We start from the raw sequence: 115085 nt of genomic DNA, 5'->3' as shown, positions 1-115085 counted from the left end.
GTTCCTGGAAACGCTGCGCGGCGTGACCGACGAAGTCTTCTTCACCCCCGGCGTGAACCGCGGCCAGGTGTATTCGCTGTTCACACCCAACGTGAGATACATCGAAATCACCGAAGACGGCTATGTGGGCGAAGTGCTGATTCCATCGCGCTTCGAAGCCAATGAGCAAGGCCTGGCCCAGGTGCGCTCCAACGTGGCCAAGTCGGGCCAGATCGGCTCGCTGGTCAGCAACGATCTCAAATCGGCCATGGTGCGCGCCGATCTGCTGGAAGTGGATCCCAAGACGGGCGAGAAGCTGGACTACCACAAGGTGGCCCAGCGCCTGGAAGAGATTCGCCAGAAGTTCGAGAAGCAGAACGTCGAAATCCACATCATCGGTTTTTCCAAGGTTCTGGGCGATGTGATGGACGGTCTGATGACGGTGATGACTTTCTTTGCCATCGCCTTCGTGATCACCGCCATCTTGCTGCGCCTGTATACCCGCTCCACCAACCTCACCGTAGTGGGCCTGCTGGTGGCCTTGCTGCCCGTGATCTGGCTGCTGGGCCTGCTGCCCCTGGCGGGCTACGGCATCGACCCCATGTCCATCCTGGTGCCGTTTCTGATCTTCTCCATTGGCGTCTCGCACGCGGTGCAGATGACAGGCGCCTGGAAGCATGACATTCGTGCCGGCCTGAGCGCCAAGCTGGCGGCTGAGAACGCCATTCGCAAGCTGGCCATTCCCGGCACGCTGGCCCTGCTGACCAATGCCCTGGGCTTTATGGTCATCATGCTGATCGACATTCCCATCGTGCACGAGCTGGGCCTGACCGCCTGCCTGGGCGTGCTGCTGATGATCATCACCAACAAGGTGTTTCTGCCTGCCGTGCTGGCCAATATCCGTCTGGAAAAAAGCGCCATGGCAGCCCCCAGCTCGGATGCCAACGGCCGCAACAGCCGCTGGTGGGCACTGTCCGCTCTGGCCGAGCCACGCCCGGCCCTGATCACGCTGGCGATCTCCATGGCGTTCCTCGCCGTGGGCACCTATATCTCCCGCGATCTGCGCACCGGCGATGTGGGCACGGGCGCACCCGAGCTGCGTGCCGATTCGCGCTACAACCTCGACAACCAGAACATCATCGGCAATTACTCCATAGGCATGGACGTGCTGTCAGTGTTTGTGGAGACCTCCAATCTGGACGAGGCCTGCCTGAACTGGGAGGTGATGAATGCCGTGGAACGCTTTGAAGCGCGCATGAGCCGTGTCGATGGCGTGCAGTCGGTGTCCACCGCTTCCGGTCTGGCCAAGATCGCCGCCTCCGGCAACAACGAAGGCAACCCCCGCTGGGCAGCACTTCAACGTACGGAAGCCGCACTGCGCTCGGGTACCAAGGCCTTGTCGCCCGATCTGGGCCTGAACACGGAAGGCTGCAAGGTCATCAATCTGCAGGTCTTCCTCAAGGACCACGAAGGCTCCACGCTGACCCATGTGGTCAACGAAGCTCGCAACTTCATCGCCGCCGACAAGACGCCTAACGTGAAGTTCCAGCTGGCCGGCGGCAATGCCGGTGTGGCCTTTGCCACCAATGAAGCGGTGGAACACGCCGAAGTGCAGATGCTGGGCTCCATCTTCGGTGCCATCACCTTGCTGTGCTGGCTCACCTTCCGCAGCTGGCGCGCCGTGCTGTGCATCGTCGTACCCCTGGCCCTGGTTTCCATTCTGTGCAACGCACTGATGGCTTTGCTGGGCATTGGCCTGAAGGTGCCTACCCTGCCCGTGGTGGCACTGGGCGTGGGCGTGGGCGTGGACTACGGCATTTACCTGTTCGAGAGCATGCAGCATGCCTTGCGCGAGCGCGACATCACGCTGCGCGAAGCCTTCTATGAAGCCATGCGCCAGCGCGGTAATGCCGCCATCTTCACGGCGCTGACCATGTCCATTGGTGTGGGTACCTGGGCATTCTCTTCGCTCAAGTTCCAGGCGGATATGGGTATCTTGCTGGCCTTCATGTTCCTGGTGAACATGCTGGGTGCCATCTTCCTATTGCCTGCCATGGCCTGCTGGCTCAATGTGCAAACCGCTGAAGCCAAGGCCCGCGCGGCCAAGCTGCGCAAGCAGCCCAAGCCCGCAAGCAACGCCAACGCCGTGCACGGCGGCGGCCGCGCCCTGCAGCCCGAACCTCAATCCTCCGTCAACCCCAAACTGTGAAGCCGACAATGATGCACAACGCCCCCAGCACGCTGGAGCAACTGCTTGTGGAGCATGCTCTGGCCCAGGTGCTGACCCGCTACGCCACCGCTTGCGATACACGCGACTGGGCGCTGCTGGACCAGGTGTTCACAGCGGACTGCACCACGGTCTATGGCGGCAGCTATATCTGCCAGGGCATTGACAAAGTCCGGTACATGATCAGCTCCCACCTGGACGGCTGCGGTCCCACCCAGCATCTGCAGGGCAATCTGCAAGTCGATGCCCGCAACCCCCAGGCCGTGCGCAGCAAGATCCAGGTGCGTGCAGCGCACAAGGGTCTGCATGAACGTTCCGGCACCCGCTACGACGCCATCGGCTTTTACGAAGACGAATGGCTGCTGCAGCCCCAAGGCTGGCGCATTCACAAGCGCAGCATGAGCCTGCTGCTGGAGATCGGAGACCGCAGCGTGCTCCAGCCGGCCGCCAAGCCCTGATCGGAGCCGCATGAAAAAGCCACACAGTGCAAGCTGTGTGGCTTTTTTCTTGGCCGCGCCACTGCCTGTCAGCTCGTCATTTCCGTTAGCTCTTGCTGGCCGGCAGCTGCGATGCGTTTAGCGCTGAGACGCTTCCCCATCACCGAGCAGTCACGCTCCCATATCAATAGCGTAAAGCGCTCATTTTCATATACGCTTCAGCTCGTTTTTGACATAAAAAAGCCAGCGCTAAGGCTGGCTTGATGAAATAGGCAACGGCGCATGCGCCGCTGTTGCGTCAGTCAGGAAGCGAAGCGCGCCTTGAGAAACTGCAGCAGCTGCTTTTGCGCCAGGCTTCTGGCCGTTTCATCCCGGCCGCTGATATAGCCCACTTTCACGCAATCGCCCAAAGCCTTGCTGCTTTGCATGCGGATCTGGTAGCGCGTCTGTCGGTCGGCCTTGGCATCGGCGGGAATCAAGGCCTGGCCTTTGAGCGTGGGCATATCCTTGTCATCGAACTCTATGGTGCAGCCTGCCAGATAGGGTCTGTCGGCCACTTCACGCGGACGGCTGCTTTCCCAATCGTGACCGGCCTTGGCATAAATCACCGTGCTTACGGGCGAGCCCGCCTTGCGCAAGCTGGCCTCCTGTGCGGCGCAGGCTACCAGATCATTCGATGCATCTTCACCCGCGCGAAAGCTCACCAGCGGCGCGCCCGTGGTCTTGCGGGTTGGCAGCTCGGCATAGCAAGGGCCGTAAAAATCCACATGCAGATTGAAGGGCGCCACATTGGGGGCGAGCTTGCTGCGAATGCGTTCATCCATGCTCATGCGCGCCGCAATGCCGCCCTTGGAAAAACCCAGAACGCCAATCCGCTTGCCGTCGATGGCGGGATGCTGGTTCAAGGCCTTGAGAGCCGAGTAGGCATCGGCTACCGCATCGAACTCGGAGGCCCCCATGAGCTTGAGCGAGTACGGCATCTCCTCGCTGATGCCTCTCGGTTTGAAATAGTCGATGACCAGGGCAGCGATCCCGTTCTTGACAAGGGCTTCTGCCGTCTCGTACTCCCGCCCCGGTATGGCGCCGGCACTGCCAGGCAAAATAATCATGGCCGGGACCTGCCGCTTTTCATCAGCCTGCGCCGGCAGGAACAGCTTGCCCATGCCCGTGATGGATTCGGCCTTGGCCGGCTGCGCCATCAGCACATCCAGGTCATAAGGGCTGCTGGACTTGAAGCGTATCTCGCCCTGGGTATCGCTGTACAACACCGTGGGCGGCATCATGGGAGCCACTTTGGGCAGAGGCGGCAACGCATTGAACATGGATTGGGCCTGCCCGCCAACACCCCATACACACAGCATGCCCACACAGGCGTGCCGTACCATTTTTCCAAGCAGGATTTGCATATCGCGACTCCCTAGCAAAGCACAGACACAAAGGCCCGGTAAAACCGGGCCTTGCTCTCTATCAGACCCGCAGGATCAGAACGAGTACTTCATGGTCATGGACAGCTGATCGCGGTCCGCCAACGTGCGAGCACGCAGAGGATCGGTCGAAGGATTGCCCAGGTAGTTGATGTAGGCGACGTTGATGGAGAAATTGCTCTTGCGAACAAAAGTCGCACCAATGCTCAGGCGGCTGTCGCTTTGACCACCACCGAAGGTGCCGACCAGGGAACGGCCGCGCAGCTGCGACTGGTAGCTGATGGGCACGGTCATATCCCAGCCCTCGAAGATGCCGGGGTAGCCCAGAGTCAAGGTGGTTGCCGCAACCAGCGAGTTACGGGTCTTGAAGGCCAGGTTGTCGACGCTGCCCTGCTCCACGCTCAACACGCGAGAGCCGGAAATTTCCGCAGCCAGCGACATGTCATCGGCAAATGCCGTACGGCCGATGTTGTAGATACCACCCATATTGCCCTGCACCACGTTGCCGCGCACAGCCGTGGAGGCCGCGCCCACCAACACTGCAGCGCCCTTGCGATAGCTGGCTTCACCAAAAGCAGAGAACTTGCCGAAGGTGGTGCTGACCGTGGTGCCCAGCATCTTGATGTCGTCGAAGTAGCGCACCTGATAGGTGCCATTGCCATTCACGACGATGTTGGGCGAACGATCGTTGTAGTCCAGGTAATACACGCCGACTTCGGTTTCGCTGGTTACGCGATAGCGGCTACCAATGCCCCACTGTCCGGTGCTGCTGGGGCGAATATCGCTGCCGCGATTCAGAAAGCAAGCCGCACCCGCGCGGAATCCGCAATTGGCGCCTGGGCCCAGCAGATTGCTGGTGCTGGTGTACATGCCCACGGCAGGCAACAGTGTTTCGTGGAAGCCGAATTGATAGTGGGCCAGCAAGGACAGATTGGGCGTCAACTCCAGCGACGCGGAAATCTGATCTTCAGGCAGCAGGATTTCCTTCACCTCGGCACCTGGCGATGCTGCTTTGGCACCGTCGCTGGGGCCTTGGGCCGAAGCGATATTGGCGAAGAACATGGACTCGCCCCAGTTCACCACCTGCTTGCCCAGGCGCACCGTGGCACGGCTCTCACCCATGTTGAAGCTGGTATAGGCATAGGTATCCAGCAGACGGGAATAACCACCGCCGTAGCGCTTGGCTGCCGGGGTGAAGCGGTCGTACTGGCCGCCGGTGCTGATCGTGGGACCGGGGTTGTCGTTGCGACCGTGATAGACGTCGTCGTAGAAGGTGCTGGCATTGAGAACAAAGCCGCTATCGCCCTTGGACAACTTGCTTTCAAACACCGCACCCAGACGGTTGGCAGTCAGCGAACCTTTGTCGAAGTTCTTGTTGCCGTCGGTGTTCAGCACGGCAGAAGGCCTTTCCAGACGCACGCCAACCCCGTAACTGGTATTCAAACGCCAGTCGAACTTCAGGCCATCGCCGAGTTCAATGGTTTCCCCGGCCTGAACAGCCGTCATGCCCAGTGTCAGCAGTGCCGCCAGGGCAACGGGCTTGAGTTTTTTCATGTTGTTTTTCATGGTGAGTCGCTCTTTGATAAAACTTAGGTGCCTGCGTTGCGTGCGGCTTCAGGCGTGAACATATTGGGCGTCAGGTCACCCTTGTTCAGAATCGGGCCCAGTGGTCGCTCCTGGAACAGGTTGTAGGCCATGTAGGAACCGGAATTCAGGTCGTAATAGAACGAAGTGCCGGCATGCCAGGCCTTGATATCGAAGGAGTAGTAGGTGTTGATGAGGGCGTGCTGCCACAGCTGGCCACGGGCGTCATAAATGTCGGAAGCGACGGCCTGACCGGTGTCCTCATCCACAAACAGCACACGCTTGCCATAGAGGTGGCGATAGCCGTCCTTGAGCGTGCCTTCCACCGCCCAGACGCGGCGCAGCTCATAGCGCATGAAGTCGGGATTGGCGTGGTTCTGCTTGAGCAGATCGGCGTACTTCACCGTGGCCTGATGGATCTTGTAGGCATTTGCGGGGATGTACATCTCCTTCTTGCCAATCAGCTTCCAGTTGTAGCGCTCGGGCGATCCGTTGAACAAACGGTCGGAGTCAATGGTCAGCTTGCCGCCGGTGCCCGTCATGGGCTGGTCGAAGCCGTACTCAGGCACCTGGCGCACACGACGGGTACCTGGGTCATAGCTCCAGGCTAGGCGCTTGTCCTTGCCGAAATTGGTGGGCTCCACCGAATTGGTCACACCGCCTTTTTCGCGCTCTGGCAACATGCCCTTGGTCATGGAGTAAGCCATGGGGCCTTCAACCGGCTTGCCCAGGTTGTCTGGCCGGTTGACCATATCCAGATTCCAGTTCTCCATCCGGCCGTAAGTGACGGAGCCATCGGACAGCACGCGGCCCATGTCACGAATGATTTTTTCGTTGTAGGCGCGCGTGGGCAGCAGGTTGTTCCAGATAACTTCTATGCCGCTTTTGGGGATGGGGAAGTTGATGGCACCCAGATGGCCTTTGACTCCCAGGCCGTTGTCGGTCACTTCGGACTCCACGGCATTTTTCTTGACCACCGCGCACACCTCATCGGTGTAGCGGAAGTCGCGGTGCCCCTTGTACACCGGCAACTGCATGGTCTTGGGGTACTTCTGGAACATGGCCTTCTGGCCAGGGCTGAGCTTGTCGCCGTACTTCTCCACGTTTTCGGCGGTGATCACATACAGCGGCTTTTCATCGGCATAGATGTCCACCGGATGCTTGCCGCTGGATTGCGCATGGGCCACACCGGCCGGTGCGCCTGCCCACTTGCCCGTAAATTCAGGAATCGTGCCCTCTTTGTTGGCGGCCTTGACGGCGCCCACACAGGTCAAATCCTTGCCCAGTTGCTCCGCTTCGCTGGCCGGCACTTTCGCCAATGCCGAACCAGCCAGGATCAAGCCCACGGTCAGAGCCAGCGGAGTCTTGGTCATTACACTCATCATCTATGTCTCCTAGGTTATAGGTCTTGTTCTTTGGTGGTGATAAAACTCTTCTAGCCGGAACCATCCAAAAACAAGGTCTGCGCCACTCTCGGCAGTCGCATACTCGCCGTTACAGACTTTTTTCCCATCGTCTGTTGAGACTACTGACAGACCCTGTCAAAACAAGCCCCAATCCACTCCATAGGCAAGCGGCCGCAAGCCCGGTATCGACGCGGTGCGGCCCAGGGTAAACAGGGAGATTCGGAATGAAAAAAGGGCGATGCATCACTGCATCGCCCTTGGCATTCATTGGCGCGTTTCTAGGCGGGAACCAGCAGGTGTGCGCACTCCTTGCGGATCGCCGCCTTCAACATCTTTCCTGCAGGATTGCGCGGCAGCGGATCGCTGCGCACCACGATCTTGCTGGGCACCTTGTAGCCCGCCAGACGCTGCGCCACAAACGCCCGCAAAGTCTCTTCCGTCAGCTGCGCCTGGGGCTTTGAGACCACGACGGCCACCACTTGTTCTCCCGTCACCTCGTGCGGCATGGAAAACACGGCAACCTCCTCCAGAAGCTCATGCTGCAGCAGGCAGGCCTCCACCTCGGCGGCGGCAATTTTTTCTCCGCTGCGGTTGATCACGTCCTTGATGCGGTCCACGATGGTCAGAAAGCCGTCGGCATCCACCACTCCAATATCCCCGGTACGGAACCAGCCCTCATGCATGGCCTTGGCGGTCACCTCCTGCTCGCCCCAATAACCTTGCATGAGGGTCACGCCCTTGAGCCAGATCTCGCCCGCCTCACCTACCGGCAGCGCGGAACCATCCAGATCAGCAATACGCACCTCGATGATGGGCGACAGCATGCCTGCCGCTCGTGGATGGGCTTCGAACATGCGACCGGAGCTGCCGGCACATACACCGTTGGACTCGGTCAGGCCAAAGCCAATGCCCGACATGCGGCCGCTGAACTTGCCCAGCACCTCATCGATCAGACGTGGATGCAGGGAGCCACCGCCAAAACCTACGCCTGACAGATTGCCGGAGTTCTCGGCATCGGCAAAGCCGGGCAGGCTGATGAGCTGCTGCACCATGCTGGGTGCGCCATTGAACTGGGTGACTTTTTCCTTGCGGATCACGTCCATGGCCAGCAGCGGATCCCAGCGGTACATGAAGATCAGGCGGCGGCCGTGGCGCAAAGACGCCAGCATTTGCGCATGCAGACCGCTCACATGGAACAGCGGAACGGCAGACAGCGTGGTCGGCTGCAAACGCTTGGCCATGATGGTGGCAATGGCCTCAGGCGAAGTCATGGCGGCCACTGCACCGATAAAGTCGATATTGAAGATGGACTGACACACGGCGCGATGTGTGGACTCCACCCCCTTGGCACGGCTGGTAGCCCCCGAGGTGAACAGAATCAGAGCCGTGTCGTCCTGGTTCAGCGTTGGTGCATCAAAGCCATCATGGCCAGGGGCCAGCAGCGCATTCCAGTCCAGGCCTGCCACCACCTCATCTACCACCAGCACCTTGACGGCGCTGCCCTTCAAGCTCTCGCGCACGCGCTCAAAACGATCCGCGTCGCAGATCAGCCAGGACGGTGTGGTGTCCTCGATATTGGACATCAGCTCGCTGGTCAGGCCGAAGCTGTTCAGCGGTACGGGCACGGCGCCCAGCAAGGCCACGGCAGCAAAGGCAATCGGCCACTCCGGACGGTTGCGCATGGCAATCGCCACGCGTTCGCCCGCTTTCAGGCCTTGCTGCTTTTGCAAGCGGCTGGCCAGGGCATCCACCGCGGCAAAGAAACGGTCAAAGCTCCAGCGCTCTTCGCCATACACCATGAATTCGGCAGCACCATGGGCACGACCGGCATTGATGAGTTCGGGCAGATAGGTGAAGGCATTGCGATAGGCTCCGATCAGGCGCCCGTCCGGCAAGGCCGTAGTCTGCACTTCAAAGGGAGCACCAGCCGAGGTCAGCTGGGCGCGCACGGCCTTGAGCTTGTCTTCTATGGACTCGCCGGCAATAGTCTGCTGCGTCATATCAAAATCCTTTCAGCTGGGCAAAGCGGTTGCGATGAAAGCCTGCATCACCAAAAGTGTGCTGCAGCACACGCGCACGCTTGAAGAACAGACCCAGCTCGAGCTCATCCGTCACGCCAATGCCGCCGTGCATCTGCACGGCCTCGTTGCACAGTTTCTCGCACAGATCCGAAGCCTTGGCCTTGGCCAGGCTGGCGTGCAAGGCAATCTCGGCTTCCTTGCCCGCATCAATCGCTTCAAGCGCCGCAAGCACGCAGCTTTCCAGCAGCTCCAGCTCGACATAAAGCCGTGCTGCGCGGTGCTGCAGCGCCTGAAAGGAGCCGATGACCACATCAAACTGCACACGCTCCTTGAGGTAGGCCATCGTGCGCTCGAACACCTCGCGCAACAAGCCCAGGGCCTCCGCAGCCAGGCAGGCGCGAGCGCGGTCAAGCGCCGCATCCAGGGCCTGTGCGGCAGGTGTGGCCACCAGTGCCATGTCGGCCGTCAACGCCACCTGAGCGAACACCACCTTGGCGCTGTTGCGGCTATCTATCATGGCTTGAGCTTGCACCGTCACGCCGGCCGCATCTGCAGGCACCAGCCACAGACCCGGGGCTCCGGTTTCGGAAGCCGCAGCCACGATGAATGCGTCGGCTCCCACCCCGTCCAGCACAAAATACTTCTCGCCGCACAGCTCCCAGCCGGTGCTGGTCTGGCGGGCCTGGGTGCTCATGCCTGCCAGGTGCTTGCCGGATTTTTCGTCCAGGGCCAGAGCTATCCTGGCATCACCCTGGGCCAGCAAAGGTAGCCACTGCGCCTGCTGAGCCTTGGAGCCGGCACGAATCAGCAGCTCCGGGGCCACGATTGCCTGGCTCAGCAAAGGCTGGGCAGACAGATTGCGACCTATGGCTTCGAACACGCCGCCCATTCCCAGATAGCCTGCGGCCAGTCCGTCGTGCTCTTCGGGCAGCACCGCAATCGGCCAGCCCATTTCCACCATCTGCTGCCAGACGGCGGGATCAAAACCCAGAGGGGCCTTGTCGTCACGCAGCTTGCGCTGCTGAGCTACGCCGGTCTGATCGGCCAGAAAAGCCACCGCGCTGTCTTTGAGCAACTCCTGCTCCTGCGACAAAAGCATGGTCATGTGGTTGTCTCCATTTCTTGTAATCGATGCGTACGCTTGAAGGCTGATGCTCAGCCCGGAAGCTCCAGCACACGCTTGGCAATGATGTTCAGCTGCACCTCGGAGCTGCCACCGGCAATGGTGTAGCTTTTGGAACGCAGCCAGGCACGGCAAACATCCAGCTCCTCGGCAGAGAAGTCCTCGCCTTCCCAGCCCAGGCCGCGCAGGCCAAGGGCTTGCTCCAGCAACTCGTATTTGACGACTTCCTGCTCGGTCTGCACCAGTTTCATGATGCTGGACGGGCCGGAAACATCTTTGCGGGCCAGCGCTTTTTCCGTCACGCGACGGTGCGTCAGCGCAAAAGCCTGGGCTTCCATGAGCACGGCGGCCAGCTTGTCGCGCAGCACGGGCTCGTTGATCCTGCCCTGCTCATCGACCATATAAGGCAACGCGGTCTTGAGCACATCGTGCGAGGGCGCACCGCCTTCGGTGAACTTGGACATGGCGGCACGCTCGTGCTGCAGCAGCTTCTTGCCCAGCGTCCAGCCTTCGCCTTCCTTGCCCACCAGCTGGCGAACCGGTACGCGCACATCGTCGAAGAACACCTGGCAAAAACTGGACTTGCCGCTGATCAGCTCGATGGGCTTGACGGTCACGCCGGGGCTCTTCATGTCGATCAACAAAAAGCTGATGCCCTCCTGCTTTTTGACATGGCTGTCGGTGCGCACCAGGGCATACATCCAGTCGCCCTTGTCGCCGTCAGAAGTCCAGATCTTGCCGCCGTTGACGATATAGGCCTCGCCCTGCTCGTCCGATACGCGGCGCGCCGAAGTCTTGAGGCTGGCCAGGTCCGATCCCGCATTGGGCTCGGAGAAGCCCTGGCACCAACGCTGCTGGCCACGCATCATGGGCAGCAGGTGCTCGAGCTTTTGCTCGTGCGTGCCGACTTCCACCAGCACCGGACCCAGCATCCACACGCCCAGGTTGTACTGGGGCTGGCGGCAGCCGCGCTTGGCCATTTCCACTTCCAGAATGCGCGCTTCCTTGGGCGACAGACCGCCGCCGCCGTATTCCTTGGGCCACGAAGGCGCAAACCAGCCGCGATCGCGCATGCGCTCGAACCAGAGCTTCTGGTCCTCGCTGATGAATTGCAGCTGGGAGCTGCCCCACACCATTTCTTCCGCAACAATGGGGCGGCGCATGCTGGCCGGGCAGTTCTCGTCAAGCCACTGGCCGACTTCCTGTTTGAATGTGTCTAGTTCAACCATGACAACTCCTTATCAACCGGCCACCGAGAAATAATCGGGCTGGCCAGCCGCTCGTTCACGGCGCAGACCAACTGCATGCCGCAGAAAATTCAAATGCGCCAGCGTCTCGCCCAGGGCCATCAGCTGGTCCATGGCGCTGCGCAGACGAGGAAACAACACGGCCATCAGCTCAATCGCCGTTGCCTTGCCATGTTCGTGCAAATGCGAGCGCAGCAGCTCGAACTGCATTTCATGGTGCTCCAGCACCTGATCCACGCGCTCATGTACGCCGTAGTACACCCCTTGGTGCGAAGGCAGCACCAGAGCGGCGTTGTCCAGAGTGCGCAGGCGGTGCATGGACTCTATCCAATGCTTGAGCGGGTCGCCCTCGGGCTCGATGGGCGACACCATCACATTGGAAGTGATCCGCGGCAGCAGCTGATCACCGGCAATCAGTATCTTGTCCTGCTCGCTGTACAGGCAGGCATGTTCCGGCGAATGCCCCTCACCCAGCACCACCATCCAATCGCGCTCGCCTATGCGCAGCACTTCGCCGGGGCGTATGCGCTGGTAAGACACCGGCGGCTGGGGCATGAAGGGATCCTTGCGCATGGCGGCGAACATGCGCTCAATCTGCTCGTCATTCAGGCCGGCCCGGCGGTAAAAGTCCATATGAGAGACGGGCAGCGGGTCTGGCGGCGGTGCCATCAGCGAGCGCAGCATCATGTACTCGCCATAGGTCATCAGCAGCGGCACATCAAAGCGCTGCTGCAACCAGGCGGCACTGCCCGCGTGGTCGTAGTGGCAATGGGTGCAGATCAGCCGGGTCATGGGCTGGCCCGCAAGCACCGTGCCAAAGATGTGCTCCCACAGCTCATGCGTCTTGGGAATGCCCAGGCCCGTATCCACCACGGCCCAGCCTTCGCCATCGCGCAGCAGATAGACATTGATGTGATCCAGCGTCATGGGCATGGGCATGCGAAACCACAGCAGGCCCGGTGCTACTTCCACATAGCTGCCATCGGGCTTGGGGGGCTCGAATGCATAGCGCAGCTCGGTCGCGGGCTTGGCCCGTGCGCGCACAGCGGCGGCTGCGTTATCCACGCAAAGCTCCTTGCACGGCTTCCGGCGTCAGCGGCAAATAGGTTTTGAGTCTGTCGTCGCGTACGAACAGCGGGTCCTTGATCTGCTGGAGGTCAAAGCCCTGTTTTTGCAGGTCCACCTTGCGCAGCTTGTAATTACCCGTCATGTCCGGTGTGTCCATGAGGCGCAAAAACAATGGCGCAGCATAGCGCGGCAGGCGGCTGGTAGCCACTTCCCAGAAAGCGGCGGGGTCAAAGCCTGCCTCGCCATTGAACACCAGGGCAGCCATGCCGGCACGGCCTTCGTGGCCTGGCACTTGCACGCCATAGACGGTGATGGCATCCAGGCCGGTGAAATCGCCCAGCGCATCGCCTACTTCCATGGTGGAGACGTTCTCGCTCTTCCAGCGGAAGGTGTCGCCGATACGATCCACAAACCAACAATAACCTTCCTCGTCGCAACGCAGCAGATCGCCCGAAGTCCACCAGACATCGCCCGGCTCGAACACATTGCGGATCAGTTTCTTTTCGGAGGCTTCCGCGCTGGTATAGCCCTCAAAGCGGCCAGCCACCACGCCGGGGTGCTGAATGACCATGCCTATGGCTTCGCCGGGCTCGTTCACGCCGGCCAGTTGCAGATAACCGTTTTCGTCACGGATGTACTCACCCTTGTCCTGGTCGTAACGCACCAGGCGCAGATTGGTTTTCTCCCAGAACGGCACACGACCACAAGAGCCCACGCGATTGTCCAGATTGACGGTATTGGTGTTGGATTCTGTACCACCCCAGCTCTCAAAAATGCGGAACTGGTCACCAAATCGGCCCATCCACTGCGCCCAGATCTCGGGCGTCAGGCCCGTGCCCGACATTTTGCGCAACGTGTGCTGCTTGTCGTCGGCCTGGGCCGGAGCGCTGAGCAAGAAGCGGCAGATCTCGCCCACGTACTGGCAGGAGGTGATGCCGTAACGGCGCACATCGTTCCAGAACTCGCTGCGACTGAACTTGCGGCGCACCACCACGCTGGCACCGGCACTCATGGCCGTGGAGGTGGCCGACATCGAGGCCGCACCGTGATAGAGCGGCAAAAAAACGTAGAAACAATCTTCGGGCGAAATCTCCCACAGCAGCTGCATGGAGTCACCTGCCATCAGCCAGCGGGCGTGGCTGATGACGGCGGCCTTGGGCAGACCGGTGGTGCCCGAGGTGAAGATGTACTGCGCCGTGTCACCGGCTTGCAGACCGGCGCGCCATTGGGCAGGCACTTCGCTGCCGTCCTGTCCGCTGCTCAAGGCTTGCAGATCGGCACCAAACTGTGTCAGCACCTCCGGTGGGGCCGGACGGTCGGCATCGGGCCAGTGCAAATAGGTCAGAGCGGTGTTCAGGCCCTCGGTCTCGGCAAACCGCGCCGCACATTCCTCACCCACGATGACATAGGCGGCCTGGGTCACTTCCAGCGCATGCAGCAGGGGCTTGCCCGTCACATGGGTGTTGATGAAAGCCGCCACGGCCCCCAGCTTGGCCAGACCGAACCAGGCAAAGAAAAAGGCCGAGCGATTTTCGATGGACATCGCCACCACGTCGCCCATCTTCACGCCCTGCTCGCGCAAAGCGCGCGCCACCTGGTTGGCCCGCTGGTTGAATTGCGCGTAGGTATAACGCACATCGCCTTCCATCAGAAAGGTGCGCTCGCCGAAGTCACGGGCGCACTCCTGCAGACGGTCTGCCGTGGTGTAGGGCGTTGCCGCCATGTACTTGCTGGCAATGGGTGCGCGGCGATCCAGCTTTTGCTGGGTCAGCTCGCGCGAGATGGCTGTCGAAGCGCTCATCACTTGTCTCCTGCTGGTCCTTGTTATCGTTGTTGTCGTCTGTGCGCTCAGCGCTGCGGACGTGGCATGCCCAAGCCAAACTGAGCAATCAGCTCACGCTGAATCTCGTTGGTGCCGCCGCCAAAGGTGTTGATGGGCGCAGCGCGCAGCTCGTACTCCAGCTCGCCCATCAGATAGGCAGCGGCCGAGCCGCCACGCACCAGAGAGCTGCTGCCCACGATCTCCATCAGACGGTGCAGGATTTCCACCACGCCCTCGGAGCCATAGACCTTGGTGGTGGAGGCCAGGCCCACTTCCATGGCATTGGCTTCCAGATCGGCAGCGATGCGGAAGTTCATCAGCCGCATGGCTTCCATGCGGACATAGCACTCGGCCAGAGAGCGGCGCACCCAGGGCAGATCCACGGCGCGGCGGCCGTTTTCGTCCTTGGCCTTGGCCCACTGCAGCACCTTGGTGAAAGGCGCAAACACCTTGTCGGACCAGGCACCCAGACCCAGGCGCTCATGGTTGAGCTGGGCCGTGATCAACTTCCAGCCGCCGTGCAGATTGCCGATCAGGCGGCTGGCCGGCACATGCACATTGTCGAAATAGGTGGCCGCCGTGTAGTTGCCCACGGTTTCGATCAGCGTATGCGAGAAGCCTTCGGCCTTGGTATCGACCACCATGATGGAGATGCCTTTGTGGCGTGCCAGCTCCTGGCTGGTACGCGCGCCCAGCCACACATAGTCGGCAGACTCGATGCCCGAAGTCCACAGCTTTTGCCCGTTGACCACAAAGTGGCCGCTCTGCAGATCGCCCTGCAGCTGGGCCTGGGTCTTGAGCATGGCCAGGTCGGAACCGGCACCGGGCTCGGAATAGCCGATGGCGAAAATGATGTCGCCGCTGGCCATGCCGGGCAGGAATTCCTGCTTTTGCTCCTCCGTGCCATGCTCCATCAGCGCGGGGCCGACGGTGCTGATGGTCACGAAAGGCAATGGCGCGCCGGCGATGTTGGCTTCTTCAAAGAAGATCAGCTGCTCGGTGGCCGACAGGCCCTGGCCGCCGTATTCCTTGGGCCAGCCAATGGCCAGCCAGCCGTCGCGGCCCATCTTGCGGATCAGGTCACGGTACTCGTCGCCGCCCTCGGCACCGCGCATGCGGGCCTTGAGCTCGGGAGTCATCAAGGCCTGAAAGTAGTCACGGCACTTGAGACGCAGCGCGTGCTGCTCGGGGGTCAAGTCAATCAACATGGATCACTCCCCTTTCATCAGGCTTCATCGCCCAGAATCAGGCCGCTGGTGGGCACGCCGGTACCGGCCGTCACCACCATGTTGTGCACGTCCTTGACCTGGTTGACCGAGCTGCCGCGAATCTGACGCACGGCTTCGGCAATGCCGTTCATGCCGTGGATATAGGCTTCACCCAGCTGGCCGCCATGGGTGTTGATGGGCAGGGAACCGCCGCGTGCATGCTCGCCCGCACGGATGAAGTCCTTGGCCTCGCCGCGCTTGACGAAACCGAACTCCTCCAGCTGAGGCAGCACAAAAGGCGAGAAGTGGTCGTAGAGCACGGCGCTTTGCACGTCCTTGGGCGTCAGACGGCTTTGCTCCCACAGTTGCTTGGCTACATGGCCCATTTCGGGCAATCCGGTGATGTCTTCGCGGAAGAACGAGGTCATCGATTGCTGGCCTGCCGAGATACCCTGGGCTGCGGCCTTGATGAACACCGGCTTGGCCTTGAGATCGCGGGCACGCTCGCTGGAGGTGATGACCATGGCCACCGCGCCGTCGGACTCCTGGCAGCAGTCCAGCAGGTGCAGGGGCTCGCAGATCCAGCGGCTGGCCTGGTGCTCTTCCAGCGTGATGGGCTTTCCATAGAAAAACGCGGCGGGGTTGGTGGCGGCGAAGTCGCGCACGGCCACCGCCACGCGGCCGAAGTCTTCGCTGGTCGCGCCAAAAGTGTGCATGTAGCGGCGGGCAAACATGCCCACCCACGATGCAGGCGTGTGAAAGCCATGGGGCATGTACCAGCCATAGTTCACGTTATCGAAGAACGGTGCGCTACCGAAACCGTAGCTACCGGTACCAAAGCGGTACCAGCTGCGCTCGTTCATGGCGCGATACACCACCACGGTCTTGGCCACGCCGGTAGCCACGGCCATGGCCGCATGCAGCACGGGGCCGCAGGCAGCGCCGCCGCCGTGGGGCACTTGCGAGAAAAAGTTCACGTTGCGCGCGCCCAGCAGGCGGGCAATTTCGTACTCGGGCACCTTGTCCACGGAATACGACGAGAAGCCGTCGACCTCCTTGGGATCGATGCCGGCGTCGGCCAGGGCGGCCAGGGTGGCTTCCATGGCCAGGCGCAGCTCGGTACGACCGGAGTTCTTGGAAAATTCTGTTGCACCCAGACCCGCAATCGCGGCACGTCCGGAAATGTTCATATCAGTCACAGGCTTGTCTCCGAATCGTTTTATGGCAGGGCGATCTGAACGGTGCCGCTGACGTGGGCACCCATGGAGTTGCTGCCCTTGAGCGTGACCAAAACGCTGCGCGTTGCATCGTTCTTTTCGGTCACCGAGCCGGTGAACTTCATGCTGTCGCCGGGATAGTTGGGCGCGCCCAGGCGGATCTTCAGATCCATCAGACGTGCCTTGGGTCCGGCCCAGCCTTCCACAAAGGCCTGCACCAGGCCGTTGGTGGTCAGGATGTTCATGAAGACATGAGGCGAGCCCAGTTCACGCGCGGCATCACGGTCGTGGTGACCGGGAAAATAATCACGCGTGGAAATCGCACCACCGGCGATCAAGGGCACGGTGATGGGAACGGTCATGGGTTGAAGTTCGTCGCCGGTCTTGACCGATTCGAAGCTGGGTTGTTGGTTTTCCATGATCTTTGATCCTTTTAGCGGTCTTCGGGAAGGTCGTACTTCCAGCCCAGGTTGTCGTTGTCCGCCAGCCATTGGCCCAGCGCTTCGAGGTGATGTTCGGCACTGCCCAGCTCCACCGCCAGGGCACGGCCCCAGAACATGAAGCGGTGCATGGGGTAGGTCACGTCCACGCCCATGCCGCCGTGCACGTGCTGTGCCACGCGGCTGACCTTCAGGCCCAGCTCGTTCGATTGCGCACGCACGCAGTGCGCCTGCGGCGCACAAGGCAAGCTCTGGTCCAGGCGCCACACCAGCTGGTACAGCGCCGTGCGCTGGGCCTGGGCCAGGATGTAGCCATCGGCCATCTGGCCTTGCACCAGCTGGAACGTGCCTATGGGACGGCCAAACTGCTGGCGCTCCGTCACGTATTCCACGGTGCGGCGCAGCTGCTCCTGAGTAGCGCCCTGCTGCAGGCTGGCCAGGCTGGCAATCGCCCTCTCGCTGACCCATTCCAGCGCATTGCCGCTCAGCACCGCCAGCACCGGAGTGCTGGCAAAGTGCAGGTCGGCCACGGCGCAGTAGTCCTCGCGCATGCCCGGTATGCGCTCGACACCGGCGGCTTTCAGACTGACCAGCACCAGCTGGTTGCGTCCGTCCTCGCCGCCTGCGGCCACCAGGGCCACGTCGGCTTGTGCGCCCAGGGCCACGGCATGCAGGCTGCCGTTGAGCTTGTGGCCCTTGAGCATCAAGGGCGCGCCACGGCTGGCCACCACGCTCTCCAGCGAGACGGCAATCAGGCCGCCGTCCATGGCCGCCTGCACCACGCCATCCACACCCTCAGCATGAGCGGCAAACTGGGCCATCGCTGCCACCGCCACCTGCTGCTGCCACAGCGGCACCTGGGCCAGGGCCTTGCCCTGCTGCTCCAGCACCGCCAGCAATTCGGTCATGCCCAGGCCCAGGCCGCCGGCAGACTCTGGCACCACGATGCTGTGCAAGCCCGCTGCCACGCATTGCTGCCACAGCTGCTGCATGAAAGGCTGGCCCGAAGTGTCGTGCTCGCGCAGTTTTTCGTCCGTGCAAAAGTCGGCAAACAGGCTTTGGGCCATGTCGGCGAATGCACGCTGATCTTCACTGAGGCTAAAGTCCATGAGTGGGCTCCTTTGCGCTCAGGCCACCAGGCGGAACTGGGGCAGAGTCAGATCACCGTCAAAGGTGTTGAACTCGACCTGTACCTTCTGGCCAATCTGCACATCGCCGGGCTTGACGCCGACCAGCTGCGCAATCAGGCGCGTACCCTCTTCCAGCTCAATCAGTCCAATGGGATTGGGATGATCGAAGGGAGGCACTTCGGGGTAGTGCATGACCACAAAGGAATAGATCGTGCCCTTGCCGCTGGCCTCGACCGCATCCCAGTCGAAGGAATGGCATTGGGGGCAGACGGGGCCTGGAGGGTGGTGCAGATCGCCACAGCTCTTGCAGCGCTGAATCATCAGCTTGCCCTGCTTGGCGCCTTCCCAGAAGAAGCGGTTGTCATCGCTCAGGCCCGGTGCGGGGCGCTTGGCTTTGGGTGCCGGCGCTTGCTCGACAGCCGGTGCAGCCGCATGTACGTTTGCGGGGCGGAACTTGAAGACGCGGAACAGCAGTTGGCCCACCTTCTCATCGTCGCCTTTTTTGGCGGCTAGAGAGACGTAGTCCATGATCAGCGTCACGAAATAGCCCGTGCCCAGTGCCGTGGTCTTTTCTTCGCTGATGCTTTCCAGGCGCGTGGTGTAGCAAAGGTCTTCACCTTCGACCACATCGCGGACAAACGTGAGTTCGGAGTTCACGGCCACGGTGGAGGAAAAGCCCTTGGCCTCCAGCAGCTTGAGCACCTCATAGGGGTTCTCGGTGGTGGAGCCCGGTGGATAGTTGTTCTGCACCGGACCTTCCATGCACCAGACCTGGAGCATGGCCGGAGGAGCGATGACCTTGCCTTCGGCATTGGTCTTCATGCTCACGCCCATCAGCTCGCACCACTGGCGAATCATGGGGCTGTTGACCCGGTCCCAAGCGTGAACACGCCCGTACTGCTTGCCCACAAATGCGCGGACTTCTGTCATCCAGTCTTGATCGGTCAAGATTGTCTCCTTTGAAATTTAGTGGGTTTTGGTGTTGGACTCGGCATTGGCTGCGCCCATGAAGGCAGGACGCTCGCCGCCGCCGTGCAGCAGCAAATTCGTGCCGCTCATATAGGCTGCGCGCGGCGATGCCACATACAGGCAGGCCTGAGCGATGTCTTCGGGTTCGGCCAGGCGGCCGGCGGGAATGGTTTGCGCCACTTTGGCAATCCCGTCGTCATCGCCAAAGTGCAGATGCGACTGCTCGGTGCGCACCAGGCCCGGGCTCACGGCCACCACGCGCACCTTGGGTGCCCATTCCACGGCCAGGGAGCTCACCAGGCTGAGCACCGCCGCCTTGGCCGCGCCGTAGGCGGCCGTACCCGGCGAGGGGCGCAGCGCGCTGATGCTGCCTATGCAGACGATGACGCCGCCGCTCTCTTGCTGCTGCATCACGGCATTGGCCGCCTGCGAGGCATGCAGGGTGGAGAAAAGATTCAGGCGCAGCACGCCTTCGTGAAAGCGCGGCGAGACGGTGGCGGCATCCACGGCGGGCGCACCGCCTGCGTTGTTGATCAGCACATCGAGGCGACCGTGGCGTTCATGCACCTGGGTCACCAGCTCCTTGACGGCCTGGGCTTCACGCACATCGCAGGCGATGAACTCGGCCGAGCGGCCTTCGCAGCTCGGCAGGTCTTCGGGTTGCTGGCGGCCGCAGACGACTACCGTGGCGCCGGCCTTGAGGAAGGCCTGGGCAATGCCCTTGCCTATGCCCTTGGTCCCCCCGGTTACCAGCACCACGCGAGATTGAAATTCGTTATTCGTGTCCATGGCTGACAATTTAGGTTTCAGCCTCTGCAGCAGATACGTCCAAAAGGACGATGTTTGGCGACCTCGGGAAAACGACGATGCATACCAGTCAACGTCTAGAGGTAAGCCTTATGTCAATCTCGAACACTGGCCCGGCCGTCCAGGAGCTGGAAGTGCAGCGCCTGGAAGCGGGTGTGGTGGTGCTGCGCCTGAACCGCCCCCAGGCCACCAATGCGCTCAGTCTTTCGCTGCAGGCGGCGCTGTCGCAAGCGTTTCAACAGCTGGGCACGGACGCCAGCGTGCGCTGCATCGTGCTCACCGGCGGCGACAAGGTTTTTGCAGCGGGCGGCGATATCAAAAGCATGGATGACTGCGGCCCCATAGAGATCATGAAGCGCCATACCGAGCGCGTCTGGGCACCGATAGAGAATTGTCCCAAGCCCATCATTGCCGCTGTCTGCGGCTATGCGTTCGGCGGCGGAGCGGAGCTGGCCATGCACTGCGACATCATCATTGCCGGCAAGGGCGCCAGCTTTGCCCAGCCTGAAATCCGCATCGGCATCATGCCGGGCATAGGCGGCACCCAGCGCCTCGTGCGGGCCGTCGGCAAGTTCCAGGCCATGCGCATCCTGCTGACCGGCAAACCGGTTAGCGCAGACGAGGCTTATGCGATGGGTCTGGTCAGCCTAGTCTGTGAGGACGATCAGGTGCAAAGCGAGGCCCTCAAAATGGCCCAGCTGATTGCCGCCATGCCGCCGCTGGCCGTGGAGCAGATCAAGGAAGTGGTGATTGCAGGCATGGATGCCTCGCTGGACACCGCCCTCATGCTGGAGCGCAAGGCCAACCAGCTGCTGTTTGCCACCCAGGATCAGAAGGAAGGCATGAACGCCTTTATCGAAAAGCGCAAACCGGTGTTCGAGGGACGCTGAGATCGCTCTCAAATATGCATCTGCTTGCGCCGATTCAGAAAGCGCTTTGAAGCCATTCAATCTCGAAATCTTTTTGCAATCAGCGCTTCACGCTCTTAAACAAGGAGCATAAAAAAGCACTCCCGCTGCAGCACCTGCTGCGCCGGGAGTGCTTTTTTTGATTTACGCCGCGTGGATATTGGGCTTGCCGAACAGCGCACGCATGCTGATCACCTTGCCTTGTGCATCGAAGACAAAGTGATCGATGGGCGCAATCGTGGTCTTGCGTCCCTGGTATTCAAAACTCACGGTAAAGGCAAATGCGGCCTCGTTCTGCGTGACGCGAATTTCGCCCTGCAATTCCACCACCAGCGCCAGCTTCAAAGACTCGGCATAAAACGCACGAATGGCCGCAAGACCCTGCTTGGGCGGCGAGCCCACAGGATCTTCCACCACGGCCTCTTCGGCGTACAAGGCCACGATAGCGTCCAGATCCGCAGCGTTGAGCGCCGCCACATAGCGGCGCACCACCTCCTGCATATGCTCCAGCGTATTCATGGCCGGCACTCAGAACTGGGTGGGACGCATCAGTGCATCTATGCCACCATCCACGCACAGCTGGGCACCGTGCACATAGCTGGCCGCATCGCTCATCAGAAAGCCGACCACGGAAGCCATCTCCGCAGGCTCGGCGCGGCGACCCATGGGCGGGATGAACTTGGCAATGGATTCGCCATAGCGCGGGTCCTGCAGGCCGGCTTGCAGCAAAGGCGTATCGGTTGCGCCAGGGGCCACAGTATTGAGGCGCACGCCCGCCTTGCCCCAGACATCGGTGCGCTTGCGCACTGCAACGGTGAGCGCATTCTTGGTGCCGGCATAAGCCAGGTTGCCGCCGGCTTCGCCAGCGCCCACCACAATGGCCTGGGCCTTGGCTTCCTCGCCGGCTTCCAGCGCCGCTGCCAGCGGGTTCTTGTCCCAGGGCAGATGGGCCGAGGCTACCGAGGAAATCACCACCGCCGCCGGCTTGCTGCCTTTTTGCAGAGCCGGCAAAAAAGCGTCGAGCAACTCGACCGCGCCAAAGTAATTGACGGACACCACCTTGCCCACCGGCTGGGTTTGCGGGCCCAGGCCGGCGCATAGCACCAGACCATCGAGTGCGCCGCCGGTCAGCTCCAGCGCATGGCGTATGGCCTGCTGGCGCCCCTCGGGCGTGGACAGATCGGCGATGACTTCGGCATCGCGGATATCGATGCCGATCACACGGCGACCTTCAGCTTCCAGCAATTTGCGTGTGGCCGCACCGATACCGGTTGCGCAACCACTCATGACGATTGTCGACATGTCTCCTCCTGTTTTGTCGAATTGAATAAGGCCAGCACACATCAAAACCGAGCCTAGATGCAAGCACCACATTCAAACGGACGATGTATTTGCCCCAAGGGGAATTTAGTGTGGAGATTCTTAAACTGAAGCAGCTCGTATTCAGTCGTCTTTGCCATGAAATTCCCTCACCTTTTCCAGCCCATGCAAGTCGGGCATCTCACATTGAAGAACCGGATCATCATGGGCTCCATGCATACCGGGCTGGAAGACCAGGACCAGGGCTTTGAGAAGCTGGCGCTTTTCTATGGCGAACGTGCCAGGCAGGGGCTGGATCTCATCGTCACCGGCGGCTTCGGCCCCAACCCGTATGCCCTGGGCATGCCCGAGCATGCCCAGCACTCCACACTGTACCTGCCCGAGCAGGTGGACCAGCACCGCCTGATCACCGAAGCGGTTCACCGGGAAGGCGGCCACATACTGCTGCAAATTTTGCATGTGGGCCGCTACGACCATGGCAGCGGCGGCGTCTCGCCCAGCAGCGTGCTCTCCAAGCTCAGCAACCGCAGCTCGCGCGAGCTCTCCCACGCACAGATCGAACAGATCATTGCCGACTACATACACTGCGCCCAGCTGGCCAGGGAGGCCGGCTATGACGGCGTGGAAATCATGGGCGGCGAAGGCTATCTGATCAACCAGTTTCTGGCGCCTTTCACCAACTTCCGCGAAGACCAGTGGGGCGGCGATGCCAACGGCCGCAGCCGCTTTGCGCTGCGCATCGCGCAAGGCATACGCCAGGCGATTCCCGACAACTTCGTGCTGAGCTTTCGCCTGTCGCTGATGGATCTGGTGGAAGACGGCGGCCACTGGAACGAGGTGCTACAGCTGGCCGGACAGCTGGAAGCGGCCGGTGTGGACCTGTTCAACACCAGCGTGGGCTGGCACGAGGCCCGTGTGCCCACCGTAGCCATGGTCGTGCCGCGTGCCGCCTTCAGCTGGGCCGCCGAGCAGCTCAAGCAGGCCGTATCCGTGCCGGTGGCGGCCAGCAACCGCATCAACACGCCCCAGGTAGCCGATGCACTGATTGCCGCCGGACATGCGGACATGGTGGCCATGGCCCGCCCTTTTCTGGCCGACCCGGCCTTTGTCAGCAAGGCCATAGCAGGCGATGACCAGGCCATCAACACCTGCATTGCCTGCAACCAGTCCTGCCTGGATCGCATCTTCACCCGCCAGCAGGTCAGCTGTCTCGTCAACCCCCGCGCCTGTCATGAATGGGAATGGCCGCAGGACAAGACGGCCAAGCCGCTGGCCATTGCCGTGCTGGGCACCGGGCCTGCCGGCCTGGCCTGCGCACGCGAAGCGGCCGAGCGCGGCCACACGGTGACCATGTTCGAGAACCGCGCCCGCATGGGCGGACAGCTGAATCTGGCCAAGACCATCCCCGGAAAAGAGGAAATGGGCGAGACGCTGCGCTACTTCCAGCATGAAATCACGCGGCTGGGCATTGCCGTCAAACTGGCTACACGGCCTTCGATGGAGGAGCTGCAAGGCTTTGACCATGTGGTGGTCGCCACCGGCGTGGTGCCAAGGCGCAGCGGCATTGCCGGCGAGAACCATGCCAAGGTCATCGACTATGTGGAGGCCATACGCTCGCCCGGCCAGATAGGCGCACGCGTGGCCGTGGTGGGTGCCGGCCCGCTGGGCTTTGATGTGGCCGAGCTGCTGAGCCACCAAAGCACAGCGGACGAGGGCAGCGTGCAGGCCTATCAGCAGGAATGGGGGGTGGACCCCCAGCGCCAGCACCGCGGCGGCGTCAAGAAAACGGAAAAAGCCGGCTCGCCACGCGAAATCTGGCTGCTGCAGCGCAGCAAGTCCCTGCCCGGCAGCCAGTTGCCCACCACCACCGGCTGGATACGCCGCAGCCGGCTGAAAGCCAAGGCCGCCCGCATGTTCAACGATGTGCACTACATACAGATCGACGACAACGGTCTGCACCTGAGCATTCGCGGCGAACGGCGCGCGCTTTCGGTGGACCATATCGTGGTCTGCGCCGGCCAGGAGGCCCATGACCCATGGTCGGCCAAGCTGCAAGCCCACAACATTGCGCACACCGTGATTGGCGGTGCGCGCGACGCTCACAAAATTGACGCAGCCCGCGCCATCAGAGAAGGGGCCGAACTCGGCCGAAAACTTTAGGAGACAGACAAAAAATGAACAATCCCCACGCCTCACTGCTGCAAGCGGGCCGCATCGGCTCCATGGAGCTGAAAAACCGCATCGCCATGGCCCCCATGGGCGAGAACTTCGGCAGCGACGACGGCATCTGCGGCGAAAGAACCCATGCCTATTACGAAGCCCGCGCCAAGGGCGGCACCGGCCTCATCATCATGGGAACGACCGCCATCTCCTGGCCCTCGGGCACCAGCGAACCGCATCAGCTGGGCATTTCCGAAGACTATTTCATCCCCGGTCTGGCCGAAGTCACGCGCCGCGTCCATGCCCACGGCGGCAAGGTGGCCGTGCAGATCAACCACAGCGGCAAAGTGGCGGCCCACGACAGAGCCTGCGGCCGCGAGATGTGGGTTTCGTCCATTCCCCCTCAGGGCCCGGTGCCCGAGGCCATGCGCACCATCACACCCAAGGAGTTTTCCACCTTTGTCGGCGTAGGCCCCTACCCGGATCGCTACCGCGTGATGGACAAGGCCGATATCGCGCAAATGGTCGAATGGTTTGCCGCCGCCGCCCTGCGCGCCAAGCAGGCCAATTTCGATGCGGTTGAAGTGCATTGCGCACACAACTACATGATTGCCAACTTCCTCTCGCCCTTCTTCAACAGCCGCAGCGACGAATACGGCGGCAGCTACGAGAACCGCAGCCGCCTGCTGCGCGAAGTGCTGACCGAGGTGCGCAAGCGCGTAGGCCCCGACTACCCGGTCTGGGTGCGCATAGACTCCGAGGAAATGCACACGCCAGGCGGCATCACCATGGAGGAAGCGCTGCAGACCGCCAAGCTCTGCGAGGAGTTAGGCATGGATGCCATCAGCGTCTCGGCCTATGCGCGCATGCCTACAGGTACGGCGTTTACCGACGCCCCGATTCCGCAAAAGCCCAATGCCTACCGCCAGTTTGCCGGCCAGTTCAAAAAAGCCGTGAAGATCCCCATCATCTCGGCCGGCCGCTGGGAACTCGATGCCGCCGCCGAAGCCGTGGCAAAGCAGGAAATCGACTTTGTGGCCATGGGCCGCAAGCTGCTGGCCGAGCCCGATCTTGCCCACAAGCTGCAGGCCAATGCGGCCCAGGACGTGCGCCCCTGCATTTACTGCTATGCCTGCGTCAGCGAGATCTTCATCAACCGCGGCATCAAATGCGCGGTCAATGCGCAGACCGGCCACGAGTTCGAAGCGCCGATCACGTTTGCAGAAAAGCCCAAACACATTCTGGTCGTGGGCGGCGGCCCTTCCGGCATGGAAGCGGCCCGTGTTGCTGCCTTGCGCGGCCACCGCGTCACGCTGGTGGAACGCAGCGACCGCCTGGGCGGCACCCTGTTCTTCGCCGCCCTGGCCTACCCCGAAAACGGGCATCTGCTGGACTATCTGGTCAAGCAGATGAAGCACCCGCAGATCGAGGTGCGCCTGAACACCACGGCCGATGCCCCGCTTATCGATGCCTTGAAGCCCGATGAGATTTTGGTGGGCACGGGCGCCAGGCGCGCCGCACCCGCCATTGCCGGCGCCGACCAGAACCATGTGTGGAGCGGCGACGAGCTGCGCCGTCTGATGACCGGCGACCGCGCCGACGAAGTGGCCAAGGCCAAGCTGAGCCTGACCGAGCGCGCCATGTTCAAGGCCGGCGGCATGCTGGGCGTGACCGACAGCACGGCGGCGATTCAAGGCCTGTCCAAGCTGTGGATGCCCCTGGGCAAGAAGGTAGTCATCGTGGGCGCAGGCCTGGTGGGACTGGAGCTGGCCGAATTCCTGCTCGAGCGCGGCCGCGAAGTGACGGTGCTAGACCCCGGCACCCACCCCGGCAGCGAGCTACCCATCGTGCGCCGCTGGCGCGTGTATGACGCCGTCAAGGCCCACGGCAAGCTGCAGATGCAGGCCCAGGTGACGCGGATCGAGCGCAAACAGGTGGTCTGGACCGACAAGGAGGGCCAGGAGCAGTGCACGGCCGCCGATTCCGTGGTGCTGGCCATTGGGGCCGAGCCCGACGCCAGCGTCAGCGAGCAGATCCAGAGCATGACGCCGATTGCCGTGCGCCGCCTGGGCGACTGCGCCGATCTGGGCTATATCGAAGGCGCCATGCACTCCGGCCATCACGCGGGCCGTACAGTTTGATTTTGATAGCTAAAACTGCAATAGCTATATAGGCTACATGCGGTTTTGGCTTGAAATTTCACCTTGAACCACTGTCGGCATAAAAAAGGGACCCGCATCGGGTCCCTTGTTCATGGTCTCTGGAACGCGCTCAGAAATTGGGCGCTTCTACGCCGCCGTCCACTCCCAGCACCTTGCCGGTCACCCAGCTTGATGCGGGGCTGGCCAGAAACAGTGCTGCGGCAGCGATGTCTTCGGGCTGACCCAGGCGCGCCATGGGCGTGGTGGCATCCATGCGGGCCTTGCGCTCTGGCGTGAGAAAAGGCGCCAGCGCGTCGGTCATGATGGTGCCGGGCTCAATGGCGTTGATACGCACCTTGGGGCCGTAATCCTGTGCCAGGCAGCGCGTCATCTGGTTGAGCGCCGCCTTGGCTGCAGCATAGGCGCTGAAGTATTTTTGCGAATAGCGCGCAGCGGTGGACGAGATATTGACCACGGTGCCGCCGCCTGCCGCTTCCATCGCCACGGCCGCCTTCTGGATCAAGGTATAGGCGGGCACCACGTTGAAAGCCAGCATGTCGCCCACGGCCTTGCCGCTGACCTTGCGCGGATCGTTGGGGCCGCCGCCACCCACGTTGTTGACCAGCACGGTGAGCTTGCCCAGCTCGGCGACGGTGCGCTGAATCAGCTGCTCCAGATCCTGCTCCTGGTTCACGTCACCGGGCACGATGATGGCACGACGACCCAGGGCCTGGATCTCGGCTTGCACGGCTTTCAGATCGGCTTCGGTGCGCGCAAACAAGGCCACATCGGCACCGGCCTTGGCCAGCATCACCGCACATGCACGGCCAATGCCTTTGCCGGCACCGGTGACGATGGCGACCTGTCCTTCCAGCGAGAACTGGCGAAAAACTTCCTGCATTCAACTTCCTTCAAATGGTTGCAAGCAGACCCATGGTCTCTAACAGCGTGCAAAAAGCATCGGCCAGATGGACCATGGGCCTCGACTGAATTGGCTTCAAGGCGTCACGGCCGCCTTGAGCATCTGCAGGAACTGCTCGTTATAAGGCGGCAGCATGCCCCACTCGCGGCGCGGATCATGGTTGCCGGCGCGGTAGATGGAGCGGGCATGGCTGAACTCCAGAAAACCTTCATGGCCGTGGTAGTGGCCCATGCCTGAAGTGCCCACGCCGCCAAATGGCGCATCTTCCAGCGCCGGGTGCATGACCACATCGTTGATGGAGACGCCGCCGGACAAGGTGTGATCCAGCACCCAGTTCATTTCCGCTTCGTCCGTACCAAAGTAGTACAGCGCCAGCGGATGGTCGCCCGCATTGATCTGCGCCACGGCATCACGGATGTCGGCAAAAGTGCGCAGAATCAGGGCCGGGCCGAAGATTTCATGTTGGGCGATTTCGCTGTCTGCGGGCGGGTTGATCACCAGACTCAGCGGCAGGCGGCGGTCAACACCTTCGGCCGAGACCGCGCCCACATCCACCACACGCACACCACGCGACCTGGCATCCTGCACATAGCCGCTGACGCGGGCGTGGTGGCGTTCGTTGACTACGGGCGTCAGATCCTGGTTGCCGGTGATGGCCGGGTAAAGCTGTGCGTACAGGGTCGCTATGCCTTGCAGCAGCTCTTCCAGACGCGACTCCTGCACCCAGACCACATCGGGCGAGACGCACAGCTGGCCGGAGTTGAGCGACTTGCCCACGGCAATGCGCTCGGCGGCATTGACCACATCGGCCGAGTTGCCCACCAGCACCGGCGACTTGCCGCCCAGCTCCAGCGTCACGGGCACCAGATTTTTAGCGGCAGCGGCCATCACGGCGCGGCCCACATTGATGGAACCGGTAAAGACCAGGTGGTCCCAGGCCTGTTCGGAGAATGCGGCGGAAACCTCGGGGCCGCCCACCACCACGGACAGCACCTGGGGATCAAAGCGCTTGGCGATGGCCTCTGCCAGCACTTGCGCCGTGCGTGGTGCAATCTCCGAAGGCTTGAGCACGGCACGGTTGCCGGCAGCAAAAGCGCTGGCCAGAGGGGACAGCAGCGTGAACAGCGGCGCATTCCAGGTGCCAATGATGCCGACCACGCCCTTGGGCTGGTACTTGACCCAGGCGCTGGCACCAAAAGTATCGAAAGGCTTGACGCTGGGGCGGCTCGAATCAGGCATCCACTGGCGGAAACTGTCACGCGCATGCTTGAGCGAGGACAGCGAGCCCAGCACATCGTTGGCCAGGGAAAACACGGCAGGACGCCCGCCAAAGTCTTCACCCATGGCGGCACACAACTCATCCTGGCATTCCACCAGCAGATCGATCACCTGCTGCAGACGGGCGGCACGCACCTCGGCGCTCACCGCCCCCTCTTCAACAAAAGCACGTTGCTGGACCTCCAGCACTTGCTGGATGGAAAAAGAATGCGCAGATTGCGTCATGGTTGTCCCCTTGAAATCTAATAAGTAGAAGAAATGCCATAGTGTGGTGCCCGCATGACCTGGGCGTCGTCCAAAAAGACGATGGCGTAACCCTGATGCCAGCGCACGATGCCCCGCATGAGCACACCCCACACCCCACCTGTAGTGAACTGGCGCACCCACCTCAGCCTTGCGCTGTTGGCCCTGGTCTATATTTTTTCATTTATCGACCGGCAGGTTCTCTCGATTTTGCTGGAGCCCATCAAGCATGAGTTTGGCGCTTCGGACACACAGATGGGCTTGCTCACCGGTCTGGCTTTCGGTTTGCTTTACGCAGCCCTGGGTATTCCCGTAGGCCGTTTGGCCGACACCCACAACCGCCGCAACATCGTCGCCGTGTGCTGCGCCATCTGGAGTCTGGCCACCATGGCCTGCGGCTTTGCCACCCAGTACTGGCATATGCTGATCGCCCGCATGAGCGTGGCCATTGGAGAAGCCGGCGGCATGGCACCCTCGATTTCCATCGTCTCGGATGCCTACCCGCCGCAAAAGCGCTCCTTCGCCATCAGCCTGTTCATGATGGGGCCCAACCTGGGCACGCTGCTGGGTCTGGTGCTTGGCGGCATGGTGGCCCAGTACTACGGCTGGCGCTCGGTGTTTCTGTTCTTCGGCATTCCCGGCGTGATTCTGAGCCTGTTCGTCTACCTGCTGGTCAAGGAACCCAAGCGCGGGGCATTCGAAGCGCCTGCGGCCAAAGCCGCCGCTGCAGCACCTGCCGCGCCGCGTGAATCCATGTCGCGCCAGGTCTGGCGCCTGCTGGGCATGAAGCCCATGCGCTATATCTGCTTTGCCTGCGGCATGGCCGGCATCGCCGGCTACGGCTACGCGGTGTGGGCGCCCAGCTTTTTCATGCGCATTCACGGCATGAGCATTTCTCACGCCGGCCTGGTGTTTGGCCTGGCCAGCGGCCTGGGGGCCGTGTTTGGCGCCATGTTCTGCGGCTGGCTGTCCGACAAGCTCAGCCAGCGCGACGCCCGCTGGCAGCTGACCCTGGCCGCACTGGGAACCCTGTGCGCCATTCCCTCGGGGATTGCCGTGTTCTTCTGGCCCGAAGCCGACTTCTGGATGGTGGGCAGCATCAAAGTGCCTTATGCCATGGCGTTTGCCATGCTGTTCGGCTTTTTCGGCAGCTGGTTTGCCACGCTGTCCTATAGCGCCGTAAGCCAGATGGTGAAATCTGCGGAGCGCAGCGTGGCCGCCGCCCTGCTCAATCTGTTCATGACCTTGCTGGGTGTGGGCATGGGCCCGCTGGTGACCGGAATTCTCTCCGACTACTTTGCCAAGACCCATGGAGCAGACGGCCTGCGCTGGGCGCTGATGGGCGTGGTGTCATTCCTGGCGCTGACGGTGATCTTCTTCGCCCTGGCCATCACCCCCTACAAACAGCGTCTGCAGCAGCTGCAGGCCGCATGAGCCACGCTTTCGGAAGCTTCGCAATGACACAACCCGTAGTCCTCATTACCGGCGCCAGCCGCGGCATCGGCGCCGCCACGGCCATTGACTTTGCCCGCAAGGGCTGGCGCGTGGCTATCACCGCACGCACCTTGAACGAAGGCGCACAACTGGAGCACCAGTTGCGCCTGCCCAATGGCCAGTTACTGGCGGGCAGCCTGGCCTCCACAGCCCAGGCCATTGAAGCGGCTGGCGGCGAAGTGTTTGCCCACGTCATGGACCTGATGGATCTGAAGTCTCTGGACACGGCCGTCGATGCCGTGCTGCAGCACTTTGGCCGCGTGGATCTGCTGATCAACAACGCCGTCTACCAGGACCGCGAAATCAACGACTTGATTCCCGCGATCAGCGTGGCCTCGCTGGAACGCTCCATGCAGGGCAATGTGATTGCCCCGTTTCACCTGGCCCAGCGTCTGCTGCCGGCCATGGTGGCGCAAGGCGGCGGCCGCATCGTCAACGTGTGCTCGGCCGCAGGCCAGTACAACCCGCCGGTGCCGGCGGACCAGGGCGGCTGGGGCTTTGCCTATGGCGCCTCCAAGGCCGCCATTGCACGCCTGGCCGGCTGCATCAACACGGAATACAAGAGCCAGGGCGTGCGCGCCTTCAGCGTCAACCCCGGCGTGGTCACCACCGAGGCCGTCAAAGCCACGCTGGGTGACGATGGTGTACTGGCCCAGCGCTACGGCGCAGCCACGCCCGAGGAGATCGCGGCGGCCCTGTTCTGGCTGGGCACCGAAGACGACGCCCTGCCTCTGGCCAAGGCCTACACCATGATCGATCTGCAGCCCCTCTACAAAGAGCGTGTGGCAGCCACCGTCTGATCAAGCCAGATAGGAACGGCAGTTGTCCCTGAAGACATGCCGCTGAATACGTCAACACAAGGAGGAACAGATGTTCAAATGCATCGCGCTGCTCAAACGCCGCCCTGACCTGAGCAAGGAGCAGTTCGTGGACTATTACGAGAATCACCATTCGGTGTTGATCCGTTCCCTGTTCCCCGAGATCCTGGAATACCGACGCAACTACATCGATTTGCAGGGCCTGTTCCAGTTTGATGGCAGCGCACCGATTGACTTCAACTCGGTCACAGAGATGTGGTTCAAAGACAAGGCCAGCTATGACCTGTTCATTGAAAAAAACCACGATCCGGAGACGGCACGCCGCATCATGGAAGACGAACTCAATGTCTTTGACCGATCCGCCACACGCATGTTTGTTGTGGATGAACACCGATCAGCGATAGACGCTCAAGACGGGAAGTCCCAAACACTCATGCAGCACCTTCCCTCTCCATTCTGAGCACGCACTCACACAGCATTACGGGCAAACCCTGAGCAGTTTGCGGCAGATCAAAGCCATGCATTCACTCGTCCAAACAGAGTATGCGTGGCGCTGCCCGCTCCACGAAGATCAATCCGTCAAAAACTAAACACGGAGACTCTGCAATGGCAACCACGAAGGACTATCGCCTCGGTGAATTCACCTACCCACGCGGCTGGTTCATGATTTCAGAAGCCAAGGCGCTGGACACCCACAAGCCCGTGGCTGTGCGCTTCTTCGGTCAGGACTTTGCGCTCTACCGTGGCCGCGAAAGCGGCAAGGTGATTTTGCTGGACGCCTACTGCCCCCACATGAAGACCCACCTGGCTGCGCCCAACACCACTAGCTACGTGGTGATCGACGGCGGCGGCAGCAACGTGGAAGGCGATGGCATTCGCTGCCCTTACCACGGCTGGCGCTTTGGCGCGGACGGCAAGTGCAATGACATCCCCTACCACGACGGTGCCATCCCTGCGGCTGCGGCCGTCAAGAGCTGGAAGGTGGTCGAGCAGTACGGCGCGATCTGGGTCTGGTTTGACTCCGAAGGCGGCGAGCCTGAATTCGATCTGCCCCGCTTTGAAGACTGGGATGACGCGACCTATGTCAACGGCGAATGGGACTATCTGGGCGAGCTGAACCAGCACCCCATGGAAGTCGTGGACAACATCGCCGACTACGGCCACTTGAGCCCCATTCACGGCTCCACCGTGGCGCGCTTTGAAAACGAGTTCAAGGGCCATAACGCCATTCAGCGCCAGTGCGGCGGCCACCGCACGCTGGTGGGCGAAGGCGGCGCAAGCTCCGATCTGCACACCGACACCTGGTACCACGGCCCCGGCATTCTGGTCTCCAAGGTCAGCGGCATGTTCAACTCTTTCATGATGATCATGCACACGCCCATCGAGGACGGCAAGATCAAGGTCTGGCACAACCTGCTGGTCAAGACCGCGCACGGCGGCCTGCCCGGCAAGGCCGATGTGGTGGCCGCCAAGCAATTCCAGGAAGCCAGCCGCCTGGCCTTTGCCCAGGACTTCGAAGTCTGGTCGCAAAAAGCTCCTTGCCTGAACCCGCTGTTCATCCCCAGCGACGGCGCCTTCCTCAAGGCCCGCATCTGGTACAAGCAGTTCTACAACCCCCGCGCCAAGACCCAGGACTATCTGGAGCAATGCGAAGGCAAGTACGTGCCCAAGGGCATGGTGGCCTACACGCAAGACAGCGAAGAGTCCGTCACCGCCTAAGCATGCAAAGACCTGACACCAGGTCTGCCCTCAAACAAAACGGCCCATGAATCTCATGGGCCGTTTGTCTTCAAGCACTGCAGAAAGCGATGTCAGGGGCGGCTATGCGTGACTTGGGTCAGCATGAACACGCATTCGCCGAAAGCCGCGCTTTTCACGCCCTCCGCCGCAGCCAAGGCCTGCGCCACATCTTCAAACCACCACTCCACAATGCAGCGATAGCCATAGCCGGCGGGCGGCGGCTCATCCACCAGATTGCACACCACGCGCCGCGCATGCGCCAGGCCACCCGCCAGCCATGCGGCAGGCAGCTCTTCAGGCCCTGCAGCGGTGCGCTGCCATTCATGCTGAAGTTGCAAAAAGCCAATCAGCAGCGTGTCACCCGTCTTCGCCAGCGCCGGCTCCGGCACCTCGCTGAACAAGAGCTGCTCACGGCAAAGCATGGAAAAATTCCGCACATAGTCGGCAAACACGCGGGGTTCATCGGGACGCATCACGGCCAGCGTGTCCGGATCGCTCCAGATGGCCAGACCGGATTCTCTATCTGCCAGAACCATCAGGTTCACGCCGTCATATGCCTGTGTGAACGCGGATGCCTGGGCTTCGAGCACGCGCGAGCACTGGGCCACTGCATGTACGCGCTGAGCCACGTTGCGGCATTGACGGCCCAGGGCCGAATGTTCACGCCAGGCCTGGGGGAAGTCAGCGGCCGCCAGCTCAGGGTTGCGCCTGGCCAGGTAAATCATCTTCCACACTGGCTCGGCCTCCACTGCGGCTTGCGTGATCTGCAAATGGCTGCTCATCACATCACTCATGCTGGATCGCTCACCGCACTGCTGCGGGTTTAAGGCCGACCGATTGCGCCGCGTGATAGGCCCGAGGGTAATGGGACAGCGCCTTGAAAAAAGCCCAGAGGCTGGGCAGCAACATGCACACCATGATGACCATGGCATAGCGCAGGCCTTGGCCATCGGTGACCTCGTTGAGTGCATCACTGAGCCATCCAGCCGCAATCGGCCCTACGCCGTTGCCCAGCAACGCACCGGCCATCAACACCATGGCGCTGGCGGTAGCGCGCCGCTGTGCAGGCACCACCAGGCTGAGAGCGGCATAGGTTGCCGGCCCCCACCAGGGCGTGAAAAAGGAATACAGCAGCATGAAGGCGATGGAAAGCTCGAACATGCTGGAGCTCACCAGCAGATAAGCCAGGCCTAAGATCACGGCCATCACCCCTCCTATGACCGGAATGCGGATCTGCCAGCGCACATCGCGCTGAGCCATGCGATCGGTCAGCCAGCCGGAGAACAGACTGCCCGACACCGACAGCAAGGCCGCCACCGAAGAAATCCAGCCCGCCTGCTTCAAACTCAGGTCGAAACGCCGGGCCAGCAAAGCCACGTTCCAGGCGCCGATAGACAGACCTGCTACCAAAGCGAAAGCAGCACCCATAATCAGATAGCGGGTTACAGGCTCATTCCATATCAGGGCAATAGCGGATTTCTGCTTGCCGTCCGCGCCATGCTGTGCAGCCGCCGTGGCGTGCGTCAGCGTGCGTACGGGCTCGTTCACCGTATAGCGCAGCACCAGGGACAGCAGCACAATGCTGGCCCCCACAATGGCCATGGTCACCCGCCATCCCCACCACTCGGCAAACAGCGGGCCCAGCAGCAGTGCCAGCATGGCACCCATGGCAGCTCCCACGCCGAAAACGCTCATCACCCGCGAACGCTCCGAGGGACCGTACAAATCCGCCAGAATTGACATGGAGGCCGCCCCGCCGCCCGCATCGGCCAGGGCCGCGCCCGAGCGGGAGGCCGTCAGTCCGCCTGCACCCGTGGCCATGGCTCCCGCGGCCGCAATACAGCCGCCCAGCCCCCGGCACCAGGCAATCAAGCGGCGGCGTTCATGCTTGTCCGCCAGCCGCCCCAGCGGCAGGCCCAGAACGCCAAACGCCAGGGCAAAACCCAGGCCGGTGATCAAGCCGATCTGCAGATCGGAAAAGCCGAACTCCAGCTTGATGGGCTGCAGCAGCACGGCCAGGATCTGCCTGTCCATGAAGGTGACGGCCGACAAGGCCGTCAACAAAAGCAGCACGTATTTTCTTGCGCCGTGGTCCACACTGGTATCTGTCATTGTTTTCTTGGTTTCTTGCCCGTGCGGGCGGTGTTGCCCTGCGGATTTCATGCACTGCAGCTGCGAGGTCTCCGGCAGCAGCCCATCACATCCTGGGATGGGGGGCGGTCAGACACATCGTCTCAACGGACGATGTAGCTACCCGGGGTGCAAAACCGCCAAGCCGTCCTAAGCTGATGCCACAGCTGCGGGGCTCACGGCGACCGGCCTGCCCCGCATTCCCAAAAGCAAGCTTTGCGAAGGAGACATCGCGTCATGCAAGAGTTCGACCTGGTCATACGTTCCGGCACCATAGTCAACGGCACGGGCGGGCCGCCGTTCTGCGCCGACATAGGCATTCGCGGCGAGCACATCGCCGCCATAGGCCCGCAGCTGCCGGCCGGCAAGCAGGAGATAGATGCCTCAGGTCTGCTGGTCACACCGGGCTTTGTGGATGTACACACCCACTTTGACGGCCAGGCTACCTGGGACAACCGGCTCTGGCCCAGCTCCCAGCAAGGGGTGACCACGGCGGTCATAGGCAACTGTGGCGTGGGCTTTGCACCCTGCAGGCCGGCAGACCGCGATGTGCTGATCGAGCTGATGGAGGGCGTGGAAGACATACCCGACACCGCCTTGCACGAAGGCCTGCCCTGGAACTGGGAGAGCTTTGCGCAGTATCTGCAATCTCTGGCCGCGCGCAGCTACGACGTGGACATTGCTGCGCTCATACCCCACGGCCCCTTGCGCGTCTATGCCATGGGCCAGCGCGCGGTACGCCGCGAACCGGCCAGCGCACAAGACCTGGCCACCATGCAGCAACTGGTAAGCCAGGGCCTTGCCGCCGGTGCCGTAGGGCTTTCCACCTCGCGCACCATGGCGCACCGTTCCAAGTCGGGTGAGTTCACGCCCATGTACCAGGCGGCCGGCGAGGAGCTGCGCCAGCTGGGGCTGGCACTCAAAGGCCATGCCAACAGCGTGTTCCAGATGATTTCGGACTTTGACCACACCGAAGATGAGTTCGCCATCCTCACCGATGTCTGCCAAAGCACGGGCTGCGCAGGCACGTTGAGCGTCATCCAGTATCCGCACAAGCCCGAACTGCACCGCCAGCTGCTGCAGCTGATAGAGCAAGCCAACCGGCAAGGGCAGACCGTGATGGGCCAGGTGCTCAACCGCCCGGTAGGCGTGCTCATGGGCTTTGACTGCACGCTCAATCCTTTTTCCTGCCGCCCCAGCTATGCAGCCCTGGCCGAGCTCTCGCCCGCGCAGCGCCAGCAGGCCCTGAGCAGGCCCGAAGTGCGCCAGGCCATACTCGGCGAGCAAGATCGGAATCCCCACCTCTTCATGGAGTACTTCGGCCACAACTATGCGGCCATGTATCCCTGGCAGGGCGAGCAGCCTAACTACCTGCCCAAGGCGGAGGAATCGGTACAAGCTCTGGCTGCGGCCCAGGGCGTTCCGCCGCTGCAATGGCTGTATGACTTCATGCTGGGCCAGAACGGCCAGGCCCTGGTTTACCTGCCCATGGCCAACTACCTCAACAACGACTGCTCGGCCCTGCATGAGCTGCTCAAGCATCCGCATACCGTGCCGGCGCTGGGTGACGGCGGTGCCCACGTAGGCACGATCTGCGATGGCAGCGCCACCACCTTTCTTCTCACACAATGGGTGCGCGACAGCCAGCTCTTCAGTATCGAAGATGCCATTCAGCGGCTGACGCAACGCCCGGCCTCACTCTATGGCTTTCATGACCGGGGAACGCTGGAGACAGGCAAGCTGGCCGATCTCAATGTGATCGACCTCCAGGCCTTGAAAATCCAGCCGCCCACCATTGTTAGGGATCTGCCCGCAGGCGGACGCCGTTTTCTGCAAGGCGCAGACGGCTACCGCTACACCATCAAGTCCGGTCAGATCACCTACCAGGATGGGCAGGCCAGCACCGCCCTGCCCGGCCGCCTGCTCAAGCGTAGCGAATTGGGCGCAGCTTCATAGTCAAAACTGGCTGCAGCCCATTCATAGAATTGGGTTGCAGCTATAAAAAAAGGAGGCCTAAGCCTCCTGTAAACCCTTCGTCTGGCGCGACGAGTGGGAAATCTCTATACCTTACCGATGCTCAAGCGGCAGCCATCGTCACGGGCTCATGGGTTTCGGCAAAGCCCTTGGCCCAGCGGTAATCGGCCTTGCCGGCCGGGCTGCGCTTGAGTTCGCCGGCGATGAAGACGGCGCGCGGCAGCTTGTAGCCCGACAGATTGGCGCGGCAGACCTTCTCCATCTCCTGCAGATCGAACGCCTGCCCCGGTTGCAGCTGGATCACGGCCGCCACCTTGCTGCCCCAGCGCTCATCGGCAATCCCCACTACCATCACGTCCTGCACGGCGAGGTAGCGGCGCACGGCCTCTTCCACCTCTTCGGGGTAGACTTTTTCGCCTCCGGTGTTGATGCATTGCGAGCCACGGCCCAGCACCAGATAGTCACCCGAGGCATCGATGCGCGCCTTGTCGCCCGTCAACACCCAGCGGCTGCCCTCGATATTCACAAAGGTCTCGGCGGTCTTCTTGGGATCGCCATAGTAGCCAAGCGGCGTGTGACCACGGCGCGCCAGCGTGCCTTCGGCACCGGGCGTCGTCAGCAGCTTGAGCTCTTCGGAGATCACGCTCAGATCGGGTCGGGGAGCAATGCGCATCAGCCCTTCGCCTTCGGGCGATTTCTCGCCACCGCCCAGCACGCCGGACTCCGAGCTGGCCATGCCGTTGTTGAGCAGTAGATGCGGCATCTGCACCAGCAAACGCTCCTGCAGATGGCGCGAGAACAGCGCGCCGCCGTTGCCGAAGATCATCAGCGACTTGAGCTGCCAGCGGCCGGGGTTGGCCTCCAGTTCCTGGATGATGGGCAAGGCCATGGCATCGCCCACCACGGAGATCACATTGATCTGGTGCCGCTCGATCAGATCCAGCATATGGGCTGCATCGAAATTCTTGCGATCGTTCACATACACGGGATGACCGGAGAACAGGCTGATCAGCGTGGCCCACATGGCTGCACCATGCATGAGGGGGGCCGCTGCCAGATAGGCCAGCGCCGGGGCATTGGGCACCAGGGCCAGCAGTTCCTCGGGCTGCTCTATGGCCGGGCGGCGAAAGTAGTAGCCGCCACCGCCCAGAGCACCCATGAACAAAGCCTTGTGCGGCCACATCACGCCCTTGGGCAGACCGGTGGTGCCGCCGGTGCACAGCATGAAGATATCGTCATCGCTGCGCTCGCCATCCACCAGTTGACTGGAGCCCTGGGCCAGCACGGCTTCAAAGTCCACCATCTTGGCGGGCAGGCCCAGCATCGGCTCTGCCGCGTTGTCGCACACGCGCAGTACTAGGCGCAGCGTGGGCACCTGGGGCAGTACCTCAAGCACCGCAGCGTCGAAGTCTGCGCCATAGACCAGACCGCGCAGATCCAGGCTGTTGAACAGGCCTTGCAGCTCATCGGCCACGTAGCGATAGTTCACGTTGACGGGTACGGCGCCAATCTTGGTGCAGGCAAAAAAAGTCTCCAGATACTCGGCACAGTTGTGGAGCTGAATGCCTACGTTGTCGCCACGCACTATGCCGCGGGCACGCAAGGCATTGCCCAACTGATTGGCTCTCTCGTCAAGCTGGCGAAACGTCAGCTGCTGCGCGCCGCAACCGAACGCAATGCGATCCGGCACCGCCTGCACCACCAACTCAAAAATGTCTGCCAAATTGAAGGTCCGCTTCATTCCTAGGTCTCCATGTTCTTGTGAAATCTTCGCTATCCGCTGCCGCCATATTCAGGTGCCGCAAGCCCCCATTCATCGTCCGCTTGGACGGGGTACAGACCCTCAGTTTTTGCTAGCCCATGCTCTCAGATCGCAGACGCTGTTCCTACAGAAAATTCCCCAAGCCTGGGCGAAAAACACCGGTACAAATGAAAACGGCCAAAGCCCGCATCCGGTGCGGGCCTTGGCCATCGACAGTGGGTTTGGCGAATGCTTAAAGGCGCATCACGCCATGGATTTTTTGGCTTTGAGCTGACTCACATAGGGCTTGAGGCTCAAGGCATAGATCAGCGCACCCAGCAGGTAAAACCCAAGCATGCAGATCAGTGCCCAGCGCAGGGATTCGTTGCCTGCGCGGGCAATGAAAGCATCGCTGAGCAAGCCCACGGCCAGCGGCCCCAAACCGCCTCCCACCGCAGTCAACAACAGGTTGTAGACAGACAATGCCGTCGCCAGCCGCGTGGAGACGATCACATTCGTCAGCGCGGCAAATACCGGTGCCGCCCAGAAGCTGGAGAACACGGCAAAGGCGCCGTAGTAGGCAACGGAGTGTGGAATCTGCAAACCCGCCACCTGCCACTGCGCCGGCGAATCGTTGATATAGAAAAGCAGGCCCAGCGGGATGGAGAGCAAAATCCCCAGCACCGGCATGCCGATCTGCCAGCGCGCATCACGCTTGGCCATCACATCGGTCAACCAGCCGCTCAGCAGCGCGCCCACAATCGCCGCCGGTCCGCCGATAAAGCCCATGATGGCACCGGCATCCTTGAGTTGCAGACCGTGCGAGCGCACCAGAAAGGCGGTGTTCCACATGCCTATCGCGTAGCCGGAAAACGCCATCAGCATGCCCGCCAGCCCCAGGCCCACAAAAGCCTTGTTGCTGCGCAGGGAGAGCATCACTTCCGAGAATTTTTCAACGCCGGCCTGCACCACCGGCCTGGCATCTTGCGCGCCACGCACCGGTTCGCGGCAAGTCAGGCGCAGCATCAGGGCAGCCAGCACTCCGGGCACGGCCAAGGCCAGAAAAGCCGTGCGCCAGCCATAGTTCTGGGCAATCCAGGCCCCCACACCCAGGCCCACCAGAGAGCCCAGATGCGGGCCAAGACTGAACACGCTCATGGCGCGGCTGCGCTGCTCTGGCGGGTAGACATCGGCAATCATGGTGGTCGATGCAGCGGTGCTGCCGGCCTCGCCCACGGCCACGCCCACGCGCGCCGCCGTCAGCGACCAAAAGCCGACGGCCATGCCGCACAGACCCGTGGCAATACTCCAGGCACCGCAGCACCAGGCAATCAGATTGCGGCGATTGGTACGGTCTGCAAAGCGCCCGAATGGCACGGCCAGAATGCTGTAGAACAGCGCAAACGCCAGCCCGGTCAGCAAGCCCATGGCACTGTCGGAGACGCCCATTTCCTTTTTGATAGGCTCGATCAGCACGCCCATGATCTGCCGGTCGATCATGCTCATGGCATAGACGAAGAGCAGCACCAGCAGGAGGTAGTGGCGCCGCCAGCCCTGCACATTGCTGATGGGTTGGGCCTTGGTGGCGGCGGGCTGGGGCATGGATGCCGCTGCAGATGCACTCATGATCTGTCTCCTTGGAGGGCGCGATCTAGTGGGTCGCGCTTGATTGGTAAAGCCGGGGCTGCGGAAATATACGCCGCCGATTCAGCACAGCTGGAAACCGGCACCGCTATGCCACCAGTTCGCAAAACGGCAGATCCTTGTCGGCTTTGGGTTCGGCGGCCAGACCCAGGACGCGCTCGCCAATGCTGTTGAGCACCACTTCGTCGGTGCCGCCGGCAATGCGCATGCCGGCCGAGCCAAACCACAGACGCTCGACGATGTCAAAACGCTCACCGAGTTCACTGGCGGCCAGCACCCCGCGCTCGCCCAGCAAATCCATCGCAAAGTAGCTGAAAGCCTGCAAGGCGCTGGCCGCCACGTTTTTGGCACCGCTCATTTCCGGGCCCGGCTGACGCCCCTTGCTCAAGGCCGTCAGCGCACGGCATTGCAACAGCCACAGCGCCTGCTCCTTGAGGTAGAGATCGGCCCAGCGTTCGCGCAGCCGTCCATCCTTGAGAGCGCTGTCTCCCAGAAAGCGTGCATCGCGCAGCATCCCGCCCATGGTGCGCCACAGGTCGGCAGGCATGACGCCGCCTATGGCCAGGCGCTCCGACATCAAACCGGTCAAGGTCACCCTCCAGCCGCCGCCCAGCTTGCCCACCCGTTGGCTATCGGGCACAAACACGTCTTCGAAGAACACCTCGTTGAACTCCGACTCGCCACCGGCCTGCCGAATAGGGCGCACGCTGATACCCGGCGATTGCATGTCCAGGAAAAACGTGGACAGTCCTTCGAACTTGGAAGCCTGCGGATTGGTGCGCGTCAGCACCAGTCCGAACTGGGCAAACTGCGCCAGCGAAGTCCAGACCTTCTGGCCATTGATGAGCCAGCCTTCTCGCCCGTCCGTGCAGCGCTCGGCGCGGGTGCGCACCATGCCCAGATCGGAGCCCGCACCGGGCTCACTCAGCAACTGGCACCACAGATTCTTGCCGGCCAGGGCTGGAGCCACATGCAGACCCAGCACCTCGGGGCTGGCGTGGGCCATCACCGATGGCAGCACCATGCCGATGCTGACATTGAACATGCCGGTGGGTACCAGAAACTGGCCCTCCTCCTGACGCCAGATCAGCTCCTGCATGGGCGTGCCGCCACGGCCACCCAGGGCCTTGGGCCAGGTAATCGCCCCCAGGCCGGCAGCCGCCTTCTTGCCCTGCCATTCACGGGCGGCGTCCATGCGCTGCTGCGCCGTCATGCCGCGACCAAAGAAGTCATCGGCGCTCAGCTTGGGCTGCGCCTGGGCTTGCAGCCAGGCCCGGCATTCGGCGCGGAAATCGGCTTCCTCGGCCGTATCGTCAAAGTCCATGGACTGGGAGTCTTCGCTACCTGGCTTGGACAGACGATTGACCTTCGGCGCATGGCTCATGCGCTGCTCCAGCGCCTGGGCCAGTTGTTCGCGCCAGGCATGGATGCTGCCCAGCTCTACGGCCTGCTGGCGTGCACGGCGATAAAACAGATGGCAATCAAGCTCCCAGGTGTAGCCCATGCCGCCGTGGGTATGCAGATTCTCCTGCGCCGAATCGGACAGGGCCTGAGTCGCGCTCACCCGCGCGGCCGCCGCTGCCGCAGCCAGCTCGGCAGCTGGCTGCGGCTGGGCCATGTCGGCATCCAGCGCCCAGGCGCCGTAGTAGCAATGGGCGCGGGCCATCTGATTCTGGGTATAGAGATTGGCCAGCTTGTGCTTGATGCCCTGGTAGGAACCAATCGGACGGCCGAAGGCCTTGCGCTCCTTGGCGTAGCTGCTGGCCATCTCCAGTGCCGCATCTGCCGCGCCCAGTTGCTCGAAGGCCTGCAGCACCGCCGCGCGCTTGCGCACGCGTTGCAGCACTTGCAGGCTGTCCAGTTCGCCATCCAGCAGTTCGGCCTTTGTGCTGTTGAATTCCAGCGAAGCAAAAGGCTTGGACGCATCCAGCGTCTTGAGCGCTTTGCGCGCCACGCTCCCATCGATATCGAAGGCCACCAACACCGGCTGGCCCACTGCATTGCGTGCCAGAGCCACGCCCCATTGCGCGGCCAGGCCATCGGCCACCAAGGCGCAGTTGCCCGACAGGCAATGACCGTCAAACTGCGGCAGGCCCTCCAGCGTGAATTCACCATCGGTCGCAGCGGCCAGGCAGCCCACGGCGCCGCCGGAAACCGGCAGCAGCCAGCGCTGGCGCTGAGCCGAGTCGGCCTGGGTGCCCAGCAGCACGGCCTGCACCGCCAGATACATGGTGGAGGACAGGGGCACGGGGCTCAGTTGCCGCCCCACCTCCTCGGCCACCACACACAGTTCCATGGCACCGAGTCCTATACCGCCGCAGTCCTCGGGCAGCATCAGCCCCGTCACGCCCAGTTGCGCCATACCGCTCCAGACACTGCGGGCATAGCAATCCTGCCCTTCCAGCACGGCTCTAGCCTGTGTGAGCGGGGACTCCTTGCTTAGGAATTTGCGTATCTCGTTGCGCAAGCTGTTCTGGTCATCGCTGAAATCAAAATTCATTTTTCTGTCTCCGTTCTGGTGTTCGTCTCTGAAGCCGCTCAGGCCGATACCGGCAAGGCGGGCCGACCCAGGACCAGGTCGGCGCCTTTGGCCCCTATTGCGACTGCGGCCGCATTGGTGTTGCCGCAAATCAGGTTGGGCATCACGGAGGCATCGATCACCCGCAGCCCCTGTACGCCTTTGACTTTCAGATCCGGCGTGCAAACCGCCATCTCATCGTCTGCCGCGCCCATGCGGCAGCTTCCCACCGGGTGGTAGCCCGTGGCCAGCTGTGGCGCGATCCAGTCCAGCCACTGCGCGTCGCTTTGCACATCGGCACCAGGCTGCACCTCCTGCTCCACCAAGGTCGCCAGTGCAGGCTGCTGGCACATATGGCGCAGAAAGCTCAGGGCCTGAATCAGCGTGCGGCGATCGCGCTCGTCATGCAGATAGTTCATCCGAATCGCCGGGTGATCGGCCGCGTCAGGTGTCTTCAGGCGTATGCTGCCGCGCGAGTAGGGGCGCACCTGGTAGGGGGCCAGCGTCATGCCGCCAAAGGCATCGGGCCTCATGGCTGCACCGGTATGCTTGCGGCTGGCCGGGTCCGCACTCATGGGCAGGCCAAACACCTGCACGTCCTGATAGGGCAGCGAGGTATCGGTCTTGAGATACATGCCGAACTCTGCCGGCGGCGTGGTCAGCGGCCCTTGACGGCCCAGACCGTAGCGCAGCAGCGAGCCCAGCATGCGCATGCCGGTAAACGACTGGTTCATGCTCTGATCCGCGCTGCGCAGCTTCCACGACAGCGGCGCCGTGCAGTGATCCTGCAGGTTCTCCCCAACTCCGGGCGCATGGCTTGCCACCGGTATGCCCAGTTGCTGCAACTGCTGCGCCGGGCCTATGCCCGAAACCATGAGCAGCTGCGGCGACTGTATGGCACCGGCGCACAGCAGCACTTCCTTGTTGGCATGGACCAGATGCAGGCCGCCGCGGTGGTCGCGGTACTCCACACCCGTGGCACGCATATCCTCCAGCACGATGCGCTGCACCGTGCAGCGCGACTGCAGCCGGAAATTCCTGCGTGCAAGCGCAGGCTCGATGGCGTTGTGCGCCACCGAAGAGCGCCGACCCTTGCGGATATTGAACTGAAACAGGCCCACGCCTTCGGCCTTGCCGTCGTTGAAATCATGGACACGCGGCAGACCCGCCTGCACGGCGGCCTCCATCAGCGCCCGGGTGGTGGGATGAGGTTGGGGCAGATCGTAGGCCGGCAGCACGCCGCCCTTGCCATGCAGAGCGCTGGCCGGGTGCTGCTGATCTTCGGTGGCCACAAAGTAAGGCAGCATTTCCTTCCAGGACCAGCCCGTGGCGCCGGCTGCGGCCCAGTCGTCGTAATCCTGTCTGTGGCCCCGGATATAAATCATGCCGTTGATGGAGGAGGAGCCCCCCACCAGTTTGCCGCGCGGCATCATCAGGCAGCGCCCGCCGGCATAGGCCTCCGGTTCGGTCTCGTGCATCCATGAATAACGCGGGTTGTAGGTGGTGGCCGCCCAGCCCGCAGGCATGGTGATGAACATGGAGCGGTGCGTGCTGTCACCGGCCTCCAGCAGCAACACGCTGTGCCTGCCATCTTCGGTCAGCCTAGCAGCCAGGGTACCGCCGGCCGAGCCTGCGCCCACGATCACATAGTCATAGCGCGCAACTCCATTCATGCCGCCACTCCCTGCTCGAGGCTCTGCGCCTCCCCGGCCCCGGCCGGGAAAACCGATGAAAATGCCGCCAGCGCAGGCAGGCCCAGCACCAGATCGCCCCCCTTGTCGCCAATCACCACCGATGCCGCATTGGTATTGCCCGAAACCAGATGCGGCATTACCGAAGCATCCAGCACGCGCAGCCCCTTCACGCCCCGCACCTTGAGATCCGGCGTCACCACCGCCATGGCATCGGACTCGCTGCCCATGCGGCAGCTGCCGCAGGCATGGTGACCCGAACCCATGTACATGGAGACCCAGTCCAGCAGCTCATCATCGCGCTGCAGATCGGGGCCAGGGCGGGTCTGCACGTCCACCAAGGCGGCCAGCGCCGGCTGGCGGGCAATATTCATGGCCACGCGCATGCCGTGAAGCAAGGCCTTGCGGTCGCGCTCATCGTGCAGATAGTTCATGCGCACGCTGGCCAGCTCCTGCGGCCTGGCGCTTTTGAGCTTGAGCTCACCACGCGAGAAAGGCCGCACCTGATAGGGCGCCATGGTCATGCCGGGAAAGGCTTCGGTGCGATAGTCCTTGCCATCGCGCATATAGGCCTCGATATCCCCCGTCACCGGCAGACCGTGCAGCTGAATATCGTTGTACGGCAGGGAGGGATCGCTGCTGAACCATGCAGCAAACTCGGCGGCGGGCATGGCCATGGCTCCTTGCCGGGTCAGCAGATATTTGAGTACCGATGCGCCTATGCCCAGGCCACGCAAGGACTTGTTGAGGCTGGGCGTGTCCGACTTCATACGCCAGGACATGGGAACAATGGCGTGATCCTGCAAATTGGCGCCCACGCCAGGCAGGTCTATCTGCACCTCAATCCCCATCTCGCGCAGATGCGCTGCCGGGCCTATGCCGGAGAGCATCAACAGCTGAGGCGACTGCAGAGCGCCGGCGCATAGCAGCACCTCCCTGGCCGCACGCGCGCTATGGCTGCCGCCCGAGCTGTCCTGCCAGTGCACCGTGCGAGCGCATTGCTCTTGCAGCCCTATGCGCGTGACAAGCACCTGCATCAGCACCTTGAGGTTCTTGCGCTGCATTGCCGGCTCTATGGCGTTGCGGGCAATGGATGAGCGCTGCCCATCTTTCAGATTGACCTGAAACAGACCCGCCCCATCGGGATGACCGTTGTTGAAGTCTGCGCAGGCAGGCATACCCGCCTGAACCGCAGCCTTGACCATGGCCAGCGATACTGGATGCGGAGAATGCAGATTATTGGCCGTCAGCGGCCCGCCGCGCCCATGCCAGGGGCGGGTGAAGACCTCTTCGTTGCGCTGCTGCCCCTCGGTACGTGTGAAGTAAGGCAGAAGCTCATCATGGCTCCAGCCCTTGGCCCCCATGGCTGACCAGCTATCAAAATCGCTTTGATCGCCGCGCACATACACCATGCCATTGATGGAGGATGAGCCACCAAGGCGCTTGCCACGCGGCAGGCTGATGCAGCGGTTGGCCGCGTATTTTTCAGGCTCGGTTTCGTGGCCCCATGAATACTTGGGGCTGTTGACCATCTGCCCCCAGCCCGATGGCATGCTGACCAGCAAATCCTTGTGGCTTGCTCCTCCCTCCAGCAGCAGCACCTTGTGTTGCCCGCTTTCGGTCAATCTGGCCGCCAGCGTTCCGCCCGCCGAACCCGCGCCAATGATGATGTAGTCAAAGACTTCGCTCATATGTCTTGTCTCCGTTGGTGTTTTTGTACGGATGAGGATGTCTGAATCGGAGGATGACGCATACGCCATCCCCCTGGGCGCACGGGCTTCAGGCTCTGGCGGTCTTGCCGTAGAAAGTCTGGCCGTTGGCAGCCATATCGCGCAGCAGCTGCGGCGGACGCAGTTGTTCGCCAAACAGATCGGCCAGCCTGTCGGCTTCGGCCACGAACCGGGGCAGGCCCACGCCATCGATAAAGCAGAACGGCCCACCGGTATAGGCCGGGAATCCCACACCCAGAATCGACCCGATGTCGCCATCTGCCGGGGCCAGCAAAACGCCCTCTTCCATGGCGCGCGCGCCCTCTACTGCCTGCACATACAGAATGCGCTGTTTGAGGTCATGGGCCAGGGGCTGCGACTCCTTGAGCGGATAGTGCTGGGCCAGGCCGGACCAGAGGCGCTTGCCGCTGTCGTCGTAGTCGTAAAAGCCTTTGCCGGCCTTGCGCCCCAGACGACCCTGTTCAAACAGCTTGTTGATCACGGGCACCGAGCGCCCAGGTTTGTATTCGGCAGCAAACTCCCTGGCCTGGGCCTCACCGGCATGCTTGGACAGGTCGATCGACAGCTCGTCGGTTATGGCCAGCGGCCCCACGGGCATGCCCGCATGCTTGGCGCAGTTCTCGATCAATGCCGGGGCAATGCCTTCGGCCACCATACCTATGGCATCGTCGACAAAAGCGCCTATGAAGCGGCTGGTGAAAAAGCCGCGCTTGTCGTTGACGACAATGGGTGTCTTCTTGAGCTGGGCCACGAAATCCAGTGCCCGGGCCAGCGCCACATCTGAGGTCTGCTTGCCGCGAATCACTTCCACCAGCGGCATCTTGTCGGCAGGCGAGAAGAAGTGCAGGCCAATAAAGCGCTCGGGGCGGCTGCTGGCCTGCGCCAGCAGGCTGATGGGCAAAGCCGAGGTATTGCTGGCCAGCACGCAGTCCGGCGCCAGCACCGCGTCCAGTCGGCGTGTCACATCGGCCTTGACGGCACGGTCTTCGAATACGGCTTCAACCACCATATCGGCATCACGCAGCAGTTCGTAATCGGTGGACGGAGTGATGCGCGCCAGGATGGCATCGGCTTTTTCGCGGCTTTGGCGGCCCTTGTCCACCAGCTTGGTCAGCGCTTTTTCCGAGTAAGCCTTGCCTTTGTCGGCAGCCGCCTGATCACGATCTATCAACACCACCTCGATACCGCGCTGGGCCGCCACCAGGGCAATGCCTGCGCCCATCATGCCCGCACCAATCAGACCCAGCTTGCGGCATTTGAAAGTCTCTATGCCAGCGGGGCGGTGCATGCCTTTTTCCGCCTTGGCCTTGTTGACAAACAGGGTACGAATCATGCCGCGCGCCACCGGATCGCGTGACAGCATGGCCAGGTACTTGCTCTCCACACGCAAGCCCTTGTCTATGGGCAGCTGGCAGCCTTCGTACAGGCAGCTCTGTATGGCCAGCGGCGCCGGCAGATTGTGAAAAGTCTTGGCCTGCAGCAAGGTGTTGCCGACCACAAAGCCGGGAGCCACGCGCGGATCCAGCGGGCCGCCGCCAGGAATGCGAAAGCCTTTCACATCCCAGGGCTGTACCGCCGTGTCGTGGGCCAGCAGCCATTGGCGGGCAGCAGCCATCAGCTGATCCGGCGCCACCACTTCGTCGACCAGACCGGCCTCCTTGGCCTTGACGGCCTGCAGCTGCTTGCCTTCCAGGAGAAAAGGCATGGACGCCTGAATGCCGATCATGCGCGGCAGGCGCTGCGTTCCGCCGGCTCCGGCCAGCAAGCCCACTTGCACCTCGGGCAAGCCGACCAGCACGCCAGGTGCATCCGCCGCAATGCGGTGGTGGCAGGCCAGACAGATTTCGTAGCCGCCCCCCAAGGCCATGCCGTTGATGGCCGCGACCATGGGCTTGCCAAAGCTCTCCAGCTGGCGCAGCAGCTGGGACAGGGAAGCGCAGGAAGTCAGCAGCTCGGCTACGGACATCTCGGCCATGGCATCGATATTGCTTTCCATGGACAGCAGATCGGCACCGGCCACAAAGCTGTCCTTGCCCGAAGTGATGATGCCGCCGCGCACGCTGGCGTCACTCTTCATGCGCTCGATACAGGCGGACAGCTCGTTCATGAAGGCCTGGTCGATCACGTTCATGGTCTTGCCGGGATAGTCCAGCGTCAGCGTGGCGATGCCCTGGGCATCGACTTCATAACGAATAATGTGGTGATTCATGACTGTACTTTCCCGTTTCAAACGCGCTCGATGATCATGGCCGAGCCCATGCCGGCGGCCACACACAGACTGATCAGAGCCGTCTGCTTGCCCGTGCGCTCCAGCTCGTCGAGCACGGTGCCCAAAATCATGGCGCCGGTAGCACCCAGCGGATGGCCCATGGCAATGGCGCCGCCGTTCACATTCATGCGTTCGTGGGGGATATTGAGTTCCTCCATCATGGTCAGCACCACAGTGGCAAACGCTTCGTTGAGCTCCCACAGATCGATGTCGCTGGCCTGCATGCGGGCGCGTTGCAGCGCCTTGCGTGCCGCGTGGCTGGGGCCATCCAGCATCAGCGTGGGCTCCGAGCCGATGCTGGCAAAGGAGCGAATGCGGGCACGGGCCTTGAGGCCTTGCTGCGCCCCGGCCTGGGCAGAACCCAGCAACACGGCGGCCGCCCCGTCCACGATGCCGGAGCTATTGCCCGCATGGTGAACGTGCTCGATTTTTTCCACCTGCGGATAGCGCTGCAAAGCCACGCTGTCGTAGCCGTATTTCTGGCCCATTTCGGTGAACGCGGGCTTGAGCGTAGCCAGCGTGTCCGCCGAAGTCTCGGCGCGAATGGTTTCATCGCGCTCCAACAACGTGAGACCCAGAAAGTCCTTGACGGGAACCACCGAACGATCAAAGCGCCCCTCGGCCCAGGCCAACGCTGCGCGGCTGTGGCTTTGGGCCGAATACGCATCCAGATCGCGGCGGCTGTGACCGCGCAGCGAGGCCAGCAGATCGGCCGAAATGCCTTGCATCACAAAATGCGTCTTGCTGGCCAGCTGCGGGTCTTGCGCCCAGGCCCCGCCATCCGAGCCCATGGGCACGCGAGACATCATCTCCACGCCCGCGCCAATGGTCATATCGGCCTGGCCTGCCATTACCTTGGCGGCAGCAAAACTCACGGCCTCCAGGCCCGAGCCACAGTAGCGGTTGAGCTGAACGCCGGCCACGCTCTGTGCATAGTCGGCTTGCAGCACGGCCATGCGGCCCACGTTGCCGCCCTGCTCCCCCACCGGGACCACACAGCCCATGATCACATCATCGACGGCCGAGGTATCGAGCTGGTTGCGCTCGCGCAGGGCCAACAGCGGCTGGGCCGCCAGCCAAACCGGCGTGACCTCGTGCAAAGCGCCATCCGGCTTGCCCTTGCCCCGCGGCGTTCGAACATGGTCAAAAATCAAAGCATCCATCAACATCCACCTCACTGAATCGACTGGTTATTTCTTGTTTTTCAGATTGCCATACGCATTGGGCTGCAACCTACCTGATTCAGACTAAGCACAGACTATGAGTGAAACCCGGGGTCAAGCTCTACACAATGGCGTCACGAGCAAGGAATTTCGCCCCAGCTCCAACCAATCTTTCACTGCCCCGGCCTCTTGCAGCCCCGTTCGCGAGCCCATCAGCCGCATGGCAGAGCCCTACTGAAAACGAGAAAACCCATGAGTGAGACAAGCGCCCCCGGCAGCAGCAACGGCCCGTTGACCGGCCTTCGCATCATTGAATTTGCCGGCATAGGCCCGGGGCCGTTTGCCGGCATGATGCTGGCCGACATGGGAGCCGAAGTCATATTGATCGAGCGCAGCACGGACTTCGCCACGGCCTCACACTATCCGCGCATGGCGCAGAACCGGGGCAAGAAATCCGTGGCACTGAACCTCAAGACCGAGGCCGGACAAGCCGCAGCCTGGAAGCTGATCGAGTCTGCCGATGCTTTGATCGAAGGCTTTCGCCCCGGCGTCATGGAGCGACTGGGCCTGGGCCCCGAAGAAGTTGCAAAGCGCGCGCCTCGTCTGGTCTTTGGTCGTGTCACCGGCTGGGGCCAGAGCGGTCCCTTGGCCCATGCTGCGGGCCATGACATCAATTACGTGGCCCTCACCGGTGTCATGGCCACGGCCATGCGCCCCGGCCAGGCGCCGCTGCTGCCGCCCACCATTGTGGGCGACATGGCGGGCGGTGCCATGTTCCTGCTGTTCGGCATCATGTGCGCCCTGTTCGAGGCACAGAAATCCGGCCAAGGTCAGGTAGTTGATGCGGCCATGATTGACGGCGTTGCAGCCATGAGCGGGCTGATACACCAGATGCGCGGCGCCATGGGTTACTGGAAGGACGAGCCGGGCCAGAACCACTTTCTCAACACCTCGCCTTTTTACGAAGTATTCGAATGCGCTGACGGCAAGCACATCACATTGGGTGCGATCGAGCCCCAGTTCTATGCGCTGCTGCTGCAAAAGCTGGGCCTGCACGACGTGGATCCCAAACGTCAGTACCAGAGCGCCGATTGGCCCGCACTCAAGGCCCGGGTTGCAGCCATTGTGCAAAGCAAGACCCAAGCCCAATGGTGCGCCGAGCTGGACGGCAGCGATGTCTGTTTCGCCCCCGTTCTGAGTCTTGCCGATGCCCCCAACCACCCCCACAACGCCCAGCGCCATCTGTTTGTGGATCTGGAAGTGGATGGCAGGCCGCAACGCCAGCCTGCACCCGCACCGCGCTTTTCACGCACGAGCGCACGCACGCCTGAACAAGGCACCAAGATCGGTCAGGACACGGATGCCGTGCTGGCATCTGTGGGCTATGGAGCCACAGACATTGCGGCGCTGCGCGAGGCTGGGGCCTGCGCCTGAGCCTTTAGAGCCGAGATATCTTGCTATCAAATTAAAAGCATTCAGCGCCGTATTTCATGAGGCTTCAGATGCTTTTGGCTCTGAAGTTAACTCACATCAGGCGCATAAAGCTATATTTTTTATAGCTTCATCTGCTTTCTTCTCCACTTGCATAGAGCCTTGACGGACCACTGAAAGACCTGAAACCACCTAAAGGCGCGGGCTCCTCGACCCCAGGACTCGAGAGGCCAGCACCGGGTGAAATGCTCCCTGCACACAAGGCGCCACAGAAGGCAGAAAGTCGCTCCTGCGGGCTCGGCAGCAAGGCGACTTGACTCGCATCGCGCGTTTGGCAAGCCGAGCTCCAAGCCCCCATCGATGAAGCTCGCGACAGGATTCAGGTGACCGAGCCTTGCAGGTCCGAATATTGAACGATGCGCCCCTTGCCTGCATGCTTGGCTGCGTACATGGCCTCGTCTGCGCTCTGCAGCAGGCTGGCAGCGGCGCAACCCTCGGCGCTGATGGAGATACCAATGCTGCAGCCGACCTGAACCATGATTCCCGCATCCAGGGCAATCGGCTGGCTCACGGCATTCATGCAGCGTGTCATGACGGACACCGCTTCCTCGGGAGTGCGCAAACCTGATAGCAGCACCACAAACTCATCGCCGCCCAGGCGGGCAACGCAGTCGCCTGTACGGGCCTGAGCCAAAAGCCGGGCGGCGACCACTCGCAGAACTTCGTCGCCGGCATCGTGGCCCTGGGTATCGTTGACCTGCTTGAAACCATCCAGGTCCATGAAACACACGGCAACCCTGCGGCCGCAGATCAGTTCTTGCTCCAGTGCGTCTTCCAGGGCGCGGCGGTTCGCCAGACCGGTAAGCGCATCGTGGTTGGCAAGATGATGGGCGGCTTGTTCATCCCGTTTGAGGGCGTCAATGTCCACAAATATCCATAGAGACTCCTCGGCAGTTAACAGTGTGCCGGAAGCATCTACCCAAAGCAGCTTGCCGTCGGCGGCTTGCAATTGGAATTGCAGGTGAAATTTGCCACGCGATCGCAAAGATTCGTAGGCTTTTTCGCCTATACGCTGGTAGGTCGCCTCGTCGGGGTAGATGGTGCGCGTGGACGCGCCCTGCAGAGCCTCGGCCGACTGCTTGAGCAGGCGACGCATGGCGGGGTTGGTCCACACGATCTTGCGATCGCGCAAGCGAGCCATGCCGATCAAGTCATTGTCGATCACCAGTTCCTGCTCTTTGCGAATGCGACGTTCGCGCTGTTGTACTCGGAACAAAGCCACCGAGCCCAGGGCGATCAGCACAATGCACAAGCCGGTGAGGCTCCATGCGCGCCGGGCCGAGGCACGCCACATGGCCAAATAGGTTTGCGTACTCAGCCCGGTGAACACCGTGAGTGGATAACCCGGCAAGCGATGGTAGGCCGTGATGCGCTCTACGCCGTCGAGCAAGGTGGGTGTGATGTAGCTGCCTTGCTCGCGGCTGCGGCCCATGGCTTGAGAGTATTCGGGCGAGACGGTGGTCATGCCGATACCGGCTTCGGCATCCCGATTTTCTGACGAATAGCGTGCCACCAGCATTGCCTGATCGTTGCGCAGAGCCACAGCGCTGTCCGCACCAAACGACTGGCGCCGGAATAACTGGTGGAAATGCTCCGCCGCGACGATGGCATAAACAATGCCCTGGAAGCTGCCGTCCTCGGACTGAAGGCGCCGAGCCAGCACGATAGACCATTTGCCGAAAGACCTGCTGACCAGAGGTTCGGACACCACCATCTGATCAGATTCGCGAGCCTGGGCGAAATAGGCGCGGTCGGCCACCGAAAATGGCACATCGATTTCGCTGGGCGTGATGAGCACTTCACCGCTACGGTCCGTGATGCGCAGGGCCGTGACAAAAGGGATGAGGGCACGCTGCTCCTGCAGCATGTCGTACAGGGCAAAGTTTGCGGCTGTCAGCCCATCGAAGCTGCGCGTACGATAGCGGCTGGCCATGGACGACAGAGCGTTGTCCACCAACCGCATCTCGGCATCCAGCTCCAGGCTCAGGCTGCGCGCCTGGTGCTGGGTGACGGCCACTCCCAGGTCCATGTCCGCGCGGTAATTGGCATGCATGCTGAGCCAGGTGGCAAAGCACAGCAGAGCTGCCACTAGCAGGTTGCCGAGCACGATGCGATGCAAAAGCTTGCGGGAGTGAAGGCTGGCCATCTTGATTCTCAACTTCCTTGAACGCACACCTGGGTCAGAAACCGCTGGGTTTGGGCACTAACTCCAAACACCTGTTAAGCAAAAGCTTGCAGAGTTCGACCGTGCCAAGGCGTTTATAGGGCAGGATGAGACTCTGTGGGAAGGTCTGACATCGGTGTCTGCAGCTTTTTTAAAAATTGATTGCAGATTTGCGAAACCGTTCGAACCGCCAGCGACTGCCGCTGGTTGCCGACCGAAATCCGTCACCGCGATACGCCTGTGCAGGGGCTTCTATGGCCGTAAAGGCGCCGGGATGGAGTGAGAACGGGTACCGGGGCGCGGCAGGTGGTTTGCCCGCCAGAAGCACACAAACAAAAAACGGGCCGAAGCCCGTTTTTTCGATCATGGCATCCAGCGCTTACTTGTTGCCCAGCCAGGCCACGCTGTTGAGGAAGATGCGCACCAGCTCGGTCTGGCGACGCACGCCGGTCTTGGAGAAGATGGAGCGCAGATGGGCACGCGCGGTGTTGCGACGAATGTTCAGCGCTTCGGCGGCCTCTTCCAGCGACAGGCCGTTGGCCAGCTGAATTGCCAGCGAGGTTTCGGCCGGTGTCAGCTGGAACAGCTGCTGGGCCAGCTTGACCGGTGGATCGGCCTTGCCGCCCGTGTCGCGCACAAACACGGCCACGCTGGGGCGCTGCTTACCTTCGGTCCACTCATCGGGAGAGATGCTTTGCACCACCACGCCCCAGTTGAGCTGACCCGACTGGCGGCTGACCGACATGCCTTCGGTCATGGACAGACGCGAAACCTGGGTATGCAGCAAGGCGTCCTTGATCAGGCGCTGCATCTTGCGGTTGTCGTTGGCGTAGTTGGCCTCCAGCATGCCGCCGGAGATCTTCAGGCCGTCCTGCATGTCCAGAATGCTGGCCGCTGCCGGATTGCATTCCAGCACCGAGCCGTTCTGATCCAGAATCACCACCCCCACCATCAGCTGGGCCGTGGCCTTGCTGTACAGCGAGATGACCTGACGATCCTGGTTCACGGACAGATGCAGATTCAGTGCGCGCTTGATATGGCCCAGAAGCATGCTGCCGAATGCACGTTCCTGCTTGTTGAATGCCGCAGCGGTTTCCGGACGCGTGATGCGCAGGCCGTAGACGCAACCATCCTTGGTCACGATGTCGGCCGCCATCACATGGAAGACCTCCATCTGCTTGCACCAGTCCTTGTAGTAGCTCGAAGCGCGCCACTCGGACTCGGGCATCACATCGCCCACGGTCACAATGCGGTCCGTGGGCATGCCACGAAACGGACTCATGCTGATCTTGGGGGAGTTGGGCATCAGGTCCGTGCGGCCACCCGCTGCAGACACGATCAGACCCACATCATCGGCACTGCCAGGGCGCACGATCAGCGAAGCGTAGTTGCCGCCCAGCTGAAGGCGCAAGGCCTCCAGAAACGGCTTCCAGCCTTCGGGATCGAGAGCCGCTTCATAAAGCAGGCTGACGAGGTTGCTGAGCTGCTCGGCGCTGATGAACGGAGTGTCCATGGCGCGTGCAGTCACCACCGGGGTGTCAAAAACTGGTACATCCTTCAGCACACACTCCAGGGAGCGGGGTATGTACGTTGAAAAACCCATCTTGGCGTAAGCGCTGTCCATCATGTTCAACCCTTTGCAAGTGGTCAGGGATGGCTCAGCTCAACTCAAACAGGCCGGCAGCACCCATGCCACCGCCTATACACATGCTTACCACCACATAGCGGGCCCCGCGGCGGCGGCCTTCCAACAGGGCATGGCCCGCCAGACGCGCACCGGACATACCGAAAGGGTGACCGATAGAAATGGCACCACCGTTGACGTTCAGGCGATCATCGGGAATTCCCAGTGTATCGCGGCTGTAGATGACCTGGCAGGCGAAAGCTTCATTGATTTCCCACAGATCGATGTCGTTCACGCTCAGGCCGTGCTGCTTGAGCAGTTTGGGGATCGCGTAGACCGGGCCAATGCCCATTTCATCGGTGCGACAACCGGCCACGGCCACGCCACGGTAGGTGCCCAACGGAGTCAGGCCTCGGGCGCGGGCCTCATCGGCGCTCATCACCACGCAGGCGCTGGCGCCGTCGGACAGCTGGGAAGCATTACCGGCCGTGATGAACTGGCCTTCCGGCACCCACTGGCCGTTCTTCCACACCGGCTTGAGCTTGGCCAGGCTTTCCAGCGTGGTGTCGGCACGGTTGCCTTCGTCGCGGGTCAGCGTGACTTCCTCGGTGCCGGTGACATTGCCTTCCTTGTCAAACAGCTGCTTGACGCTGGTCAGCGGCACGATTTCGTCGTCGAACAAGCCCTTGGCCTGGGCCGCAGCCACGCGCTGCTGGCTGCGCAGCGCGTATTCGTCCTGGGCTTCGCGGCTGATGCCGTAGCGCTGGCTCACCAGTTCGGCTGTCTCAATCATCTGGATATAGGCCGTGGGCTCGGCAGCCAGCACCGCCTTGGACTGGGCACGGTAGGAATTCTTGTACTTGTTCTGCACCAGAGAGATGGACTCCAAACCGCCGGCCACGGCAATGTCCAGCTCGCCCGTCATCACGCTCTTGGCGGCAGTGGCAATGCTCATCAGGCCGGAGGCGCACATGCGGTCAATCACCATGCCGCCCACGGATTCGGGCAGGCCAGCGGTATAAGCACACAGACGACCCAGGTTGTAGCCCTGAGTGCCCTGCTGTGCGGCAATGCCCAGAATGACGTCGCCCACGTCCGCTCCATCCACACCGGCCTTGTTCAGGGCTGCACGGATGACATGGCCACCCAGCACCGGAGCTTCGGTATCGTTGAAGGCACCGCGATAAGCCTTGCCGATGGGGGTGCGTGCCGTCGAAACGATGACTGCGTCTTTCATGTCTTTTGTCTCCTAAACTAACTGTTCGTCGCGCCTTGGGCGTGGGAATCTGCCCTTTTTGGAGGTCGGTCGCTCTGCGGCAACTCGTCCTTTTTTGCTTGCGAAAAAACTGCATCCATGTGCATGCAGTTTTTGCACACTCAATTCTTTCTTGAAAAGAACAGCCTGCTGATGGTTTCGACCACACAGCCGGGTTTGTCCTGATCTTTGACCTGCACCGTGATGCGCACCGTCACCTGCACCCCGTCTTCACCGATCGGAGAGGCAGCAATCACTTCGCCACTGCCCCGAACCCAGGAGTTCACCAGCACCGGTGACGGAAAACGCACCTTGTCACAGCCGTAGTTCACGCCCATGGTCAGTCCGTCATAGGAGACCAGCTGGGGCAAAAAGAGATTGGCCAGGGACAGCGTCAGATAGCCGTGGGCCACACAGGCGCCAAACGGGCCGTTTTTGGCTTGCTCTGGGTCTACGTGAATCCACTGGTGGTCACCCGTGGCGTCGGCAAACTGATGGATGCGCTCTTGCGTGATTTGCATCCACTCGGTCTCGCCCAGCTGGCGCCCTACCGAGGCCAGCACCGAGGCAGCCGAATCAAACAAGGTCTTTTCTGCAACTTCGCTCATGGCTTATGCCCTTTGCGAGCTGACGGACACCACCTCACCCGTCATGTACGACGAGTAATCGCTGGCCAAGAAAATCATGACGTTGGCCACTTCCCAAGGCTCTGCACCGCGGCCGAACGCCTCTTTTTCGGAGAGCTTGCTCAGCAGCTCTTCGGAAGCCGATTTCTTGAGGAAGGCATGGATGGCGATGGAAGGCGCCACGGCATTGATGCGGATGCCGTATTCGGCCGCCTCCAGCGCCGAGCAGCGCGTGAAAGCCATGACGCCGGCCTTGGCCGCCGCATAGTGGGCTTGCTCGGTCTGAGCGCGCCAGCCCAGCACGGAAGCGTTGTTCACAATCACGCCCTTGCCGCGCGGCTGCATGACCTTGAGCACTGCGCGGGTCATGCGGAAAGTGCCGGTCAGGGTGACATCCAGCACCTTGTTCCACTCTTCATCGGGCATGTCGATCACTTTGCAGCTGGTGCCCAGACCGGCGTTGTTGATCAGCACATCGATGCCGTCCATGGTGGAATCGGCTGCCTGGATCAGGGCCTGAACCTGCTCTTCCTTGCTCACATCACACAGCAGACCGTGAACCTGGGATAAACCCGTATCTTGTTTGATCTGCTCTACCGCTTCCTGCAGACGGCGCTCATGCACGTCGGAAATGAACAAGGCCTTGCAGCCCTCTTCAGCAGCGCGCTTTGCAGCGGAAAAACCAATCCCGGCGCCGGCTGCCGCAGTGACCAGCACTGTCTTGTCCTTGAGCAAACCGTGGGGAGCAACGTAAGAGGGAACGCGAGTCATGTGAAGGCAGATGAAGATGGATTGCATTCATCATGTCGCCTACGTTGCATCGCAACATCGTCACTTTGGACGATAGGTCATTCCCTAGTGTCGCCCTGTAAACAATTTACGCGTTAACCCAAATAAAAAAAGCTACCGTTCAGATTAAGGGTAACCCCTGAGCGACAGCCTGAATGGCGCACGCCCGGACTCGCATCCGGGCGCAAGGACTAACGCGGCATGCCCAGGCTGCGCTCGGCCATGAGGTTAAGCTGGATCTCGTTGGTGCCCGCGTAAATCGTGTCGGCGCGGCTGACCAGCCATAGCTGCTGCAATGCAGCCAGATCCGGATCGTCTAGCGCCAGCTCCCCTTGCTCACCCAGCACGTCCATGGCCAGCTCGCCCAAGGCGCGATGCCAGTTGGACCAGGCGTACTTGGAGACCGAAGCCACACGCTGCGGCGTGTCCTCGCCCGAAGAGCGCAAAGCATGGCTGCGCAGCGTCTGCAGCCCAAGCGCCGCCTTGGCCAGGCGCTGGCGCAGCATGGGATCTCTGGCCGCGCCGTTGCGCTTGGCCAGAGCCACGATCAGCTCCAGCTCGTAACGGAAATGCGCCTGCTGGCCCAGCGTGGAAGCACCGCGCTCGCAGCCCAGCAGATACATGGCCACTTTCCAACCATCGCCCACAGGGCCCAGGTGCAAACTGGCTTCGGTGCGGGCGCCGTCGAAAAAGACCTCGTTGAACTCCGAGGTGCCGGTGATCTGGCGGATCGGCCGCACTTCCACGCCGGCTTGCTTGAGGGGCACCAGCAGCAGCACCATGCCAGCATGGCGACCACCTGCTGCCCCACCCGCTTCGTCGGTACGGGCCAGCACGAAAATCCACTCGGATTCATGGGCCCAGGAGGTCCAGACTTTTTGCCCGTTGATCACCCACTCGCCCGTGGTCGCATCGAGACAGGCCTTGGTGCGTATGGCCGCCAGATCCGAGCCTGCGCCGGGCTCGGAATATCCCTGAGCCCAGTAGTCGGTGCCGGCCAGAATGCCGGGCAAAAAGCGCTGCTTTTGCTCAGGCGTGCCATAGGCCATCAGCGTGGGGGCCAGCAGCGTCTCGCCGATATGGCCTATGCGGCCGGGGCCGCCGCAGCCCACATACTCTTCATGAAAAATGACTTGCTGGGCCAGCGACAGGCCACGGCCGCCGTATTGCGCATCCCAGCCCAGGCCGGTCCAGCCGCCCAGTGCCAGCTCCTGCTCCCATTGCTTGGCCAGCAGGGCGTCATACCCCTCGGCCCCCAAGCCGCTGGCATGCTTGAGCGGTGCAAACCGGCCTTGCAGATGCTGAGCCATCCATTCACGCACCTCGGCGCGAAAAGCTTCGTTGATTTCCGATTCCTGCATTTTCATGCGTGCTCCTGCTCAGGCTCATCCAACAATTGACGGGCAACCACTTCGCGCCATTGTTCCACCGTCCCCAGGCGCTGGCTGGCAGACTGGGCGCGGCGCAGGAACAGATGCGGATCGAACTCCCAGGTAAAGCCCACGCCGCCGTGCAGCTGAAGGCTTTCTCTCGTGCAAAAGAGAGCGGCTTCCGTAGCTTCTGTACGGGCTTGCGCCGCAAACAATGCCAGATCCGTTGATTCACCAGCGGTATCTGCTACAAAAGCTGCTGCATAAACGGCGGAACGGGCGGTCTCCACAGCCACCAGCATTTGTGCGGCGCGGTGCTTGACGCCTTGAAAACTGCCCACGGGTTTGCCAAACTGCTGGCGCTCCTGGGTGTACGCCACCGCCAGATCCAGGGCTCGCTCGGCCACGCCGACTTGCTCTGCCGCCAAGCCAATGGCGGCCAGATTACGGGTCTGCTCCCATAGTTTTTTGAGGGCATCGCCATGCACCAGCACGGCAGAGCCCTTCAGCCTGACATTCACGGCCGTCACATGGGCGCTGCTACGCGTGGCGTCCACCGTAGGCAGCGCCTGCACGCTCAGGCCTTCGGTCTTGGCACTCACCTCCAGCAAACCCAGCGATCCGAAAGGCAAGGTGGCTGGCAGCAAAAACACATCGGCGTGTGTGCCGGAGCCCACCTGGTTCCACAGGCCGTTCAACACCAGTGCATCGCCTTCCACTGTCACGGTCGCAGCAGCGGGCAGCTCGCCCCGTACCGTCATACCCAGAACGCAGACCTGGCCCGATTGCACCAGGCGCTCCACCACGACCAGGCCCGGCCCGGTCCGGCTCAGGTGCTGCCACAACGGAGTCAGCGCCACCACGGCATCAAAGAACGGCAGGCAGGCCAGGTGGTAGCCCATCTGCTCCTGCAACAAAGTCAGCTCGCGCCAGCCCAGCCCCATGCCGCCGGCGTTCTCTGGCAGGGCCACGCCGCACCAGCCCAGCTCCACGGCCTCCTGCCACAGCGCGCGGTCCATGCCGTCGCCGGCATCAATGACTTTGCGCAGCTGGGCCGAGTTGCTTTTTTCCTGCAGAAACACTGCCGCGCTTTCGGCAATCATTCTCTGCTCTTCGTTCAGACTTAAATCCATGATGGCTCGCGTACTCCGTTATGACGACAGGGGAGAAGCAAATCAGCTGCCGTAGACCTTTTGCGGGGTCTTGCCTTCGGCAATCAGCTGATCGACCACGCCGGTCAGTTCCTCTGGCGCCCAGCGGTTTTGCTTGTCGCGGATCTGGCCGGTAAACCAGCCGTCGGCCACGGACAGCTCGCCGCCCTTGGCTTCGAAACAGCGACCCGTCACGTGCTTGGACTCGGCACTGCCCAGCCACACCACGATGGAGGCCACGTTCATAGGGTCCCAGACATCGAAACCGGACTCGGGCTTTTTCACCATCTCGGGCATGGCGCCTTCGGTCATGGAGGTACGCGCTGCCGGAGCCAGGCAGTTGGCGGTGATGCCATAGCGGGCCAGTTCGGCTGCCTGCACCAGGGTCAGGCCGGCAATACCGGCCTTGGCGGCGGCATAGTTGCTCTGGCCTATGGAGCCTTGGAGACCGGCGCCTGAGCTGGTGTTGATGATGCGGGCGTCCACCTGCTTGCCGGCCTTTTTCTGATCGCGCCAGTAGCCGCCAAAGACCTTGGCCATGCAGAAATGGCCGCGCAGATGCACACGCATCACCATGTCCCAGTCTTCCTCGGACAGGCTCAGAAACATGCGGTCGCGCAACACGCCGGCGTTGTTGACGATGACGTTCACCTCGCCAAATGCCGCCAGCGTGGCGTCCAAAATTGATTGCGCACCGGCCACGCTGGTGATGTCGCCAGTGTTGGCCAACGCCTTGCCGCCAGCGGCAATCACCTCATCGACCACGGCCTGGGCCGCTTCGGCACGGATGTCGTTGACCACCACATTGGCACCTTCTTGCGCAAAAGCCAGCGCATAGGCGCGGCCCAGGCCGCCGCCGGCACCGGTGATGACCACGGTTCTTTGGTTGCAAATACCCATTTCAGTCCCCTTTTTTGGCTTGCATCGCAGGCCCGTTCCACGGGCCTGCGCATTAAAATCACGCTTTGAAAATCGATAGATCGGGCAGCTTGTGCGCCCAGGGAACGGCCTGTTCCAGCTGCGCTGCCAGATTGAACAAACGCCCTTCGTAGCCATAGGGCGCTGCAAAATGCGCGCCCACGGGCAGTCGCTCAGGCGTTTGGTGCATGGGCACCGACATGGCGGGCAGACCGGTCATATTGAATATGCCGGTATAGGGCGCGGCATGAATGGCAGCTGCCGCAAAGCTCTCATAAGGCTGATCCAGGGCCAGTACCCCCAGGCGCTGGGGCGGCACGGCCGTCACCGGCGTCAGAATCAGGTCGTACTGCTTGAAGAACACATCCAGCGTGCGCCCGGCGCTATCAAAAACAGTGCACGCATTGAACATCTGCTCGGCGCTATAACCCTTGGCCTTCTGGTAGGCCAGCCAGTCCAGCGGCTCCAGTTCGGCTTCACGCACCTCGCGGCCCAGCTGCTTTTCCCTGGCCTTGACCGAGGTGATCAGGCCTACGCCAGTGACCACGCCCATGCCGGTAAACATTTCCATCACGGGCAGCTCGGGCATGTCCTCCACCACCTCATGGCCCAAAGCGGTACAGGCCTTGATGGCCTTGTCCAGCGCCATCAGGCATTGCGGGTCCACCGGCAGATTGAAGTGGTTCTTGCGCCATACGGCAATGCGCAGCTTTTTGAGCGGCCGCTCCATGACCTGCACATAGCTGCCCTGCACATCGCGGGGCGCCCACACGCGCGAGCCCGGCTCGGCGCCGGAAGTGAGGTCCAGAACATGGGCGCTGTCGCGAACCGTGCGGCTGACCACATGGTTCATGGACATGCCCATCCAACCTTCCATGGCCATGGGCCCGGCGGGCAGACGGCCACGGCTGGGCTTGAGGCCGAAGATGCCGCAATGCGAGGCCGGAATACGGATGGAGCCGCCGCCGTCGCTGGCATGGGCCACAGGCAAAATGCCGGCCGCCACCACGGCAGCCGCGCCACCGGACGATCCGCCCGTGGTGTGCTCGGCATTCCAGGGATTGGGCGTCTTGCCGTAGAGCCTGGACTCGGTGGTGGGCGTCTGGCCAAACTCCGGCGAGGCCGTCTTGCCGAAAATATTCAACCCCGCCTGCTGGTAGCGCTCGGCCAAGGTGCTGGTGTACTGCGCCACTGCACCCTTGTAGAACACGCAGCCATTGGTGGTGACGGTTCCCTTCACATACTGGTTCAAGTCCTTGAGCAGAAACGGCACACCCCACAGCGGTGCTTTTTCTGCAGCGCTGGCACGTGCTGCAGCGCCCAGCGCAGACATTTGCCTGGCATGGCCGCGGGCCAGCTCATAGTCCTTGATGACCACGACATTCAGCTTGGGAAGCGCTTCCACCCTGGCAATGGCCGCTTCCAGCGCCTCCAGAGGCGTCACATCGCCGCGTCGAATCTGCTGGGCCCAGGCGATTCCATCCATGACTGCTCCTTGTTGTGCACCGGTACTGGCTGACTTGGCATGGGCCATGGACGGCACACTGGCCGCAGCCGCCATGGCCGCCGCGCCTTGCATGAAGGCGCGTCTGTCCATACCTTGCGCGTTCGGCGCCGTGTTTGCGTTATGAGTCATTGCGGCTCCTTCAGGCTTTCAAAGCGGAAAGATCGGGAAAACGATGTGCCCAGGGCATGGCTTGCTCCAGTTGCGCCGCCAGGGACAGCAGGCGCGCCTCGCCGCCAAAAGGCGCTACAAAGTGCGATCCCACCGGAATCTGCTCTGCAGTCCAGTGCAGGGGCACGGACATGGCGGGATGACCGCTGATGTTGAACAGCGAGGTGAAGGCCGAGGACTTCATGGCTTCGGCCGCATAGCTCTCGTACGGCAGATCCAGGCGCAGCACGCCCAGCAGCTGTGCCGGCACGGCGGTGGTCGGCGTCAAAATCAGGTCGTATTGGCTCAAGAAGGCATCGAGCAGCTGGCCGGCCTTGTCAAAACCGGCACGTGCGCGGTAAAGCTCCAGAGCGCTGGCTTTTTTGGCGACCTGCAGCATGGCCCAGTCCAGCGGCTCCATCTCGTCCTCACGCACGGCACGGCCCAGCTGCTTTTCGCGATTTTCGATGGCATTGAGCAGGCCGGCAGACATGCCAGGGCCCATGCCACCGAAGATCTCGGCCACCGGCAGCTCGGGCATTTTTTCTTCCAACACATGGCCCATGGCTTCGCACAGCTTGGCCGCCTTGTCCACCGCTGCCAGGCAATCTGCATGCACGGGCACACCAAAATAGTTCTTGCGCCAAATAGCAATGCGCAGCTTGCGCTCGGGCCGGGTCAGCGCCTGCAGATAGCTGCCCTGCGCATTCGACGGCGGGCGCACACGCGAACCGGCTTCGGGGCCTGCCGTCAGATCCAGCAGCAAGGCGCTGTCGCGCACGCTGCGGCTGATGACGTGATGCACCGACAACCCGACCGCACCATCCAGCGCATCGGGGCCGGCCGGCACGCGTCCGCGACTGGGCTTGAGGCCGAACAGCCCGCAGTGCGCCGCAGGAATGCGGATGGAGCCGCCGCCATCGCTGGCATGGGCCACGGGCAAAATGCCGGCGGCCACCACGGCAGCCGAACCGCCCGATGAGCCGCCCGTCGTGTGCTTGGTGTTCCAGGGATTGGGAGTGACGCCATAGAGTCTGGACTCCGTGGTCGTCGTCATGCCGAACTCGGGTGCGGCGGTCTTGCCGAAGATGTTCAGGCCGGCCGCCTTGTAGCGCTGCACCAGGGTGGAATCACGCTCGGCCACGGCATCCTTGAAGAAGGCGCAGCCATTAGAAGTGACGGTGCCGGCCATGCTGACGCCCAGGTCCTTGAGCAGAAACGGCATGCCCCACAAGGGCGCATGTTCCGTGGCCCGGGCGCGGGCTTCGCGGCTCAGACCGGAATCCGTTTTGGCCTTGGCGCGGGCCTGATCGTAATCACGGATCACCACGGCATTGAGCTTGGGCAGAGCCTGCACGCGGGCAATGGCGGCGTCCAGTGCCTCCAGCGGCGTGATGTCGCCCTTGCGCAGCTGCAAGGCCGTGGCCACGGCATCGACAGGAGCCGCTGCGCTGCTGCCAGCCAGGCTTTTGGCATGGCTGGCGGCTATGGGCAAGGCCGCTGCCGCCGTGGCAGCGGCTGCCGTCTTGAGGAAAATGCGGCGCTCCGTGCCTGTCGCCTTGTCTTGCATGTCTTTGTCTCCATTGGTATTTTTAGAATGACTTGCTGCACTGCGAACGTTCTGGGCTGAACGCAATGCAGGCACCTTGCGGTGCCTGCATTGCCCTACATCAGAGGCGTTCGATGATGGTCACATTGGCCTGACCGCCGCCCTCGCACATGGTTTGCAGACCGTAGCGACCGCCGGTGCGCTCCAGTTCGTGCAGCAGCGTGGTCATCAGCTTGGCGCCCGAGGCACCCAGAGGATGGCCCAGGGCAATCGCACCGCCGTTGACATTGGTACTGGCATGGTCGTAGCCGGTTTCCTTGAGCCAGGCCATGACCACGGAAGCAAACGCTTCGTTGATCTCCACCAGATCAATGTCGGACAGCCTCATGCCGCATTTCTTGAGCGCGAACTCCGTGGCCGCGATCGGGGCCGTCAGGTGCCAGATGGGATCATCGGCACGCACGCTGATATGATGAATGCGGGCACGGGGCGTCAGCTTGTAGCGCTTGAGCGCCGCTTCGGAGACCACCAGCACAGCGGCTGCGGCATCGCAGGTGGAGCTGGAAACTGCAGCCGTGATCTTGGGGTAAGTAGGATCAACGGGCTCCAGCGTCGCCATTTTCTCCAGCGTGCTCAGGCGTGCGGTTTCATCCATCTTGAAATCGCCAAACGGTACGATTTCGCGATCGAAGCGGCCTTCGGCAATCGCCCGCAAGGCACGGTCATGGCTTTCCTTGGCAAACACTTCCATGTCGGCACGGCTTACACCCCAATGGTCAGCAATGCGCTGCGCCGCGTAGAACTGGTTGACAGGAGCATTGCCAAAACGCGCCTGCCAGCCCTTGCTCTCGGCAAACGGCGTGGTAAAGCCCAGGGCCTGACCGGCCAGCATGGCCGAGGAAATCGGGATGGCCGTCATGGTCTGCACGCCGCCGGCCAGCACCACATCCTGCGTGCCGCTCATCACGGCCTGGGCCGCAAAATGAATGGCCTGCTGAGAGGAGCCGCACTGGCGGTCGATGGTGGTGCCAGGCACGTTCAAAGGCATGCCGGCGGCCAGCCAGGAGGTGCGGGCAATGTCGCCGGCCAGTGCACCAATGGTGTCCACACAGCCGAAGATCACATCGTCATAGTCAGCCGCCGGGATCTCGTTGCGCTCCACCAGGGCCTTGATCACATGGGCGCCGAGATCGGCGCCGTGAACCTGGGCCAGAGAACCTTTGCGCTTGCCTGTGGGCGAGCGCAGGGCATCAACAATATAGGCTTGGGCGCTCATGCAGCCATCTCCTCGGCAATGGGTTTGCAGGCTGTGGTTTGCGATGCGCAGCCGCTATGGATTTCTCTATCGAACGTGGCACCAGGGCCCACGGGCGGATGGGGATTGCGCAGCAATCCCGTGGTCAGGCGGGCCGAGTGATAGGCCTTGTCGCCCCAGGCCGCGTCCAGCGTCCAGGCGCGCTTCATGAACATCTGCAGGTCCACTTCCCAGGTGTAGCCCATGGCGCCATGTACCTGCAGGCTGTTGCGGGCCGCAAACCAGCCTGCCTCGCTGCATTGCAGCTTGGCGTGCGAGATGCGCACCGCCAGATCGGCCTCGCCATGCTGGATCGCGTAGAAAGCGCGGTACAGCACCGGCTTGGCAAACTCGATCTTGGTCACGATATCGGCCAGATGGTGTTGCACCGCCTGGAAGCTGCCGATGGCCTTGTCAAACTGCTTGCGCTGGGCCACATAGTCCACCGACAAGTCCAGCATGCGCTGAGCCAGGCCCAGCAACTGGGCGGCGGCACACAGAGCACCGCGCTCGCCGGCCAGGTCCCAGACTTTCTGGCCCTGTACGGCATCGAGCACGCGGGTCGCATCCGACGCCGTCCACTGCACCTGGCAGAGACGACGCGATGTATCGAAGCTCTTGAGTTCGGTGATCTGGCACTGGCCGGGCTTGAGCACATGCAGCTCCACGCCCGCGCTGGTGACATGGGGCAGCAGCAGCAGGTCGGCCAAAGCCGCATCGGCCACATGCAGATTGACGGGGTGACCCACGGCAACACGGCAGCTGCCCTCGGCAATCTTGGGCAACCATTCGCTGCGCAAGACATGGTCTTGGGGCAATGCGGACAGCATGCCTGCCGCCACATAGGCCGTGTCGGTCAGGGAGTCGGGCAAGGAGTAGTAGCCCACTTCCTGCTGCAGCAAGGCCCAGTCGATATCGCTCATGCCCATGCCGCCTTCGGCCTCGGGTACGGACAGGCCCATTAGGCCTTGCTCGGCAATCTTGGTCCACAGCTCGGGCGAGCGGCCCGATTCGGTTTCCCAGATCTCGCGCAGCAGCTCGGGAGCGGCTTCGGTCATCAGAAAACGGCTGACCGAATCACGGAAAGCGATTTGTTCTTCGGAGAAGGTGAAGTCCATGTTTGTCTCCTACCGATCAGGATTTGGGCAGACCCAGCATGCGCTGGGCAATGATGTTGCGCTGGATCTCGTTGCTGCCCGCATAGATGGGGCCGGCCTGCGCAAACAGGAAACCTTCCAGCCATTCATTGGCTTCAACGTCATCCGTCAGCTCGGCGCGAGGGCCGAGAATGCGCATGGCAGTCTCGTGAATCAGAATGTCCAGCTCGGACCAGACAATCTTGTTGGTACTGGCTTCGGCACCGATCTGGGCGCCTTTGTTCAAGCGGCCCACCGTGTGATAGGAAGACAGGGTATAGGCTTCTGCGCCTTCCCAGGCGCGCAGCACGGCATCGCGAATCGAGTGATCGCGATCGGCTTCCACCTGGTTGCGCAGATACAGCTCCACAAGCTTTTGGGCACTGCGCTGATAGCGGGCCGGCGAGCGCAGCAGCAAGCCACGTTCGAAGCCGGCGGTTGCCATGGCCACATGCCAGCCCCGGCCTTCGGCACCGATCAGGTTTTCTGCTGGCACTTCCACATCATCAAAGAAGATTTCCGCGAAAGCGTCCTTGCCGTTCAAGGCCTTGATGGGGCGCACGGTGATGCCGGGCGTGTTCAAAGGCACCAGGATGTAGCTCAGGCCGTGGTGGCGGCTCGAAGTGGGATCGCTGCGGAACAGGCCAAACAGCCAGTCGGCAAAAATGGCGCGGGTGGACCAGATCTTCTGGCCGTTGAGGATGTACTTGTCATCCTTGCGAATGGCACGGCTGCTGATGGCCGCCATGTCGGAGCCGGCATTGGGCTCGGACCAGCCCTGGGCCCACATATCGTCGCAACGCGCCATGCGGGGCAGGAAACGGGCTTTTTGCTCGGGTGTGCCGAACTCCATGATGGTGGAGCCCAGCAGCAAGATGCCGTTCTGGTTCACGCGCTGGGGCGCATCGGCAGCCCAGTATTCCTCTTCAAAGATCAGCCATTCGGTCAGATCGCAGCCGCAGCCGCCCAGGTCCTTGGGCCACATCACGGCGCTATAGCCCGCTTCGGCCAGCTTGGCCTCCCAGACACGATGCTGCTCAAAGCCTTCACGGGTGTCGTAGCTCTGCAGGCGCTCCTTGGGCACGTTGTCCTTGAGCCAGGCCCGCACTTGCGCACGGAAGGCTTTCTGCGCAGGGGTATATGTCAAATCCATTGGTTTTCTCCTCGTTGCGCAATCAGGGTCAGAACTTGGCGTCCCGCTTATCCACAAACGCACTGCGTGTCTCTGCGGAATCCGGGCTCATGTAGGCCTGCAGGGTAAAGCCCTGCTCCCAGCGATATTTGTCTTCGAGGTTGCCGTCTTCAATGCCGGTCAGCGCTTCCTTGGCGATGCGGATCATGGCGGGGCTCTTGGCGGCGATCTTTCCCGCAATCTCCAGGGCCACATCGCGCAGTTGCTCGCGCGGCACCACGCGCTCGATGGCACCCAGACGCAAGGCTTCTTGCGCGCCAATCATTTCGCCCGTGAAAAACAGGTAGCGGGTCTTTTGCACGCCAAACATGCGCTGCAGATGCGCCGCACCACCCATGGCGCCACGGTCTACCTCGGGCAAACCGAAAGTGGCATCTTCGGCAGCGATCACGATGTCGGAGGCACCGCAGATACCGATGCCGCCGCCAAGCACAAAACCGTGCACAGCCGCAATCACTGGCACCTTGTTCAGGTGCACCGCCTTGAAGGTGGCGTAGTTGCCGGCATTCACATCCACGATGAGCTTGTCGTTGCTGGCCAGTTCCTTGATGTCCACACCGGCACAAAAACCGCGGTTTTCGGCACGGATCACAATCACGCGCACTTCGGGCTTGTCGCCCAGGGCCTGGATTTCCCTGGCCAGGCCGTTCCAGCCAGCGGCGTTCAGGGCGTTCACGGGGGCTCGGTCAATCACCAGCTCTGCCACACCGTTGTCATGAATCTTCGAGTGAAATTGTTGAGAGGACATATCCGGGCTCTTGGGAACTTCTTTAAGCAAGGGTCAATTGATTCAGAACGCTGCGACGCTCCATGGCTTGCCGCACGATGCCGGCGATCACCTCTTCGCAACTGTCCAGCCCGCCGATCAGGGCTGCCACCTGACCGGCAGACATCACGCCTTCGGCAGGATTGCCGTCCACCATGGAGCGCTGCAGCAACATGGGAGCATTGGCTGCCATCACGGTCTGGGCCACGGAGGAGGAATCCTCGCGCACGGCCTTCATGAAAATGCTCAAGGCCTGGCCTGTGGTCATGCCGGTCTCGGCCTTCCACTTCAAGGCCAGATCCAGCGCAATGCGCAGGCGCTTCATGGGGCTGGCTTTTTCCAGCATGGACAGGTATTCGTTGGGGATCATGCGTTGCGGCATGCCGTCGACCAGATGCGAGACGGCGATCTTCTCGGCATCCTTGGTGGCCACATAGCGCTGCAACGTGACCTCGGGCACCTTGGAATCGCTGGTCATCAGAAAACGCGTCCCCATGGCAATGCCGGAGGCACCGTATGCCAGAGCAGCCAGCAAGCCGCGTCCGTCATAAAAGCCGCCGGCGGCCACCACGGGCACGTTGACCGCATCCACCACCTGGGGCAGCAGCACCGTGGTGGGCACGCTGCCGGTATGACCGCCACCTTCACCACCTTGCACCGTGATGGCGTTGGCGCCCATCTCTATGGCTTTCTGGGCGTGCTTCAAGGCGCCCACGGTGGGCATGCAGACGATGCCGGCATCGCGCAGACGGCCGATCACCTTCTTGTCCGGACCGCGGCCATAGCTGACGGCGCGCAGCTTGTACTTCACGGCCAGGTCCAGCAGCTGATCGGCATTGGGCTGGAACATGTGAAAGTTCAGGCCAAACGGCTGATCGCCAGTCAGGCGCTTGACCTTGAGGATCTCGTCTTCGATCCTGTCGGCCGCAATCGTGGCACCGGCCAGAAAGCCGAAGCCTCCGGCATTGGTGGTGGCCACCACCAGATCCGCGCCCGCCACCCAGCCCATGGCGGTCTGGATGATGGGATAGCGGCAACCCAGCAAATCGCACAGCGGTGTGCGCAATGCATTGACGTCACTCATTGGGCTGCCTCCTTTTTGTTGGCGTTGACCATGGACTTGGCGTCCTGGCCACCCAGCTGCCCCATGCCCATGGATTGGCTATGGGCGTGGGCAAAGTGGTGGTAGCCAAAAGCCATGTCCATGGTGGAACGCAGGCCTTGCAGCTCTTCAGCCTTGTTGACGACCAACTTGGTCAGCGCCATTCCCAGGCGGGGCTGCGCGGCCAGACGTTGGGCGATGGCGTACACCTGATCTTCCAACTCTGCACGCGGCACCACCCGGTTGACCATGCCCATCTGATAGGCGCGCTCGGCCCCCATGCGATCACCCAGAAGCAGAAACTCCTTGGCAATGCGTGGATGCAACTCATGGGCGTGGGCGAAATACTCCACGCCGGGAATGCCCATGCGCACCACGGGATCCTGGAAGAAAGCGTCATCGCTTGCCACGATGAGATCGCAGACCCAGGCCAACATCAGACCGCCGGCCACGCAAGCGCCCTGCACCATGGCAATCATGGGCTTAGGAATATCGCGCCAGCGGCGGCACATGCCCAGATACACCTCCTGCTCGCGGGCGAACAGCTGCTCGCCACCGGGCTTGTTGGTGTGGTCCCACCACAGGTGAACCCGGTCGAAAGACTTGTTGATGTCACGGCCTGGAGTGCCTATGTCATGGCCGGCGCTGAAATGTTTGCCCACACCCCGCAGCACGATGACTTTGACCTCATCGTCATCGGTGGCCTGGCGCAAAGCAGCATCCAGCGCATAGGTCATCTGAGAGTTCTGCACGTTGTTGAACGTGGGCCGATTCATGGTGACCGTGGCAACGCCGTTGTCCACGCTGTAGAGCACGGGTTCGTCTGTCTCATAGACAGCCCGGTCTTCCCGTGTCACGAATTCGCTGGAAGCTGCGTTTTCCATATCAGGCTCCCATGGCCGTAGCGCGCAGATTGTGCGGATCAATCTGGGCCAGCAAGGCCAGTTGCTCTGGCGTGGGGTCGGCAGTCACGCCCACGTTTCCCGGCACATGGATGGGAAAACCCGTAGCTTCCACCACCTGCGCCACCGTCACGCCGGGATGCAGACTCAGCAAACGCACCTGATAGTCAGGGCCGCCGAAGTCCATCACGCACAGATTGGTGAAGATGAAGCGGATATCCGTGGTTTCTTCCAGCGTCCAGCCCTTGGCCAGACGTGCCCGGTTGTAGCCCACCGAACCGACCATGTCCACCTCGCCCGCCACGAACACCTTGGGGCTGTGGTTGGGAACAAAAAAGGAATTGGCGTGATTGATGGAGTTGCCCGGAAAGCCGCGCACACCCAGCATCATGGATTTGGGGCGCGCATAGTCACCGCCCACCATGGAGATATTGGCTTGCCCGAAACGATCGACCTGGATGGGGCCGACCATGGCGTGGCGTTTGCCGCCCCACACATTGTCGAAAATGCGCGAGAAGCCCATCCACGATTCACGCTTGATCTGATAGTCGCCACGAGGGCCGACGGGCACGGGCTCGCTCACCATCCAGGCTTCGGAATCCGTCATCATCAAATCGGTGTTGATAGACTTCATGCACAGCGAGGCCGCCAGGCGCGGCACCAGGCCGATGCCGGTTGCCAGCACTTCGCCATCTTTTTCCCAGGCTCGTGCTGCAGCACAGATGACGCGATCCACCAAATTAATTTCACTCATCTTCTGCTTCCTTAGAACACGGGCAAGGGCAAGCGCTTGATCGCGTCCATGCCACCGACTTTTTCCTGATATTCCTGCTCGCTGCACTGCACGTACTTCTGCACGTACTCGTCCCAGCCTGCGTCTTCCTTGGCGCTGCCCGTGTATTCCTTGAGGTGCTTGACATCGAAGCCGTACAAGGGAGCACACGATGTGGGGTGCGCACCACCAGGCAGGTGCACCACGCCTGTGGTTTCCGAACGCTCCCAGAACACCAGACGGGCGGCATCGGCCGATTCGAAGCTGCTGGACTCCACCAGCTCATCGCAGCTCACGAAAGTGTTCTTGGCAGCGCGGGCAAACAGGTCGTCCATATAGATGTCGGGGCCGCTGATCTGGCAGACACCGCGCGAGTCCGCGCGATCCACGTGCAGCAGGGCCACATCCAGATTGATGGCGGGCATGGCCAACCATTCCTTGCCGTCATAGGGCGACTCGATCAGCTGGATGCCGTTGTTTTGCTTGAGCACATCCGTGCCCAGACCCACGCGGGTGGGAATGTAGGGAATGCGCATGCCGGCAGCCTTCAAGCCCAGCACCATATGGCCTTCGTCGATTTCCATCACGTCGATGGAGCCGCTCTGACGGGCCTTGCGAAAGTAAGGTTCCAGCGGGATGAAGTCCAGCGAGACAAAGGCGAAGATCAGCTTCTTGACCTTGCCTGCAGCGCACAGCATGCCTACATCGGCTCCGCCATAAGCCACCACCGTCAAGTCCTTGACCGGGCTGCGCAGCAGCTCGCGCACCAGGGCCATGGGCTTGCGGCGCGGGCCCCAGCCACCAATACCAACCGTCATGCCGTCCTTGATGGAAGCCACGACGTCTTTTGCCGTCATCAATTTGTTGGCCATGTCTCATGCCTCCTTATCGTTAGTCGCGGGGCGTCCCACGCTGAAGTCGTGCCCCCAGAGGCTGACCGTCGTAAATTCGTGTGTGATGTGATGGTCCCAATCGATGATGGCGCCGCCGTAACCAAACTCCAGATCGAAGTTGGAAGGCGTCTTCATGTAAAAGGAAATCATCTTGTCGTTGGTGTGCTGGCCCAAGGTGGCCGAAAGCGCCACCTGCTGGGCTTTCATGCGATCCATGGCGCGGCCCACTTCAGGCATGTTGTCCACTTCCACCATCACGTGTACGCAACCCGAAGCTGCAGGAAACTCGGCCAGCGCCAGGCTGTGGTGGCGAGCGTTTTCGCAGTGGAAAAAATGGATGCGGATGGTGGGGCCGGCATCTCCCGCAGGCTTGAAGTTGTAGATGTCCGACAGGCCAAAACCCAGTACATCGCGCACAAAGGCGACGGTCTTTTCGAAGTCCGGAGCGGGCAACACGGTATGACCCAGTCCGTAATCGCCGGTAATGAATTTGGAGACACCCTGGGGAGAGGCAAAGTGGGTGAAGTCGGACTTGAAGCCCCAGACAATCTCATGGCGGTTGCCCGAAGGATCCCTCACCACGGCCAGCTGCTGCACCTGGCGCTTGGCACACAGTTCTGCGCTACCCAGTTCGTAGCCGACCTTGCCAGCATCCAGCACCTTCAGGGCTTGCTCGAAAGCCTCCTGGTTCGCGACTTCCCAGCCAGAGGCCAGATATTTGTCGTTGCGTCCGGGCTGTACCTGAAAGCGAAACTGACGCTCATCCATCTTGATCAACAAGGTGCCATCGGCCGTGGTGCTGGGCATCATGCCCAGCACGTCACGGGCATAACCGATCCAGCGATCCATATCCGAGCTCTCGGCAACAACGTATGCCAGTCCACGTATATTCATCATGATGTCGGGGCCTCCAACCCAGTCTTTTGTAGATTGATGTATGGATTCTGGTGATGTACCCCCGTATAAACATCGTCCGTTGAGACTAACGGGAATCTGCTTTTTGCAACTGATTTGATAGCAGCATGCGCTTTATCTACAAGGGATATCGGTAGTTACCCTCGAAAATAATCGGCCGCTTGAGGTAGCTCGTAGCAACTGCAGCACGACCCCATCGGCGATGGACGCAAAAAAACGCCGCACCTCCCTAAGGAGATGCGGCGCAACACGATGAACTCGTTGAAGTAACTGAACTTGACGGCTACGGATACCGGCGGCCTTCAGGCGGCCTGCATCTCGGCGGCCGACGCATAGTCGTTGTAACCCTCGTCACCAGCGGTATAGAGCGTCTTGCGATCGAACCTGGCCAGCGGCAGACCCTGGCGCATGCGCTGCACCAGATCGGGATTGCCGATGAAATGGCGGGCAAAAGACACCGCCTGACCCTGGCCTGCATCGAGCGCCGCTTGTGCACTCTGGGCATCAAAACCATCGTTGAGAATCAGGTTCTGGCCAAAATTCTCGCGCGCCAGCTGAAAGGCATCAATGCTCGGGTCAAACACCGCACGCATCACATGCAGGTAGGCAATGCCCAGCTTGGCGGACTGGCGCATCAATTCTCCATGCGTGGCGGCCGAGTTTTCGTCCGAGGTGTCGTTAAAGGTATTGCCAGGATTCAGGCGCAAACCCACGCGGTCCACACCGATGGCCTCGGCCATTGCAGCCAGGCACTCGACAGCAAAGCGGGCGCGGCTGGCGGCATTGCCGCCGTACTCGTCGGTGCGCTGATTCGTTGCGGAACTCAGGAACTGCATGCACAGATAGCCGCTGGTGCCGTGCAACTCCACACCATCAAAGCCGGCATCCATGGCGCGCTTGGCAGCAGCAGCATGCTCGGCGACCGCCTGGCGCACCTCTTCGGTCGTCAGTGCATGGGGCACCTCATAGTCCTGCATGCCTGCCGCATCGGTCCAGACCTGGCCCTGGGCCTTGAGTGCCGAAGCCGATACGGTACGCACTCCTTGGGGCTTGATATGGCTGCTGCCAATACGGCCGGAATGCATGATCTGCAACACGATGGAGCCGCCGCGCGCATGCACCGCATCCGTCACACGGCGCCAGGCCTGTACCTGCGCTGCCGTTTCAATCCCGGGCTGACGGCAGTAAGCCTGGCCGATGGCTTCAGGCCAGGTGCCTTCCGCCACGATCAGACCCGCATCGCCACGCGCACCGTAGTGCTTTGCCATGGCTTGCGTAGGCACGCCGTCCGGAGTTGCGCGGTTGCGCGTCATGGGAGCCATGACGATACGGTTTTGCAGCGCAATCTTGCCCAGCGTGATGGGTGTAAACAGTGTGGTACTCATCCGCACTCCTAACTTTGCTTAGCGAACACGCATGCGCGGTGCGGGGGTATCGCGGCGCATGGTCTTGAGAAACTGTTCCAGCGGCGCGGGAGCTGCCACCTGGGGCAGGACATCCTTGTCCGGACGATTCGCCCAGAACTCCTTCCAGCTGGGAAACAGATCGTGGAAAGCGCCGTGATAAGGCTCGCGACCTGGCCAGCGCATCTTCATGTCGCCTATGGGCGGCTTGTTCAGATCGGTGGCATACCAGTAGCAGGGCAGGCGGCGGCGGAAGAACCACTGACCATCCATGCGCTCATAGTCATCCCAGTACAGCATCTGCATGATGACCCACTCGGCACCGCACTCATGCTCGTTCTTGGAGTAGACGACGCCCGTGGCATGGTCCTTGTCCACAAACTCGATGATGTGCTGGCCCAGGTGATGGGAGGTGCCCGTGAACTGGTCACGCAGCGTGCTGTCCTGCCAGGCCATGAAGTGCGCGCGCCCCACTTTTTCCTTGCCCACCCGTATATCGGAAGCAAAAAGATTGACGTGGGCCTCCATGTCGCGCATGTCCAGCGACAAAGAATATTTACCCGCCAGCTGGCGGATGGCATCCAGCGACTCCAGACGGTCGATGCGCTCGTCCAGCGTGTTTGGCCATTGATTCACGGATTCACTCATCTCGGCCATCCTCTTACAGCGCAGTCACCAGAACGGCAGAGCGACCGCCATCCACAGGCAGTGCAGCACCCGTCACATAGCTGGCTTCATCGCTGGCCAGGAACAAGATGGCATTGGCCAGCTCATGGGACTGACCCACGCGGCCCATGGGAATGAGCTTTTCGGTGGTCTTGCGCGATGCGTCATCGGCCAGCATGCCTGCCGTTGCTGGCGTCTCCACCACGGCAGGAATCACCACATTCACACGCACGCCGGCGGGCGCGCCCTCAGCGGCCGCAGCACGCGAGAAATTGATGACCGCAGCCTTGGCCGCCGAGTAGCCGGACATATAAGGCGTGCCCAATGTGCCGCAGATGGAGCTCAGATTGACGATGGAGCCGCCCTTGGCCTTCATCAGCTTCAATGCCGTGCGCGTACCCCAGAAAGTACCGTCCACGGACGTGCCGAAGTTGGCTTGCCAGTCCTGAGTCGTCATAGAGTCGATAGCACCCCAGGTATAGGCCATGGCGTTGTTCACCAGAATGTCCAGACCGCCGTGATTCCTGGCGGCTTGCTCCAGTGCGCCCACGATCTGAGCTTCCTGACCCACATCGGCGACCACGGCCTCAGCCTTGCCGCCAGCCGCCTTGATCTTGGTCACAACAGCATCAAGCGGTTCTTGGCGGCGACCGCAGATCACCACGGTTGCACCCTCTTGTGCGAAACGCTCGGCGGTTGCAGCACCGATACCGGAGCCGCCACCCGTCACAAAAGCTACCTTACCTTCCAGACGCTTGCTCATCTTCATCTCTCCTTACAGGAAGGCGCTGCCGCCGTTGACTGCCACGTTCTGACCGGTCACAAAGCTGCTGTCATCGCTGGCCAGGAACACTGCGACTTTGGCGATATCGTCTGGGTCGGCCATGCGGCCCATGGGAACGCCGGCGATGATGGCATCGGCCCATTCCTGAGGAATGCCTTGCATCATGGGCGTGTTGGTGGGGCCGGGAACCAGCGTGTTCACGCGGATACCCTTGGGAGCCAGCTCCTTGGCCATGCCGCGCGTCAAGCCCATCAGCGCTGCCTTGGATGCGCAGTAGTGCGCAGGGCCATCGCCGCTGATGGCCGAAGTGCTGGAGATGTTGACGATGGTGCCGCCGGTTTGGGTTTCCTGCATCAGCTTCACGGCCTGGCGGGCGCAGTAAAAAGCGCCGTTGAGGTTCACGCCGATCACTCGCGCCCAGGTTTCATCAGGAATGTCGGCAAACTGGTCTACCGAGCCCACACCGGCGTTGTTCACCAGCACGTCCACCTGACCAAAATCCTTTTTGATCTCGGCGAACAGCTTTTCGACTGCGCTGCTGTCGGCCACATTCACCGAACGGGCGGCATGCTTGCCGCTCTTGCCGTCCAGCGTCTGCTTTGCAGCCTCTTCGTTCAGGTCCACCGCCACCACGGTGGCACCTTCGTCAGCGAAACGTTGGGCAATTGCGCGGCCCATGCCTTGACCTGCACCTGTGACTACGGCCACTTTTCCAGCTAAACGCATACATGTCTCCTTGTTGATTTGCGATCGACGCATGGAGACAGCTTAGGAAAAGACGCAGGAATGCCCATCGTCCAATAAGACTAAGCAAAGTGATCTGTCACTACATGTATTTGCAGCCACAGGTCCCGCGCATGAACTCGCAACAAGAAAGACTCTGCAAACGAACAATGCAGAAATGAAAAAAGCCAGAACTCATAAGAGTTCTGGCTTGTTTTGGAGGCGCGAACCAGAGTCGAACTGGTCTAACCGGATTTGCAATCCTTGAATTCCCTTAATAATCAATATGTTATAGCGCAACCGCGCACACCCACACAAAGATCCACGCTCAAACCTACTCTACTGCACGGCACTCGCAGACCCATCGCAGCACATGGTTGGCGAAAGGTTTTTCAAATACTGTATAAATTAACAGTATGTGGTGCACTATCTATCAACTGTACGAAGACGGCCAGCGGCTGCCGCCTGAAATCGCGCAGGCGAACGGCGCGTATGGATGGCTGTATATGCATTCAAAGCTGCCCGGCACCGGCATGCCCAAGAACCAGGCGCACCTACTTCCAGAACCCGGCGCTCCTCCAGGCATTAAGGACGTCATCGAGGCACTGAACTGTTGCAATCTCGTGGCCATCGACAAGGGCAGCATGAGACTGAATGGCAGTCGCACGTACACGCAGAGTTTTATCAGGCAAGCATGGATATGCGTCCCAGGGGAGAAAAGTCATGCGACGTGAAGACGCGCGCAGCGCAATCATTGACCATTGGTACGCCTGGAGCGATCTGATGGCCGAATCGGACTATATGGCCATGGGCGTGGCCATGCACCTGTTTTATGAGTATCTGCAGTCCAAGCACCCCCAATGCCTGGACTTTCACAGTGCAGACGTGTACGCAGAAATGAAGGCCTGGATCTACGAGGACTGCGAGCCCTGACACAGCAGCCGCACAGCGCATAAACAAAAAAAGCCTCCCCGATGCCGAAGCACCGGGGAGGCTTTCATTTTTCATTGGCCACTTTGAGCGGCCGCTTGCAGTTGGCCAGGGCCGTCCGCAGCAGGATCTCATAGCCCTCGCGGCGCTCCAGCTCGGCGCCGGCGGCCTGGACGTACATGTCCACGTCAGCGCCGCCAGGCAGTTGCTCGGTCGGCATATTGGGTCGCTCAGGTTCGGGCTCATCGCAAGGAACCGGCATGGCGACCTTGACCTGCTGAATCTCAACCCTCGCCGGCGGCGCAGCACCGCAACCAGCCAGGAGGACAGCGGCCGCCAGCGCAGCTGAGAGTAGGGGTAGACGGCGCATTACTGACCTCCTGCAGACTGACGGGACGCCAGCAGCTCAGCCACTCGGGCTTGTGCGCTTGCGCATGCATCGCCAGGCACTGCGGCCGGCGTGCTGAGGATCTTGTCCGCGCGGGCCTTATGCCCAGCTGCTACCGCAGCCGCCTGTGCGCGGGCTTGGTCGCGCTCGCGCTTGAGACCTTCACCGACCAGCTGCAAGGCCTCGACGGCTTTTGTGCACACGTCTGCACTCCCACGCGCCAGCGACTCCTTTTCGCCGGCGTGATCGGCATCGGATCTGGCCAGGGTTGCCGCATCACGCTGCCCCACGTACATCCAGGCCAGACCCAAATTGCCCGCCAAGCTCAGCAGCAGCGCCAGGGCAAGCGCTGCAGCAATCTTTGCTGCGGTCGTCATACCGACTGAATCCCCACCATGGTGGTTTTGCCGTGGACCGTAATCACACGATTGACCGCCTGCAGGGGGATGCGCGTGGACAGGTGCACCCACTGCGCCCCGCCCACGCTTTCATAGATGATCTGCCCAATGCCCAGTGCACTGATCTGCGGTGCCAGAGCCTTGGCCACCTCATAGGGCGTCCCGTATGCCGGGATCTTCACATCAGCTGCCATGCCCTGCGCGTGGTCGCTCGATGTGACACCACCGACAGCCGCATTGACTTGGCGATTGCGATAGCCACTGGTGACGATGACGGCCTTGCCGCCAAGGAATGTGCGCACGCGCTCCAGCATCTGGGCCGTGCGGTGCAGTTGCTGCAGGGCATCAGCGGTCGGGGTGTTGTCCAGCCCGAGCTTGCGCGCGGTGCTGCTGGCCACCAGCTCGGCCAAGGTGAAATGTTCTGTCAACTTCATGGGTCAACCCTCCTTAAAACGGGTGCGAATGATGAGAAAAGTGAAGCCTGCGATGACGCAGACATCAGCAAGGGTTGGTGGTGTGGGCCGCAGCCATGGCGCCACCAGGGCGCCGGCACCGCCCAGAGCGAGCAGCGCCCAGGCGATGGCTTTGAGCCAGGCCACCAGGCGAGTGCGAGGAGCAAGCCCAGGCATACAGGGCGCGGTGCGCTCCAGCTTGTTGAGCGCCTCGGCCACGACGACCAGGCCGCAGAGCCAGTGCAGTACGCTGAGCAACGTAATCACGGGATAGAACATGGTCAGCCCCCTTCCGCTTGGCCCTGCTTGGGCAGGTACTTGCCAATGAACGACCGCAGAAAGCTCTGCGCGCCAGCCCCGACAATGCAAGCCATCGACAGCAGGACGGACTCAGGCACGTTGGCCACAAGTAGCACCAGCGGCGTGAGATAACCCGCCGTCAGGGAGCTGGCTCCGGCCACGGCCATGCGGCGAAAAGCCAAGCGCACCATGTCCCGCAAGGTGTCGTTGCTGCCTGGCACGGTGTTCAGCAAAATGATTGCGATCAGGCTGCCCAGAAAGCCGGCGAGCAGCACGTCAGCACGTAGCCCTAGCGGCACCCCAAATGCCGTGAGCACTTGCGTGGAGACTGCGGCGCCGATGATGGTCACTGCCGTCGTGGTCGATGCAGGTTCTGCCATTTGTTGCCCTCCCTCGGGCAGAAAAAAAGCCCGCACAGCGGGCTATCTGGTTGAGTTATTGAGGCAATGGTTCAAGGCCAGCGTGGTCTTCCAGGCGCTTCAATCGGTCACCCATTCGTAAATGCTCTGCTTCAAGTCGGCTGCATCGGCGACGCTGATACGCAGCCTCCAGAAAAAGGCATTGATCCGGACGGATACCCCAGCGATCTCCTGCTGCAAGAACCAAGCGCTGCTCACCTGTTTCATGCAGCTCTTCTTCTCCGGACTGGTTTAAGCGAGACTCCAGAACGGGCTCGTACTTATCAGTCCATGAGTCATAGCAGAGAAGCCCGTAGCGCGTTCCATCCAGCCCTCGGGCAATAAAAGCATCGCGCACTTGCTGTGCGATCAGGCCATAGTGCACGCGAGCAGAATCACCCTTTTCCGCAACCATGTGCAGCCATCGGTAGGCAATGAACTGAACATCGCCCCAAGCGTCCAGGACTCCATCAGAAATTTGCTCGGGCTCAGTCTTTTCTCGACTGTCTGATGTGTTGATGGTCCCCGTGCCGGCGTACAGCACCGAATAACGCAGACTTGGTTGGCCCAAAGCCACCGTGTTGTCCAGGCTTGTGACAATGCTGTCAGTGCCAAATTGAACCCATGCCGTTTTTGTCAGCCCCAAACGCAACCTATCGCTGCTATCAAAAGCAAGCGTCCTGTACTCGCCGTTCGATTTAAACAGCTTCACGCCAGCGGCGGAGCCACCTCCAATTGCGTGATAAATGTCTCCATCTCCTGTGAATCTGAATCTATCGGAGGAGAAAAGAGTACTGGCAGGCATTCCAGCATGCTTATACCTCCATTCAAATCGCCCAGACATCGTCCCGAAATACATTCCAAGCGCGGGAGCATGCAAGACATTGCTATTTGAGGATGCGTCTATAGATTCTCTTCCAGTTATATAGGAAGACTTCTCAAATATATCAACCCTACTCCCTGGGTGTTTGATTTCGACAAAGTTACGGACAGCCCCCACAGCAAACGTTACGAGATTATCTGCAGCGTAGTGCGCGAAAGTTGATGCGTAATTATTCTTTGCCAACGGTAAAAATCTGACAGGGTACGGAACATACGTCGAACCTCCCGGGGAGGTTCCTGACAACCCGCTAATCAAAACATCAGTAAATGCGTTATTTTCGCCATTGTTTGTAATTGCTCCGATTTGAGAACCCTCAGAACCGGAGCAATCAACAATCGCCCCATTAAACAAATTATTGTCTCCATCTCCAGCGTGGAGGCCGAAGGACGAAGGGCTTTTTGCAATGATATTGGAAAGTATATTGAGTGTCGGATTGTTCGATGTCTCTGATCCAAAAGTAACACCGTTGACGCATCCATCAGCGATAACTGATGAGACAACATTGTGAGTCGCATAATCCTTCAACTCCAAAGCACCAAACCTCCCAAATTCTTTTGCAAGAATGTTGGTAACGACAGAGTTACGGACCTTCGTCATCAAGACAAGGCATCCATCGCCATCGGCACCGCGGTTGTATGCCCCTCTAATATTTGAAACAATTATCCTCTCTTGAAAAGGGGCGGAGCTTGGATAGAACATCAGACCAGCGCCTTTACCTTCGGCCCCAAGTATCTCAATGTCTCTGAACGTCATATCAATTCCGTCTTCGACGGCGATATGATGGCCGCTAGCATTAGCATTACCGCCCTTGTTTGCACGTAAGCGAATATCAGAAATGCTGCTGTAATCTGCGTTTATCAGAGGAATAATATTTCCAGACGAATCCAATTTTTTTATTTCTGCATCGATTCCTCTGAGGCGAAGTTTTGATACTGAAGATGGATTTCCCAAATAGACTCCTTGTGTAAGAGTCACTGGATCATGAAATGCGCTGTTTAAGGCATCGGTATCTTCGGTTACACCGTCGCCTCTTGCACCTTTATCACGCGCCGACCGCACCTCTGAAAGCTTTTTATTCAAAGGCATTTGAACCGAGCCAGGACCTGGCGCTTGGTAGGTAACGCGCTCCGTGCCTGAGGCCGCCTCCAAGTCAAGGCGTAGCTGATCCAAATTAACTGCAAACTCAAGCAAGTCTCCAGTTCTTTTGAAATAGCGTGTCCGAGCTCCTTCTTGGGTCTCGTCATCGGAAACTTCGATCAATCCATCAACAGGGATGTTCGCAATGTCTGCCAGCGCTTTGGCATAGGTGTCATAGAACTTGATGGGACCGATGGCGCCTGCAGCAGCCTTGGCGTCATCTCGTGCCTGTTGAGATTCGTCGCGATACCCCCCGGCCTCTGCAGTTGCGACGTCTACAGCCTCGGCCACAGCCGTTGCAATGTCCAGATTCGCCTTCTTTTCAATCCCATGCCATGTCTTACGCGACTTCCCGAGGCGGTCGATCCATTCTTCCGCAGTCTGAGAGTTCGCCGCGCTGTCCATGTTCTGCGCGTTATCGAACAGGTCGCGTGGGTCTTGGCTACCCAGAGGATTGTGGGTGTTGTAAGTGGTCATGTGCCCTCACAGAAACAAAAAGCCCGCTGGGCGAACCATGCGGGCGGGTGATAAAGATCTCTGAGGCCAGGTGGCCGGCTACTCAAAGTGGCGGTGGCGCGTTGTCGTCGTCATCGAACAAGCGTGCGTCGTAGTTCACGCACTGCACGCTGGCTCCATCGGTACCGCTGGGGCTGACCTTCTTGACGATGGCCGGGAAGCTCCAGCGGGTGACCGGCCCGAAATACACGTGCGGCGGCTCCGGCAGCTTGATCTGCGGCCACTCCCCAACCGGGATCGGGGCCAGCACTTCATAGGCGCTTGCCCCTTGAGCTGCCGGCCATGGACCGGCCAGCGTGCCGTCAGGCCTGCGAAACGCCACGACATACGGATCTGCACCATCCCAGCGCAGCGGCTCTGTCACCTCCAGCCGGGCCTGGCCACTGGCATTGCTGATGCCAGTGAGCAGGGCCGATTGGCCGAAGCCAGGGATGTCATCCACCAGGCTGACAAAGTCGCCGTAGCTGTTGTTCAGCGCGTCCAGCTCCGTGGTGAAGGTGTACGTCCAGCGCTCATACCGCTGCTGCCGGGCACGGCGCATGCCGATGCGCCAGGCGCGCGTGCGGTCTGTCACCCCCAGTACCTTGAGCTTTTCCAGCTTGATGCCCAGCGAGCCAGGCAGCACACAGTTCACCGTCTTGGTGTTCCAGTTGTCGCCGGCGTCGCTGAACTCCACCTCCACGCCATCGTTGTCGTCGGGCCGGATGCCGCTGAATGACCGCGCAATGCCCTCCGTGGTGTTCTGCGCGCTGTAGGCATGGCCGTCTTCGAACGTACGCACACCCGCGCGCACAGAGCGCAGCAGGCCGTCATCAATCGTCAGCTCGGACATGCCTGCGGCCAGCACTGCCTGCAGGGCGGCGAGCACCGTGGTTTCGTCAAACACATGGTCTGCCGTTTCACCACGAGCCATCCAGATGCCATGCAGGTGCTGCAGCTTGGCCATGTCGATGCTGTCCAGGCCATAGCCCACCGTGCTGCTGATGTGCCGCAGAGCGGCCGAGATATCCCGTGTAGGCTGATCTGCGCTCCAGGAGCCATCGCCCTGCAGCACGGGCAGCATGCGCGTGGCCACCAGGTTGACCTGGTTCTCCGACCTGGCTGCGATCTGCCCCAGGCCCCGCACACGCACGCTCAGCGTGGTCCAGTCCGGGTAGCTGGTGCGCGTTGGCAGCCGCGTGCGCATGGCGTACCACTGCACCTCATCGTGCACCTGCGTGCTGGTGCTCTTGGCCCCCCTGCGTCGCACCCGCACCTGCGGCCGCATGGCATAGGGCAAGGCGATACGCTCGGTGAAACCGATCTGATCCATGGTGGCATCGGTGTACCACTTGACCACGCTCTGCCAGGCGCCGCCGGCGGCGTAGTCCCGGTACTGGATCTCCACCCCCACGGATCTGCCCTGCACCTCCCCCTTGTCGGAGACATAGCAAAGGCCCTGGCTGAAGAAGATGTCCACCTCCAGCGTGCTGCTGACCTCGGCGGCCGGGCAGCTTACAAAGGGGCCCGCCTGCTCACCGTAGACGGTAGCTGCCTGCACGGTAAAGCTGGCCTTAGCCGCCGACACGGTGCGCGGCGCAAAGCCCGCCCAGCTGCCGCCCTCGCTGGGAGCCACCGTCAGCACCTGGCCGGCCACTGACGAAGCCGTGTAGGTACGCCCCGCACGGCACACGGCCAGTGATATGACCCCATCGGGCAGGCCGCTGATGAGCCTATAGGTGAAGCCCCCGTCACCGTCGCTGACAGGCTCAGCCAGGGTGATCATGTTGCCGGCCACGGACTCCACCCGCAGCGAGCCCGTCAGCGCACCCGAAGCCGTGAGCAGCATCCACAGAGATGGCGCAATCTCTCGCCAGTCAGCAGTGAAGGTATTGTAGGAGCCGCCCTCCTCGCCCGTCATCAGCACCGTGGCGACCGTCACGTCCTGCTCAAACATCAGCGACATGGCGGTGCCAGAGCCCCAGGCATTGGGCCAATCCACATCAGCAGTGATCTGCGCGCCGTTGAGCGCATAGCTCCCTGCCGTGGGATTGACGTTGCCCGAGTCAATGGCGCTCAGCTCAAGCCCCGCCGTGCCGGCGCTGGTGCCACCCACCTCCGGGCAGCTGTACCAGTTTTCATGCTGGGTGATGCCGCCGATATCGGCGCCAGGACCGTGCACGGTGAACTCAGCGCCCTCCAGCGTGCTCAGCGGCGTATTGCCAATCTTGACCGTGGCCGGGTCGATCTGGTACTGGCCGGGGCCGACACATAGCAGCATCTCCAGCCACTGCTCGCGCGGCGTGCTGAAATAGCGGCGCGGCGGGGTCAGATAGTCGGGGTAGCGGATGAACTGGCCCAGCAGCTCGGGCACCACACCATTGAGCTTTGCCGTGTTGGCCTTACCCTCGGCCGAACTCAGCTGCTTGCCCTGCGGCGTGTCGTAGCGCTGATTGCTGGTGGACGGGAGCAGCCAGCCAAAGAAGAAGTTGAAAATGCTGCCAACCAGCTTGAAGACGCCGCCGTGAGGGATGGGGCGGATATCCACCTGGTCTTCATTGCTGATCACCGTCTCGGCCCAAGCATCCACCGGCAGCAGCACGCCATTGAGGTGCAGCGTGATGGGCTGGATCTCGCGCGCCGCATAGTCAATGCCCACCGCCGCAAACCAGCCCGCAATCGTGCCTGCCCAGGGGTGGGACTCCACAGGCTGGCTCGGCATCTGTCCGGGGTAAATATTGATCGTCATAAAAAAACCCGCGTGTAGCGGGCCTGAAGTCGGTTGAGAGCGGCTAAACATATGGCAATGGATTAGCCTTTAGAAATTCCTGTGCTCAAAAAGAGTATCTGAACTCATATGAAGATGGCAAACTGCACGTAGCTCTAACCACACCTCCCACTGAAGAACATGGCTCAAATTTTTGCCAAATGCAATCAATGCACATCGATCATGGAAACCAACAATGCGTTTGGAGGAGATGGTGGCAGCGTCATCAACATGGCCGGCTGCATCGTTGGCAAATGCCAATGCGGCGGAAATTTTGTAGTCCTCAATGAAGAGTATGTTTTTCACAATGATGTAGCGACCGTAACCAAGGGGTCAATCGAAGACCGGGAACTCTTGGCAAGATTGCTGCAAGTGGTCCGAGAATCGGTTGCCGCTGGCGAAACGCCAGAACAGACAGTTGAAAGAGCAGCAGAGTTTCTGCCTTGGTTACGCGGTAAATTATCTCAACCAGTCGTTATATTCGCGATCAGTTGGCTAACTCAATATGCTGGAAATAAGGCGCTAGATTCTGTTGTAGACCCTTACATCAAGAAGCCCGACATAACAATTGAGCAGATTGAACGATCTCTACGGAATGCGGTTGAAGAAGCGATCCGCAACGGATCGCTCCAGCTTAAACAAACCGAAAGCCCCAAGAACCCGAGCGTTCGAACTTAGCGTTCAGCTTGGTCATAAAACAAAACCCGCGTGTAGCGGGCCTGAAATCGGTTGAGAGCAGTCAGACATGGCCCATCAGGCTCATCGGTTTCGAGTATTCGCAGCTGGCCGTCCACCTCGACCACCAGCCCCACATGCACGCACAGACTGGCCCTCCAGGCCGTGGCAACCGCGCCCACCCGAGGGCTGCACTGCGCGAAGCCATGTAAGGCTATGACCTGGTCGACCGCCCGCGTGATGTTGCGCAGCTCACCCGGTCGGGCATCCTGAAGGGTCGGCAGCAAGGCCCGGCCAAACAGGGCCGAGCGCGCATCGCGCACCAGGCCCCAGCAGTCGTAGTCCACAGGGCCGCGCCCGCCGCGCACATAGCGCGTCCGCAGGAACTGCCTCATTGGTACTTGACCCCAGGGGCCTTGTCCGCCGTGTAGCGATCACGCGGCCAGGCCAGATTGAGCAGATCGAAGTAACTGCCCTCGACCTGCAGGACGTTGCTATTCAGATCGCCCCCCTGGATCAGCATGCGCTTCGGTGCGGCCGCCGGCGCCGACGTGTCGTCCGACACATACTCGCGGTAGACCACATACGAAGGCTGGCCAGAGTCGAGCGCGTCGCTGATCAGGCGATGCGCCCGACCATCGACCACCCCCAGACCAAAGCGCAGGGACTGGTTTCCGACGGTGCTGCGCTCCGGCAGGGAGATCTCCAGGCCGCAGGCCTCGAAGAGCTGCGGCACACCGTCCACCCCCAGCGTGAGGTCTTCATAGCTGTGGGCAAGGCGTATGTGCTCGCCACCCGGCAGCTCGATGTCCAGCGTACAGATGCGCACGGTCGTCACATCGTCGCCGGCATAGAGCAGCTTCAAGGCTGTACTGGTTGCCATGTCTACCCCTCCGGCCATTCTTGATTCACCGCCCGGTCGATGACGCTGGAGCCGATCACCAGCTCCGGCAGCAAACCCCAGCCAGGCGGCAGCAGCGGCCGCGCCCACACCTCAATCGAAGCGGAGATCTGCCAGCGGCCGATCCCTACCAGGTCAGGGCCCTCATAGATGTCCATGAATCGGCAAAGCAGCTTTCCCGAACCCATGGGAGTCCTGAGCGGCATGTTGAACCACTCCACGCCATCGACCAGCTTCTCGGCAAACCATGCCTCGAAAGCCTGCGCTTGCGCCTGCGTCATCAGCCATGCACACGTGTGCACACTGGGCACGCTGGTGAATTTGCGGCGCTGACGCGCCCTGCCCGAGGCCATGCTGGTGCGCAACAAGGGGCTGGCGTGCCGAGTCGTATGCCCTTCACGCAGCACGCAGGGGAACCCCTGCGGCCAGTCAATGTTTGAAGTGAGTGCCATCTATCGTCCTCGGCGCGTCAGCCCGTAAGTTGTCTCCAGCGCAAGCGCTTCCTCGCCGCCGTTGCGGATATTGCGAACAAACACGTTCGTGGTGTAGCTGCCATCAGCGTTTTGCGTCTGCTCGATCTGGCCGGCCTTGCTGGCGTCCTCGATGACATTGACGATGGGTGCGCTGCCTGCAAGCTGTGCGGCATAGTCAGCACGCGTTGCTATACGCGGCGCACCGACAACGCCCCCATTGGCATAGCCCGGCATGCTGTGCAGGCCCCGCCGGAATGCCTCGAACGCTGCAGGCCCACCAAGCGCGGCCATGTCGTCCTGGTTAAGGACGCCCTCGCCCGCATGCACCCAGCCCGCGATCTGCAGCCGTGCACCAGGGCCGGTATAGCCACCCTGGTCAAAGCCGGGGATCATTGCCAGACCTTGGCTCAGGGCCACCGTACTGGCAATGCCCGCACTGGCAGGCGCCGCATTTGCTCCAAACGATGCGAGCGAAGCCATGGCAGCAGCAGGCGCCCAAGCTGCAGCAGTCGCAGCACCAGCTGCCACAGAAGTGGCTACGCCGGCCGCCTGCAACGTATCGCCAAGCAGCTTATTGGCCACCATCTGGATACCCATGCGGATCAGCATGCGCAGCACTTCTTCGCCAATAGAAGCGAACAAGCTCCCCACATCCATCTTGCCGGTCTTAACGAAGTTGACCAGCATGTCCTCCATGCCAGTGAAGGCCCTGGACGCGATGCCCTGCGCCTGCGAGTACATGTCGCGGGCGTTTTCCAGATACGTCGCCAGGCCCGACTGAGCGCCGAGCAGCCAATTGCCTTCGCGCTCGCGCTTTTGCTGCAGAAAGTCGTCATACAGCTGCAGCTCCTGCTGCTGGGCGGTCTGCGTGATCCGAATGCGCTCAGCAAACGCTGCCTGGATGCGTTGACGCTCTTTCTCAGTGTCTGCACCGATGACTGCGCTGGCCTGATCCTGCTGCAGCTTTCTCAGCTCAGCCTGGTGCTGCTGCATCAGCGAGATCTTTTCGCGCAGCTCTGCGGCAGACTTATCGCCCATCCCGTAGGTCAGAAGCTCCAACTGCAGTTGCTGCTCTTTGGCGATCAGACGGTTCTGCGCCTCATAGAGCACATTGCTGCGCTCCACTTCGACCGCACGCTGGCGCTCTGCCTCCTTGGACATATCGATGGCCGTTGCAAGGCCAGTCGCTTTGTTGAGCTGAGACTCTGAGAGCTTCAAGCTTTTGCTTTGGATATCGTAGAAGAGCTGCTCGTATGCCGATCTCTCCTCAATCTTGAAAGCCTGATCTCGCAAGGACTGCAAGAACTTGTCTGCGGCCTCCTGATCTTTTTCGGCTTGGGACTTGCCTTTGCCTCCATCAGGTTTCGGCGGCGTTACCGGGGAGTAGGGCCCTTTGGGCTTCGGAGGCTCCGGGAGCTCAACCTTAGGGACTTGAACATCCTTTTGATTTGCCCAGTTCTTTAGGGCATCCGATGCATCCACTGCCGCGTTCTGCGCCTGAAAAAGCAGATCGCGCGTCTTGCTTACATTACGCTGAAGCCGCGCATTCCCCGGATCTCTGCTGAGAGCTTCCTGGTGACGCTCCAGTGTCCCGGTCAAACGTTCGACATGGGCTGAGGCCTCCGATGCGGAAGCCTTCATCTTGCCGAAGTCATCCGTCCCGAGAAATGCACCAAGCTTGTTCTTCGTGTTGATGAAAGCAACGATGTTGGCGGAAGCCTTCACAAGCACGCTGGTCAGATCAACAACCCAGCTCATAAGCGTTGCAAAGGCTTGCCGCGTGTTTTCATCGGCCAGCTGACTATTTAGCTGAGTAAGGGAGGGAAGCACCTCCACAGCCACCGCATTTTTGATCCCCTGCAGATTGGCTTCAAGCTTTCGCGTTTCATCACGATATGCAGCACTGGCCTTCAGCGCGTCCTTATCGAGTACGAGGCCATATTTCTGCGCTTCGGCTGCTAACTCATTCCAGGCCTTGCCGTTGTTTTGCAGCAAAGGCTGCAAGGCCGTTGCATCATTCGCCACAGCCTCCAGGTAGAAAACCATGTCCTGCTGGGACAGATTGGCCTTGGACAAACTGTTGTAGTACAGCTGCAAGGCATCAGCACCGGAGAGTTTGCGGAACTGGTCGATAGTCACACCGACCTTGGGAGCGATCTTCTCGAAGAAGTCTTTCATCTCGCCGCCGCCGGTCTGTGCAAAATCGCCAAACTTGTCCTGCACATCCTTGAAGATGTCGGCCATTTTCTCGCCGCTAACGCCAACCTGCTGGGCACCATAAGCCAACTCTTGAAAGCGAGTGGTAGACGTTCCAGAGATACGTGACAGCGTCTCGACTTCTTTGGCAGCATTGGCCGTTTCCTTGGCCAGGTTGACTACCCCTTGCACCGCCCCCGTCACGCTGATTCCCGCGATGGTTGCAGTGAGTACCGTGCCGATACCGGTCCAAGCCTTTTCCACGCTTTGCGCCCGAGCCTTGAGCTTTTGCTCCATCTCTCGGGACTTGCGATCTGCGGCGCGCTCAGCATCGGTCATGCCTTTGACAAAGCCACCGATTTTGGCGATCAGATCGATTGTCAGTGTGCCAAGTTGCCGTGCCATGTTTCAAGCGCCCATAAAAAAACCGCCCGAAGGCGGCAGCACGATCAGTGCAATGGATAGTTAAATGTTCAGTCCCAACGATTGAACGCCATTGATGAATGACTGGTCAATTTCAGCCTGACCAGCAGTGGAAGCACTCTGATTGATGCCAACAACTCGGAAAATGATGCGCTTACCCGCCAGCATCTGACCAACCAGTTGCTTGGCTTTGTCTCCAGTCACAGCAGTGAACGGCGACATTGAGCGAGCAACCTGCTGCATGGACTGCTCAGTCAAAGCCTTGACCTGAGCATTCAGCTCTGGGGATACGCCAGGAACGGAAGCTCCAGCCGCCTGATTTGCCGGCGGCAGGAGATAGAGAGGTGTATCACTCGGGGTAATGGTCCACGCTGGCTGATCGTCCACACGGATCTGAACCGTTCCTGTCGGGATTGGCTGCCTGCCACCAGAACGAAGGCCGACAAACAACTCCCCGTTGTAGGTGCCTACAAACGGGTAGTAGCGAAAATTGCGCGTGATGATTCCGCTGCTGGTGCTGTAGTCACCAAAGGTCACCATCTTTGTGATGGAGTCATTGAACGCGTCACGCTGCTGAGTCACGACCCACTGCGGCCCAGAAAAGCCTACACCTTCTGTCGTGGCACAACCTGCCAGCGCCAATGCTAGTAAGCCAGCACATGCTATCAGTCTCATAGCCCCTCCTCGAAACGGCTAATCCTACTTCACAACATGCGCATGGCCTCCTCAAGGGTAAGCACCGCGTCATTCGCTGATCTCTGACCCCATTGAGGCAGGAAGTCAGCGAATCGGGGCGCCTTGCTGCCCCGCTTGCGGGGCACGGTGCTGCTGACAGTGAGCGACACCGTGGCCCCTGCATTGGCAATGTGCTTGGCAAGAGTCAAGGGGCCGTGGAGCCGCCGGTACTCTTGCCACGCGAGGACTTCTTCGTAGCTGAGGTTCGCCTTGGCTTGCGCAACTGTCCAGCCGCCGATGCCTGCGAGGACGAGCTCGTGGAGGAATTCATCGGCGGCTGAGAGTTTTTTGGGGCATTGACCTCATTAATGGCGATCACCATGGCCCAAGCCAGCGATGGCCAAAGGTTGTATGCCTGGTCATAGGTCAGCTGCTCAGAGGGCTTTTCAATGCCCAAGCGGACAGAGAGGCTGATCATCTTGGCCCCCTGACTGCGGTCAGGCTCCCCTTTGCCTGAGAAACTTTCCATCACGCCGAAGGGCTGACGCACGACCCAAATATGGTCGATGTGGATCGTGCCGTCCTTATCCAGCCACTTGATTTCCTTGTGGACGGGCGCAGAATCGACAAAGCCACCACGGTTCATCAAGTCCTGAATATTCATGGTGCGCGGCCCTTCACCAGCCATTCAGCCGCAGTGGAGCGCTTGATCTTGACAGAGCCCTGCACGGGCGCCCCGCCCGCTTCAAAGCCCGCGAAGTTCATGCCCGAGATATGGCCGCGCCAGGTACTCCAGGTACGCGTCTCAGGCAGCTCCCAGTCTTCATTAGCAGCTGCAGGGGCGGTGGGATCGATGTCCACGCCGTCGCCCCAGCCCATGGCCCAGAGCACTTTGGTGCGCGCCTTGTACAGGGACCAGAGCTTGACATGGCCCGGATCAGCGGGATCGATGCGCACCGTGAACGTGGCATCGCCAGGGGTGATCAACCCGGGAAAGGTGGATTTCGACTCCATCTCTTCCAGGCAAGTGTCATCGTGCTCGTCACGCTCGTCCTCGCCGGTATCGACGGTCAGCGCGCAAGCGACTTTGATAACTTCAGCAGCGCCTGCGTCTTTTGGCATGAGCGCATAGAGCTGCGTGCCTTGGGGCAACATAGGCATGGCGGTTCCTTTCGGTGGTTTCCGCGCGTGGCGGGATGAGTGAAAAAATCAAGTACGGCGAACCCACCAGCTCACGTCCAGGCTGATGCGGTAGGTACGCGTTGAGGGGTCACGCCCCATGTCGCGAATGGTGTTGATGTAACAGTTCAGCTCAATCGCGTTGCGCAGGGCATCCCGCACCGCCTTGGCTGACTGGTCAGACTCTGCCCAGATGTCAACTGAGAGCTGCCCCTCATCGGCGCATGCGCGACCGGCCAGCACGTTGTCGGGTAGCAAGTCGGTGCGGTACGTCACATAGGGGTAGACACGCTCTGCATCGTCGTTTTCGCCCCAGGGGTAGATACGAGGCTCCGGGTCACCCAGCTCGGCAAGCACTGCAGGCGACGCCTTCGCCACACGGTAAAAAGGCACAGTCATTTCAGCTTGCTCACGATCTTGGTGATCTGCTTGTCCAGCTCGGTGCCGAACAAATTGATTGCCTGCTCAGCCGTGGCCTGCGCTGCCGGCACAAGAAACGGCTGAGGCTTTGCCACCTCAGTGCCCAGCTCAATCAAATGCCAGTGCGGGGTGTTGCCCTTGGGGCCAGTGTCTGGGTTCCCCTTCGGGATGCGGCCCTTTTCAGTGCCGACGCCCACGCTGATCATCAGGTCGCCTGTGCGCTTGTAGTGGCGGCTGCGAAATCGCTGAATGATGTTGTCCGAGATCTTGCGGCCCGTTTCAGCATCATCAATGCTCTCTGCATTGATCTTGGCTTGCCTGCGCACCAGGCTTGCAGCCTTACCCAGCGCAGACCGACCAGGCTTGAGTTGCAGCTCGCGCGGCAATGCAAGCAAGCGCTTGCGCAACTCTTCCGCGCCGCTCAGTGTGAATTTGACGTCATTTGCCATCGTTCACGCCCTCGCTGACTGGGTGGGTCTGATACTCGCGGCCATTCTTCTTATCAGGAAGAGCGTCCGCGATGCGGTAGATGGTGCCGTCATCGCTGACAAAGCGCATGCCACGTTTCACACGCGGATCTCGGTACGTGACGATGTGGGCCGATATTTCGCTCTGCGCTGCAGCAGCGGCTATGAATGCCCGAACACTCAACGGCTCAATGCGGGCCCAGAGCTTTCCGATCTCGATCCAGGCCTCATTGATGACCGCACCCGTGTCCGGGTCCCGGCCGGTCTGCCGCTGCTGCAGACTGAGCGGATGATTGAGAGAGCCAGCGCGAATCATCCCAGCGTCCTCCCATCAAGGCCCACATTGGGGGGCAGTTCCTGCTCTACGTAGTCCAGCGCAATGGCTTCGGCCAGTTCCTCAATCGACTGGGCCAGGCGGTTGAAGGCTTGCGTCTGAGCCCGCATCTCCATCACCAGCTGCTGCTGGCTCTGCAGCAACTGGCGCGTCTGCAATGCCGAGGATTTGTTTCGCACGATTCAAACTCTCCTTCCCCCACTTCAGCATCCACTGCCGGCGGGCTTCGCAATCAGCACAAGCCATGATCAAGCTCCCAAGCGGCGCAGAGGCAGCAAACAGGCTTTGGCACCCGTAGGCAACTGCGAAGTGATAGTCCCAGTCACAACCTCTTCGCGGTTGGCGAACAGGTCGCCCAGCGTTAAAAGAATGCCGGCCCGGACCATGTCCATGTCGTCATCCGTTGCCAGGAGCGGGCATGGCCGCGCTGTGCCAGCGGATACAGCAGCGTCCAGCTCGGCCTGAGTGGCGAAGACATCGCGATCCAGGAATGCCAAGGCCATCCGAGTGGCGGCGTTGAGCTTGAGCTGGATATCGCTGTCTTCGTGGACATGAGTGACACGCAGATGGGCCTTTGCCTGCGCCAGAGTGACAAGCTCAATGGCCATTTACTTACCGCCTCTCTTGCCGCCTGCAGGCTTCTCGGCCTGGACAGCGGGGGCGGCGGGCGCTTCGGGCGCTTCGGGCGCTTCGGGCGCTTCGGGCGCTTCGGGCGCTTCGGGCGCTTCGGGCGCTTCGGGCGCTTCGGGCGCTTCGGGCGCTTCGGGCGCTTCGGGCTTCAGCGTATCTGCAGATTGGCCTGTGCCGCCCTCATCTTCAATCTCGATCAAGCCCTTGGCCTTGAGCTGAGCGGCATGCATTTCGCTGACCGAAAAAACATCGCCGGGCTTTTTGCTGCCGTTGTGCTCAAACCCCGCCACGGCCTTCACAGTTACTTGTTTCATGAAACTCTCCTGTATTTGCGAGCAGTGCACACGTGTGCACTGCTCTACCGTTTCAATCAGGGGGTGGGAGTGGGGCCGACGCCCGTGAAGTCGCCCTTGACGAATGCCTCGGGGCGGAAGACCGTCAGGCCGATGCGCTCTTCCGCCAGGATGGTGACCATGTTCTTGACGAAGTTGTCGCCGTCCTGGTTGCTCACAGAGACGTTCGCGTCTTCACGGTCCCATCCCTGAGCTCCCAGTGCAAAGGCGCCGGCCAGGAACTCGTTCTTGGTCATGCTCTGCGAAGACACCACAGGGCGTCCCCACAGACCAGGCACGGCCAGACCATGCGGCGTAGCAAACAGGTAGGCGTTGTCCTTGGTCTTGGTCAGCTCGATCTGGGTCCAGTCAATGGGGTTGAGCACGAGACCGTCGGCGGTGTACTCGGCCAGCTCAGCCTGCAGCATCGCGATGCGCAGACGGTCCAGCATGGTTTCATCCTGCACGATGACGCCCGGATTCGAGTAAGGCGAAGCCTGGGTCCAGATGCCGTTGATGTTCACGCCTACGCCGGATCCCTTGAGCAGCTGAGCCTCTTCTTTCAGCTTCAGGCCGTAGATCAGGCGCCCATCGATATAGGCCTGGAGCATGGGCACATCAGACAAAACCTGCTTGGAAGCCTTGACCCAGTGAGCGATGGTTGCCGCCTTGGCAGAGTCCAGCTCGAATGCGATATCGGACTGGGGCTTCGGATTGCTCGGGTTCTCGGCAACGACATCGGCGTTGTTCGTGAAACCCGTTTCACGAACGTATTCGATATCGGGCGAGGACGTAGGACCCCAGTTCAAAAGATCACGCACAAACAGTCGCTGCTGCGGGGGAGCCACGATGCCAGGCAGGCGAGTGGGCTGAATCAGGCTACCTGCAGAATCCGGGGCACCGGACACTGCGTTATGGATAGATCCGATCTTGACCGAGACAGAGCCGCGCAGGCTGGGGTTGAAGCCCATCAGCGCTTCATTGCTGATGACCTTCTCGCCCAGCGTCTGAGGGCGCCCAGCACCGCCACCGCCGTTTTGCAGGCCGGCAAGCGCCTGCTCAGCAGCTTGCAGTCGCGCCTGCAAAGAGCCTTGCTCCACCAGCATTTTGTCCACGCTGGCCTTGGTCTCGGCCGTCATGGAGCCGTGATTTTTCAGCTCCTTCTGGGTTGTTTCCGCGTAGGCTTTGAGCTGGTCGCCCACGCTTTTCAGGTCCGCCTGGACCTGCTTGTATTCTTGTTCCACGCTGACCGAGCCGGCAAAGCCGAGCATCGACAGGCCTGCGAAGACATCGGGGTGGGCAGCGATGAAGCCGGGAACATCCACACCAGCAGCCTGAGCAGCCACAGATGCGACGGCGAGTGCGGCGAGGACCACGACGGAGATAAAACGAGACTTTTTCACGGTAGTACCTTTCAGAGTGAAGCGAAGCAATTGGCAAGAGAACCCGACAGTGCGGACGCTCCACCGGTGGCAAAAGCAGCTGTTGGAGAGCTGCGCTCGGTGGGATCTCCCTCACCGCTGCCGGCGGGGTCACCCACGCCGGACTTGAACTCGCTGATGAGGCGCATAGCCTCGGACTTGGGCAGGCCGCTGGCGCGCAGAGCTGCCTCCAGCCGGCGGGCGGCATTGGCTTGTGCCTTGGCACCGCCCTGGCTGACCTGGTCGGATGGCAGCAGCTCATCAGCAAAGCCCTGGTCTATGGCGCTGCTGCCACCGATCCAGGACTCCGCGTCCATGAGCTTGCCCATGGCTTTCACGTCAGCGCCGGTGCGCGCCGCATAGATATCGGCCAGGGCTGAATCGAATGGCTCCAGCCAGTCGGCCAGCTCGCGGTAATCGTTGCGATTGCCTGCAGCGACGGTCCAGACGTTGTGCACCATGAAGAAGCCGGCCCGCGCAATCTGCACGGTGTCGCCGGCCATGGCGATGATGCTGGCGGCCGACGCGGCCAGGCCCAGCACCTTGACCGTCACTTCGCCCTGGTGCTCGCGCAGCAGGTTGTATATGGCCAAACCCTCGAAGACATCGCCGCCGGGGCTGTTGACGTTCACGGTGACAGGGCCAGCACCAAGGGAGCGGAGCGCCCCGGCGATTCGCCGTGCTGTCACGCCATCGCCCGTCCAGTAGTCGTAGCCGATGACGTCATAGATGCTGATGCTGCGATCCTCACCTTCATCAACCGCTGCCTGCACGCCAGGATTCCAGCGGTCGAATGCACGGGGAAGAATTTCGCTGCGCACGCCGGCGCTCGGGCGGCCCGTTGGGGCGCCCGGAAGGGATTTCATACTCATGGTGTTTAGCCTTTCAGGGGCTCAGGTTCAGCAGCCAGCAGCTGCCGTAGCAGAGCCACCGCCTGCGCATCAGGGTTGACTTGGCCGAGGCCGTCCAGGGTCGTCATGGCTGACTGCACGGTCAGCACGGCAGCATTGCCGCCCATGGGCTCACGGTCTTCAAGCGCCCGGACCTCATCGCGGGTCAGGATGCCGTTGTTGACCATGGCCGTGTAGAAGGCTGCACGCGCCGCACTGTCGCCGCGCAACAGGCCCTCCACGGCAAACTTGGCGTAGTAGCGCAAGCGCTCAGCGGGGTTGAGTAGGTCCTTGCTAATCGACTGCTCAATGCGGCGCAACCAGGGCGCCAGCGTGAAGACCAGGAAAGCAATCATTTGCTGCTCGATGCCGCTGCCCCAGCTGGTGGTCTTCTCGGTATGACCGACCATCCAGGGGGGCACGCGGAACCAGCGGCAGATTTCCTCCACGCTCCAGCCCCGAGACTCCAGCAGCTGCACATCCTTGGGATTGATGCTCAACGTCTTGGCTTCGATGCCGCCCTCCAGAAGCGGCGTTTTGCCCTGGTCTATCAGACCCATGACGTTTTCTCGGAATTCCTTGCGCCGATCTTCTTTGAGCCAATCCTTGAAGGTGTAGTAAAGGTTCTGCAGGGCACCATTGCGGAACGCGCGGCCTGCCGCGCGCTCTGCAGCGCCTGCCTGGCCAAACACTGCCGAGCCGTAGTGCACTACGCTGACGCCGTTCTCACCGTCCAGCGAGAAGCCAGGCACCGTCCACACCTTGCTGGCCGGAATCAGCCGCTGCCGGTTCCTCTTGTCCCTGTAGCGCCATTCGGTGACAACGCTGCCGTCCTTTCGGTTTGGCGCCAGGCGGTCAGGGTCAAGGTACACCAGGCCGACCAGGCGGCCGTTGAACTCCAGGCGCTCGGCCCGACCAGCTCCGCGCAGCAGCATGGCGGCCACCATGGCTTCCCAGAAAACGGCCGCCGTCGCGTCCGGGTTCGGCATGTCGTGCACGATCAGGTGCAGCGGATGCTGGGGAGCGACACGCTTTCCCTTGCTGTCCTTCTCATAGATGCTGAGTGGCAGCGTGGCAATCGTCTCGGCAATCAGCCTCACGCACGACCAAACAGCCGAGAGCTGCAGCATCGTGCGCGGGCTGACTGTCATGCCCGTATCGAGATCCACGCCGAAGATGGCCGCCGTGCCTGGTGCGTCGCTGATGCTCACGGACTTGCCCAGCAGCGCATCGACAGCAGCGCGAACGCGGCCATGCCGCCGCTGATGCAGTTGTGATTTCATTGATCGCTCATTTCGTTGTTGGGCTGCAGAAGAAGCCGTCCTCATCCCCGCTGTCGTCAGGTGCAGCCATGCGCCCAAGGGCCATCACTGCGGCCACGATGCCGTCTATGCGGCCGTTTTCCTTGCTGGCCTTTTTGTTGGGCCGGTAATTGCCGTTGGTATCGAACAGCAGCGAGACGTTGCCCGCGCAGTAGCGCAGCACCGGATTGCCGCCATGAGCTAGCAGGCCTCCATATACGATGCGTTCCAGCTCTTTGCTGCCTGGCCCCATGCCGCCCGTGTTCTGCGGGATGTTGACCATGGGCAGATCCGCAGCCAGCAGATCGTTGACCAGCTGCTGGGCGTTCCAATCGTCAAAGCCCAACTGCTCAATCTCGTAGTCCTTGCCGGCCTGAACGACCACGTCATACACCGCACCGTAGTCAGTAACGTTGCCGGGCGTGAGGGTGAGCCAGCCTTCCTCGGCCCACTGCCGATAGTTGGCCTCATCATCTGACTCCTCATCCTGCTTGGACTCGGGCGCCCAAAACCACGCCAGGATGTGGACCGTGGTTTCTCCCTCAAGCGGCGGGAACACCAGCACGAACGCCGTCAAGTCGCGCACGCTGGCCAGGTCCAGGCCGCCGAAACAGCGCCGGCCCTTGAGCTTGTCGCGGTTGAATGGCTTGCCGCCCTTGTCCCATACCTGGATGTCAAACCAGCCTTCGGCGTTGTTGCACCAGATGTTCAGGTCCTTGGTCAGGAAGTTGGCCCGCGCGCCTGGCAAAGCCTTGGCCTTGCGGGCCTGGGCGCGCATGTAGTCCCATGTCTTGCTGCGACCCAGACCAGGATTGGCTTTGATCCAGTTGCGCTCGTCGTAGGGGTCATCGCCCACATCCGGCGTGTAGATGTAGCCAAACAGGTCATCATCCAGGCGCTTGCCGTCCAACACACTGACCAGGTAGCCGCGCACCTCAACACAAATGCCATTGAGGATGAAGCCTGCCGTGGTGATGGCCGACAACAACGGATGCCGCCGAGCGCCAAGGGCTGACTCCATAACGTCCCACACGTCCCGGTCAGCCTGGGCATGCAGTTCGTCAAAGAGAACAGCGGAAGGATTCAAGCCGTCCAGGCTATCGGCATTGGCTGGCAGCGGAGCAAACACGCTGGCGTCCATCTGGACGCTCTCCTGGTTCAAGCCCTCATGGATCTTGAAGCTGCGTTTCACGCCTGGAGAACGACGCGCCCAACGCTTGATGTTGTCGAATGCCGGCTTGAAAACCGACATGGCCTGTTTGCGGGTGGTCGCCACCGCGTACACCTCGGCGCCGGCCTCGCCGTCCATGGAGAACAGATAGGCGCCCTGCGGCCCAGTCCACGTGCTCTTGCCGTTCTTGCGCGCGACCTCCTCATATGCCCGTGTGAAGCGCCTACGCTGGTCGTCCGCATGACGCCAGCCGTACTTCACGGCTGTCCAGAACTTCTGCCAGGGGTCCAGCAAGATGGGCTTGCCAGCCAGCGGACCTTTGATGTGCACAAAGAACTGCTCAATGAACTGGATCATGTGCCAGCTGTAGCTGGGCATGAACACCAGGCCACGGGCACCGGCCTCCTGCAGGTCCCGGTAGTGGCGCACGACTGCCAGGTACGTATAACGCCCTGTGCTGATCTCGTTGCGCAGCACGGGCAAGCCGTACTCAACATCCCACTGCTGCAGCTGGGCTGGTATCAGTGCGTCGGTATGCTTCCTGGTGAGGCGGTAGCGTGCCCGACGAGTGCGCCGAACAGGTCGTCCTGCCCGCCCTGCACTCCCGTGTCCTTGCGCACTCGCGCCAGAGACGGAATGGTCAAACATGCTTTCGGCAACCATTGGCCCAGCTCCATCTTGAGGCGGACCTCATCTTTGGCCCATGGCATTTCAGTGACCCATCCAGTCTTCGATGTCTGGGTGCGCCCTTCCTTCTCGCACTTCTCGACGGCCTTGAGCCAGTCAGCAAAGGTGCGAACGATCACGGCAATTGGGATGCCGGCTGTCATGTGCTCGATGCCGGCTTTGCGCAGCGAATCGCAGATGTAGTCGTACAGCTCCTGCTCGCTCGCCGTCAGCTGCAGTTGCTGGGGCGCAGCCGGAGAATCGATTTCTGTTTTGAGCCCTGTTACCTGCCCAGCACCCACGGCTGGCGGCTGGACCGCAAACTCCGCAGTCTTGCTAGTCATGGTCGTCCTTGGTTAAACCCCCAGGGGGTAGTTTTCGTTTCCCATAAAAGTTCGCCTGGGGGCTCGGTTTCCGGTCGGCCTGGGTCAGACTTTTTTCACCCCCCTCCCCCTGCCTGTGTTTTCAAATGAGAATCCTTCTCATTCATATCGATATCCGGCCCATGCCCGTTTGACGCCGCGTGCCCGCTCGGCCTTGGACTTGATGTCGTGGCAGTCGTCACACAGGGGCTGCACGTTGTCATCGGTGTCGGTGCCACCCTCTTCGAGCGACTGGATGTGATCGCGCTTGGTTGCCAGCTTGACCACACCATTGCGCCGGCACTCCCGGCACAGCGGCTCACGGGCGAACAGCTCAGCTCGAAGACGCTGCAGAGGCCTGCCCGTGATGCGCTTGGCAGCGGTGGGCTTCTTGGCCCATGACTGCTTCGGATGCTTTAGACATCGGCCCGTGCCATCGCGGACCAGCACGCCACAGCCAGGATGAGAGCAAGGGCGCGGGGCGGCTGACGGCACGGTGATGTCTCCTGAATATTTGCTGGTTACGGCTCCAGCGTTGATGGCGCAACCGTTGACTGGTCTCGCATTCAAGTGCCAACCTCAAATGCTGTGTCGTTCACCCAGACACACGGCCCCTAGCGCTCTAGGCATCGCGGTAATGGGGAGGCCCGGCATTGGTCCACCCTTGTGGTGCCAGTTGGTCTTTATCGCTCGTACCTCAGCGAGCTGTTGGGGCTTGAGGATTCCGGCTCAAGCGCGCCCAAAAGAAAACCCCGCACAGCGCAAACTGGCGGGGTTATCGGGGCATGCGTTCAGTGGTTGGGGTCACTGAGCACTAGCTTGCCTGAAATGTAGCGCAACTCTCTATGGTGTCAAACTCCCCTGCTTTGCCATGTACTCACGGCCACGGGCCAATGCCTCTTTCTCTTCCCTCAGCCGTGCCTGCTCCTGCAACCAGCCAGCGATGAAGTGGTCTGCTTGATCGAAGTGCGAGTGAATGGTGCTGGGGCTTTTGCCTGTGCTGCGGGCGATCAGCTGCACGCCCATATCCTGCAGATAGTAAGCATGGAGCGTCTGGTACAGGTGGATCTTTGCAGGCTTCAAAGCCTCCACCGCCTGGTCCGTCTCTTCGCCTTCCTGGTCTATGTGCGGGATCATGCTGCCGTTGTAGCTATTGCGGCTCCACACATCCACTGCCAGCACATTCACCGAATGAAAGCCAAGGCCGGTACTGTTGAGCCGAGCTTTCCACAACGCCCAGTTATCCAGCCTGCGCTTGATGTGCTCAATACGCGCCATCAGTGGCCTCCCTTCACAGGCTCACGCATGAACCCGGCAAAGCTGGCACCCAGCAGGATAGCGGCCTGCTGTATCTGTGCGACCGAGCGCTTGCCGCCATCGATCACCGCACCTACTGCATCCACAGGCCACGGCGTGCCAAGCACCTTGCCGTTCTCGATGGCGTAGAACCACCCCGGCTCGCCCTTGAGTGCGCGGCGGATGCACTGGTCCACATAGTCCCGGCCCCACTCCACACGCTTTTGGTCCACCCAATCCGCCGTTTCCGGCATGGCGTCTCTCAAACTGGCTGGTTTATTCATGCCGCAACTCCCCAACTGTGCATACGTGTGGACGAGGGGTGGACGGAGGGTGGACGGCGCAAACCCGCGCCAATCCTCAATCCGTCCATTCGTCCATACTGACCACCCAAAAAATAAAAAAAATGTTCCGCGTACGCGCACAGACACGCGTGCGCCTGTCCGCACACACGCTCATGTGTGTGGGTACGCGCCTTGGGGTGGACGGGTGGACGGATCGCTAAAAACTGTTGAATTTCAACAGCTTGCGCCGTCCACCCCCCATGGACGGAGGGTGGACGGAGGTGGGCGGGGAGGACGGCGGTGGCGACATGACCGGCTGCGCGGATGCATGCGCATCCACCCAGACGGGGCGTGACCAGCCCGCGTAGCATCCTACCGCGTTCCACGGCGTTCAAATCAAATCGGCAGGTCATAACCACTCCCTGCCGCGTCCAAGTCGTATGGCCATTCCGGGCCTTCATCGCGGGCATCAGGCTGCGCCACAGCAGGCCCAGCTACTGCGCTGATGTCTTCCTTTGGCACACGTATAAAGCCGCGCCTGCGCCCGCCTGTTGTCTCCCTATGCGCCTTGAAGCCAAGCGCCTTCATCGCATTGCTGATGCGCAGATCCATCTGCCCAGCACTGTCCACGCGGTCGTTCTTGATCTGCAGCGCGTCATACAACTCTGTGCGCGGGAAGAATTCGCGATTGCAAGGCGCTTTGTCGGCCTTGCTCAAGCCATCCAACCCGTTCACATAAGCATCCAGGCGGTCTTCCCAAGGGTCTGACCGTTTGAACGGTTCCTGCTCCGGGAAGATCAAAGTCTTCTCTTCCTCACGGTCAGGCCAATAGCGTTCACCTTCATTCAGACGGTGCAGAGCCTCGGCCAACAACTGGCCGCGCATCTCGGTCAGTACCTCGGGATAGACATCCTGAATCTCCAACGGCCAGAAGCGCCGGTCGCCCGTGGCGTCTCGCAAAAAGGTATCCGCATTGGTCGTGCCCACGTTCACAAAGTGACGCTTGGCCTTGATCATCTGCGCGCCGTAGGGTGGCCGAAACCAATCCTCCTGTGCCGACAGATACTGTTTGATCGCCGTAGCATCAGCCTTGTTCAAGGACTCCAGCTCGGCAGACTCCACCAGCCAGGCCATCTGCTGGGCCAGCTGCGAATCCTTGTCGCCCACCTTGATGGCGTTGTCGGTGAAGTACGGATAAGCCAGCGCACGAAAGGCTGAGGACTTCTTCAAGCCCTGCGTTCCCTTCAAGATCAGCATGTAGTCGAACTTGCATCCAGGATTGATGGCGCGGTTGACCAGGCCCATCATGAAGCACTTGCCAATCAGCCTTGTGTACGGCCGCTCCTCGATCCCGTAGACCTTGGTAAGCCAGTGCTCCAGGCGCGGTGTCTTGTCCCACTCCTCGGCCCGAATCAAGTCCTCAATCGGGTTGTACTTGTCCAGGCGGGCCGCCATCTGCACACCATCACGCAACGTGCTCTTGGCGGCGATGTTCAGGCTATGCACCCGCAGCAGGTACTCGCCCAACATCATGTCGTCCTCTTCCTCCCACACGCCCGCTTCGCGGCCCCATGGAGCCTCGCGACTGCGATCCAGCTGCATGGTGAAGGTGTTGTAACGGGCCAGGCCCGCCAGCTCCGGGTCGAGCTGCATGCAATACATCACGTTCGGCCGGCAATCCATAAGGCCGTTCTTGCCCGTGACCAGCTTGTCGTAGAGCGCGTCCAGGCTTTCGTCGTGGCTGCGCTTCTTGCCCTTCTTCTTGGGCTTCTCATCGCCACCACCATCGCCAGCAGCTTGAGCTGAAGGATCTGCAGACGGCGGCGTAGCCCCACCTCCCCCTGCGGGAGCCTGCTGGTTCGCGCGCGGAGCTTCCAACTGGATGCCCAACACACCAGCCAGCCACTTGAGCGCCTCGGCGGGCTTTCCTGTGCCTGGCCCCCACTCCATCACCAGATCGATGGGCGAGCGGCTTCCTTCCCGGGCATCGCCCATATCGGCCACGCCCCAATCCTTGATGCCTTCGGGCTGAATGGACAGATCCTCCTGCAGATCGCGCCCCAAAGCCTTTGACGTGACCCGATAGCCCTGTCCCTTCTTCAACTCGCGGCCACCAAACAGCGCAGGCACCCAGGCGTAAAGCGAGGCCATGGCCTTGGCATTCACCTTGGCAAAGTCATTGCCACCGGACGACTCTCCACCCCCTGCAGCACGCTGCGCTGGCTGGGCAGGCTGGGCTGCGGCCGCGCGCTTGTCCTTGGCCTCTTGAATCGTCACATGCATGCGACGAATGGCTGCGTCATCAGCTACAGCAACCTCCAGAGGCGTGCCATCAACATGCTTGCCGGTGACGGTGAAATACTGCTTCTCGCAGAACATCTCAACGCCGATGCCGTTGTCCTTGGCCGTATGCGTGTGCCCCTGCAGGTACAGGTGCACACCTGTGCCGCTTGGCGAGATCTCGGTGAAGGTATTGAAGGCCGCAATGATCTTCTTGCAGCGGTCGGACATCGCGCCCGTTGCCGGGTCCACGTGCTTGTCTAGGTCGATACCTATCAGGCCATCACCGGGCAGAAAACCAAAACCGATCCCGCTCCAGGCGTCGGGCAGGCCTTCTTTGCGTTGAAACGCAGTGCGCACCACTGGCAGCGTGGCCAGGCGCTGGCGGTCGCGGTCGCTGCCTTGATCGCCAGAGCGACGACCGCCCCCTACGTAATAGGGCACTTTCAACCAGGCAGAGCGCTTTTCGTCCCACTCAAACCGCCAGAGCACCCACTGCTGCCGCTGGGCAAGCTCTGCAGGTATCTTGTCCCACTCCGGGACCGGGGCCTGTGGCACTGCTGGCTTATCGTCAGTCATGCGCACCTCCCCGCAGAAAAAAACAACTCACGCCGGCGTCCCCAACACCGACAACGCGAACCAACTCCATCCATTTACCCCCAGACGCGCATTGCTGCAGAAAGATGGATCACCGCTTCATTGGCGGCATCCTGCGGAACCGGCAGCGAATACACCGCTACCGGACGATTGCGACCAGGGACGCGGCGCGTGTTCAGCACACACACACGCCCCCGGCGATTCATGTTCTTGATGGTTTTGGTGGCGGCATCCAGCCCCACCTGTGCAGCTGCAGCCAGCTCGCGCAGAGTCAGGCCACCACCTTTGGCACACGCTGATGCCAAGGCCTGCAGCAGTGCCTTGTTGGTTTCTCCTGCGGGTCTCATGGCGACACCTCCAGGCCTGCAGCGCGGCGGGCATTACGCACCGTGCGATACAGCAGCTCTATCTCTGCCATGGCCTGCTTCTCGATGGCCTCGGCCTCGGCCTTCGAGATCCGCTTGTCGTCAGTGGCCTTCATGACCAACTCAGTCAGTTGGCCGCCCTGCACGTTCAATTGGAGAGCCTTCTCCCGGATGGCCGATGCCTCGCACGCCCACCCGCCAGCAGGGGGAGGAGGCAGCTCCATAGTGACCAGTCCAAACTGGCTATTGAGCGCCTTGAGCCAATCTCGCCAACCAGGCTCGCGGATCTCCTGCATCCACTCAGTCAGCAGCTCGGCCATTTCCAGAGTCAAGCTTTCGCCGTCAGCACCTCGCAGGCGGCGACGGAGATCTTCACGATGGATTGACTTCTCACGCCTGTCGGTCAGGTATGCAGCTGCCGCCGCCACGCCGCCACTGGCCTTGCGCACCGAGTTGTAGAAAACATCGCGCCAGTCGATGCTGGAGTAACGCCGCGTCATTGGCCTTCCCCTTGAATGGCTGAAATTTCAGCGTTGATCAGGGAAGCGCCGGCAGGGACACTGCCCCCATGAATAAAGAAACCCACCGCCCGCAGCACAACAAGCCGCACACACCTGCCCGCGTGTGCAGCACCTTGATGGAGCGAGGAGACAAAACGCCCGGCAGCTGTGCAGCTCCGATCTGGGCGGTGGGTGAAAGTCAGGCGATCAGCCATGGGCTGACTCCTGCGAAGACTGGATACCTAGTTGACTCATCGCAGCAACGTGCTTACGCCACAGCGCTGCTTGAACGCGGTCGACCTGATCCTTTGTCAGCTCATCAGGCCATTGCGATACCGCAGACGGTGTAATCCGGCACTCGCGCGCGACTGACGCGGCCGTACCACCCAACAGTTCAAACGCATGAGACTTTTCCATGCGGTTGACTTTAGCACACTCAAGTCACAAACGAAAGCAGCCTAAAGTGTTTAGGTGGCTTAATTAATCCATGGCCCTTAAAGATCGCATCCAGGCACTCATAGACGCGGGGTTTACTCGCACCGAGATCGCCAAAGCCGCGAAGAAGTCCCAAAGCGCAGTGACGCAATGGCTCAGCGGTGACACTAAAGAGTTGAAGTCCGATTCAGCTGCAGGCATCCAGGCAGTCACCGGCTTCAGTGCCGTATGGCTAGCTACAGGCAATGGACCTCGACTTGCTACAGAAGCATCCAATGTGGCGCTAGGCCCGAATATGGGCGGCACTGTGCCCCTTCTTTCTAGCGTCCAAGCGGGCAACCCAAAAGAATTGGTAAACAACTATTCCCCGATGGCAAGTGATGCAGAGCAGATCCCGACTGCTGTTCCAGTCAGGCAGTACACCTTCGCTCTGCGAGTTGAAGGCGACTCAATGGAGCCTGACTTCAAGGAAGGCATGATCATCATCGTTGAGCCTGATCTAGAGCCTCTGCCTAACGACTTTGTAATCGCCAAAAACGGCAGCGAGGAATCCACCTTCAAGCAACTTGTGAAGGACGGCTCGGATTGGTATCTCAAGCCTCTCAACGAGCGCTATCCCATGAAAACCTTCACGCCGGACATGAGAATTGTTGGAGTAGTACGAGCTGTCGAACGCCGCTTTCGTTGAGCGCACTTAAGAAATCCATTTAGCCAGCTTGCAAACTAAACTTTAGTGAGCTAAAGTCCATCCCGCGACTCGCGTGAGTTGCGGGCTCCACGGCATCGACCGGGCCAGCCCCGGTCGTTAACAACCTGCTGAGCACATACGGCATCCCTTGGTGCCTCGCCCTGCCCCGTGCAGGGCAAACCTAAGCGCATTGCCACCCCGACCAATGCGCTTAGGTTTGTGCCGCGCCCGTGGTTCTTCTCCTCCCTCCCTCTCTTACTTGCCACGGGCTATGCGGCCTTTTTTTCGCGCCCGAGTGGTGCCGCATGTGCTCAGCAGGATCTGCCCGCCCCGACCAGGCGGGCTTTTTCTTGCCCAAGGAGCAGAGGATGAGCACCACACAAGCCTGTGCACACGTGTGCACAGCAAAACCAGTTCTGCATTTCATGCAGGCGGGCATTGACTACAACCCAGCGGCCGACAACGAGCGCCGATTCTGGGTTGTCGATACCAGAGCGCCGTCGGACATCCCGCCGCCGAATGCATTGCTGCTTGATGAGGTGCTTCTGCCAGAAACATCTCCGGTATCCGCGCCTAGATTTGTACCCAGGAACAACAACCAACTCTCTTATCTGCATGGCGGTGGCTTGGTATGCATAGATCGGCATCGCATGAAGCACGAGCTAGAACACTGCCCTGAGCGAGTTGGCAAATGGGTTGTCATGCTGCAACGCGCTGACGAAGCAGGCCGCATATGGAAGCGCACCGCCTTGTGCGCAATGGACGACCACGGCTGGCTGGTGGAGGTGCACGAATGCTGACCCGCTACATCGTCACCAGCGGCCGCAAGCGCCGCACCACCCTTGCCAACAGCAGTTGCAATGCCATCGCTCGCGCAATGGTCCGCTTCGGCAACGCCCACCCCATCAGCGCCCGGAGGGCCGAGGCATGAAGGAAGCACTCCATACCAACAAGGCCCTGCTGCGCGCGCTGGGCCTGAAGGACATGAAGTACATCCATGCCGTGGATGTTGCACTGCGCCCTCGCCAGCTACCTGTGGTGACCGTCCGCATGACCGTCGATCTGCCTGATGGGACCGATACCCAAGTCTTCCAGCTGGTCGCGCCGCTGACTGCCGCATCACGCCCCGCGCTGGATCTGGACGCGATGTGCAGGCTGGCCCGCGAGCGACTGCGCCACCGCATCGAGGACGACGCGTACGAGGCAATCAACTACTGCGCCTACGACAGCTACGACCGAGCAAAGCAGTACACCGGCTTTGTCCGTGAGTTGATCGAAGAGAGCAACCCCTATCCATTTTGAGGGCGGACATGAGCACACCAATCATCCAACTGGACGGGGTACCCACACCCCGCATGCGCAAACGCAACCGGCGCGCCTATATCCGCTGGGCGGCATTCTGTGCAGCGGCCCTGACCTTGGCTGCGCTGCGCGTGGCGCTCGACGCTGGAGTGCTGTGATGAACGACACCCACCCAGATGGGCTGATCGAACTCAGCGGCGAGCTGGTTCATGACGCCGAAGTGCGCACCGTGCTCATGGGCGACGACCAAACCCCCATGCCCGTGCTCTGCCTGCTCATCAAGGCCGACCGCTGCAACAACAGCCCGGTTCGCTCCGAGCAAGTCTACCCGGCCGCTTTGCGCCATGAAGCCGAGCAAGCCGCACGTGGCATGAAGCGCGGCACCCGCGTGACTGTCACCTCCCCCGTGGCGCATCTGAGAATGACCATGGGCATGACCACAAACATCCAAGTCCACGGCCGCGCCAAGCAGCCAAAAGCTACCCCAGCAAAGGAGGCAGCACATGCCTGATCTGAATCGCATCACCCTGATCATCGACAGCCTGCCCGAGGGCCGCGCCCAGGTGCACGTCAACATTCCAGCCCCGCTTCCAGGCATGCGCCTGGAGACTCCCGCCCACTCCCTGGCGATTGATGCCGTGGGCTGGCTGGGCAAGCAGCCTGCCGTCGCAGGGTTCATCTACGGCATGGAGCCCGCAACCGAGCGCCTGCTTGCAGCGCACATCGTCCTGGACTTGGAAACCTTGAGCACCAAGCCCAATGCCACCGTCATCTCCATCGGAGCAGTGGCGCTCACCGCAAATGGGCAGTTTGTGGCCGAGTTTCACGAGTCCGTCACGCATGCAAGTCAACCCAATCGGGGCATTGATCAAGAAACCAACGACTGGTGGCTCAAACAGAGCGATGAGGCCAAGGCCGCGAGCTTCCTGTCTGCCAACTCCATCCCAGCCAGTGAGGCGCTGCAAGCGTTCAGCCAATGGGTGAATGCCTATGCCGACCCCAAGAGCGTAAAGGTCTGGGGCAATGGCAGCAGCTTTGACAACGTGATTTTGTCCTCGCTTTACGCCGACTACCTTGAATTGACACGCCCTTGGGCCTGGTGGAATGACCGCGACATGCGCACCGTTCTGGACATGCACAAGGGTGCCAAGGACGTTGGCCCGTTTGAGGGTATCAAGCACCACGCTCTGCACGATGCCCGCCACGAGGCCAAGCAGTTGGCCAAGGTCTTGAAGCACGTCACTTCGGGAGCAGCAGCATGACCGCCAGCATCATCATCTGGGCACCCCAGGGCTCTGGCTTGGGCGATGTCATGACCGACAAGCTGCGCAAGCACTTTGGACTCTCCCGCATCTTTGAGCGGGAGGTCTTCGAGCATCAAACCGTGTCTCTGCCAGCAAACGACCACCTGATCGTGGCCCGCAGCCACAGCGCCCCCTTGAGCAAGATCCGCACCATCTCCTTTGCCAATGCGCTGAAGATGATGCAGGGCGGAACCCAGACCCTGCCAGATGGGGTACGCAGGCCAGGCATCCAGAAGTTGGCGCAACAGATCCAACGTGAACACCCGAAGTGGACGGCGTCTCGCTGCTTGGTTGAGGCCAAGGTGCTATGGACCAACAAGAGCGCGAACGGAGGTGCTGCATGAACGGCCACCTACGCGCTGAGCTGATCTTGAAGCACTTCATCCGTGCAGGGCAGATCATCGACCTGGCATGCGCCACGTTCACGCACGACATTGACCTCAAAGGCGATGAGCTGCTGGACGACCTGCTGGCTCCGGTCATCGAACTTCACCCCTCTGTTATGCCGCTGCGCCAGGAACTGGTGAACCTGTGCGAAGAGGACCAGAACGATGTCAGCGAGTGCCTGGCCGCACTCTGGGCCTCTGGCTTCACGGGCTATGCGATCCAGTTCCATGCCCCCTCTGGCAACAACACCAATCACCCCAACTTCGGCAGCTTCTACACGCAATGGATCTACGCCGAGACCATCGAGGAAGCATGGCAGCACGCCTGCAAATGGGGCGACGAATGCCGCCAACAACTGCAGCTTGAACTGGAGTCTGAAGAATGACTGAAGCACACGACACCGTCACCCAGGCCCTGCCCACGCCAGGCGCCGGCGAGCGCATGGACCATGTGGCAATCGTCAGCATTGCCCGCAGCCTGACCAACCCGCGCAAGCGCTTCGACCCGACCAAGCTGCAGGAGTTGGCAGACAGCATCGCGGCCAGCGGTGTGCATCAACCTATCTTGATTCGCCCACTGCCAGGCCACCGCCTGGAAGACACGCACCGCGAGGCCCGCGCACTCAAGCAGCCCGCGCCCGAATATGAGCTGGTAGCTGGCGAGCGCCGCTGGCGTGCCTGCCAGTTGGCCAAGGTGGTTCAGATCCCAGCGATGATCCGCCCGATGACCGACGAGCAGGCCCTTGAAGTCCAGGTCATCGAGAACCTGCAGCGCGAGGATGTGACCGAGCTGGAAGAGGCCGAGGGCTATGAGTCGCTGATGAAGCACAGCAAGCTCAACGCCGACCAGGTGGGCGAAAAGATCGGCAAGAGTCGTGGCTATGTCTACGGCAGGCTCAAGCTGCTGGACCTCTGCCAGAAGGCCCGCGAGGAGCTGCGCGAAGGCAAATTTGATTTCAGCAAGGCCTTGCTTGTGGCCCGCATCCCGAACGAACAGCTGCAGCTCAAGGCGGTCGCGTACATGACCAAGCCAGACTGGCAAGGCGACGTCCCCAGCTACCGCGAATGCGCCAAGCACGTGCAAAGCGAGTTCATGCTGAAGCTGGACACCGCGCGCTTCAAGATCTCCGACGCCAGCCTGTTGCCTGAAGCGGGCACCTGCACCGATTGCAAGAAGCGCACCGGAGCCAACCAGGAGCTGTGGAGCGACATCAAGAGTGCAGACGTGTGCACAGACCCCAGCTGCTTCCACAAGAAGACTGATGCGCACACCGCTCTGATGGTGCGGGAAGCCAAGGACAAGGGGCAAAGCGTCATCGTCGGCAAGGAAGCCGAGGAGCTCGCCTCCGGCAGCTACTACAACGCGAAGATCAAGGGCTATCGCCGCCTGGACACGGCCGAGGACAGCCCCACCAACGAGCCGCTGCGCAAGATCATCGGGACACAGATGAAGGCCGAGGGCATCCAGCCCGTGAAGATCGAGAACCCGCGCAAGAAGGGCGAGCTGATCGATGCGCTGCCCAATGAAACAGTGCTGCGGCTGCTGAAGATTGTTGATGGCCAAGCCCAAGCAGCCAAAGAAGTGAGCAAAGAAGTGCGCGACTTTGCCAACGACAAGAAAGCAAAAGCTGAAGCCAAGGCAAAGAACCAGTACGAGCGAGCCTGGCGCGATGACCTGCTGGACACAGCCTGGCAGGCCATCAGCAATGACGAAGGGATCGGCTTCACAACAGAGATCCACCGCTTCTTGCTCTTGCGCATGGTGCACAGCCTTGCGACCGATGACGTCGCTGCAGTCGCCGATGTACTCGGCCTGGGCCGGGTTGCCGCGCACAGCGCCTTGATCGAGCACGCCAAAGAAACCAAGCGCCCTGACCAGCTGCACATGCTCTGCCTGATGCAGCAAGACAACCGCATCGACAACCCCACCTATGGATACCGCGTCTCCAATGAGGGACTGATGCTGGTGGCCAGCGCCGCGATGGGTGAAGGCTTGCAAAAGGCAATCAGCACGCTCAAAGCGGCTGCCACCGATAAATTTCTGCCCAAGCCCTCCGCTCAACCTGACGCTCCGAAGGGCGGTCTACCCCTACAACCGGCTGCGCGGGCTGGCGGGGGTGCTGCGCGAAGCAAAAAGGGGGCGGGCAAGGGCTCTGCCGCTGTAGCCAACGAGGTGCCAAAAACTAGCGCTGCACATGCGTCTGCACAAATCGCCGAGGCATTGCAAGAGTTGCAGGAATCAGGCGCGGCCGCAGCCGCGCAAGGCGTTGATGGGGCGCCTGTGGCTGACGCCCAGGCACCCACTTCAGGCGCTGAAGCGCAGGGCAACGATGCAGCTCCTGTCGATGCTGTGGCATCGCAGGATCTGCCGCCCTCCTCGCCGGCCGCAGTTGATGACCAGGCCGAAGGCGATGACGAGCAGCAGCCTGCGGCTGCCCCCGGCCAGCAGGGGGTGGGGTTCGCAATTGACAGCGTAGTACGCGTTAAAGACGGCCTGCGTGGCCCCAACAACAAGCTGCGTAAGACCTGCGGCCGTGTGGGTGTGGTCAAGCAGGGCCTGCCTGGTGGCGGCATCCCCGTGATGTTTGGCCCACGCGCACACGAGAGCGGCATTTTCACAGCCGATGAACTGGAGCCCTACAAAGCCGACCCAATTGTCGGCAAACGTGCCCGAGTCCTCAAAGCCGGAATGACAGAGCGCCGCAATGCATTCGTGTGGAAGGAAGGTACTGTGTCAGGCGTCCTGGAGGACGGCTGGCAGATCACCTTCCACAGCAAGAGCGGGGGACTGCCCACACAGGAAGCGTTCGGCACCGATGAGCTGGAGTCCATCGAATGACTACCGCAGAAAAGCCATGCATCAAATGCAATGAACTATGGCCAGACGACAAGGAGTTCTTCTTCGCTGGCCGGGGGAACTCTGCGCTTCTCAGCGTGTGCAAGGCCTGCTATGCCGAGCACTACCGCACCCCTGAATCGCGGCGCAAACCGAAGAGAGCCGCGCCCAGCACTTGCCTGCCTTCGGCTGCGCTGCAGGGCATCTTTCATGACCTGGTTGCAGGAGCTCACGCATGAGCAAACTATCGCAACTCAAGAAAAAGGTTGGCTATCAGGAGCATGTACCCCGCTGCTCCACCTGCGCCTACTTTCTGCAGCAGCAGCTCATGAGGGATTCAATGCCTGGCTACTTTCAGCGGTTCTGTAGACAGCATCATTTCGAGGTCAAGGCACACGCTTGCTGCGACAACTGGATCTCTGAAAAAGGTGAGGTACTTGCATGAGCCGCCGTCACTTCTACCAGCAACCCCGACAGCATGGGCGCAACCCCCTGATGGTCTTCAACCAGCACAACAGCAAGCTCACGCCGGCCGAGGTTGCTGAGACCATGGGCTCACTGCGCACAGCCTTTGCACACATGCGCGAAGGCGTGGCCACCCACAACGAATACGTGGTTCTGCATTCCAGCATGCTGATAGCACAAGAGATTGAGCAGATGGGCGTCGTGCGCGGCCTGCAGGAGCACATCACGGCCGCGCTCCAGGCCTGCGCCTCCTACCAGGAGCGCAGCGGCTATGCCGAGAACTGGGTGCCCAGCGATATCCACTTCCACGAGCTGGATGCACTGGGCGCGATGCTGGATCTGCACGAGTACCAGCTGCAACAGCTCACCGCACGCGAAGTGCACCTGGCTGCACAGCGCCTGGTGGCCCGCACCAAGTCCGCCGGCGGCGATGTCTACCAGGCGGACAGCAGCATGACCACCCTGACAACCTACAAACAAGAACAAAGAAAGCGAGCCTGATCATGGAAGCCGCAGATCAAATCATCGATAGCGATATCTACACGGCCGTGCAAATTGCCTCTCTCTTGAAATGCGACAAAGAAACGGCAGAGGAGCGCATCCGCAGCGGCGACCTGCCAGGCATCAAGTTCGGCAAGAGCTGGGTCATCCCACGCCAAGCACTGCTCCAGTGCCTTAATGAAATGGCACTGAGCGAAGCCGCACAGCGTAAAGCAGAGCTGCAAGGCTCCCGCGCAGCCGCGCTTAAAAAAGGCAAGGCCTCGACCAAAGCCGAGGCTGCACCGCCACCGATGCTGCCGACCAGCCAGGGGCATCGCAAACGTGGCCAGCGCCGCGAACCACCCCAACTTCCCTCACTACCAATACCCGCCTGAGCTAGCCCTAAATCACTTCTTACGCTTTTCCCAAGATTCGAGAATGAAGAGCGCTGCAGTGTGCGCTGAGTGAATAGCTAGTCGTGCGTGTCGAGGCTCCAACTTATAGGTTTTCACACCCGGCCCATGTGCTGAGCTTGCATGAGTCCGAAGAGCACCAATTCCATCGATTACCCCAAACAATCCAGTGAGAATTACCTGTAGATCCTGATCCTCGATTGCGCCAGGATCAAATCCTAGATCTTTGCGCACCACGTTCCATACTGGCTTCAAGTCCTGCTTATTCGGCATTTCCAAACCACGTTCAGCAATATAGACCTTGCATATGCTCTCAAGGATATTGCTTGCCGCTGATACCGCCTCTCTTGGACTCAGCTCCACATTCGCAAGGGCTCGATTGAACTCCAGATCAACTGCTGGTATGTCACGCGCCCTGATGAAGTCCTCTAATGCTCTCGTTGGTGAACCTAGAGTCCCTGTAATTTTCCCGCCGCGCGCGTACTGAAGATCACACCTGGACAGTGCCTGCTGAATTTTCTCTTGATCTGCAGTGGGAACCTCCTCAGGGCCAGAACCGAAAAGGAAGGTTTTTTTCTGGAGATCCTCCTCCATGTACATCTCTATCAGCTTGCCCAACACCTGCAAGGGCTGCACCGCCTCATCAGCATTCACACGACGCAACCACTCTAAACATTTTGCGGGCTTGGCACCGATGGGTGGATCACCTGGGGCACCAGCATGCATAAAAAGATTATTCAATGATGAATGGTTCTCTCTTCTAGATATGACTTCTACACAAGCAGAGATTACCGGCGCTGGAATTGTTTGACGCATGTGATTTATTTCGCTGACATTAGTAATGATGAGCTTGAACCCGCACCCTCAATAAGTCACATCAGCATACATGCGAATGGCCAAGTCTTCGGCTCGGAAGCTGGCGTAGCGCTGGGGCATCTTGCTCCCCGGAGCCCAGCCCATCATTCCAGGTATCTCCACCTCACGGAACATCCAGTCACCCGTTTTCGGGTGACGCATCTCATACCAGCGGCAGGTCGCCTCATGCCGCAAATCATGCTCAGCCAGCCCCTGGCAATCAGCATAAGCAAACACCGTCCTGAAACGGTTTGACAGCTTGTGCGACACACGATCCATCTCATCAGGGTCACCATCCCAGAACGGGAAAATCAGTTGCTCCGCACCCTCATTCGGCAGCACTTCCAGATACTCACGCAGCACGGGCAATAGCTCCGGACGCACCGGCACCTCACGCCATTTCACATTCCCGTGCCACTGCTTGCTGGTGCGCACGCGCAGTTTGAGCGCATCGAGCTGGACCTGGCCACGCGTCAAGGTGTAGGCCTCTCGCAACCGCAACCCCGTCCAAACGATCAAGCTAAAGAGCACAGAGAGCGCAGGCATGTCGGGCGCATCCAGAGCGCGCTCACGATCCGGCCGCTTTTCACCCGCCATGGCCCGCTCGATCTTCTCCTGCTCTCCAGGGAAGAGACGCCGCTCGCGGCTCACGTCCACACGTACAGACAAGGCCTGCGCACCAGGCACGCCGGCGGCGTTGGCCTGCGCGATCTCCTCACGGTCCTTGCCGTTGTATGAAGCCAGACCACGGGGCAGCAGCTTGAGCGGGTTGCCGAAGTTCACCCCGTCCGCCTGCCGAAGCC

At 61.1% G+C, this 115085-nt stretch carries 110 protein-coding genes (2 of these 110 cut by a window edge); 27 read left to right on the top strand and 83 right to left on the bottom strand.

Annotated elements, in window-relative coordinates:
- Both EAO39_RS07700 and EAO39_RS07695 read left to right on the top strand, forming a co-directional pair.
- A protein-coding gene (locus EAO39_RS07700; protein ID WP_120966883.1) for an efflux RND transporter permease subunit crosses the window boundary here: on the top strand, window positions 1-2188 show its 3' portion. Its footprint begins 284 nt before the window's first position; only the last 2188 of its 2472 coding nucleotides appear in the window; its start codon lies beyond the left edge, outside the window; it ends in the stop codon at window positions 2186-2188.
- A gap of 8 nt (window positions 2189-2196) precedes the next feature.
- Window positions 2197-2664: a nuclear transport factor 2 family protein gene (locus EAO39_RS07695; protein WP_240466922.1), complete on the top strand. Its 468-nt coding sequence runs from the start codon at window positions 2197-2199 to the stop codon at window positions 2662-2664.
- Between the two features lie 281 nt (window positions 2665-2945).
- Here EAO39_RS07695 and EAO39_RS07690 read toward each other — a convergent pair whose 3' ends face one another.
- The 14 genes from EAO39_RS07690 to EAO39_RS07625 all read right to left on the bottom strand — a co-directional run bounded on the left by EAO39_RS07690 (window position 2946) and on the right by EAO39_RS07625 (window position 20091).
- Window positions 2946-4049 carry a dienelactone hydrolase family protein gene (locus EAO39_RS07690; RefSeq protein ID WP_240466921.1) on the bottom strand — a complete coding sequence of 368 codons (1104 nt, stop codon included), beginning with the start codon at window positions 4047-4049 and terminating at the stop codon, window positions 2946-2948.
- A 75-nt stretch (window positions 4050-4124) separates the two neighbouring features.
- Window positions 4125-5633, bottom strand: a complete 1509-nt coding sequence (locus tag EAO39_RS07685; RefSeq protein ID WP_120966880.1) for a DUF1302 family protein — start codon at window positions 5631-5633, stop codon at window positions 4125-4127.
- A gap of 23 nt (window positions 5634-5656) precedes the next feature.
- On the bottom strand, window positions 5657-7036 hold the full coding sequence (locus tag EAO39_RS07680; RefSeq protein WP_120966879.1) for a DUF1329 domain-containing protein: 1380 nt from the start codon (window positions 7034-7036) through the stop codon (window positions 5657-5659).
- Window positions 7037-7335: 299 nt separating this feature from the next.
- Entirely contained in the window at window positions 7336-9057 is a 1722-nt protein-coding gene (locus EAO39_RS07675) for a class I adenylate-forming enzyme family protein (RefSeq protein ID WP_120966878.1), read from the bottom strand.
- 1 nt (window position 9058) lies between these two features.
- Window positions 9059-10183: an acyl-CoA dehydrogenase family protein gene (locus EAO39_RS07670; RefSeq protein WP_120966877.1), complete on the bottom strand. Its 1125-nt coding sequence runs from the start codon at window positions 10181-10183 to the stop codon at window positions 9059-9061.
- A 50-nt stretch (window positions 10184-10233) separates the two neighbouring features.
- Window positions 10234-11430, bottom strand: coding sequence for an acyl-CoA dehydrogenase family protein (locus tag EAO39_RS07665; protein ID WP_120966876.1), 1197 nt, complete (start codon window positions 11428-11430; stop codon window positions 10234-10236).
- A gap of 12 nt (window positions 11431-11442) precedes the next feature.
- Window positions 11443-12513 carry an MBL fold metallo-hydrolase gene (locus tag EAO39_RS07660; RefSeq protein WP_120966875.1) on the bottom strand — a complete coding sequence of 357 codons (1071 nt, stop codon included), beginning with the start codon at window positions 12511-12513 and terminating at the stop codon, window positions 11443-11445.
- Window positions 12506-14317 carry a long-chain-acyl-CoA synthetase gene (locus EAO39_RS07655; protein WP_120966874.1) on the bottom strand — a complete coding sequence of 604 codons (1812 nt, stop codon included), beginning with the start codon at window positions 14315-14317 and terminating at the stop codon, window positions 12506-12508. Before EAO39_RS07655 ends, EAO39_RS07660 begins: the two co-directional genes overlap by 8 nt.
- A gap of 47 nt (window positions 14318-14364) precedes the next feature.
- Window positions 14365-15546, bottom strand: coding sequence for an acyl-CoA dehydrogenase family protein (locus tag EAO39_RS07650; RefSeq protein WP_120966873.1), 1182 nt, complete (start codon window positions 15544-15546; stop codon window positions 14365-14367).
- Between the two features lie 17 nt (window positions 15547-15563).
- Entirely contained in the window at window positions 15564-16736 is a 1173-nt protein-coding gene (locus EAO39_RS07645) for a lipid-transfer protein (RefSeq protein WP_120966872.1), read from the bottom strand.
- A 29-nt stretch (window positions 16737-16765) separates the two neighbouring features.
- On the bottom strand, window positions 16766-17182 hold the full coding sequence (locus EAO39_RS07640; RefSeq protein WP_120966871.1) for a MaoC family dehydratase: 417 nt from the start codon (window positions 17180-17182) through the stop codon (window positions 16766-16768).
- 14 nt (window positions 17183-17196) lie between these two features.
- Window positions 17197-18312: an acyl-CoA dehydrogenase family protein gene (locus EAO39_RS07635; RefSeq protein ID WP_120966870.1), complete on the bottom strand. Its 1116-nt coding sequence runs from the start codon at window positions 18310-18312 to the stop codon at window positions 17197-17199.
- An 18-nt stretch (window positions 18313-18330) separates the two neighbouring features.
- On the bottom strand, window positions 18331-19281 hold the full coding sequence (locus EAO39_RS07630) for a Zn-ribbon domain-containing OB-fold protein (RefSeq protein ID WP_120966869.1): 951 nt from the start codon (window positions 19279-19281) through the stop codon (window positions 18331-18333).
- An 18-nt stretch (window positions 19282-19299) separates the two neighbouring features.
- Complete coding sequence (locus EAO39_RS07625; protein WP_120966868.1) at window positions 19300-20091, bottom strand: SDR family oxidoreductase; 792 nt, start codon at window positions 20089-20091, stop codon at window positions 19300-19302.
- 110 nt (window positions 20092-20201) lie between these two features.
- Between EAO39_RS07625 and EAO39_RS07620 the strand changes: the two genes are divergently transcribed.
- Window positions 20202-20999: an enoyl-CoA hydratase gene (locus tag EAO39_RS07620; protein ID WP_162989497.1), complete on the top strand. Its 798-nt coding sequence runs from the start codon at window positions 20202-20204 to the stop codon at window positions 20997-20999.
- 162 nt (window positions 21000-21161) lie between these two features.
- Here the strand turns inward: EAO39_RS07620 and EAO39_RS07615 are convergent, their stop codons facing one another.
- Window positions 21162-21536 carry a nuclear transport factor 2 family protein gene (locus tag EAO39_RS07615; RefSeq protein WP_240466920.1) on the bottom strand — a complete coding sequence of 125 codons (375 nt, stop codon included), beginning with the start codon at window positions 21534-21536 and terminating at the stop codon, window positions 21162-21164.
- A gap of 9 nt (window positions 21537-21545) precedes the next feature.
- Window positions 21546-22319, bottom strand: coding sequence for an SDR family oxidoreductase (locus EAO39_RS07610; protein ID WP_120966866.1), 774 nt, complete (start codon window positions 22317-22319; stop codon window positions 21546-21548).
- 156 nt (window positions 22320-22475) lie between these two features.
- Between EAO39_RS07610 and EAO39_RS07605 the strand changes: the two genes are divergently transcribed.
- Window positions 22476-24497, top strand: a complete 2022-nt coding sequence (locus EAO39_RS07605; RefSeq protein ID WP_120966865.1) for an NADPH-dependent 2,4-dienoyl-CoA reductase — start codon at window positions 22476-22478, stop codon at window positions 24495-24497.
- A 14-nt stretch (window positions 24498-24511) separates the two neighbouring features.
- Window positions 24512-26638, top strand: a complete 2127-nt coding sequence (locus EAO39_RS07600) for an FAD-dependent oxidoreductase (RefSeq protein ID WP_120966864.1) — start codon at window positions 24512-24514, stop codon at window positions 26636-26638.
- Between the two features lie 130 nt (window positions 26639-26768).
- Here EAO39_RS07600 and EAO39_RS07595 read toward each other — a convergent pair whose 3' ends face one another.
- Together EAO39_RS07595 and EAO39_RS07590 are read right to left on the bottom strand one after the other, a co-directional pair.
- A complete protein-coding gene (locus tag EAO39_RS07595; protein ID WP_120966863.1) occupies window positions 26769-27539 on the bottom strand; it encodes a glucose 1-dehydrogenase in 771 nt (256 codons plus the stop codon).
- Between the two features lie 96 nt (window positions 27540-27635).
- Window positions 27636-29063, bottom strand: coding sequence for a coniferyl aldehyde dehydrogenase (locus tag EAO39_RS07590; protein ID WP_120966862.1), 1428 nt, complete (start codon window positions 29061-29063; stop codon window positions 27636-27638).
- Window positions 29064-29180: 117 nt separating this feature from the next.
- Here EAO39_RS07590 and EAO39_RS07585 point away from each other — a divergent pair, with 117 nt between their 5' ends.
- The 4 genes from EAO39_RS07585 to EAO39_RS07570 all read left to right on the top strand — a co-directional run bounded on the left by EAO39_RS07585 (window position 29181) and on the right by EAO39_RS07570 (window position 33112).
- Window positions 29181-30515, top strand: a complete 1335-nt coding sequence (locus EAO39_RS07585; protein WP_240466919.1) for an MFS transporter — start codon at window positions 29181-29183, stop codon at window positions 30513-30515.
- A 23-nt stretch (window positions 30516-30538) separates the two neighbouring features.
- On the top strand, window positions 30539-31375 hold the full coding sequence (locus tag EAO39_RS07580; protein WP_120966860.1) for an SDR family oxidoreductase: 837 nt from the start codon (window positions 30539-30541) through the stop codon (window positions 31373-31375).
- Window positions 31376-31445: 70 nt separating this feature from the next.
- A complete protein-coding gene (locus EAO39_RS07575) occupies window positions 31446-31853 on the top strand; it encodes an EthD domain-containing protein (protein ID WP_120966859.1) in 408 nt (135 codons plus the stop codon).
- 146 nt (window positions 31854-31999) lie between these two features.
- Entirely contained in the window at window positions 32000-33112 is a 1113-nt protein-coding gene (locus EAO39_RS07570; protein ID WP_120966858.1) for a Rieske 2Fe-2S domain-containing protein, read from the top strand.
- 92 nt (window positions 33113-33204) lie between these two features.
- Here the strand turns inward: EAO39_RS07570 and EAO39_RS07565 are convergent, their stop codons facing one another.
- Together EAO39_RS07565 and EAO39_RS07560 are read right to left on the bottom strand one after the other, a co-directional pair.
- Window positions 33205-33915, bottom strand: a complete 711-nt coding sequence (locus tag EAO39_RS07565; protein WP_120966857.1) for an EthD domain-containing protein — start codon at window positions 33913-33915, stop codon at window positions 33205-33207.
- A gap of 22 nt (window positions 33916-33937) precedes the next feature.
- Entirely contained in the window at window positions 33938-35245 is a 1308-nt protein-coding gene (locus tag EAO39_RS07560) for an MFS transporter (protein ID WP_120966856.1), read from the bottom strand.
- A 255-nt stretch (window positions 35246-35500) separates the two neighbouring features.
- Between EAO39_RS07560 and EAO39_RS07555 the strand changes: the two genes are divergently transcribed.
- The gene (locus tag EAO39_RS07555; RefSeq protein ID WP_120966855.1) at window positions 35501-37219 is read left to right on the top strand and encodes an amidohydrolase family protein; all 1719 of its coding nucleotides are present in this window, start codon (window positions 35501-35503) and stop codon (window positions 37217-37219) included.
- 121 nt (window positions 37220-37340) lie between these two features.
- Here EAO39_RS07555 and EAO39_RS07550 read toward each other — a convergent pair whose 3' ends face one another.
- From EAO39_RS07550 to EAO39_RS07520, 7 genes are all read right to left on the bottom strand, one after another.
- Window positions 37341-38978 (bottom strand): AMP-binding protein, encoded by a 1638-nt coding sequence (locus EAO39_RS07550; RefSeq protein ID WP_120966854.1) that lies wholly within the window; start codon window positions 38976-38978, stop codon window positions 37341-37343.
- Between the two features lie 264 nt (window positions 38979-39242).
- Window positions 39243-40604, bottom strand: coding sequence for an MFS transporter (locus tag EAO39_RS07545; RefSeq protein WP_120966853.1), 1362 nt, complete (start codon window positions 40602-40604; stop codon window positions 39243-39245).
- 106 nt (window positions 40605-40710) lie between these two features.
- The gene (locus EAO39_RS07540; RefSeq protein ID WP_120966852.1) at window positions 40711-43122 is read right to left on the bottom strand and encodes an acyl-CoA dehydrogenase; all 2412 of its coding nucleotides are present in this window, start codon (window positions 43120-43122) and stop codon (window positions 40711-40713) included.
- Between the two features lie 38 nt (window positions 43123-43160).
- Entirely contained in the window at window positions 43161-44813 is a 1653-nt protein-coding gene (locus EAO39_RS07535; protein ID WP_120966851.1) for a GMC family oxidoreductase N-terminal domain-containing protein, read from the bottom strand.
- Entirely contained in the window at window positions 44810-46522 is a 1713-nt protein-coding gene (locus EAO39_RS07530) for a GMC family oxidoreductase N-terminal domain-containing protein (RefSeq protein WP_120966850.1), read from the bottom strand. The genes EAO39_RS07535 and EAO39_RS07530 overlap by 4 nt, the downstream gene beginning before the upstream one ends.
- Window positions 46523-46610: 88 nt before the next feature.
- The gene (locus EAO39_RS07525; RefSeq protein ID WP_120966849.1) at window positions 46611-48770 is read right to left on the bottom strand and encodes a 3-hydroxyacyl-CoA dehydrogenase NAD-binding domain-containing protein; all 2160 of its coding nucleotides are present in this window, start codon (window positions 48768-48770) and stop codon (window positions 46611-46613) included.
- 17 nt (window positions 48771-48787) lie between these two features.
- Window positions 48788-49993: an acetyl-CoA C-acetyltransferase gene (locus tag EAO39_RS07520; RefSeq protein WP_120970810.1), complete on the bottom strand. Its 1206-nt coding sequence runs from the start codon at window positions 49991-49993 to the stop codon at window positions 48788-48790.
- Between the two features lie 252 nt (window positions 49994-50245).
- On the opposite strand from EAO39_RS07520, the gene EAO39_RS07515 reads away from it, so the two are divergent.
- Window positions 50246-51427 (top strand): CaiB/BaiF CoA-transferase family protein, encoded by a 1182-nt coding sequence (locus EAO39_RS07515; protein ID WP_120966848.1) that lies wholly within the window; start codon window positions 50246-50248, stop codon window positions 51425-51427.
- Window positions 51428-51803: 376 nt separating this feature from the next.
- Here EAO39_RS07515 and EAO39_RS07510 read toward each other — a convergent pair whose 3' ends face one another.
- The 23 genes from EAO39_RS07510 to EAO39_RS07400 form a co-directional block, all read right to left on the bottom strand.
- A complete protein-coding gene (locus EAO39_RS07510; protein ID WP_120966847.1) occupies window positions 51804-53630 on the bottom strand; it encodes a diguanylate cyclase in 1827 nt (608 codons plus the stop codon).
- Between the two features lie 397 nt (window positions 53631-54027).
- The gene (locus tag EAO39_RS07505; RefSeq protein WP_120966846.1) at window positions 54028-55275 is read right to left on the bottom strand and encodes a helix-turn-helix transcriptional regulator; all 1248 of its coding nucleotides are present in this window, start codon (window positions 55273-55275) and stop codon (window positions 54028-54030) included.
- 31 nt (window positions 55276-55306) lie between these two features.
- Entirely contained in the window at window positions 55307-56509 is a 1203-nt protein-coding gene (locus EAO39_RS07500) for an acetyl-CoA C-acyltransferase (protein WP_120966845.1), read from the bottom strand.
- Between the two features lie 140 nt (window positions 56510-56649).
- On the bottom strand, window positions 56650-57135 hold the full coding sequence (locus EAO39_RS07495) for a MaoC family dehydratase (RefSeq protein WP_120966844.1): 486 nt from the start codon (window positions 57133-57135) through the stop codon (window positions 56650-56652).
- A 3-nt stretch (window positions 57136-57138) separates the two neighbouring features.
- Window positions 57139-57924 carry an SDR family oxidoreductase gene (locus EAO39_RS07490; protein ID WP_120970808.1) on the bottom strand — a complete coding sequence of 262 codons (786 nt, stop codon included), beginning with the start codon at window positions 57922-57924 and terminating at the stop codon, window positions 57139-57141.
- A gap of 209 nt (window positions 57925-58133) precedes the next feature.
- Window positions 58134-59309 carry an acyl-CoA dehydrogenase family protein gene (locus EAO39_RS07485; protein ID WP_120966843.1) on the bottom strand — a complete coding sequence of 392 codons (1176 nt, stop codon included), beginning with the start codon at window positions 59307-59309 and terminating at the stop codon, window positions 58134-58136.
- Window positions 59306-60445 carry an acyl-CoA dehydrogenase family protein gene (locus EAO39_RS07480; protein ID WP_276209266.1) on the bottom strand — a complete coding sequence of 380 codons (1140 nt, stop codon included), beginning with the start codon at window positions 60443-60445 and terminating at the stop codon, window positions 59306-59308. Before EAO39_RS07480 ends, EAO39_RS07485 begins: the two co-directional genes overlap by 4 nt.
- A gap of 42 nt (window positions 60446-60487) precedes the next feature.
- Window positions 60488-61363 carry an SDR family oxidoreductase gene (locus EAO39_RS07475; RefSeq protein ID WP_120966841.1) on the bottom strand — a complete coding sequence of 292 codons (876 nt, stop codon included), beginning with the start codon at window positions 61361-61363 and terminating at the stop codon, window positions 60488-60490.
- A 58-nt stretch (window positions 61364-61421) separates the two neighbouring features.
- A complete protein-coding gene (locus EAO39_RS07470) occupies window positions 61422-63017 on the bottom strand; it encodes an amidase (protein WP_120966840.1) in 1596 nt (531 codons plus the stop codon).
- A gap of 10 nt (window positions 63018-63027) precedes the next feature.
- The gene (locus EAO39_RS07465) at window positions 63028-64605 is read right to left on the bottom strand and encodes an amidase (RefSeq protein ID WP_120966839.1); all 1578 of its coding nucleotides are present in this window, start codon (window positions 64603-64605) and stop codon (window positions 63028-63030) included.
- Between the two features lie 100 nt (window positions 64606-64705).
- A complete protein-coding gene (locus EAO39_RS07460) occupies window positions 64706-65860 on the bottom strand; it encodes an acetyl-CoA C-acetyltransferase (RefSeq protein ID WP_120966838.1) in 1155 nt (384 codons plus the stop codon).
- Window positions 65857-66996, bottom strand: coding sequence for an acyl-CoA dehydrogenase family protein (locus EAO39_RS07455; RefSeq protein ID WP_120966837.1), 1140 nt, complete (start codon window positions 66994-66996; stop codon window positions 65857-65859). The genes EAO39_RS07460 and EAO39_RS07455 overlap by 4 nt, the downstream gene beginning before the upstream one ends.
- Before the next feature lie 16 nt (window positions 66997-67012).
- Window positions 67013-68167 (bottom strand): acyl-CoA dehydrogenase family protein, encoded by a 1155-nt coding sequence (locus EAO39_RS07450; protein WP_120966836.1) that lies wholly within the window; start codon window positions 68165-68167, stop codon window positions 67013-67015.
- A gap of 28 nt (window positions 68168-68195) precedes the next feature.
- Window positions 68196-68954: an enoyl-CoA hydratase family protein gene (locus EAO39_RS07445; RefSeq protein WP_120966835.1), complete on the bottom strand. Its 759-nt coding sequence runs from the start codon at window positions 68952-68954 to the stop codon at window positions 68196-68198.
- Window positions 68955-68976: 22 nt separating this feature from the next.
- Window positions 68977-70056 carry a nitronate monooxygenase gene (locus EAO39_RS07440; RefSeq protein WP_120966834.1) on the bottom strand — a complete coding sequence of 360 codons (1080 nt, stop codon included), beginning with the start codon at window positions 70054-70056 and terminating at the stop codon, window positions 68977-68979.
- A complete protein-coding gene (locus EAO39_RS07435) occupies window positions 70053-70958 on the bottom strand; it encodes an enoyl-CoA hydratase (protein WP_120966833.1) in 906 nt (301 codons plus the stop codon). Before EAO39_RS07435 ends, EAO39_RS07440 begins: the two co-directional genes overlap by 4 nt.
- 1 nt (window position 70959) lies before the next feature.
- Window positions 70960-71730 carry a ketoacid CoA transferase gene (locus tag EAO39_RS07430; RefSeq protein ID WP_120966832.1) on the bottom strand — a complete coding sequence of 257 codons (771 nt, stop codon included), beginning with the start codon at window positions 71728-71730 and terminating at the stop codon, window positions 70960-70962.
- 11 nt (window positions 71731-71741) lie between these two features.
- Window positions 71742-72620 carry a CoA-transferase gene (locus tag EAO39_RS07425; protein WP_120966831.1) on the bottom strand — a complete coding sequence of 293 codons (879 nt, stop codon included), beginning with the start codon at window positions 72618-72620 and terminating at the stop codon, window positions 71742-71744.
- Between the two features lie 3 nt (window positions 72621-72623).
- Entirely contained in the window at window positions 72624-73538 is a 915-nt protein-coding gene (locus tag EAO39_RS07420) for a VOC family protein (protein ID WP_162989496.1), read from the bottom strand.
- 320 nt (window positions 73539-73858) lie between these two features.
- Window positions 73859-74941 carry an alkene reductase gene (locus EAO39_RS07415; RefSeq protein WP_120966829.1) on the bottom strand — a complete coding sequence of 361 codons (1083 nt, stop codon included), beginning with the start codon at window positions 74939-74941 and terminating at the stop codon, window positions 73859-73861.
- An 18-nt stretch (window positions 74942-74959) separates the two neighbouring features.
- A complete protein-coding gene (locus EAO39_RS07410; RefSeq protein ID WP_120970806.1) occupies window positions 74960-75607 on the bottom strand; it encodes a nuclear transport factor 2 family protein in 648 nt (215 codons plus the stop codon).
- Window positions 75608-75620: 13 nt separating this feature from the next.
- A complete protein-coding gene (locus EAO39_RS07405) occupies window positions 75621-76388 on the bottom strand; it encodes an SDR family NAD(P)-dependent oxidoreductase (protein ID WP_120970803.1) in 768 nt (255 codons plus the stop codon).
- A 12-nt stretch (window positions 76389-76400) separates the two neighbouring features.
- Window positions 76401-77135 (bottom strand): SDR family oxidoreductase, encoded by a 735-nt coding sequence (locus tag EAO39_RS07400; RefSeq protein ID WP_120966828.1) that lies wholly within the window; start codon window positions 77133-77135, stop codon window positions 76401-76403.
- A gap of 720 nt (window positions 77136-77855) precedes the next feature.
- On the opposite strand from EAO39_RS07400, the gene EAO39_RS07390 reads away from it, so the two are divergent.
- Window positions 77856-78065 (top strand): hypothetical protein, encoded by a 210-nt coding sequence (locus EAO39_RS07390; RefSeq protein ID WP_120966826.1) that lies wholly within the window; start codon window positions 77856-77858, stop codon window positions 78063-78065.
- Between the two features lie 64 nt (window positions 78066-78129).
- Here EAO39_RS07390 and EAO39_RS07385 read toward each other — a convergent pair whose 3' ends face one another.
- The 7 genes from EAO39_RS07385 to EAO39_RS07355 form a co-directional block, all read right to left on the bottom strand.
- Window positions 78130-78432, bottom strand: a complete 303-nt coding sequence (locus tag EAO39_RS07385; RefSeq protein WP_120966825.1) for a hypothetical protein — start codon at window positions 78430-78432, stop codon at window positions 78130-78132.
- A complete protein-coding gene (locus EAO39_RS07380) occupies window positions 78432-78827 on the bottom strand; it encodes a hypothetical protein (RefSeq protein WP_120966824.1) in 396 nt (131 codons plus the stop codon). The genes EAO39_RS07385 and EAO39_RS07380 overlap by 1 nt, the downstream gene beginning before the upstream one ends.
- On the bottom strand, window positions 78824-79282 hold the full coding sequence (locus EAO39_RS07375) for a D-Ala-D-Ala carboxypeptidase family metallohydrolase (RefSeq protein WP_120966823.1): 459 nt from the start codon (window positions 79280-79282) through the stop codon (window positions 78824-78826). Before EAO39_RS07375 ends, EAO39_RS07380 begins: the two co-directional genes overlap by 4 nt.
- Window positions 79283-79285: 3 nt before the next feature.
- Window positions 79286-79579, bottom strand: coding sequence for a hypothetical protein (locus EAO39_RS07370; RefSeq protein WP_045839860.1), 294 nt, complete (start codon window positions 79577-79579; stop codon window positions 79286-79288).
- A gap of 2 nt (window positions 79580-79581) precedes the next feature.
- The gene (locus tag EAO39_RS07365) at window positions 79582-79980 is read right to left on the bottom strand and encodes a hypothetical protein (RefSeq protein ID WP_230629866.1); all 399 of its coding nucleotides are present in this window, start codon (window positions 79978-79980) and stop codon (window positions 79582-79584) included.
- 55 nt (window positions 79981-80035) lie between these two features.
- Window positions 80036-82495: a tail fiber domain-containing protein gene (locus EAO39_RS07360; RefSeq protein WP_120966822.1), complete on the bottom strand. Its 2460-nt coding sequence runs from the start codon at window positions 82493-82495 to the stop codon at window positions 80036-80038.
- An 82-nt stretch (window positions 82496-82577) separates the two neighbouring features.
- Window positions 82578-85262 carry a host specificity factor TipJ family phage tail protein gene (locus EAO39_RS07355; protein ID WP_240466917.1) on the bottom strand — a complete coding sequence of 895 codons (2685 nt, stop codon included), beginning with the start codon at window positions 85260-85262 and terminating at the stop codon, window positions 82578-82580.
- Window positions 85263-85463: 201 nt separating this feature from the next.
- Between EAO39_RS07355 and EAO39_RS07350 the strand changes: the two genes are divergently transcribed.
- Window positions 85464-85958, top strand: coding sequence for a hypothetical protein (locus EAO39_RS07350; RefSeq protein WP_120966821.1), 495 nt, complete (start codon window positions 85464-85466; stop codon window positions 85956-85958).
- Here EAO39_RS07350 and EAO39_RS07345 read toward each other — a convergent pair.
- From EAO39_RS07345 to EAO39_RS07225, 24 genes are all read right to left on the bottom strand, one after another.
- Window positions 85955-86350 carry a C40 family peptidase gene (locus EAO39_RS07345; protein WP_240466916.1) on the bottom strand — a complete coding sequence of 132 codons (396 nt, stop codon included), beginning with the start codon at window positions 86348-86350 and terminating at the stop codon, window positions 85955-85957. The genes EAO39_RS07350 and EAO39_RS07345 overlap by 4 nt on opposite strands.
- Window positions 86347-86838 (bottom strand): DUF1833 family protein, encoded by a 492-nt coding sequence (locus tag EAO39_RS07340; RefSeq protein WP_120966820.1) that lies wholly within the window; start codon window positions 86836-86838, stop codon window positions 86347-86349. Before EAO39_RS07340 ends, EAO39_RS07345 begins: the two co-directional genes overlap by 4 nt.
- Window positions 86839-86840: 2 nt before the next feature.
- On the bottom strand, window positions 86841-87308 hold the full coding sequence (locus EAO39_RS07335) for a hypothetical protein (RefSeq protein WP_120966819.1): 468 nt from the start codon (window positions 87306-87308) through the stop codon (window positions 86841-86843).
- Window positions 87309-89930: a phage tail tape measure C-terminal domain-containing protein gene (locus tag EAO39_RS07330; RefSeq protein ID WP_120966818.1), complete on the bottom strand. Its 2622-nt coding sequence runs from the start codon at window positions 89928-89930 to the stop codon at window positions 87309-87311. It lies immediately after the preceding gene.
- Window positions 89931-89990: 60 nt separating this feature from the next.
- Window positions 89991-90623, bottom strand: coding sequence for a hypothetical protein (locus tag EAO39_RS07325; protein WP_162989495.1), 633 nt, complete (start codon window positions 90621-90623; stop codon window positions 89991-89993).
- Between the two features lie 205 nt (window positions 90624-90828).
- Window positions 90829-91287 carry a phage tail assembly chaperone family protein, TAC gene (locus tag EAO39_RS07315; protein WP_120966816.1) on the bottom strand — a complete coding sequence of 153 codons (459 nt, stop codon included), beginning with the start codon at window positions 91285-91287 and terminating at the stop codon, window positions 90829-90831.
- Entirely contained in the window at window positions 91284-91784 is a 501-nt protein-coding gene (locus tag EAO39_RS07310) for a phage tail tube protein (RefSeq protein ID WP_120966815.1), read from the bottom strand. Before EAO39_RS07310 ends, EAO39_RS07315 begins: the two co-directional genes overlap by 4 nt.
- Window positions 91785-91832: 48 nt before the next feature.
- On the bottom strand, window positions 91833-92201 hold the full coding sequence (locus EAO39_RS07305) for a DUF3168 domain-containing protein (RefSeq protein ID WP_120966814.1): 369 nt from the start codon (window positions 92199-92201) through the stop codon (window positions 91833-91835).
- The gene (locus EAO39_RS07300; RefSeq protein ID WP_120966813.1) at window positions 92198-92671 is read right to left on the bottom strand and encodes an HK97-gp10 family putative phage morphogenesis protein; all 474 of its coding nucleotides are present in this window, start codon (window positions 92669-92671) and stop codon (window positions 92198-92200) included. The genes EAO39_RS07305 and EAO39_RS07300 overlap by 4 nt, the downstream gene beginning before the upstream one ends.
- Window positions 92661-93005 (bottom strand): phage head closure protein, encoded by a 345-nt coding sequence (locus EAO39_RS07295; protein ID WP_120966812.1) that lies wholly within the window; start codon window positions 93003-93005, stop codon window positions 92661-92663. The genes EAO39_RS07300 and EAO39_RS07295 overlap by 11 nt, the downstream gene beginning before the upstream one ends.
- Window positions 93002-93202 carry a hypothetical protein gene (locus tag EAO39_RS07290; protein ID WP_162989494.1) on the bottom strand — a complete coding sequence of 67 codons (201 nt, stop codon included), beginning with the start codon at window positions 93200-93202 and terminating at the stop codon, window positions 93002-93004. Before EAO39_RS07290 ends, EAO39_RS07295 begins: the two co-directional genes overlap by 4 nt.
- 69 nt (window positions 93203-93271) lie before the next feature.
- Entirely contained in the window at window positions 93272-93631 is a 360-nt protein-coding gene (locus tag EAO39_RS07285; protein WP_120966810.1) for a head-tail connector protein, read from the bottom strand.
- Window positions 93632-93967 carry a hypothetical protein gene (locus EAO39_RS22895; protein WP_240466914.1) on the bottom strand — a complete coding sequence of 112 codons (336 nt, stop codon included), beginning with the start codon at window positions 93965-93967 and terminating at the stop codon, window positions 93632-93634.
- Window positions 93968-94023: 56 nt separating this feature from the next.
- Entirely contained in the window at window positions 94024-95388 is a 1365-nt protein-coding gene (locus EAO39_RS07275) for a phage major capsid protein (protein WP_120966809.1), read from the bottom strand.
- Window positions 95389-95399: 11 nt separating this feature from the next.
- Window positions 95400-96278 (bottom strand): head maturation protease, ClpP-related, encoded by an 879-nt coding sequence (locus EAO39_RS07270; protein WP_120966808.1) that lies wholly within the window; start codon window positions 96276-96278, stop codon window positions 95400-95402.
- A 5-nt stretch (window positions 96279-96283) separates the two neighbouring features.
- Window positions 96284-97579, bottom strand: coding sequence for a phage portal protein (locus EAO39_RS07265; protein WP_120966807.1), 1296 nt, complete (start codon window positions 97577-97579; stop codon window positions 96284-96286).
- A gap of 7 nt (window positions 97580-97586) precedes the next feature.
- Window positions 97587-99245 carry a terminase TerL endonuclease subunit gene (locus tag EAO39_RS07260; RefSeq protein WP_120970799.1) on the bottom strand — a complete coding sequence of 553 codons (1659 nt, stop codon included), beginning with the start codon at window positions 99243-99245 and terminating at the stop codon, window positions 97587-97589.
- Between the two features lie 44 nt (window positions 99246-99289).
- Window positions 99290-99778, bottom strand: coding sequence for a hypothetical protein (locus EAO39_RS22890; RefSeq protein WP_120966806.1), 489 nt, complete (start codon window positions 99776-99778; stop codon window positions 99290-99292).
- A gap of 138 nt (window positions 99779-99916) precedes the next feature.
- A complete protein-coding gene (locus EAO39_RS22495) occupies window positions 99917-100366 on the bottom strand; it encodes an HNH endonuclease signature motif containing protein (RefSeq protein ID WP_240466913.1) in 450 nt (149 codons plus the stop codon).
- A gap of 273 nt (window positions 100367-100639) precedes the next feature.
- On the bottom strand, window positions 100640-101074 hold the full coding sequence (locus EAO39_RS07245) for an antiterminator Q family protein (RefSeq protein WP_120966805.1): 435 nt from the start codon (window positions 101072-101074) through the stop codon (window positions 100640-100642).
- Window positions 101074-101376 carry a hypothetical protein gene (locus EAO39_RS07240; RefSeq protein WP_162989493.1) on the bottom strand — a complete coding sequence of 101 codons (303 nt, stop codon included), beginning with the start codon at window positions 101374-101376 and terminating at the stop codon, window positions 101074-101076. The genes EAO39_RS07245 and EAO39_RS07240 overlap by 1 nt, the downstream gene beginning before the upstream one ends.
- Window positions 101377-101772: 396 nt before the next feature.
- Window positions 101773-104235, bottom strand: a complete 2463-nt coding sequence (locus EAO39_RS07235; RefSeq protein ID WP_120966803.1) for a VapE domain-containing protein — start codon at window positions 104233-104235, stop codon at window positions 101773-101775.
- A gap of 74 nt (window positions 104236-104309) precedes the next feature.
- Complete coding sequence (locus EAO39_RS07230; protein ID WP_120966802.1) at window positions 104310-104600, bottom strand: hypothetical protein; 291 nt, start codon at window positions 104598-104600, stop codon at window positions 104310-104312.
- The gene (locus tag EAO39_RS07225) at window positions 104597-105118 is read right to left on the bottom strand and encodes a phage regulatory CII family protein (RefSeq protein ID WP_043371254.1); all 522 of its coding nucleotides are present in this window, start codon (window positions 105116-105118) and stop codon (window positions 104597-104599) included. The genes EAO39_RS07230 and EAO39_RS07225 overlap by 4 nt, the downstream gene beginning before the upstream one ends.
- Window positions 105119-105186: 68 nt before the next feature.
- On the opposite strand from EAO39_RS07225, the gene EAO39_RS22490 reads away from it, so the two are divergent.
- From EAO39_RS22490 to EAO39_RS07170, 14 genes are all read left to right on the top strand, one after another.
- Window positions 105187-105468, top strand: a complete 282-nt coding sequence (locus tag EAO39_RS22490) for a hypothetical protein (RefSeq protein ID WP_162989492.1) — start codon at window positions 105187-105189, stop codon at window positions 105466-105468.
- A gap of 137 nt (window positions 105469-105605) precedes the next feature.
- Window positions 105606-106241 (top strand): S24 family peptidase, encoded by a 636-nt coding sequence (locus EAO39_RS22885; RefSeq protein ID WP_240466912.1) that lies wholly within the window; start codon window positions 105606-105608, stop codon window positions 106239-106241.
- Between the two features lie 368 nt (window positions 106242-106609).
- Window positions 106610-107041, top strand: coding sequence for a hypothetical protein (locus EAO39_RS22485; RefSeq protein ID WP_162989491.1), 432 nt, complete (start codon window positions 106610-106612; stop codon window positions 107039-107041).
- Complete coding sequence (locus EAO39_RS22480; RefSeq protein WP_162989490.1) at window positions 107035-107172, top strand: hypothetical protein; 138 nt, start codon at window positions 107035-107037, stop codon at window positions 107170-107172. Before EAO39_RS22485 ends, EAO39_RS22480 begins: the two co-directional genes overlap by 7 nt.
- Window positions 107169-107543, top strand: a complete 375-nt coding sequence (locus tag EAO39_RS07215; protein WP_120966801.1) for a hypothetical protein — start codon at window positions 107169-107171, stop codon at window positions 107541-107543. Before EAO39_RS22480 ends, EAO39_RS07215 begins: the two co-directional genes overlap by 4 nt.
- Before the next feature lie 8 nt (window positions 107544-107551).
- The gene (locus EAO39_RS22475) at window positions 107552-107701 is read left to right on the top strand and encodes a hypothetical protein (RefSeq protein ID WP_162989489.1); all 150 of its coding nucleotides are present in this window, start codon (window positions 107552-107554) and stop codon (window positions 107699-107701) included.
- Window positions 107701-108054 carry a hypothetical protein gene (locus tag EAO39_RS07210; protein ID WP_120966800.1) on the top strand — a complete coding sequence of 118 codons (354 nt, stop codon included), beginning with the start codon at window positions 107701-107703 and terminating at the stop codon, window positions 108052-108054. The genes EAO39_RS22475 and EAO39_RS07210 overlap by 1 nt, the downstream gene beginning before the upstream one ends.
- Window positions 108047-108805: a 3'-5' exonuclease gene (locus EAO39_RS07205; protein ID WP_120966799.1), complete on the top strand. Its 759-nt coding sequence runs from the start codon at window positions 108047-108049 to the stop codon at window positions 108803-108805. Before EAO39_RS07210 ends, EAO39_RS07205 begins: the two co-directional genes overlap by 8 nt.
- Entirely contained in the window at window positions 108802-109191 is a 390-nt protein-coding gene (locus tag EAO39_RS07200) for a hypothetical protein (protein WP_120966798.1), read from the top strand. The genes EAO39_RS07205 and EAO39_RS07200 overlap by 4 nt, the downstream gene beginning before the upstream one ends.
- Complete coding sequence (locus EAO39_RS07195) at window positions 109188-109619, top strand: hypothetical protein (RefSeq protein ID WP_120966797.1); 432 nt, start codon at window positions 109188-109190, stop codon at window positions 109617-109619. The genes EAO39_RS07200 and EAO39_RS07195 overlap by 4 nt, the downstream gene beginning before the upstream one ends.
- On the top strand, window positions 109616-112072 hold the full coding sequence (locus EAO39_RS07190) for a ParB/RepB/Spo0J family partition protein (protein ID WP_120966796.1): 2457 nt from the start codon (window positions 109616-109618) through the stop codon (window positions 112070-112072). Before EAO39_RS07195 ends, EAO39_RS07190 begins: the two co-directional genes overlap by 4 nt.
- A gap of 232 nt (window positions 112073-112304) precedes the next feature.
- On the top strand, window positions 112305-112514 hold the full coding sequence (locus EAO39_RS07180; RefSeq protein WP_120966794.1) for a hypothetical protein: 210 nt from the start codon (window positions 112305-112307) through the stop codon (window positions 112512-112514).
- The gene (locus EAO39_RS07175; protein ID WP_120966793.1) at window positions 112511-113035 is read left to right on the top strand and encodes a hypothetical protein; all 525 of its coding nucleotides are present in this window, start codon (window positions 112511-112513) and stop codon (window positions 113033-113035) included. The genes EAO39_RS07180 and EAO39_RS07175 overlap by 4 nt, the downstream gene beginning before the upstream one ends.
- 2 nt (window positions 113036-113037) lie before the next feature.
- Window positions 113038-113409 carry a helix-turn-helix domain-containing protein gene (locus EAO39_RS07170; protein ID WP_120966792.1) on the top strand — a complete coding sequence of 124 codons (372 nt, stop codon included), beginning with the start codon at window positions 113038-113040 and terminating at the stop codon, window positions 113407-113409.
- A gap of 12 nt (window positions 113410-113421) precedes the next feature.
- Here EAO39_RS07170 and EAO39_RS07165 read toward each other — a convergent pair whose 3' ends face one another.
- Window positions 113422-114243 carry an abortive infection family protein gene (locus tag EAO39_RS07165; protein WP_120966791.1) on the bottom strand — a complete coding sequence of 274 codons (822 nt, stop codon included), beginning with the start codon at window positions 114241-114243 and terminating at the stop codon, window positions 113422-113424.
- Window positions 114244-114291: 48 nt separating this feature from the next.
- Window positions 114292-115085, bottom strand: partial view of a tyrosine-type recombinase/integrase gene (locus tag EAO39_RS07160; RefSeq protein WP_120966790.1) — the 3' portion only. It continues 427 nt past the right edge of the window; only the last 794 of its 1221 coding nucleotides appear in the window; its start codon lies beyond the right edge, outside the window — the gene reads right to left on this strand; its stop codon occupies window positions 114292-114294.

This window comes from Comamonas sp. lk, assembly GCF_900564145.1.
Classification (GTDB): Bacteria; Pseudomonadota; Gammaproteobacteria; order Burkholderiales; family Burkholderiaceae_C; genus Comamonas.
This window is presented reverse-complemented; position numbering and strand designations above follow the sequence as displayed.

Coding starts and splice junctions, on each gene's coding strand:
- EAO39_RS07695 (WP_240466922.1), top strand. CDS start 2,197: ATGATGCACAACGCCCCCAGCACGCTGGAGCAACTGCTTGTGGAGCAT.
- EAO39_RS07690 (WP_240466921.1), bottom strand. CDS start 4,049: ATGCAAATCCTGCTTGGAAAAATGGTACGGCACGCCTGTGTGGGCATG.
- EAO39_RS07685 (WP_120966880.1), bottom strand. CDS start 5,633: ATGAAAAACAACATGAAAAAACTCAAGCCCGTTGCCCTGGCGGCACTG.
- EAO39_RS07680 (WP_120966879.1), bottom strand. CDS start 7,036: ATGATGAGTGTAATGACCAAGACTCCGCTGGCTCTGACCGTGGGCTTG.
- EAO39_RS07675 (WP_120966878.1), bottom strand. CDS start 9,057: ATGACGCAGCAGACTATTGCCGGCGAGTCCATAGAAGACAAGCTCAAG.
- EAO39_RS07670 (WP_120966877.1), bottom strand. CDS start 10,183: ATGACCATGCTTTTGTCGCAGGAGCAGGAGTTGCTCAAAGACAGCGCG.
- EAO39_RS07665 (WP_120966876.1), bottom strand. CDS start 11,430: ATGGTTGAACTAGACACATTCAAACAGGAAGTCGGCCAGTGGCTTGAC.
- EAO39_RS07655 (WP_120966874.1), bottom strand. CDS start 14,317: ATGAGCGCTTCGACAGCCATCTCGCGCGAGCTGACCCAGCAAAAGCTG.
- EAO39_RS07650 (WP_120966873.1), bottom strand. CDS start 15,546: ATGTTGATTGACTTGACCCCCGAGCAGCACGCGCTGCGTCTCAAGTGC.
- EAO39_RS07645 (WP_120966872.1), bottom strand. CDS start 16,736: ATGAACATTTCCGGACGTGCCGCGATTGCGGGTCTGGGTGCAACAGAA.
- EAO39_RS07640 (WP_120966871.1), bottom strand. CDS start 17,182: ATGGAAAACCAACAACCCAGCTTCGAATCGGTCAAGACCGGCGACGAA.
- EAO39_RS07635 (WP_120966870.1), bottom strand. CDS start 18,312: ATGGACTTTAGCCTCAGTGAAGATCAGCGTGCATTCGCCGACATGGCC.
- EAO39_RS07625 (WP_120966868.1), bottom strand. CDS start 20,091: ATGGACACGAATAACGAATTTCAATCTCGCGTGGTGCTGGTAACCGGG.
- EAO39_RS07620 (WP_162989497.1), top strand. CDS start 20,202: ATGTCAATCTCGAACACTGGCCCGGCCGTCCAGGAGCTGGAAGTGCAG.
- EAO39_RS07615 (WP_240466920.1), bottom strand. CDS start 21,536: ATGAATACGCTGGAGCATATGCAGGAGGTGGTGCGCCGCTATGTGGCG.
- EAO39_RS07610 (WP_120966866.1), bottom strand. CDS start 22,319: ATGTCGACAATCGTCATGAGTGGTTGCGCAACCGGTATCGGTGCGGCC.
- EAO39_RS07605 (WP_120966865.1), top strand. CDS start 22,476: ATGAAATTCCCTCACCTTTTCCAGCCCATGCAAGTCGGGCATCTCACA.
- EAO39_RS07600 (WP_120966864.1), top strand. CDS start 24,512: ATGAACAATCCCCACGCCTCACTGCTGCAAGCGGGCCGCATCGGCTCC.
- EAO39_RS07595 (WP_120966863.1), bottom strand. CDS start 27,539: ATGCAGGAAGTTTTTCGCCAGTTCTCGCTGGAAGGACAGGTCGCCATC.
- EAO39_RS07590 (WP_120966862.1), bottom strand. CDS start 29,063: ATGACGCAATCTGCGCATTCTTTTTCCATCCAGCAAGTGCTGGAGGTC.
- EAO39_RS07585 (WP_240466919.1), top strand. CDS start 29,181: ATGAGCACACCCCACACCCCACCTGTAGTGAACTGGCGCACCCACCTC.
- EAO39_RS07580 (WP_120966860.1), top strand. CDS start 30,539: ATGACACAACCCGTAGTCCTCATTACCGGCGCCAGCCGCGGCATCGGC.
- EAO39_RS07575 (WP_120966859.1), top strand. CDS start 31,446: ATGTTCAAATGCATCGCGCTGCTCAAACGCCGCCCTGACCTGAGCAAG.
- EAO39_RS07570 (WP_120966858.1), top strand. CDS start 32,000: ATGGCAACCACGAAGGACTATCGCCTCGGTGAATTCACCTACCCACGC.
- EAO39_RS07565 (WP_120966857.1), bottom strand. CDS start 33,915: ATGAGCAGCCATTTGCAGATCACGCAAGCCGCAGTGGAGGCCGAGCCA.
- EAO39_RS07560 (WP_120966856.1), bottom strand. CDS start 35,245: ATGACAGATACCAGTGTGGACCACGGCGCAAGAAAATACGTGCTGCTT.
- EAO39_RS07555 (WP_120966855.1), top strand. CDS start 35,501: ATGCAAGAGTTCGACCTGGTCATACGTTCCGGCACCATAGTCAACGGC.
- EAO39_RS07550 (WP_120966854.1), bottom strand. CDS start 38,978: ATGAAGCGGACCTTCAATTTGGCAGACATTTTTGAGTTGGTGGTGCAG.
- EAO39_RS07545 (WP_120966853.1), bottom strand. CDS start 40,604: ATGAGTGCATCTGCAGCGGCATCCATGCCCCAGCCCGCCGCCACCAAG.
- EAO39_RS07540 (WP_120966852.1), bottom strand. CDS start 43,122: ATGAATTTTGATTTCAGCGATGACCAGAACAGCTTGCGCAACGAGATA.
- EAO39_RS07535 (WP_120966851.1), bottom strand. CDS start 44,813: ATGAATGGAGTTGCGCGCTATGACTATGTGATCGTGGGCGCAGGCTCG.
- EAO39_RS07530 (WP_120966850.1), bottom strand. CDS start 46,522: ATGAGCGAAGTCTTTGACTACATCATCATTGGCGCGGGTTCGGCGGGC.
- EAO39_RS07525 (WP_120966849.1), bottom strand. CDS start 48,770: ATGAATCACCACATTATTCGTTATGAAGTCGATGCCCAGGGCATCGCC.
- EAO39_RS07520 (WP_120970810.1), bottom strand. CDS start 49,993: ATGGATGCTTTGATTTTTGACCATGTTCGAACGCCGCGGGGCAAGGGC.
- EAO39_RS07515 (WP_120966848.1), top strand. CDS start 50,246: ATGAGTGAGACAAGCGCCCCCGGCAGCAGCAACGGCCCGTTGACCGGC.
- EAO39_RS07510 (WP_120966847.1), bottom strand. CDS start 53,630: ATGGCCAGCCTTCACTCCCGCAAGCTTTTGCATCGCATCGTGCTCGGC.
- EAO39_RS07505 (WP_120966846.1), bottom strand. CDS start 55,275: ATGATGGACAGCGCTTACGCCAAGATGGGTTTTTCAACGTACATACCC.
- EAO39_RS07500 (WP_120966845.1), bottom strand. CDS start 56,509: ATGAAAGACGCAGTCATCGTTTCGACGGCACGCACCCCCATCGGCAAG.
- EAO39_RS07495 (WP_120966844.1), bottom strand. CDS start 57,135: ATGAGCGAAGTTGCAGAAAAGACCTTGTTTGATTCGGCTGCCTCGGTG.
- EAO39_RS07490 (WP_120970808.1), bottom strand. CDS start 57,924: ATGACTCGCGTTCCCTCTTACGTTGCTCCCCACGGTTTGCTCAAGGAC.
- EAO39_RS07485 (WP_120966843.1), bottom strand. CDS start 59,309: ATGAAAATGCAGGAATCGGAAATCAACGAAGCTTTTCGCGCCGAGGTG.
- EAO39_RS07480 (WP_276209266.1), bottom strand. CDS start 60,445: ATGGATTTAAGTCTGAACGAAGAGCAGAGAATGATTGCCGAAAGCGCG.
- EAO39_RS07475 (WP_120966841.1), bottom strand. CDS start 61,363: ATGGGTATTTGCAACCAAAGAACCGTGGTCATCACCGGTGCCGGCGGC.
- EAO39_RS07470 (WP_120966840.1), bottom strand. CDS start 63,017: ATGACTCATAACGCAAACACGGCGCCGAACGCGCAAGGTATGGACAGA.
- EAO39_RS07465 (WP_120966839.1), bottom strand. CDS start 64,605: ATGCAAGACAAGGCGACAGGCACGGAGCGCCGCATTTTCCTCAAGACG.
- EAO39_RS07460 (WP_120966838.1), bottom strand. CDS start 65,860: ATGAGCGCCCAAGCCTATATTGTTGATGCCCTGCGCTCGCCCACAGGC.
- EAO39_RS07455 (WP_120966837.1), bottom strand. CDS start 66,996: ATGGACTTCACCTTCTCCGAAGAACAAATCGCTTTCCGTGATTCGGTC.
- EAO39_RS07450 (WP_120966836.1), bottom strand. CDS start 68,167: ATGGATTTGACATATACCCCTGCGCAGAAAGCCTTCCGTGCGCAAGTG.
- EAO39_RS07445 (WP_120966835.1), bottom strand. CDS start 68,954: ATGTCCTCTCAACAATTTCACTCGAAGATTCATGACAACGGTGTGGCA.
- EAO39_RS07440 (WP_120966834.1), bottom strand. CDS start 70,056: ATGAGTGACGTCAATGCATTGCGCACACCGCTGTGCGATTTGCTGGGT.
- EAO39_RS07435 (WP_120966833.1), bottom strand. CDS start 70,958: ATGGAAAACGCAGCTTCCAGCGAATTCGTGACACGGGAAGACCGGGCT.
- EAO39_RS07430 (WP_120966832.1), bottom strand. CDS start 71,730: ATGAGTGAAATTAATTTGGTGGATCGCGTCATCTGTGCTGCAGCACGA.
- EAO39_RS07425 (WP_120966831.1), bottom strand. CDS start 72,620: ATGGCCAACAAATTGATGACGGCAAAAGACGTCGTGGCTTCCATCAAG.
- EAO39_RS07420 (WP_162989496.1), bottom strand. CDS start 73,538: ATGATGAATATACGTGGACTGGCATACGTTGTTGCCGAGAGCTCGGAT.
- EAO39_RS07415 (WP_120966829.1), bottom strand. CDS start 74,941: ATGAGTACCACACTGTTTACACCCATCACGCTGGGCAAGATTGCGCTG.
- EAO39_RS07410 (WP_120970806.1), bottom strand. CDS start 75,607: ATGAGTGAATCCGTGAATCAATGGCCAAACACGCTGGACGAGCGCATC.
- EAO39_RS07405 (WP_120970803.1), bottom strand. CDS start 76,388: ATGAGCAAGCGTCTGGAAGGTAAGGTAGCTTTTGTGACGGGTGGCGGC.
- EAO39_RS07400 (WP_120966828.1), bottom strand. CDS start 77,135: ATGCGTTTAGCTGGAAAAGTGGCCGTAGTCACAGGTGCAGGTCAAGGC.
- EAO39_RS07390 (WP_120966826.1), top strand. CDS start 77,856: ATGCGACGTGAAGACGCGCGCAGCGCAATCATTGACCATTGGTACGCC.
- EAO39_RS07385 (WP_120966825.1), bottom strand. CDS start 78,432: ATGCGCCGTCTACCCCTACTCTCAGCTGCGCTGGCGGCCGCTGTCCTC.
- EAO39_RS07380 (WP_120966824.1), bottom strand. CDS start 78,827: ATGACGACCGCAGCAAAGATTGCTGCAGCGCTTGCCCTGGCGCTGCTG.
- EAO39_RS07375 (WP_120966823.1), bottom strand. CDS start 79,282: ATGAAGTTGACAGAACATTTCACCTTGGCCGAGCTGGTGGCCAGCAGC.
- EAO39_RS07370 (WP_045839860.1), bottom strand. CDS start 79,579: ATGTTCTATCCCGTGATTACGTTGCTCAGCGTACTGCACTGGCTCTGC.
- EAO39_RS07365 (WP_230629866.1), bottom strand. CDS start 79,980: ATGGCAGAACCTGCATCGACCACGACGGCAGTGACCATCATCGGCGCC.
- EAO39_RS07360 (WP_120966822.1), bottom strand. CDS start 82,495: ATGACCACTTACAACACCCACAATCCTCTGGGTAGCCAAGACCCACGC.
- EAO39_RS07355 (WP_240466917.1), bottom strand. CDS start 85,262: ATGACGATCAATATTTACCCCGGACAGATGCCGAGCCAGCCTGTGGAG.
- EAO39_RS07350 (WP_120966821.1), top strand. CDS start 85,464: ATGGAAACCAACAATGCGTTTGGAGGAGATGGTGGCAGCGTCATCAAC.
- EAO39_RS07345 (WP_240466916.1), bottom strand. CDS start 86,350: ATGAGGCAGTTCCTGCGGACGCGCTATGTGCGCGGCGGGCGCGGCCCT.
- EAO39_RS07340 (WP_120966820.1), bottom strand. CDS start 86,838: ATGGCAACCAGTACAGCCTTGAAGCTGCTCTATGCCGGCGACGATGTG.
- EAO39_RS07335 (WP_120966819.1), bottom strand. CDS start 87,308: ATGGCACTCACTTCAAACATTGACTGGCCGCAGGGGTTCCCCTGCGTG.
- EAO39_RS07330 (WP_120966818.1), bottom strand. CDS start 89,930: ATGGCACGGCAACTTGGCACACTGACAATCGATCTGATCGCCAAAATC.
- EAO39_RS07325 (WP_162989495.1), bottom strand. CDS start 90,623: ATGAGACTGATAGCATGTGCTGGCTTACTAGCATTGGCGCTGGCAGGT.
- EAO39_RS07315 (WP_120966816.1), bottom strand. CDS start 91,287: ATGAATATTCAGGACTTGATGAACCGTGGTGGCTTTGTCGATTCTGCG.
- EAO39_RS07310 (WP_120966815.1), bottom strand. CDS start 91,784: ATGCCTATGTTGCCCCAAGGCACGCAGCTCTATGCGCTCATGCCAAAA.
- EAO39_RS07305 (WP_120966814.1), bottom strand. CDS start 92,201: ATGACTGTGCCTTTTTACCGTGTGGCGAAGGCGTCGCCTGCAGTGCTT.
- EAO39_RS07300 (WP_120966813.1), bottom strand. CDS start 92,671: ATGGCAAATGACGTCAAATTCACACTGAGCGGCGCGGAAGAGTTGCGC.
- EAO39_RS07295 (WP_120966812.1), bottom strand. CDS start 93,005: ATGATTCGCGCTGGCTCTCTCAATCATCCGCTCAGTCTGCAGCAGCGG.
- EAO39_RS07285 (WP_120966810.1), bottom strand. CDS start 93,631: ATGGCCATTGAGCTTGTCACTCTGGCGCAGGCAAAGGCCCATCTGCGT.
- EAO39_RS22895 (WP_240466914.1), bottom strand. CDS start 93,967: ATGAAACAAGTAACTGTGAAGGCCGTGGCGGGGTTTGAGCACAACGGC.
- EAO39_RS07270 (WP_120966808.1), bottom strand. CDS start 96,278: ATGAGTATGAAATCCCTTCCGGGCGCCCCAACGGGCCGCCCGAGCGCC.
- EAO39_RS07265 (WP_120966807.1), bottom strand. CDS start 97,579: ATGAAATCACAACTGCATCAGCGGCGGCATGGCCGCGTTCGCGCTGCT.
- EAO39_RS22890 (WP_120966806.1), bottom strand. CDS start 99,778: ATGACTAGCAAGACTGCGGAGTTTGCGGTCCAGCCGCCAGCCGTGGGT.
- EAO39_RS07245 (WP_120966805.1), bottom strand. CDS start 101,074: ATGGCGCGTATTGAGCACATCAAGCGCAGGCTGGATAACTGGGCGTTG.
- EAO39_RS07240 (WP_162989493.1), bottom strand. CDS start 101,376: ATGAATAAACCAGCCAGTTTGAGAGACGCCATGCCGGAAACGGCGGAT.
- EAO39_RS07235 (WP_120966803.1), bottom strand. CDS start 104,235: ATGACTGACGATAAGCCAGCAGTGCCACAGGCCCCGGTCCCGGAGTGG.
- EAO39_RS07230 (WP_120966802.1), bottom strand. CDS start 104,600: ATGAGACCCGCAGGAGAAACCAACAAGGCACTGCTGCAGGCCTTGGCA.
- EAO39_RS07225 (WP_043371254.1), bottom strand. CDS start 105,118: ATGACGCGGCGTTACTCCAGCATCGACTGGCGCGATGTTTTCTACAAC.
- EAO39_RS22490 (WP_162989492.1), top strand. CDS start 105,187: ATGAATAAAGAAACCCACCGCCCGCAGCACAACAAGCCGCACACACCT.
- EAO39_RS22885 (WP_240466912.1), top strand. CDS start 105,606: ATGGCCCTTAAAGATCGCATCCAGGCACTCATAGACGCGGGGTTTACT.
- EAO39_RS22485 (WP_162989491.1), top strand. CDS start 106,610: ATGAGCACCACACAAGCCTGTGCACACGTGTGCACAGCAAAACCAGTT.
- EAO39_RS22480 (WP_162989490.1), top strand. CDS start 107,035: ATGCTGACCCGCTACATCGTCACCAGCGGCCGCAAGCGCCGCACCACC.
- EAO39_RS07215 (WP_120966801.1), top strand. CDS start 107,169: ATGAAGGAAGCACTCCATACCAACAAGGCCCTGCTGCGCGCGCTGGGC.
- EAO39_RS22475 (WP_162989489.1), top strand. CDS start 107,552: ATGAGCACACCAATCATCCAACTGGACGGGGTACCCACACCCCGCATG.
- EAO39_RS07210 (WP_120966800.1), top strand. CDS start 107,701: ATGAACGACACCCACCCAGATGGGCTGATCGAACTCAGCGGCGAGCTG.
- EAO39_RS07205 (WP_120966799.1), top strand. CDS start 108,047: ATGCCTGATCTGAATCGCATCACCCTGATCATCGACAGCCTGCCCGAG.
- EAO39_RS07200 (WP_120966798.1), top strand. CDS start 108,802: ATGACCGCCAGCATCATCATCTGGGCACCCCAGGGCTCTGGCTTGGGC.
- EAO39_RS07195 (WP_120966797.1), top strand. CDS start 109,188: ATGAACGGCCACCTACGCGCTGAGCTGATCTTGAAGCACTTCATCCGT.
- EAO39_RS07190 (WP_120966796.1), top strand. CDS start 109,616: ATGACTGAAGCACACGACACCGTCACCCAGGCCCTGCCCACGCCAGGC.
- EAO39_RS07180 (WP_120966794.1), top strand. CDS start 112,305: ATGAGCAAACTATCGCAACTCAAGAAAAAGGTTGGCTATCAGGAGCAT.
- EAO39_RS07175 (WP_120966793.1), top strand. CDS start 112,511: ATGAGCCGCCGTCACTTCTACCAGCAACCCCGACAGCATGGGCGCAAC.
- EAO39_RS07170 (WP_120966792.1), top strand. CDS start 113,038: ATGGAAGCCGCAGATCAAATCATCGATAGCGATATCTACACGGCCGTG.
- EAO39_RS07165 (WP_120966791.1), bottom strand. CDS start 114,243: ATGCGTCAAACAATTCCAGCGCCGGTAATCTCTGCTTGTGTAGAAGTC.